Source organism: Campylobacter sp. JMF_04 NA10, from assembly GCF_027737655.1.
GTDB lineage: Bacteria > Campylobacterota > Campylobacteria > Campylobacterales > Campylobacteraceae > Campylobacter_B.
Window position 1 is genome coordinate 1 of record NZ_JAOVTZ010000004.1, and the last position, 113120, is coordinate 113120.

The 113120-nt window shown below is 41.5% G+C and carries 109 protein-coding genes, 13 tRNA genes, 1 other RNA gene and 2 pseudogenes (1 of these 125 running past the window's edge); 59 read left to right on the forward strand and 66 right to left on the reverse strand.

Annotated elements, in window-relative coordinates:
- A pseudogene (locus tag OFO12_RS05995) lies at window positions 1-2934 on the reverse strand (hypothetical protein); the annotation flags it as partial.
- A 289-nt stretch (window positions 2935-3223) separates the two neighbouring features.
- Window positions 3224-3299: transfer RNA gene (locus OFO12_RS06000), tRNA-Ala, on the reverse strand.
- Between the two features lie 116 nt (window positions 3300-3415).
- On the opposite strand from OFO12_RS06000, the gene OFO12_RS06005 reads away from it, so the two are divergent.
- The 6 genes from OFO12_RS06005 (at window position 3416) to OFO12_RS06030 (ending at window position 4622) form a co-directional block, all read left to right on the forward strand.
- A tRNA-Gly gene (locus tag OFO12_RS06005) sits at window positions 3416-3490 on the forward strand.
- Window positions 3491-3514: 24 nt separating this feature from the next.
- Window positions 3515-3604: transfer RNA gene (locus OFO12_RS06010), tRNA-Leu, on the forward strand.
- A gap of 18 nt (window positions 3605-3622) precedes the next feature.
- Window positions 3623-3696 (forward strand) — tRNA-Cys (locus tag OFO12_RS06015).
- Between the two features lie 18 nt (window positions 3697-3714).
- Complete coding sequence (locus tag OFO12_RS06020) at window positions 3715-3867, forward strand: hypothetical protein (protein WP_270858610.1); 153 nt, start codon at window positions 3715-3717, stop codon at window positions 3865-3867.
- Between the two features lie 6 nt (window positions 3868-3873).
- Window positions 3874-3961, forward strand: a tRNA-Ser gene (locus tag OFO12_RS06025).
- Between the two features lie 121 nt (window positions 3962-4082).
- On the forward strand, window positions 4083-4622 hold the full coding sequence (locus tag OFO12_RS06030) for a hypothetical protein (RefSeq protein WP_270869836.1): 540 nt from the start codon (window positions 4083-4085) through the stop codon (window positions 4620-4622).
- Between the two features lie 80 nt (window positions 4623-4702).
- On the opposite strand, the gene OFO12_RS06035 is transcribed toward OFO12_RS06030, so the two are convergent.
- The 9 genes from OFO12_RS06035 to OFO12_RS06075 form a co-directional block, all read right to left on the reverse strand.
- Window positions 4703-5047, reverse strand: coding sequence for a phenylpyruvate tautomerase MIF-related protein (locus tag OFO12_RS06035; RefSeq protein WP_270869837.1), 345 nt, complete (start codon window positions 5045-5047; stop codon window positions 4703-4705).
- Window positions 5048-5160: 113 nt separating this feature from the next.
- Window positions 5161-5547, reverse strand: coding sequence for a cupin domain-containing protein (locus OFO12_RS06040; protein WP_270864667.1), 387 nt, complete (start codon window positions 5545-5547; stop codon window positions 5161-5163).
- 19 nt (window positions 5548-5566) lie between these two features.
- A complete protein-coding gene (locus OFO12_RS06045) occupies window positions 5567-6088 on the reverse strand; it encodes an ester cyclase (RefSeq protein WP_270869838.1) in 522 nt (173 codons plus the stop codon).
- Window positions 6089-6109: 21 nt separating this feature from the next.
- Entirely contained in the window at window positions 6110-6547 is a 438-nt protein-coding gene (locus tag OFO12_RS06050) for a MarR family winged helix-turn-helix transcriptional regulator (RefSeq protein ID WP_270869839.1), read from the reverse strand.
- A 95-nt stretch (window positions 6548-6642) separates the two neighbouring features.
- A complete protein-coding gene (locus OFO12_RS06055; protein WP_270869840.1) occupies window positions 6643-8064 on the reverse strand; it encodes an SPFH domain-containing protein in 1422 nt (473 codons plus the stop codon).
- An 81-nt stretch (window positions 8065-8145) separates the two neighbouring features.
- Window positions 8146-8233: transfer RNA gene (locus OFO12_RS06060), tRNA-Ser, on the reverse strand.
- Window positions 8234-8314: 81 nt separating this feature from the next.
- On the reverse strand, window positions 8315-9766 hold the full coding sequence (locus OFO12_RS06065; RefSeq protein WP_270864664.1) for an efflux transporter outer membrane subunit: 1452 nt from the start codon (window positions 9764-9766) through the stop codon (window positions 8315-8317).
- Complete coding sequence (locus OFO12_RS06070; protein ID WP_270869841.1) at window positions 9756-12902, reverse strand: efflux RND transporter permease subunit; 3147 nt, start codon at window positions 12900-12902, stop codon at window positions 9756-9758. The genes OFO12_RS06065 and OFO12_RS06070 overlap by 11 nt, the downstream gene beginning before the upstream one ends.
- A 6-nt stretch (window positions 12903-12908) precedes the next feature.
- Window positions 12909-14009, reverse strand: coding sequence for an efflux RND transporter periplasmic adaptor subunit (locus OFO12_RS06075; protein WP_270869842.1), 1101 nt, complete (start codon window positions 14007-14009; stop codon window positions 12909-12911).
- Between the two features lie 247 nt (window positions 14010-14256).
- On the opposite strand from OFO12_RS06075, the gene OFO12_RS06080 reads away from it, so the two are divergent.
- The 8 genes from OFO12_RS06080 to OFO12_RS06115 are packed head-to-tail and all read left to right on the forward strand — an operon-like array spanning window position 14257 to window position 23335.
- A complete protein-coding gene (locus OFO12_RS06080) occupies window positions 14257-15171 on the forward strand; it encodes a sulfurtransferase (RefSeq protein WP_270862659.1) in 915 nt (304 codons plus the stop codon).
- The gene (locus OFO12_RS06085; RefSeq protein WP_270869843.1) at window positions 15161-15706 is read left to right on the forward strand and encodes a molecular chaperone TorD family protein; all 546 of its coding nucleotides are present in this window, start codon (window positions 15161-15163) and stop codon (window positions 15704-15706) included. Before OFO12_RS06080 ends, OFO12_RS06085 begins: the two co-directional genes overlap by 11 nt.
- Window positions 15703-16833 carry an NrfD/PsrC family molybdoenzyme membrane anchor subunit gene (gene nrfD / locus OFO12_RS06090; RefSeq protein ID WP_270869844.1) on the forward strand — a complete coding sequence of 377 codons (1131 nt, stop codon included), beginning with the start codon at window positions 15703-15705 and terminating at the stop codon, window positions 16831-16833. The genes OFO12_RS06085 and nrfD overlap by 4 nt, the downstream gene beginning before the upstream one ends.
- Window positions 16830-19088 carry a molybdopterin-dependent oxidoreductase gene (locus tag OFO12_RS06095; RefSeq protein ID WP_270869845.1) on the forward strand — a complete coding sequence of 753 codons (2259 nt, stop codon included), beginning with the start codon at window positions 16830-16832 and terminating at the stop codon, window positions 19086-19088. Before nrfD ends, OFO12_RS06095 begins: the two co-directional genes overlap by 4 nt.
- Before the next feature lies 1 nt (window position 19089).
- Window positions 19090-19686 (forward strand): 4Fe-4S dicluster domain-containing protein, encoded by a 597-nt coding sequence (locus OFO12_RS06100; RefSeq protein ID WP_270858623.1) that lies wholly within the window; start codon window positions 19090-19092, stop codon window positions 19684-19686.
- A 9-nt stretch (window positions 19687-19695) separates the two neighbouring features.
- Window positions 19696-20028 carry a hypothetical protein gene (locus tag OFO12_RS06105; RefSeq protein WP_270869846.1) on the forward strand — a complete coding sequence of 111 codons (333 nt, stop codon included), beginning with the start codon at window positions 19696-19698 and terminating at the stop codon, window positions 20026-20028.
- On the forward strand, window positions 20028-21830 hold the full coding sequence (locus OFO12_RS06110; RefSeq protein ID WP_270869847.1) for a hypothetical protein: 1803 nt from the start codon (window positions 20028-20030) through the stop codon (window positions 21828-21830). The genes OFO12_RS06105 and OFO12_RS06110 overlap by 1 nt, the downstream gene beginning before the upstream one ends.
- The gene (locus OFO12_RS06115; RefSeq protein ID WP_270869848.1) at window positions 21818-23335 is read left to right on the forward strand and encodes a hypothetical protein; all 1518 of its coding nucleotides are present in this window, start codon (window positions 21818-21820) and stop codon (window positions 23333-23335) included. The genes OFO12_RS06110 and OFO12_RS06115 overlap by 13 nt, the downstream gene beginning before the upstream one ends.
- 55 nt (window positions 23336-23390) lie before the next feature.
- Here the strand turns inward: OFO12_RS06115 and tpx are convergent, their stop codons facing one another.
- A complete protein-coding gene (tpx, locus tag OFO12_RS06120; RefSeq protein ID WP_270862651.1) occupies window positions 23391-23888 on the reverse strand; it encodes a thiol peroxidase in 498 nt (165 codons plus the stop codon).
- A gap of 118 nt (window positions 23889-24006) precedes the next feature.
- Here tpx and OFO12_RS06125 point away from each other — a divergent pair, with 118 nt between their 5' ends.
- Both OFO12_RS06125 and OFO12_RS06130 read left to right on the forward strand, forming a co-directional pair.
- On the forward strand, window positions 24007-25041 hold the full coding sequence (locus OFO12_RS06125) for a TM2 domain-containing protein (protein ID WP_270869849.1): 1035 nt from the start codon (window positions 24007-24009) through the stop codon (window positions 25039-25041).
- Between the two features lie 9 nt (window positions 25042-25050).
- Window positions 25051-25536 (forward strand): DUF805 domain-containing protein, encoded by a 486-nt coding sequence (locus tag OFO12_RS06130; protein ID WP_270869850.1) that lies wholly within the window; start codon window positions 25051-25053, stop codon window positions 25534-25536.
- Between the two features lie 606 nt (window positions 25537-26142).
- Here the strand turns inward: OFO12_RS06130 and OFO12_RS06135 are convergent.
- Window positions 26143-28659, reverse strand: coding sequence for a molybdopterin guanine dinucleotide-containing S/N-oxide reductase (locus tag OFO12_RS06135; protein WP_270869851.1), 2517 nt, complete (start codon window positions 28657-28659; stop codon window positions 26143-26145).
- 10 nt (window positions 28660-28669) lie between these two features.
- Entirely contained in the window at window positions 28670-29254 is a 585-nt protein-coding gene (locus OFO12_RS06140) for a cytochrome C (RefSeq protein ID WP_270869852.1), read from the reverse strand.
- A gap of 133 nt (window positions 29255-29387) precedes the next feature.
- Here OFO12_RS06140 and OFO12_RS06145 point away from each other — a divergent pair, with 133 nt between their 5' ends.
- On the forward strand, window positions 29388-29981 hold the full coding sequence (locus tag OFO12_RS06145) for a Crp/Fnr family transcriptional regulator (protein WP_270868644.1): 594 nt from the start codon (window positions 29388-29390) through the stop codon (window positions 29979-29981).
- Here the strand turns inward: OFO12_RS06145 and dsbI are convergent.
- Window positions 29978-30610 (reverse strand): protein-disulfide oxidoreductase DsbI, encoded by a 633-nt coding sequence (gene dsbI, locus OFO12_RS06150; RefSeq protein WP_270869853.1) that lies wholly within the window; start codon window positions 30608-30610, stop codon window positions 29978-29980. The genes OFO12_RS06145 and dsbI overlap by 4 nt on opposite strands.
- On the reverse strand, window positions 30603-31298 hold the full coding sequence (locus tag OFO12_RS06155; protein WP_270869854.1) for a thiol:disulfide interchange protein: 696 nt from the start codon (window positions 31296-31298) through the stop codon (window positions 30603-30605). Before OFO12_RS06155 ends, dsbI begins: the two co-directional genes overlap by 8 nt.
- A gap of 92 nt (window positions 31299-31390) precedes the next feature.
- Between OFO12_RS06155 and OFO12_RS06160 the strand changes: the two genes are divergently transcribed.
- From OFO12_RS06160 to nikR, 3 genes are all read left to right on the forward strand, one after another.
- A complete protein-coding gene (locus OFO12_RS06160; protein ID WP_270869855.1) occupies window positions 31391-32206 on the forward strand; it encodes a M48 family metallopeptidase in 816 nt (271 codons plus the stop codon).
- Window positions 32207-32378: 172 nt separating this feature from the next.
- Window positions 32379-33650: a hemolysin family protein gene (locus tag OFO12_RS06165; protein WP_270864646.1), complete on the forward strand. Its 1272-nt coding sequence runs from the start codon at window positions 32379-32381 to the stop codon at window positions 33648-33650.
- Between the two features lie 10 nt (window positions 33651-33660).
- Complete coding sequence (gene nikR / locus OFO12_RS06170; protein WP_270869856.1) at window positions 33661-34080, forward strand: nickel-responsive transcriptional regulator NikR; 420 nt, start codon at window positions 33661-33663, stop codon at window positions 34078-34080.
- Window positions 34081-34234: 154 nt separating this feature from the next.
- Here the strand turns inward: nikR and OFO12_RS06175 are convergent, their stop codons facing one another.
- The 4 genes from OFO12_RS06175 to OFO12_RS06190 form a co-directional block, all read right to left on the reverse strand.
- On the reverse strand, window positions 34235-34831 hold the full coding sequence (locus OFO12_RS06175; RefSeq protein WP_270865703.1) for a hypothetical protein: 597 nt from the start codon (window positions 34829-34831) through the stop codon (window positions 34235-34237).
- A 56-nt stretch (window positions 34832-34887) separates the two neighbouring features.
- Window positions 34888-35475 carry an HAD-IB family hydrolase gene (locus OFO12_RS06180; RefSeq protein ID WP_270869857.1) on the reverse strand — a complete coding sequence of 196 codons (588 nt, stop codon included), beginning with the start codon at window positions 35473-35475 and terminating at the stop codon, window positions 34888-34890.
- A gap of 558 nt (window positions 35476-36033) precedes the next feature.
- Window positions 36034-37842 (reverse strand): translational GTPase TypA, encoded by a 1809-nt coding sequence (typA, locus tag OFO12_RS06185; RefSeq protein ID WP_270858640.1) that lies wholly within the window; start codon window positions 37840-37842, stop codon window positions 36034-36036.
- A 60-nt stretch (window positions 37843-37902) separates the two neighbouring features.
- On the reverse strand, window positions 37903-38322 hold the full coding sequence (locus OFO12_RS06190) for a hypothetical protein (protein WP_270869858.1): 420 nt from the start codon (window positions 38320-38322) through the stop codon (window positions 37903-37905).
- Between the two features lie 47 nt (window positions 38323-38369).
- Between OFO12_RS06190 and ffs the strand changes: the two genes are divergently transcribed.
- Window positions 38370-38467: signal recognition particle sRNA small type (gene ffs / locus OFO12_RS06195), an RNA gene on the forward strand.
- Between the two features lie 3 nt (window positions 38468-38470).
- Here ffs and OFO12_RS06200 read toward each other — a convergent pair.
- The 6 genes from OFO12_RS06200 to dnaA all read right to left on the reverse strand — a co-directional run bounded on the left by OFO12_RS06200 (window position 38471) and on the right by dnaA (window position 46443).
- Window positions 38471-39706, reverse strand: coding sequence for an HD domain-containing protein (locus OFO12_RS06200; RefSeq protein ID WP_270869859.1), 1236 nt, complete (start codon window positions 39704-39706; stop codon window positions 38471-38473).
- Window positions 39703-40083 (reverse strand): preQ(1) synthase, encoded by a 381-nt coding sequence (gene queF, locus OFO12_RS06205; RefSeq protein ID WP_270869860.1) that lies wholly within the window; start codon window positions 40081-40083, stop codon window positions 39703-39705. Before queF ends, OFO12_RS06200 begins: the two co-directional genes overlap by 4 nt.
- A gap of 1 nt (window position 40084) precedes the next feature.
- Complete coding sequence (locus tag OFO12_RS06210; RefSeq protein ID WP_270865701.1) at window positions 40085-41536, reverse strand: EAL domain-containing protein; 1452 nt, start codon at window positions 41534-41536, stop codon at window positions 40085-40087.
- Window positions 41536-43851, reverse strand: coding sequence for a DNA topoisomerase (ATP-hydrolyzing) subunit B (gene gyrB, locus OFO12_RS06215; RefSeq protein WP_270869861.1), 2316 nt, complete (start codon window positions 43849-43851; stop codon window positions 41536-41538). Before gyrB ends, OFO12_RS06210 begins: the two co-directional genes overlap by 1 nt.
- A 20-nt stretch (window positions 43852-43871) precedes the next feature.
- Window positions 43872-44954 carry a DNA polymerase III subunit beta gene (gene dnaN / locus OFO12_RS06220; RefSeq protein WP_270869862.1) on the reverse strand — a complete coding sequence of 361 codons (1083 nt, stop codon included), beginning with the start codon at window positions 44952-44954 and terminating at the stop codon, window positions 43872-43874.
- A gap of 151 nt (window positions 44955-45105) precedes the next feature.
- Window positions 45106-46443 carry a chromosomal replication initiator protein DnaA gene (gene dnaA / locus OFO12_RS06225; RefSeq protein ID WP_270869863.1) on the reverse strand — a complete coding sequence of 446 codons (1338 nt, stop codon included), beginning with the start codon at window positions 46441-46443 and terminating at the stop codon, window positions 45106-45108.
- A 110-nt stretch (window positions 46444-46553) separates the two neighbouring features.
- On the opposite strand from dnaA, the gene ruvC reads away from it, so the two are divergent.
- The 3 genes from ruvC to OFO12_RS06240 are packed head-to-tail and all read left to right on the forward strand — an operon-like array spanning window position 46554 to window position 48332.
- Window positions 46554-47033 carry a crossover junction endodeoxyribonuclease RuvC gene (gene ruvC / locus OFO12_RS06230; protein ID WP_270862630.1) on the forward strand — a complete coding sequence of 160 codons (480 nt, stop codon included), beginning with the start codon at window positions 46554-46556 and terminating at the stop codon, window positions 47031-47033.
- A gap of 13 nt (window positions 47034-47046) precedes the next feature.
- Complete coding sequence (locus OFO12_RS06235; RefSeq protein WP_270869864.1) at window positions 47047-47808, forward strand: nitrilase-related carbon-nitrogen hydrolase; 762 nt, start codon at window positions 47047-47049, stop codon at window positions 47806-47808.
- Window positions 47805-48332, forward strand: coding sequence for a cysteine hydrolase family protein (locus OFO12_RS06240; protein ID WP_270869865.1), 528 nt, complete (start codon window positions 47805-47807; stop codon window positions 48330-48332). Before OFO12_RS06235 ends, OFO12_RS06240 begins: the two co-directional genes overlap by 4 nt.
- Window positions 48333-48370: 38 nt before the next feature.
- Here OFO12_RS06240 and OFO12_RS06245 read toward each other — a convergent pair whose 3' ends face one another.
- Window positions 48371-49342 (reverse strand): alpha/beta hydrolase, encoded by a 972-nt coding sequence (locus OFO12_RS06245; RefSeq protein ID WP_270869934.1) that lies wholly within the window; start codon window positions 49340-49342, stop codon window positions 48371-48373.
- A 218-nt stretch (window positions 49343-49560) separates the two neighbouring features.
- Window positions 49561-50901: a Na+/H+ antiporter family protein gene (locus OFO12_RS06250; protein WP_270869866.1), complete on the reverse strand. Its 1341-nt coding sequence runs from the start codon at window positions 50899-50901 to the stop codon at window positions 49561-49563.
- Between the two features lie 83 nt (window positions 50902-50984).
- Between OFO12_RS06250 and OFO12_RS06255 the strand changes: the two genes are divergently transcribed.
- Window positions 50985-51959 (forward strand): DUF475 domain-containing protein, encoded by a 975-nt coding sequence (locus OFO12_RS06255; RefSeq protein WP_270869867.1) that lies wholly within the window; start codon window positions 50985-50987, stop codon window positions 51957-51959.
- Between the two features lie 376 nt (window positions 51960-52335).
- On the opposite strand, the gene OFO12_RS06260 is transcribed toward OFO12_RS06255, so the two are convergent.
- Genes OFO12_RS06260 through OFO12_RS06270 form a run of 3 tightly spaced genes read right to left on the reverse strand, consistent with a single transcriptional unit; the run spans window position 52336 to window position 56443 of the window.
- Window positions 52336-54843: a sensor domain-containing phosphodiesterase gene (locus OFO12_RS06260; protein WP_270869868.1), complete on the reverse strand. Its 2508-nt coding sequence runs from the start codon at window positions 54841-54843 to the stop codon at window positions 52336-52338.
- 9 nt (window positions 54844-54852) lie between these two features.
- Window positions 54853-55692 (reverse strand): cytochrome-c peroxidase, encoded by an 840-nt coding sequence (locus tag OFO12_RS06265; RefSeq protein WP_270869869.1) that lies wholly within the window; start codon window positions 55690-55692, stop codon window positions 54853-54855.
- Entirely contained in the window at window positions 55655-56443 is a 789-nt protein-coding gene (locus OFO12_RS06270) for a class I SAM-dependent methyltransferase (RefSeq protein ID WP_270869870.1), read from the reverse strand. Before OFO12_RS06270 ends, OFO12_RS06265 begins: the two co-directional genes overlap by 38 nt.
- Before the next feature lie 20 nt (window positions 56444-56463).
- Between OFO12_RS06270 and OFO12_RS06275 the strand changes: the two genes are divergently transcribed.
- From OFO12_RS06275 to OFO12_RS06285, 3 genes are read left to right on the forward strand one after another with little or no spacing between them, the layout of a single operon-like run.
- A complete protein-coding gene (locus tag OFO12_RS06275; RefSeq protein WP_270869871.1) occupies window positions 56464-57384 on the forward strand; it encodes a metal ABC transporter solute-binding protein, Zn/Mn family in 921 nt (306 codons plus the stop codon).
- Complete coding sequence (locus OFO12_RS06280; RefSeq protein ID WP_270858657.1) at window positions 57381-58145, forward strand: metal ABC transporter ATP-binding protein; 765 nt, start codon at window positions 57381-57383, stop codon at window positions 58143-58145. The genes OFO12_RS06275 and OFO12_RS06280 overlap by 4 nt, the downstream gene beginning before the upstream one ends.
- Entirely contained in the window at window positions 58138-58941 is an 804-nt protein-coding gene (locus tag OFO12_RS06285; RefSeq protein WP_270865688.1) for a metal ABC transporter permease, read from the forward strand. The genes OFO12_RS06280 and OFO12_RS06285 overlap by 8 nt, the downstream gene beginning before the upstream one ends.
- Here the strand turns inward: OFO12_RS06285 and OFO12_RS06290 are convergent.
- From OFO12_RS06290 to OFO12_RS06325, 8 genes and pseudogenes are all read right to left on the reverse strand, one after another.
- Entirely contained in the window at window positions 58885-59847 is a 963-nt protein-coding gene (locus OFO12_RS06290; protein WP_270869872.1) for a DMT family transporter, read from the reverse strand. The two genes, OFO12_RS06285 and OFO12_RS06290, sit on opposite strands and share 57 nt — an antisense overlap.
- A gap of 3 nt (window positions 59848-59850) precedes the next feature.
- Window positions 59851-60438, reverse strand: a complete 588-nt coding sequence (locus OFO12_RS06295) for a DUF4197 family protein (protein WP_270869873.1) — start codon at window positions 60436-60438, stop codon at window positions 59851-59853.
- A 114-nt stretch (window positions 60439-60552) separates the two neighbouring features.
- A complete protein-coding gene (locus tag OFO12_RS06300; RefSeq protein ID WP_270869874.1) occupies window positions 60553-61113 on the reverse strand; it encodes a ribonuclease HII in 561 nt (186 codons plus the stop codon).
- On the reverse strand, window positions 61106-61531 hold the full coding sequence (locus tag OFO12_RS06305; protein WP_270869875.1) for an RDD family protein: 426 nt from the start codon (window positions 61529-61531) through the stop codon (window positions 61106-61108). Before OFO12_RS06305 ends, OFO12_RS06300 begins: the two co-directional genes overlap by 8 nt.
- 38 nt (window positions 61532-61569) lie before the next feature.
- Window positions 61570-62178: an orotate phosphoribosyltransferase gene (pyrE, locus tag OFO12_RS06310; protein WP_270869876.1), complete on the reverse strand. Its 609-nt coding sequence runs from the start codon at window positions 62176-62178 to the stop codon at window positions 61570-61572.
- 2 nt (window positions 62179-62180) lie between these two features.
- Window positions 62181-62738 (reverse strand): ribosome recycling factor, encoded by a 558-nt coding sequence (gene frr / locus OFO12_RS06315; protein ID WP_270869877.1) that lies wholly within the window; start codon window positions 62736-62738, stop codon window positions 62181-62183.
- Between the two features lie 360 nt (window positions 62739-63098).
- Window positions 63099-63419 (reverse strand): annotated as a pseudogene (secG, locus tag OFO12_RS06320) (preprotein translocase subunit SecG); the annotation flags it as partial.
- Between the two features lie 90 nt (window positions 63420-63509).
- The gene (locus tag OFO12_RS06325; RefSeq protein ID WP_270869878.1) at window positions 63510-64211 is read right to left on the reverse strand and encodes a Bax inhibitor-1/YccA family protein; all 702 of its coding nucleotides are present in this window, start codon (window positions 64209-64211) and stop codon (window positions 63510-63512) included.
- 165 nt (window positions 64212-64376) lie between these two features.
- On the opposite strand from OFO12_RS06325, the gene OFO12_RS06330 reads away from it, so the two are divergent.
- Genes OFO12_RS06330 through OFO12_RS06345 form a run of 4 tightly spaced genes read left to right on the forward strand, consistent with a single transcriptional unit; the run spans window position 64377 to window position 67533 of the window.
- Entirely contained in the window at window positions 64377-65006 is a 630-nt protein-coding gene (locus OFO12_RS06330; protein ID WP_270869935.1) for a carbonic anhydrase, read from the forward strand.
- Complete coding sequence (locus OFO12_RS06335) at window positions 64975-67062, forward strand: mechanosensitive ion channel family protein (RefSeq protein ID WP_270869879.1); 2088 nt, start codon at window positions 64975-64977, stop codon at window positions 67060-67062. The genes OFO12_RS06330 and OFO12_RS06335 overlap by 32 nt, the downstream gene beginning before the upstream one ends.
- Window positions 67049-67216, forward strand: a complete 168-nt coding sequence (locus OFO12_RS06340) for a hypothetical protein (protein ID WP_270858667.1) — start codon at window positions 67049-67051, stop codon at window positions 67214-67216. The genes OFO12_RS06335 and OFO12_RS06340 overlap by 14 nt, the downstream gene beginning before the upstream one ends.
- Complete coding sequence (locus OFO12_RS06345) at window positions 67216-67533, forward strand: hypothetical protein (RefSeq protein WP_270869880.1); 318 nt, start codon at window positions 67216-67218, stop codon at window positions 67531-67533. The genes OFO12_RS06340 and OFO12_RS06345 overlap by 1 nt, the downstream gene beginning before the upstream one ends.
- 94 nt (window positions 67534-67627) lie before the next feature.
- Here the strand turns inward: OFO12_RS06345 and OFO12_RS06350 are convergent, their stop codons facing one another.
- Complete coding sequence (locus tag OFO12_RS06350) at window positions 67628-68827, reverse strand: molybdopterin molybdotransferase MoeA (RefSeq protein WP_270869881.1); 1200 nt, start codon at window positions 68825-68827, stop codon at window positions 67628-67630.
- The gene (locus OFO12_RS06355; RefSeq protein ID WP_270869882.1) at window positions 68817-70130 is read right to left on the reverse strand and encodes an MFS transporter; all 1314 of its coding nucleotides are present in this window, start codon (window positions 70128-70130) and stop codon (window positions 68817-68819) included. The genes OFO12_RS06350 and OFO12_RS06355 overlap by 11 nt, the downstream gene beginning before the upstream one ends.
- 90 nt (window positions 70131-70220) lie before the next feature.
- On the opposite strand from OFO12_RS06355, the gene OFO12_RS06360 reads away from it, so the two are divergent.
- Entirely contained in the window at window positions 70221-70853 is a 633-nt protein-coding gene (locus OFO12_RS06360; RefSeq protein ID WP_270869883.1) for a non-canonical purine NTP pyrophosphatase, read from the forward strand.
- A gap of 41 nt (window positions 70854-70894) precedes the next feature.
- On the opposite strand, the gene OFO12_RS06365 is transcribed toward OFO12_RS06360, so the two are convergent.
- Window positions 70895-71944: an ankyrin repeat domain-containing protein gene (locus OFO12_RS06365; RefSeq protein ID WP_270869884.1), complete on the reverse strand. Its 1050-nt coding sequence runs from the start codon at window positions 71942-71944 to the stop codon at window positions 70895-70897.
- 156 nt (window positions 71945-72100) lie between these two features.
- Between OFO12_RS06365 and OFO12_RS06370 the strand changes: the two genes are divergently transcribed.
- From OFO12_RS06370 to OFO12_RS06395, 6 genes are all read left to right on the forward strand, one after another.
- Window positions 72101-72177, forward strand: a tRNA-Pro gene (locus OFO12_RS06370).
- Between the two features lie 5 nt (window positions 72178-72182).
- A tRNA-His gene (locus tag OFO12_RS06375) sits at window positions 72183-72259 on the forward strand.
- A gap of 5 nt (window positions 72260-72264) precedes the next feature.
- Window positions 72265-72341 (forward strand) — tRNA-Arg (locus OFO12_RS06380).
- A gap of 16 nt (window positions 72342-72357) precedes the next feature.
- Window positions 72358-72434 (forward strand) — tRNA-Arg (locus OFO12_RS06385).
- Window positions 72435-72481: 47 nt separating this feature from the next.
- Window positions 72482-72566 (forward strand) — tRNA-Leu (locus OFO12_RS06390).
- Between the two features lie 12 nt (window positions 72567-72578).
- A tRNA-Asn gene (locus OFO12_RS06395) sits at window positions 72579-72653 on the forward strand.
- An 86-nt stretch (window positions 72654-72739) separates the two neighbouring features.
- Here OFO12_RS06395 and OFO12_RS06400 read toward each other — a convergent pair.
- From OFO12_RS06400 to OFO12_RS06420, 5 genes are all read right to left on the reverse strand, one after another.
- Window positions 72740-73747, reverse strand: coding sequence for a hypothetical protein (locus OFO12_RS06400; protein ID WP_270869885.1), 1008 nt, complete (start codon window positions 73745-73747; stop codon window positions 72740-72742).
- Between the two features lie 59 nt (window positions 73748-73806).
- Window positions 73807-73882: transfer RNA gene (locus OFO12_RS06405), tRNA-Val, on the reverse strand.
- 121 nt (window positions 73883-74003) lie between these two features.
- Window positions 74004-75089 (reverse strand): 1-deoxy-D-xylulose-5-phosphate reductoisomerase, encoded by a 1086-nt coding sequence (dxr, locus tag OFO12_RS06410; protein WP_270869886.1) that lies wholly within the window; start codon window positions 75087-75089, stop codon window positions 74004-74006.
- Window positions 75083-75844, reverse strand: a complete 762-nt coding sequence (locus OFO12_RS06415; RefSeq protein ID WP_270869887.1) for a phosphatidate cytidylyltransferase — start codon at window positions 75842-75844, stop codon at window positions 75083-75085. Before OFO12_RS06415 ends, dxr begins: the two co-directional genes overlap by 7 nt.
- A gap of 49 nt (window positions 75845-75893) precedes the next feature.
- Window positions 75894-77210, reverse strand: a complete 1317-nt coding sequence (locus tag OFO12_RS06420) for an NFACT RNA binding domain-containing protein (RefSeq protein ID WP_270869888.1) — start codon at window positions 77208-77210, stop codon at window positions 75894-75896.
- Between the two features lie 96 nt (window positions 77211-77306).
- On the opposite strand from OFO12_RS06420, the gene OFO12_RS06425 reads away from it, so the two are divergent.
- A complete protein-coding gene (locus OFO12_RS06425) occupies window positions 77307-78404 on the forward strand; it encodes a hypothetical protein (protein WP_270869889.1) in 1098 nt (365 codons plus the stop codon).
- A gap of 57 nt (window positions 78405-78461) precedes the next feature.
- Here OFO12_RS06425 and OFO12_RS06430 read toward each other — a convergent pair whose 3' ends face one another.
- Window positions 78462-78986, reverse strand: coding sequence for a nitroreductase family protein (locus tag OFO12_RS06430; protein ID WP_270869890.1), 525 nt, complete (start codon window positions 78984-78986; stop codon window positions 78462-78464).
- 95 nt (window positions 78987-79081) lie between these two features.
- On the opposite strand from OFO12_RS06430, the gene OFO12_RS06435 reads away from it, so the two are divergent.
- Window positions 79082-80347: a 3-isopropylmalate dehydratase large subunit gene (locus OFO12_RS06435; protein WP_270868606.1), complete on the forward strand. Its 1266-nt coding sequence runs from the start codon at window positions 79082-79084 to the stop codon at window positions 80345-80347.
- Between the two features lie 54 nt (window positions 80348-80401).
- On the forward strand, window positions 80402-80815 hold the full coding sequence (locus tag OFO12_RS06440) for a VanZ family protein (protein ID WP_270869891.1): 414 nt from the start codon (window positions 80402-80404) through the stop codon (window positions 80813-80815).
- Between the two features lie 2 nt (window positions 80816-80817).
- Here OFO12_RS06440 and thiD read toward each other — a convergent pair whose 3' ends face one another.
- Entirely contained in the window at window positions 80818-81615 is a 798-nt protein-coding gene (thiD, locus tag OFO12_RS06445; protein WP_270869892.1) for a bifunctional hydroxymethylpyrimidine kinase/phosphomethylpyrimidine kinase, read from the reverse strand.
- A gap of 298 nt (window positions 81616-81913) precedes the next feature.
- On the opposite strand from thiD, the gene OFO12_RS06450 reads away from it, so the two are divergent.
- The 6 genes from OFO12_RS06450 to OFO12_RS06475 all read left to right on the forward strand — a co-directional run bounded on the left by OFO12_RS06450 (window position 81914) and on the right by OFO12_RS06475 (window position 86694).
- On the forward strand, window positions 81914-82633 hold the full coding sequence (locus tag OFO12_RS06450; RefSeq protein WP_270868603.1) for a TerC family protein: 720 nt from the start codon (window positions 81914-81916) through the stop codon (window positions 82631-82633).
- 82 nt (window positions 82634-82715) lie between these two features.
- Window positions 82716-83258 carry a DUF4405 domain-containing protein gene (locus OFO12_RS06455; protein WP_270869893.1) on the forward strand — a complete coding sequence of 181 codons (543 nt, stop codon included), beginning with the start codon at window positions 82716-82718 and terminating at the stop codon, window positions 83256-83258.
- 122 nt (window positions 83259-83380) lie between these two features.
- Window positions 83381-84280, forward strand: coding sequence for an EamA family transporter RarD (gene rarD, locus OFO12_RS06460; RefSeq protein WP_270869894.1), 900 nt, complete (start codon window positions 83381-83383; stop codon window positions 84278-84280).
- 36 nt (window positions 84281-84316) lie between these two features.
- Complete coding sequence (locus OFO12_RS06465; RefSeq protein WP_270865455.1) at window positions 84317-85147, forward strand: pyridoxamine kinase; 831 nt, start codon at window positions 84317-84319, stop codon at window positions 85145-85147.
- Between the two features lie 130 nt (window positions 85148-85277).
- A complete protein-coding gene (locus OFO12_RS06470; RefSeq protein WP_270869895.1) occupies window positions 85278-86123 on the forward strand; it encodes a fumarate hydratase in 846 nt (281 codons plus the stop codon).
- A 10-nt stretch (window positions 86124-86133) separates the two neighbouring features.
- Complete coding sequence (locus tag OFO12_RS06475; RefSeq protein WP_270858686.1) at window positions 86134-86694, forward strand: Fe-S-containing hydro-lyase; 561 nt, start codon at window positions 86134-86136, stop codon at window positions 86692-86694.
- Window positions 86695-86736: 42 nt separating this feature from the next.
- On the opposite strand, the gene OFO12_RS06480 is transcribed toward OFO12_RS06475, so the two are convergent.
- The 5 genes from OFO12_RS06480 to ccoG form a co-directional block, all read right to left on the reverse strand.
- Window positions 86737-87339, reverse strand: a complete 603-nt coding sequence (locus OFO12_RS06480) for a DUF4405 domain-containing protein (protein ID WP_270869896.1) — start codon at window positions 87337-87339, stop codon at window positions 86737-86739.
- Between the two features lie 8 nt (window positions 87340-87347).
- Window positions 87348-87959 (reverse strand): flavodoxin, encoded by a 612-nt coding sequence (locus OFO12_RS06485; RefSeq protein WP_270869897.1) that lies wholly within the window; start codon window positions 87957-87959, stop codon window positions 87348-87350.
- 151 nt (window positions 87960-88110) lie between these two features.
- Complete coding sequence (locus tag OFO12_RS06490) at window positions 88111-88860, reverse strand: hypothetical protein (RefSeq protein WP_270869898.1); 750 nt, start codon at window positions 88858-88860, stop codon at window positions 88111-88113.
- A gap of 4 nt (window positions 88861-88864) precedes the next feature.
- Window positions 88865-89494: a TetR/AcrR family transcriptional regulator gene (locus OFO12_RS06495; protein ID WP_270869899.1), complete on the reverse strand. Its 630-nt coding sequence runs from the start codon at window positions 89492-89494 to the stop codon at window positions 88865-88867.
- Window positions 89494-90855 (reverse strand): cytochrome c oxidase accessory protein CcoG, encoded by a 1362-nt coding sequence (ccoG, locus tag OFO12_RS06500; RefSeq protein WP_270869900.1) that lies wholly within the window; start codon window positions 90853-90855, stop codon window positions 89494-89496. Before ccoG ends, OFO12_RS06495 begins: the two co-directional genes overlap by 1 nt.
- A gap of 192 nt (window positions 90856-91047) precedes the next feature.
- Between ccoG and OFO12_RS06505 the strand changes: the two genes are divergently transcribed.
- From OFO12_RS06505 to OFO12_RS06520, 4 genes are read left to right on the forward strand one after another with little or no spacing between them, the layout of a single operon-like run.
- Complete coding sequence (locus OFO12_RS06505; protein ID WP_270869901.1) at window positions 91048-91704, forward strand: DNA-binding protein; 657 nt, start codon at window positions 91048-91050, stop codon at window positions 91702-91704.
- A complete protein-coding gene (locus tag OFO12_RS06510; protein WP_270869902.1) occupies window positions 91701-92306 on the forward strand; it encodes a UPF0323 family lipoprotein in 606 nt (201 codons plus the stop codon). Before OFO12_RS06505 ends, OFO12_RS06510 begins: the two co-directional genes overlap by 4 nt.
- 54 nt (window positions 92307-92360) lie before the next feature.
- Entirely contained in the window at window positions 92361-93545 is a 1185-nt protein-coding gene (locus tag OFO12_RS06515; protein WP_270869903.1) for a glutathionylspermidine synthase family protein, read from the forward strand.
- A complete protein-coding gene (locus OFO12_RS06520; protein WP_270869904.1) occupies window positions 93545-94477 on the forward strand; it encodes a D-2-hydroxyacid dehydrogenase in 933 nt (310 codons plus the stop codon). The genes OFO12_RS06515 and OFO12_RS06520 overlap by 1 nt, the downstream gene beginning before the upstream one ends.
- A 113-nt stretch (window positions 94478-94590) precedes the next feature.
- Here OFO12_RS06520 and ilvD read toward each other — a convergent pair whose 3' ends face one another.
- The 3 genes from ilvD to OFO12_RS06535 form a co-directional block, all read right to left on the reverse strand.
- Window positions 94591-96264, reverse strand: coding sequence for a dihydroxy-acid dehydratase (gene ilvD / locus OFO12_RS06525; RefSeq protein WP_270869905.1), 1674 nt, complete (start codon window positions 96262-96264; stop codon window positions 94591-94593).
- A gap of 108 nt (window positions 96265-96372) precedes the next feature.
- The gene (locus OFO12_RS06530; RefSeq protein ID WP_270869906.1) at window positions 96373-97851 is read right to left on the reverse strand and encodes an SLC13 family permease; all 1479 of its coding nucleotides are present in this window, start codon (window positions 97849-97851) and stop codon (window positions 96373-96375) included.
- 264 nt (window positions 97852-98115) lie between these two features.
- A complete protein-coding gene (locus OFO12_RS06535) occupies window positions 98116-99564 on the reverse strand; it encodes a hypothetical protein (protein ID WP_270869907.1) in 1449 nt (482 codons plus the stop codon).
- 135 nt (window positions 99565-99699) lie between these two features.
- Between OFO12_RS06535 and OFO12_RS06540 the strand changes: the two genes are divergently transcribed.
- Together OFO12_RS06540 and recJ are read left to right on the forward strand one after the other, a co-directional pair.
- Window positions 99700-101331, forward strand: a complete 1632-nt coding sequence (locus tag OFO12_RS06540; protein ID WP_270869908.1) for a CTP synthase — start codon at window positions 99700-99702, stop codon at window positions 101329-101331.
- Window positions 101321-102898: a single-stranded-DNA-specific exonuclease RecJ gene (recJ, locus tag OFO12_RS06545; RefSeq protein ID WP_270869909.1), complete on the forward strand. Its 1578-nt coding sequence runs from the start codon at window positions 101321-101323 to the stop codon at window positions 102896-102898. The genes OFO12_RS06540 and recJ overlap by 11 nt, the downstream gene beginning before the upstream one ends.
- 43 nt (window positions 102899-102941) lie before the next feature.
- On the opposite strand, the gene OFO12_RS06550 is transcribed toward recJ, so the two are convergent.
- The 5 genes from OFO12_RS06550 to OFO12_RS06570 form a co-directional block, all read right to left on the reverse strand.
- Window positions 102942-103280 carry a hypothetical protein gene (locus OFO12_RS06550; RefSeq protein WP_270869910.1) on the reverse strand — a complete coding sequence of 113 codons (339 nt, stop codon included), beginning with the start codon at window positions 103278-103280 and terminating at the stop codon, window positions 102942-102944.
- Window positions 103277-104494 (reverse strand): hypothetical protein, encoded by a 1218-nt coding sequence (locus OFO12_RS06555; protein WP_270869911.1) that lies wholly within the window; start codon window positions 104492-104494, stop codon window positions 103277-103279. Before OFO12_RS06555 ends, OFO12_RS06550 begins: the two co-directional genes overlap by 4 nt.
- An 8-nt stretch (window positions 104495-104502) precedes the next feature.
- Window positions 104503-104751 (reverse strand): HP0495 family protein, encoded by a 249-nt coding sequence (locus tag OFO12_RS06560; protein WP_270869912.1) that lies wholly within the window; start codon window positions 104749-104751, stop codon window positions 104503-104505.
- Entirely contained in the window at window positions 104738-105202 is a 465-nt protein-coding gene (gene moaC, locus OFO12_RS06565) for a cyclic pyranopterin monophosphate synthase MoaC (RefSeq protein ID WP_270862857.1), read from the reverse strand. The genes OFO12_RS06560 and moaC overlap by 14 nt, the downstream gene beginning before the upstream one ends.
- A 226-nt stretch (window positions 105203-105428) precedes the next feature.
- On the reverse strand, window positions 105429-105914 hold the full coding sequence (locus OFO12_RS06570) for a hypothetical protein (RefSeq protein ID WP_270869913.1): 486 nt from the start codon (window positions 105912-105914) through the stop codon (window positions 105429-105431).
- Window positions 105915-106027: 113 nt separating this feature from the next.
- On the opposite strand from OFO12_RS06570, the gene OFO12_RS06575 reads away from it, so the two are divergent.
- The 4 genes from OFO12_RS06575 (at window position 106028) to OFO12_RS06590 (ending at window position 108943) form a co-directional block, all read left to right on the forward strand.
- On the forward strand, window positions 106028-106471 hold the full coding sequence (locus tag OFO12_RS06575) for a hypothetical protein (RefSeq protein WP_270869914.1): 444 nt from the start codon (window positions 106028-106030) through the stop codon (window positions 106469-106471).
- Between the two features lie 100 nt (window positions 106472-106571).
- Window positions 106572-107414 carry a DUF3737 family protein gene (locus OFO12_RS06580; RefSeq protein ID WP_270869915.1) on the forward strand — a complete coding sequence of 281 codons (843 nt, stop codon included), beginning with the start codon at window positions 106572-106574 and terminating at the stop codon, window positions 107412-107414.
- 1 nt (window position 107415) lies between these two features.
- On the forward strand, window positions 107416-108585 hold the full coding sequence (locus OFO12_RS06585; protein WP_270869916.1) for a MalY/PatB family protein: 1170 nt from the start codon (window positions 107416-107418) through the stop codon (window positions 108583-108585).
- 64 nt (window positions 108586-108649) lie between these two features.
- Window positions 108650-108943 carry an HIRAN domain-containing protein gene (locus tag OFO12_RS06590; RefSeq protein ID WP_270858709.1) on the forward strand — a complete coding sequence of 98 codons (294 nt, stop codon included), beginning with the start codon at window positions 108650-108652 and terminating at the stop codon, window positions 108941-108943.
- 231 nt (window positions 108944-109174) lie between these two features.
- On the opposite strand, the gene OFO12_RS06595 is transcribed toward OFO12_RS06590, so the two are convergent.
- Window positions 109175-109831 (reverse strand): hypothetical protein, encoded by a 657-nt coding sequence (locus OFO12_RS06595; protein ID WP_270869917.1) that lies wholly within the window; start codon window positions 109829-109831, stop codon window positions 109175-109177.
- Between the two features lie 516 nt (window positions 109832-110347).
- Between OFO12_RS06595 and OFO12_RS06600 the strand changes: the two genes are divergently transcribed.
- The gene (locus OFO12_RS06600; protein WP_270869918.1) at window positions 110348-110641 is read left to right on the forward strand and encodes an HIRAN domain-containing protein; all 294 of its coding nucleotides are present in this window, start codon (window positions 110348-110350) and stop codon (window positions 110639-110641) included.
- Between the two features lie 94 nt (window positions 110642-110735).
- Here OFO12_RS06600 and OFO12_RS06605 read toward each other — a convergent pair whose 3' ends face one another.
- The 3 genes from OFO12_RS06605 to prfA all read right to left on the reverse strand — a co-directional run.
- Window positions 110736-111578: a universal stress protein gene (locus OFO12_RS06605; protein ID WP_270858710.1), complete on the reverse strand. Its 843-nt coding sequence runs from the start codon at window positions 111576-111578 to the stop codon at window positions 110736-110738.
- A 78-nt stretch (window positions 111579-111656) separates the two neighbouring features.
- Complete coding sequence (locus OFO12_RS06610; protein WP_270869919.1) at window positions 111657-111917, reverse strand: hypothetical protein; 261 nt, start codon at window positions 111915-111917, stop codon at window positions 111657-111659.
- Window positions 111918-112110: 193 nt separating this feature from the next.
- Window positions 112111-113120 carry the 3' portion of a peptide chain release factor 1 gene (gene prfA / locus OFO12_RS06615; RefSeq protein ID WP_270858712.1) on the reverse strand. The gene runs 58 nt beyond the window's last position, so only the last 1010 of its 1068 coding nucleotides appear in the window; its start codon lies off the right edge, out of view; its stop codon occupies window positions 112111-112113.

Sequence of the window (113120 nt, forward strand, 5' to 3'; positions counted from 1 at the left end):
GTTGAAATTTAGAGTGCCGTCGAAATTCGTAGTTAGCTGGCCAACTCTAAATGAGCCCTCATAGTATGAGCCACTCGCATTTTCTTGTTTGCCAAATGCACCCACACCAGCGTAGTATGCGTCCCCGCTACCTTTGGTGCCGTCATCTAGGTAAGCGTCGTAATCGACATTGCCGTATTCGATGAAAATACCCATTGTAAATTCACCCTTGCTATTTGGTGCTTTGCCTGCAAGACCTGCGTTTGCGTTAAAGCCCAAACTATCTACATGAGAGCCTGTGTTGTAGCGTTTGTCGTATCCCTCAAAGATAGCATAAGGGAAAAGCTCGGTGTATCCATCAGGTATAATGCGCTCTAAGTGGTTTGAGATGAGATATGAACCCTCCCAAACAGCCGCCATACCAGCAATCCTTGCTTCGTTGAAAATTTTGGTTTGGTCATTGACTATGACAGGGGTTGGTTTAGCATAGAGATCTAAAGAACCATCTGGCATATCGATTTCTAAGCTAGCCCCGATTTGTAGCTTCATGCTGTTTGCTTTTGGATTTTTGATTTTTCCTTTTTCAGATTTTAGCAAATGCACTCTACCGCCATTATCTTCTATATTGCGCAGACTATTGCTATATACTCTCACATCTGATTTACTCAAATCAGTATTACTTCCGTCTGTTAGTGTGATAGCAGTGCTATCATCGGCTGGATTTTCAGGCAAATAAAAATTAATATTGCTAAAATTTTTGACATCTTTTACCTTAATCTGACCCATTTTTATTGGGTTATCTCTATCTTTGCCTACATTTAGGGTATTTCCGCTAGGACCGCCATCAAGCGTAACATTGCTTAAATCTAAATCCCCTTTTGGAGAGATTGTGATTGTATTGCCACTTTTGTCTTGACCAAATTTAGTGAAAAAATCATCTCCACCGATTGTATCTTTTATCTCCTCTGTTATATCGTGATTACCTGCGATATATAGAGATTTTTTATCAGCGCTTACAAACATACCGCGAATATTTCTTGTAAAGGTAGAAGCATTGTCGATAATATAATCTTGGTTTGTTTGATACGCATCGATTACTATACCTTCTGAGTTATCCCAGTCGTGTTTTACGGTTGTGCCACTAGCGCCTATATTTGTATTGTAGTTCGCCATTTTAGTATAGTCGGCTAGTTCGCTTGTGCTATCGATTAGATAAAATTTTGTCTCTTTTTTTGTCAAATCTAAATCTTTGTAAGCAAAGGTATATGTCGTGCCTATGTTGTAAGTAGCTTGTTTCTCTTTGGTTCCGTTTGAAAGCGTTCTTTGAAGAATTTCATCTTCATCTTTTTGTGTTACCAAGGTTACTACTTTTATGGCAGTGCTATCTTTGGCTGTGTATGGTGTATATTTTATTGTTTCGCTTAGGGCTTTTATACCGTTTGCGCCACCACCACTATCTCTGAGCGAATTTACACCAACTCCACCATTTCCACCGACCGTGATTGTTGCTTTTTTGCTATCGCCATTACTTGGGTCTAAAAATTTAACGCTTGCGTCTTTTAAGTTACTAGAATTTGCTCCCGTTAGAGAAAGCACGGCTTTGCTTTTATCACCTTCTTGTAAAACATTGAAATTTAGATTTTCAAAATTTGAAATTTGTCCTGCTTTTCGTGTGCCCCAAGTGCTAGTGCTGTCGCCTAGGATTAGGGTATTTTTATTGCCGTTATTTCCACCGCCGACTATGCCAGAGACTTCGCCACCCATGAAATAAACAGCGTTTCCACTCGTTTCACCACCCTGAGTATATCCGCCGTAGATATTTTCGTTAATAGTGCCACCAGACATAATGACAAGGTTATCTTTTGCAGTTCCGTCAGCACCTTCTTTTACTTCGCCACTGTAAGCAGATTTTAGCTCGGTAGTGCCGTTGATGACAACTATATTATCGCTTGTGTTGCCTAGTTCGCTACTGCCACCGACTACGATACCTTTTGCAAATTTTAAGTCATTTATATATGCTCTGTTGCCAACTGCTTCTGAACTTGATAGAGTAGAGGTATTGGCCTTGATACCGCCCGCATATATAGTATTGCTAGCATTTGGTATTGTTACATTATCTAAGATAAGCTGATTATAGCGGTTATTTCCTTTTGCATTACCTTGCGAATAACCGCCAAAAATACTAACAGTGTTGAAATTTAGCTTCGTTCCGCCACTTATAGATAGGGTATTGTATTCACTATCTCCCGCCCCGTAAGTAGTTCCGCCACGAAGATTGTCCGATTTAGCATTTTGTGAATATCCACCACCCACTATAATGAGAGTATTATACTTAGCGTGATTTGCCTTATCACTTGGAGCCTGCGCTTGACCGCCCCATACGCCTCCAAATTTTGAATTTTCTATATAAACATGGTTGTTGTAAATTGTGCTATCGTTGTCTGAACTAGTGCCACCTTTTCCGCCATAAATATAATAGTTTATATCGGAGTTTTTTACTATTACGGTATTATTTTTTGCTGTACTACCTGCCCCTCTAACCTCGCCACCGATAATATATGGAGTACTACTATTAATAGTAATAGTAGAGTCTGTAATCTCAATAGTGTTTTCCATAGCGTTGTAATTAGCTTTTGTAGATTGACCAGCTCTAATATATTTAGAACCTTTTATATTTGCTTTTGTAATGTTGATAGTATTATTAGTAACATCAGCATCAACATTATCGTTGCGACCACCGAAAACCTCTCCATTAACATAATCATAACAAGTCTCTCCCGCAGGGCAAGCATTGCTAATGGTAACTTGCGAACCGCTTGGACTTTTAGTACCTACATACGGACTAGCGTCATTAGTTCCGATAATTTTATCGGCATTTGCGATATTTACACCGCTAACAGCAAAGAGCACAGCGGCTAAGACGATACTTCCTCTGCTTTGATTTAATGCTTTCATCTCAAACTCCTTTGAAATTTAAAAATGACTGAGATTATAACACAAATCGCGCTAAAAAGCAGATATTTTCAAAAAATTTATAAACTTTTTTTATATTTTTTTTTTTTTTAATTTTAGGAATTTTGCTCGCAATGACACGAAAATTGCGTTTTGGTAATTTTGGTCGCAAATTGCTTTGCTTTCTGCGAAAGCTCGCAATGACAAATAGGGCAAATTTCACCAACAATGATAAAATATATGAAATTTCAAATTCGGCGCAGTGTTAAATAAGTATGGATTTAAAATAAAATGGTGGAGTTAAGCGGAATCGAACCGCCGACCTCTTGAATGCCATTCAAGCGCTCTCCCAGCTGAGCTATAACCCCAAAAAGCTCTGTAATTTTACACTTTTTAGCTTATAATGAATTTAAAAAAACAGAAATTTTGCAAATAAAATAAAATTTTAAGTTTTAATTTGCTAAAATCAGCTTTCGTTTTTGACGCGGGAATAGCTCAGTGGTAGAGCGCAACCTTGCCATGGTTGATGTCGCGAGTTCGACTCTCGTTTCCCGCTCCATGATTTTGTATGTGTTGAAAATGTGCCCGGATGGCGGAATTGGTAGACGCAAGGGACTTAAAATCCCTCGGAATTTTTTCTTCCGTGCCGGTTCAAGTCCGGCTCCGGGCACCACCAAAAACGGCTTAGTGTGGCGACATAGCCAAGCGGTAAGGCATGGGCCTGCAAAGCCTTGATCCCCGGTTCGAATCCGGGTGTCGCTTCCAAAACAACAAGGAGAGTCTATGAAATATATAGTTACGATACTTTTAGTTTTGGCGTTTAGCGGGTGTTCAAACACATGGCAAGGCGTAAAACAAGACTCAAAAAACGCTGGTCAATGGACCAAAGAGAAGGTTCATAACGGCGCGGAGTGGGTCAGCGAAAAAACAGAATAATTCTATCGGGAGATGGCTGAGCGGTCGAAAGCGGCGGTCTTGAAAACCGTTGAGGGTAACACCTCCTGGGGTTCGAATCCCTATCTCCCGGCCACTTTTTTAGATCAAAATTTTTACTTTCTTTTAAAATTTTACCGATAAAATCATTTTTTCGAATTTAAAAATCAAACAGAGCTTGGCATCTGCCTTGCTAATGAAAATTTTAAGGAGATCTTATGAAAAAATTATTTTCTTTTGCTTTGGCTATAATTTTTAGCCTATTTTTAACAGGTTGCGTGGGAAATAGCACACAAACGCCCTCCCAGCCGATAAGTGGCGTGTATAAATTCGATGCTATAAATCTAAATTTCATACAAAATCATCAGCCAGAAAAAGTTGTTTATCAAGACAAAAGCGTCGTAGAAACCAAGTTAAACAATGAAATCAAAAATCAACTAGCGCAAAAAAATCTTTTAAGCGCAAATTCTAGCGAGCAAATTCATATAGATTTAGATTATCAAAGAGAATTTGTAGGGGAGGCAACCTTTGCAAAAACCGATTCTATCGGCAATATCTTCTTTACTTACGAAATCAAAATCATAAAAAACAATGAAATCGTAAGAGCCGTAACCCAAAACAACAAAATGCGATATAACCCTGGATTTTTTGGCAACCTAAAAACGATTGCTGGCGCAAACAGAAGCGATGATTTCGAAAATGGTGCCATTGTCGCAATCGCAAAAGAGTTAGTCGAACAGATAGAAAAAATCAAGTAAATTTAAAATTTAGCCAAATTTTGAAATTTGGCTAAATTTTTCGCCTAAATTTAAATCCAAATTTTAAAGCTCATTTCGCCCTAAAGCATCTTCTCACCTCTGCCCCATAGCGGGATCAGGTGAAATGTCACATACACCTCATCGGGGTTTATGCCAAAGCCACGCAACGCCTCGCTCACAAGCCTAACACAAACCTCGCATTTTGACTTCTCTACGCTAGTTCCTAGCAGCGAGATTGCGATATACGCGCCGCTATCTAGCGCGTTTTGTGCGATAAAAAGCGCCTTGTCGCACTCTACCGCACTCATTATGCTCTCACTTTTTTTACCAAACGCCTCGCTTACGGCATTACAAAGCGCACCCGCCAGATTTGCGCGTGTTTTCTCGTCAAATTTCGCGCTAAATTTCGCATCGATATACGGCATAAAAACCCCTTAAATTTTAAATTTTCCCCACTTCGCAAATTTCAAATTTTGCGCCGAATTTTAAAATTCGGGCGCAGTATTACAAGCCCACGAAGCGAAATTTCCAAATTCCACTATTTTACATTAAATAGCCAGCTTGGCTTAATCCCCTCGCGCAAAACGCCGTCGGTGTCGGTGTATTGCTCCAAAGAGCCAGCCTTGACCTGGATACAAAGGAATCTAATCGCCTCATCGCCTGCGCTGATACAGCGTTCGCCGCTTGGGTCGATTTTGAAAATATCGCCCTTTTTGATTGCGATTTCTTCGCCGTCGATGAAAAGCTTGCCGCTACCTTCAAGGACGATATAGACCTCCTCGTTTTGGACATGCGCATGCACGAAAGGCACGCTAATGCCCGCTGGTAGGGTGTTTAAGCTAATCTCGCAACCGCTTAGACCCAAAAGCTCTTTAAACTCGACGCGCTCGTTGCTATCGAGCCTTGCAAAAGTGTAGTTTTTCATTTTTTCTCCTTAAATAAGATTATTTTAAAATTTCAAGATCGATTAAAAGCCCCGCAAGCCCCTCGCCTGCGACATCGTTTGTGATTTTGCCATTTTCGTCAAAATAGTAAAAATTCATCGTGCTAAACGAAAATTTCGCTCCGTCCGCCTTTTTGCCGTAAAATTCGCCCCTCTCGTGCGTGCCACTACACTCCCACAAGACAGCCACCACAGCGTCGTTTGCGACGATATCTTTGATCTCCCATTTGATATCAGGGAAGCTTTGCCTCATGAAATTTACCACCGAGATATACCCTGCGCCGCCATAAAGCGGGTCTTTGGAAACTGGGGTGAAAAATGTAGCGTTTTGGTTTATTAGCTTCTCTGCCAAGGCGGTATCAGCGGTGTTTATGGCGGTTTGGAAGTGCGTCATCGCCTCTTTGTTGCACTCGGATTTGGCCCTGCTTTGGTAGCAAATTTGGTTAAAATTTTCAGCCAATGTTTCGTTGGCAGACAAAATTTGTGCCAACAACAAAACAGCAAAAACTAATAAATTTTTCATAAATTTTCCTTTGTTATCTAACTAAATTTTATTTTTAAAATTTTTTATAGCTCGCTCTAAAAGCGTATCTAGCGCATTTAATTCAAACTCACTAAAATCATTTGCCAAAATTTCATTTAAATTCTTTGAAATTTCATCAAATTTAGGTTTTAAATTTTCCCCTTTTTGAGTAAGTTTTATATTTATGCTTCTTGCGTCATTTTCATCTTTTTCTCTTGTCAAAAAACCCTCTTTTTCGAGCTTATCAAGTAGGGTTGTAACAGTGGCTTTTGTGCGATTTATTTTTTTTGAAATTTGCGCTGGTGTCAGTGTTTTACCCCCAAAAAGATAGTGAAAAATATCCCCGTGGCTGGGTGAAATCCCTAAAATTTCAAGCCTTTTAAATTCGTTTATAATGTAATCGTTCGCCTCTCTTACAAGCTGTGCGCTTAAAAATATGCTTTTGCGTTCTTTTTTCATTTTTGCCCCTAAAATTTAGGGCGTATTATAGTTAGATTTCGAATTAATGTCAAGTCTAGTATTATCAAATTTAACCCCAAATTTGGGGTTAAATTTTATTTCTCGCCCTCTTTGGGCTTGGTGATTTTATCGACAAGCTGTTTTCCTAGCTCGCTTTGGGCTAACCCTTCTAGCATGGAAGCGATTTTTGTGCCACCATTCGCGCTTAGCACGCCACCAAGCGAATTTAGCCCCTCACTTACATTGCCGTTGTTTGCGATGATTTTTAGATCAGCGCTAGTTAGGGCTTTGGCCTGCTCTAAGCCGATGTCGCGGTTAGCCTTGATTTGCTCGATTGAGATTAGATATGTTTGATAGCCCTCGTTTTCGCCGATTTCACGCGCTAGCTCGATTTGCGCATTGACAGGGGCTAGCTCTTTTAATCTCAAAGCCTCAGCCTCAGCGGTTCCGATTTTTGCGATACCTTGGCTCTCTTTGTCTTTGATTTCTAAAAGCGCAGCCGCCTCCAAAAACTGCCTTTCTTTATCGCCTTGCGCGATTAGGATTTGGTTTTCTTTTTGGGCTTCGGCTTCTTTGATTTTGGCTGTTTTCTTAGCCTCCGCGTCGATTTCGATTTTGCGCTGTTCTTGCTCGGCTTGGACGATTTCTACTTGCTTTTTAATCTCTGCTTTTTTGACATCTTGGACACGCACGACCTCCATTGCCTTTTCTTGGGTGATTTTTTCCTGCTCTTTTACCACTTGTTTGGCTTGTTCTTTGCTGATTGCAACCTCGCGCTCTTGCTCGACGGTTTTAAGGCCTACGAGTTTTAGGGCTTCTTGCTCTTTGATCTCGGTTTCTCTTTTGGCTTCGATTTCAGCGATTTGGGCGCGTTTGCGGTTTTCGGCGACCTCGACACGGCTGTCTTTTTCGATAGCAGATTTTTTCTTTTCCATTATGTTGAAAATGACCTTTTCGCCATCTTTGTCTTTAATATCCATAAGCTCGATATTTTTCACAGGCGCAATGCCCCAGTTTTCGAGCTGAGATTGAACCGAGACAGTAAAATCCTCGCCTAGGGCTGAGCGGATTGTAAGAATTTCTTCGAGCTCTCGTTTGGCTAAAATCGAGCGGATTGAGCCTTGGATAATATCTGTGAGTTGCTTTTTGAGATCGTCGAAGTCTTTGACCCTTTGGGCGGCTAAATTTGAATCAGCAATGCGGAAAAACGCCGTGATATCTACGACAAATGGTAGCCTACCCACATCGTAAGCCTCGTAAGCCTCGATTTTGATACTAAATACTGAAACTGGCAAAATTATCTTGCTAACGCCTAAAATCGGCACCCAGCCCGGGAAATTATAATACACATTTCCATTGCCAGTATCCTTGCCAAAACTTTGCGTTTTGCGTGCGCTTTGGACGATATGAACCTCGTTTGTCTCCACGACGGTCCTAAAATACATAGCCGCAAGCACACAAATGACTACGATAGCGACCAAACCGCCACCAAATCCAATCAAAACAGGCGAAAACATCACCCCTCCTTGTAATAAAATTTAAGGCGCAATTATAAGCAAAATTTGATTTAAATAAAATTTATTCTGTAATTTGCATTCTGGCAGACAGGAAGGGATTCGAACCCTCGGAGGCTTGCACCTCACACGCGTTCCAGGCGTGCTCCTTCGACCACTCGGACACCTGTCTAAAAAGGTTTGGATTATAACTAAAATTTTAAATTTGAAGCTGAAATTTGAAAATTTGCGGAATTTTAAAATTCCGCAAATTTTACCTAAATATCCTATCTATCGGCACAGCAGACATATCAGGCGCAGTATCGGCATCAGCTCCTAAAATCTCTTTTAGCTCCTCATCGCTTATGCTAAATCCCCCGCCAAGCGCCTTGTAAGCATTTACGCTAGCTTCTAATTCCTCTAAATCAGCGCCTACTTTGGCAAGTTCTGTGTTTAAAAGATTGCGTTGCGCGTCTAGGAATTCTAAATGGCTAGAATATCCAGCGTTATAAAGCTCGGTCGCGTCTTTGTAAATTTTGCGTTGCGAGCTTAGTAAATCGCTCATCGCTTTTTTGCGTTCTTTTGCGTTTTTAAGCGTCGTAAGGGCGTCTTTGACATCGCCAAGAGCCGTTTTTAGCGCCTTGTCATAAGCGATAAAAGATGAGTTTTGATCGACATTTGCGATATCGACCCTCTTTTTAGTTCGCCCAAAATCAAGCAAAGGCCCCACGAGCGAGCCACCGATACTCCACGAGCTAGTAGTCGAGCTAATCAATCTATCAAAATCGCTACTTGCATAGCCAAACGCCCCAGTTAGCGAGATAGTCGGGAAATACCCTGCCTTGGCAACGCCTACAAGGAAATTGCTAGCGCGCAAATCCTCCAAGGCCTTTGCCACATCTGGGCGATGAAGCAAAACATCACTTGGCACGCCACTTGGGATTTGTGGGGCATTAGGAAGTTTTGCGGCTGTGAGGATTTGCGGATTTACGACCCCGTCATAGCTTTTGCCGGCTAAAATTGCAAGCGAGGTTTGCACCTGAGAAATTTGGTTTTGCACGGCGATTAGGCTTGCTTTGGCGTTTTGCACAGCGGCACTTGCTTGGCTAAGTGTGATTTGATTTATCGCGCCAGCTTCTAGCTCTTTTTTGCGGTAATTTTGCGTCTGCTCGTAGCTTTTAAGCGATTTAGTTAAAATTCTTTCTTGCTCTTTTAGGGATAAAAGCGCGAAATACGAGCTTGCAACCGCGCTAGTGATTGTGTTTTTGGCTGTTTCATAATCGTATTTAGTCCCCATATACTGCGCCGCGCTAGCACCCACGCTATTTCGCACCCTACCCCAAAAATCAATCTCATAGCTAAGTGGCGCCGAAATCGCGTAAGAAGCGTGAGAATTTGAATCAGGCATATTAGCATAATTATTCTGGCGCATTGCAGAGCCTGAAATTCCGATATTTGGTAGATATTCAAGCTTGCTAAGACCCAAATTTAGCCTTGCGCGCTCGATATTATTCAAAGCTAGCATTAAATCAGAATTATTCGCCAAAGCACTATCAATTAGCGCATTTAGCTGGGTGTCGTTGTAGCTTTTCCACCACATTTGGCTCACATTTGTCGCCTCGTATCCAGATCTATACTCGATATGGCGAGTAGGCATATCAGGCTTAAAGCTACAACCACTAATCAGTGCGCCAGTTAAAATTCCTAGTAAAATTTTAGTTTTCATCTTTTTCCTCTGATTTTATTTTTCGCTTATCTAGCCACGCATTAAAGCTCTCCAAAAGGTAGAAAAATAGTGGCACGAAGAAAATAGCTATCGTCGAAGCAGCCAAAATTCCACCAAGCACGCCAGTTCCTAGCGCGTGACGGCTAGCAGAACCTGCTCCTGTGGCAAGTACCATAGGCAAAACGCCAAGACCAAAAGCCAAAGATGTCATAACAATCGGTCTAAAACGCATTTTTGCAGCACTAATCGCCGCTTCTGCGATACTTTTTCCGCCGTGTTGATACTCTTGCATAGCAAATTCGACGATTAAGATTGCATTTTTTGCCGCAAGTCCGATAAGCAAAATAAGTCCGATTTGAAAATATATATCGTTATTTAATCCCCTAGCCCATGTGAATAAAAGCGCACCAAACACGCTAAATGGCACGGCTGTAAGAACCGCCATTGGCATTAGCCACCTCTCATACTGTGCCGCCAAAATCAAAAATACAAACAAAAGTCCAAACGCAAATGCCTTTGCGCCGGTTCCTGCTGCATTTACCTCTTGATAAGCCGTGCCTGACCAGCCAAGTGTGTATCCAGTAGGGAATTCGCCCAGAATCGTATCTCTAATAGCATCAATCGCCTGACCAGAAGTATATCCTGGGGCAGGATCGCCCATAAGTCTAGCTGCTGGGAAGCCATTGAAACGATCGACTATATCAGGACCTTTGGCGCGTTCTAAATTTACAACCGAATCAAGCGAAACCAAATTTCCACTAGCTGAGCGCACATAAAGTGTCCTTAAATCATTTGGCGTATCGCGGAAGAGCTGTTCTGCTCTCATATAGACGCGGTATGTCTTACCCAAAAGGTTAAAATCATTTATGTAGTATTGTCCGATAGTCGAATTTATCGTCGTAAAAATATCAGGGATTGAAATTCCAAGCATTTTGATTTTTTCCTTATCTAGGCTTAGATTGTATTGCGGGAAATTTACATCTAGCGTAGAGCGGACATTTTGCAAAGCTGGATTTTGCGAAGCTTTTGCGACTATTCGCGCCATATCATCGGCGATTTGTTGATAGTTTTTGCCCGTAGTATTTTCTGCATACACTTCAAATCCACCAGTCATTGATAGACCGTTGATTGGAGGTGGGGTTAGGGCAAAGGTCATCGCGCTTCTATCCATGACAAAAAGCTGTCCAGTTAGCGCGTTTGCGATTGATTGGGCTGATTGGTTTGCCTCAGGGCGAACTTCCCAAGGTTTGAGTTTAGAGAAAAATACGCCTGAATTTTCCCTAGCACCACCTGCCATCATATCAAATCCCGCGATTGTGGTGATTGCTTCGACATTTGGGTTTTGTGAAAGTGTGCCACGCAAGAAATCCATGTGCTTTTCAGTAGCTACCAAAGGTCTAGCCGACGGAAGTGTCGAAAAGCCCATTACATAGCCTTTATCCTCGGCTGGCACAAGTCCGCCCGGGGTGATTTTAAATAGCTCTAACATCACAAAAATAATAATTCCCACAAGGCACAACGATAAAATCACATGGCGCAAAATTTTAGCAACACCTGCCGAGAAAAGGCGGGTTGAAAAATCGAAAAATTCATTAAATTTACGCACTAACCAAAACGGCTCGGCCTCTTTTTTGCGAAGTAAAAGCGCACACAACGCAGGGGTTAGGGTAAGGGCAACAAATCCAGAGAAAACCACAGATGAAACGAGTGTGAGTGCGAATTGTCTTTGGATAACGCCGACAAAGCCCTCCATAAAAGCAACCGGCACGAAAACCGCCGCCAAAACAAGCACGATTGAAATTACCGGACTTACGATCTCGTCCATTGCCTTAATCGTGGCCTCTTTGACACTTAAATTTCGCTCTTCATGCAAAATTCTCTCCACATTTTCGATAACGATAATAGCATCATCGACGACGATACCAATAGCCAAAACTAGGGCGAAAAGGGTAATTAAATTTATCGAAAATCCAAAAGCGTAAATTCCGATAAACGCTCCACAAATCGATACTGGCACCGCTAGCATTGGAATAATCGTCGCTCTAAAATTTCCTAAAAACATATAGATAACCAAAACGACCAAAATCATCGCTTCTACGAAGGTATGAATAACCTCTTCGATAGAGACCTTTACAAATTCTGTCGTATCGTATCCGTTGCTATAAGTCAGCGCGCCTGGGAAATTTTGCTTTAACTGCTCTAAACGCGCAGTTACGGCATCAAGCGTAGCAATGGCGTTTGCGCCGTTTTGTTGATAGATGAAAACTGGCGTTGCGTCGTATCCTTGGTATTTACCATTAATGATAAGGCTCTCAGCCCCTAGCTCGACCCTAGCGACATCTTTTACACGCAAAAATTTACCATCATCACTGGCTCTAATGATTACATTTTCGAACTCTTCGACCGTTTTCAAACGCCCTTCTGGCTGGATTGCATAGACATAAGGGTTACCCAAATCGTTTGGTTGCTCGCCTAGCTTTCCGGCTGGGTATTGGCTGTTTTGCTCTCTAATGGCTGCGATTATGTCAGACGATACGATATTGTGTTTAGCCATAAGTCCTGGATTTACCCAAATTCTCATTGAGTAATCCTTCGTGCCAAGAGCCTGCGCGTCACCCACACCGCTAACGCGTTTTAGCTCATCGACGACATTAATGCTGACATAGTTTTGGATTTCAAGCGGGCTCATTTGTCCTGTTGGATCATAAAAGAAAAACGCAGAAAGTATCGATGATGAACGCTCCGTAACGCTAACGCCCATTCTTTGCACTTCGGCTGGAAGCGTGGTTAGGGCCGGATTTACTCTGTTATTTACATTTACAAGTGCTTCTTGCGGATTGGTGCCGACCTTGAAAAACACGCTGATATTTGCCCTACCTGACGAGCTAGATGATGAACTCATATAAATCATATCATCGACGCCGTTGATTGCGTTTTCTAGTGGCGAAGCGACGGTATCAGAGATAGTCTGCGCGTCTGCGCCACTATATGTGGCTGTAACTGAAATTTGAGGTGGGGTGAGTTGCGGGTATTCCTCCACAGGAGCGATAAATAGACAAATCGTTCCAGCAATAACGATAATAATCGAAATAACGCTTGCGAAAACTGGGCGATTGATAAAAAATTTAGAAAACATACTTGCCTACCTAGCCTTTGTCGCGTCTGTTTCTGGCGGAAGCGGGGTTACTTTGGCGCCGACTTGAATTTTTGAAAAATTATCCAAAACAATCAAATCGCCCTCGCTCAAACCCTCTGAAATGGTCATAGTCGTAGAATCTTGGGCTATAACTTTTACGATTTTTTTGGCCACGGTGTTGTTTGCATCTACGACATAAACGATAGAGTTGCTTAAATCTTGCAAAACTGCGATTTGCGGGATTTGGAAGCCATCTTTTTGCACGAAACCATCGACTGAAATTCTAGTATAAATTCCTGGTTGAATTTCATAATTTAGGTTGTTAAATTGCGCTTTGGCGCTCACGCTTGCAGTCGCGCTATCTACGACGCTATCGATGAAAACCACATTTCCTTCATAAATTTTGTCATTAAAGGAAATTGTAGCCTTTGTGTTTTTCATATACCAATCGCTACTGGCTAAATTTCTATCAATTTTCATCTTATCGGTATCAGAAATCCCAAATTTCACATAAATTGGATTTAATTTTGTAAGTCTGACTAGATTTTCACCTACGCCCACAAACGAGCCAGTATCTTTTTGCGTATCGCCTACAATGCCGTCAAATGGGGCTTTGACAAGGGCATTATCAAGGTCGATTTTCGCACTTTCGAAATTTGCCTTAGCCACTTCGTAAGCTGATTTTGCGCCGTCAAATTCGCGCGCTGAAATGGTATTGCTCGCCTTTAATTTCCTAGCGCGCTCGTAATCTGCGCTGGCGTTGTTTAGGCTAGCTTTTGCGCTATTAAAAATCGCTTGATAGCGAGATTTGTCGATTTCATAGAGCCCCTCGCCCTTTTCTACGCGCACGCCAGGGGTGAAAAGCTGTTTTTCTATCGTGCCAGAAACCTGCGATTTTAGCGTTACATCTAAATCGCTCGCGGTTTCGCCGTTAAATTTTAGTGCGATTGGAACATCGGATTTTTGGGCTTTAAAAACAGCTACTTGAAGCGGTGGCATACCGCCAGCACCCTTGGCACCCGCTCCTGCGCCCTCTTCTTTTTTTTCGAAATACGAACATCCGCTAAGTAGCGCTAGCGTCGCAATTAGTGATAAAATTTTCTTCATACAAACCTCGGTTATTAAATTTTAATAATTAAAGTAAAAAGCTGTCGATTTTATCCAAATTCTGCAAAATAAATTATTAACACAAAAGTAAATGAAAATTTAATATTTCTAAATTTTTCACATTTTTTGTGACAAAATCACGGAAAATTTTAATCTAACTTATAAAATTTCGATAAATTTTTAATTTAATATTACTAAATTTTGTTACAATTTTTTTTTGCAACAATTTCATTTTTAAGGAGATATCATGAAATTACTTACTTCATCATTACTAGCGGCTGCTTGCACATGCGCATTTGCCCTAGATTTACCACAAAACAAGGTCGTAGATGTCGAGTGGCTAAAAGCAAATTTGGCTGATAAAGACCTAGTTTTAATCGACCTTCAAGAAGGCGAAGGATACGGCGCAGGTCATATCAAAGGCGCAGTTGCTTGGAAAGAGGCTGATTTCAGAGAGGCAAGAGGCGAAATGCCAGGATTTATCGCTTCTCCGACTACGGTTGAGAGATTATTTCAAAAAAGCGGTATCAAAGATACTAGCGCAGTAGTTTTCTACAACGACGCAAAAGCCGCTCCTGATTATACGCTTTCAACTTTGGCTCTATTCGTATCTGAATACTACGGCCTTACAAACACAGCGATTTTAAACGGCGGAATTGACGCTTGGAAAAAAGCTGGTGGTGAGCTAAGCACAGAGGCCGCCACACCAGAAAAAAGCGATTTTAAAATCACTAAATTTAACAAAGACATCGTTGCGACTGCTTACGATATCGACGAGGCTGTGGTTACAAACAGCGTAGCGCTAATTGACGGCAGAATCGAAGCTCAATACTCTGGCGAAAAAGCTCACCCAAAAGCAGCCAAAGCAGGACACTTAGAGGGCGTTGATGGAAATATCTTTATCGGCAAACTTGCCAAAGAAAACGACGGCGTTTTTTATATCAACACTGACAAAGAAGCTGTTGGCGAGCTATTTAAAACAGCTGGTCTAGATCCAAACGCACCACAAATTTGGTATTGCAACACAGGCTGGCACGCAAGTGGTGGCTGGTTTGCGACAAAATACATCATGGGAAATGACAAAGTCAAAAACTACGAAGCAAGCATGGTCGAGTATTCGAACCTGCCAAAAAGAAAAGTGCTAAAAGGCGATGAAAAATAATCAAATTTCGATTGATTGCCTAGACTTATGCGCCGACCTGCTCGCCTTTCCAGCGGAGGGTTGGCGCGAGAAATACTGCGCGCTTGGCGAATTTGCAAACGGCGAATTTGCCAAGCGCTTCAATAAATTTTCAAATTGCAAATTTAACGATTTTAAAACGCCAAATTTAGACGAAATTATCAGCAATTACATTTTTTATTTTGATTTAAACTCAGCCAAATTCGGCACTTCGCTTCTAGCTGGGGTTTGGTTAGATAAAAAAATGTTTGGCGAGAGTTATAATGAAATTTGCAAATTTTATGAAATTTGTGGTTTTGTGGTGGAAAAAAACTGCGACCACGCCTCAAATTTACTCGCATTTTGCGCGATTTTAGTAGAGCAGGGCGAGTGGGAGAAATTTTTGAAATTTACTAAATTTTTGGACTTTTTAGAGCCTTTGAGTAAAAATTTAGCAAATTTTGAAAATTTAAAAGAATTTGAGTTTATTTTAAATTTTGCCAAATTTTTAATATCAAATTTAAAGGAGCAAAGATGACAAAAGTCGCCAAAACCCCGAAATTTGGGCTTCTTTTTCTATCACTTGCGCTGTGCGCAGTGGGGCTCGTGGGGATTTGTAGCGTGTTTTTAAATGGCCAAGAGGCTAGCTACAATGTCAGCCGCGAGGTTCCGCTTGGGCTTTTGCTTATGGGATATGCCTTTTTTGTGGGCATTAGCGTAGGAGTTGCCACGATTAGCACGGCTGATCATCTTTTTGGATTTCACGCATTTTCTAAAATTTCACGCCATTTACAGCTTTTAGCTATTGCTGCGCTTTTAGCGGCGTTTTGGCTGATTTTTTGGGAGCTTGGAAGCCCTTTTAAACTGCAAGTTTTGCGCTTCGTAAGGTATTACTTTAATTTCGCGGTAGAAAGCCCGATTTGGTGGATGAGCACTTTTTATCTCATCGAAACTCCGCTTTTGATAATCGAGCTAATTTTAATGCTAAAAAACAGCGAAAAAGCTTCGTTCCTAGCAGGAATTGTAGCTTTTATAATGGGAATAATCGCTTTTAGCACACTCTCAATGGTCTTTGCCGTAAATGCAGCCAGACCGATTTGGAATACGCCAAGCTTTACCATTTCATTTATTTTTGGAGCTTTGATTTGCGGCATAAGCGTGATTTTTGCCTTTGTTTATCTGACAAAAAAGAGCCTAAATGAGCGAATTTTGCGAAATTTGAATATTTTTATGTTTTTGCTTCTTTTGGCTGTTTTATTTATAAATTTTTGGAACGCGGTAATTTCAAGCTATGGCGCAGGAAGTTATTTGGCAAAAAATTTCGAAGTTTTCACAAACGGAAATTTATCGTTTAATTTCTATTTTTTTGAAATTTGCATTGGAATTTTACTTCCGATGATTTTGTTAATTTTATCTAAATTTAACAATCTCAAATTTAGCGTAATTGCCGGAATTTTAGCCATTATCGGCGTATTTTTTGCTAGGTTTGACGGCATTATTGGCGGTCAGCTTGTGAGAGTCGAGAGCGAATTTTTGGGCAAAATCGAGTTTGGCTCATACTGCCCAAGCGTGGCAGAAATTACGATTTTTATCTCAGGCATTGGCGTAATGCTCTTTATTTACGCACTTGGAAAAACATTTTTAAATTTGGAGAGTGAAAAATGAGAGAGCTTAAAATAACAAGACGAAATTTCCTAAAAATGGCTTCGAGTGTCGCAGTAGCTGGGACTGCTGGGCTTAGCGGACTTCCGAATCCGCTAATGGCAAAAACTCACAAAAACTCGCCCGAGCTTTCAAATTTATTAGAATACGACGAGGGGGTAAAAACACCAAATTACTGCGAAATGTGTTTTTGGAATTGTGGCGTAAATGTTTTTACAAGGGACGGCAAAATTCACAAAATCGAAGGAAACAAACTAAATCCATACAATTACGGCACGATTTGCGCTAAGGGAAATGCGGGGGTTTATTCTACTTACGATCCAGATCGCTTAAAATACCCGATGATTAGAGTCGGTAAGCGGGGCGAAGGCAAATGGAAAAAGGTCAGCTGGGACGAAGCGTTTGACTTCGTGCATGAAAATTTAGAAAAAATCATCGACAAATACGGCGCAAAAAGCATTGCAGCATTTGCTCATGGTAGCTGTTCAAGCTATTTTCATAAATTTGCTAGCTTGCTTGGCACTCCAAATGTAAGCTACGCTTCATTTTCTGAGTGTCGTGGCAGTAGAGCGATTGGCTGGTCTTTGACATTTGGCGGTGGCGGTATCGGGGGTCATGAAAACTACGACATGGCAAACACCAAATATATGATTTTATTTGGTAGAAATATGGCAGGAGCGATTCAGGTTAGAGAAGCAAGAGATTTTATGGAAGGCCTAGCAAATGGCGCAAAACTCGTCTATGTAGATCCACGCCAAAGCGAAAGTGCCGTTAGAGCGCACAAATGGCTTCGCATAAAACCGGGGTGCGATATGGCACTAGCACTAGCACTAATCCATGTCATAATTAGAGATAATCTAGCAAATATGGAATTTATCAATAAATACTGCTACGGCTTTGATAAACTAGCCCGTCATGTCAAACAATACACCCCAAAATGGGCAGAAGAAATTTGCGGTATAAAAGCCGAAGAGATAGAAGAAGTAGCGTGGGAATTTGCGAAATTTGCCCCGCATGTCCTAGCTATCGCGCCGCGTAGATTTTCAAGATACGCAAACGATACGCAAACAGCAAGAGCGATTGCGATATTAAATGCGATTATGGGAAATTATGGCGTAAAGGGCGGAACTTGGGTAAATCAAAGCATAAATTTAGCCAAGCTCCCAAAAGATGATGAAGCACCGGCTGTAAGGGAGCCAAGGGCTGATGGCGTTGGGGTTAGGTGGCCGTTTAATCCGCCAAATTTAGGGCTAAGTGGCGAAATTTATCGCGCGACTTTAAGCGAACAGCCATATCCGATAAAAGCGTGGCTGACCTACGATACAAATCCGCTAGGACACACGGCAGTCGAAGCAAACGGAGTTATGAAATCAATCGAAAAGCTAGATTTTTTAATGGCAATCGATACGCAGATGAACGATTTTTGCGCGTATTGTGATATAGTTTTGCCTGAAAGCACATATTTAGAAAAGGACGACGGGCCATATATCCAAAAATACGATGTGCCGTTTGTGGCTGTAAGAAAGGCTGCGATTAAGCCATTGCACGATACCAAGCATGTTTTTGACATAGTGCGTGGGATTTGCAAACGCTTTGATATGGACGAGTATTTTACCATTTCGCCAAGCGATGCGATAAATAATTTCGTAAATTCGCTTAGCCCCGAAGATAAAGAAAAATTTGAAAAAGACGGCATTTTGTGCGATTATTTAGCCGATGCGTATCCGCAAAGTAGCGGTAAGCCACTAAGCTTCCCTACCAGCACGGGTAAAATTCATCTCTACAACCCTGATATGGAAAAAATGTATGAAGAATATGGCGATGTCTGTGCGCCACTACCTACTTGGGTAGCACCACCACAGCCAAAAGAAGGTGAATTTAGACTTTTATTTGGCAGGGGTCCTGCTCACTCACATGCAAGAAGCCAAAATAACAAGCTCTTACTCGAACTTGAAGATGATAGCCCGATTTGGATAAATCCTGATGATGCTGCAAATTTAGGTTTAAAAACTGGCGATAAAGTCATAATGATAAATGCTAAAACAGGGCTCAAATCAAAACCGCAAAATATAAAAATCACAAAGCGAATAACGGCTGGAAATGTCTTTATCCACCACGGCTTTGGGCATGTTAGCAAAGAGTGGAGTAACGGCTTTGATAAAGGCATTAGCGATGTTTATTTTTGTAGTAATGACATTGACCCAGTAAGTGGTTGTAGCGGTTTAAACAACGGCTTTGTTAGACTTGAAAGGGCGTAAGATGAACTCACTAATAAATAAAAATCACAAAAAAGAAAAAAATCTAGCTATGGTGATTATCGGCGATCGCTGTATCGGGTGTGATGCGTGTTATGTAGCGTGTAAAACCGAGTGGGAAGTGCCGCTTTTCAAAGAAGCGTATCGCACAAGGGTTTTTGAAGTCGAAAACGAAGACAACGCAGGAAATCCGATTTTAAATTTCTTGCCTGTGCTTTGCAACCACTGCGAAAATTCCCCATGCGTGGCAGTTTGCCCGACAGAAGCTAGTTTCAAGCGTGAAAAAGACGGCATCGTCATCGTCGATCCGTCTCTTTGCATAGGTTGCAAAGCTTGTATGGTAGCCTGTCCGTATAATGCCAGATATTACGATGAACACAAACAAAGCGTCGATAAATGCACATTTTGCGCCCCAAGAGTGGATAAAGGTTTGCTTCCGGCTTGTGTAACTACCTGCGTGGGAAAATCGCGAAATTTTGGCGATTTAAATGACCCAAATAGCGATGTTTCGCAAATTTTGGCTAAGGCGACAAGTATAACTCGCCTAAAAGAAAGCGACGGCTTAGAGCCAAATGTTTATTATGTGACGATAAATTCATAGGAGTAAATGATGAAAAAGATAATTTTAAGCATGGTTTTACTTTGCAGTTTTGGCTTTGCGGAGAATTTACAAAGCTACAATACTTCAAAAGTGCAGGCGGAGCATTTTGTAAATTTATCACGCGAAGCTGTGGCAAAAAACAATCTCACACTTGCTAGGGCATACGCAAAAAAGGCAATCCAAGCAGACGCTTACAACAAAAAAGCGTGGGAAAGCTATGATGATGTTATCCAACGCCTAGCTGATGAAGGCATGATAGATGAATTTGGCGCCAAAGCCGATGAAAGCGAAGCCGCCGCACCAAAAGCTAGTGGCGCACCAGCGCAGTTTGAGGGTTGCTAGTGAGAAGAATTTGCGAAATTTTAAAAAAGCTGAATTTTAAAATTTTCGCAAATTTTGCCATTTTGTTTTTTTCGCTAAGTGCATTTTCGCAGATAAACTCATGCACCGCTTGCCACGAAAATTACGGCTCACTAAGCCCCTCACACGATGAGGTTGCCTGTCAGAGTTGCCATGGGGGCAACGAGATTGCTAGCGAAAAATCGCTCGCTCACATCGCCCTAATCCCAAATCCAGCCACACTAGAAAACGCCAAAAGCCGTTGCGCGCGCTGTCACAAGGACCAAATCGCCCGCGTCGTAACCACGCCAATGCAAACCCAAAATCCAATCAAGCAAAATTTGCTAGGTGAGTGGGCGAAGCAGGGCGCGAGCTCTGATTTTAGCGCAGAGCAAATCGAAAAATTCGCCAAGGACCACTACGCCAAAGCCTGCGCCAGCTGCCATATCTCGCAAGAAAAAGAGGTTTTTATAAATCAAAATATCGCCAAAGGTGGCGGGTGTGGGGCGTGTCATAAGGCTTCGAATTTAGATGAAAATTTCTTGCTCTCGCCATTTTTTGCTAACAAAAATGCAAATTCTGCGCCAAATTTAAGCACAAATTCCAGCGTAAATTCCAGCGCGCACGCAACCTCCCCAAACACTGCGCCCAAAACCCACACGCGATTTTCCACCGCAATCCCTAGCCAAAACTGCCTAGCCTGCCACAACCGCTCGGCTCGCATTGGTTTTGCGTATTATGGAAAATTCGAAAGCGAGGGAAGCAAAGCGCCTTTCGAGCAGAGCCATACGCTATCTGACGGGCGCCATTTTCACGATTTGCGCGCCGATATTCACTACGAAAGGGCAGGGTTAGAGTGCGTGGATTGCCACACTAGCCTTGGGGTAATGGGCGATAAGAAAAACCACGCAAATATGAGAAAGGCCGTGATTATCGCGTGCGAGGACTGCCACGCGCCAAATTTTGCCCCGCCAAACGAGACGGCGCGAAATTTAGCAAAAACAAATCCAAATATCCCAGATAGCGTGCTCATCGCCTACACAAAAAAGGGAAATTTCCCACTTTACAATGTCGCCAAAGTGGGCGAAAAAGCAGTCCTTACGCGCAAAAAAGACGGAGCAAAATTTGAAATTTCAGCGCTAAAACACCCTGCACACGAGCCTTTGCACGCAAATTTATCCTGCCAAGCCTGCCACGAAAAAAGCGTAGCAAGCTGTTTTGGTTGCCACGAGCAAAGATTTGCGGGCGCAAAGCAGTTTGAGTGGCAAAAGGGCGAATACAGCGAGGGTGCATGGAGCGAAATGCGCAGTTTTTTGCGCTTCGAAGACCCCGCTTTGGGCGTGAGAAATGACGGCAAAATCGCAAACCTCGCCCCAGGCTGTCAGGTCGTGGCTAGTATCTACGAAAATGGCACCACGAAGCACTTTGACGCCCTTAGCCTAGCTAGCTGGGCGCAACACAGCGTTGGCAAGAGCAAAACCTGCGTCTCTTGCCACTTCTCGCCCTCTTCGCTTGGGCTTGGGCGTGGGGTTTTGGGCTATAAAAACGGCGAGATTTCATTTAGCCCAAATTTGGCAAATTTTGGTGAGTTAAATTTCGCCCTTGACGCCTTTGCTAGCCCAAAAGGAGCGCAAAATCAAATCATTTCTAAAAACGATTCCACGCTAAGCTTAACTCAAATGAAAAAAATCCTTGACGCCTATGCCTGCGCCATTTGTCACGATCGCTACGATGATAAAATTTATGCCGATTTTAACGCCTCAAAAGCGAAATTTAGGGCAGGGGAGACGAAATGTTTAGAGTGATAAATTTGATATTTTTTGCGCTTTTAAATTTCGCTTTTTCTCAAAATTTATCCTGCCAAAACTGCCACAGCGTGGAAAAATTTGACGCGCAAAATCACAACTTTTCATGCGAAAGTTGTCATAAAAGTAAAATTTCACCCTCAGATTTCCCGCAAAGCTTAGCCAAATTTGGCGGATTTTCGCACGAAAATATCATCGCTCACCCAGCAAGCCCCGCGCATTATGGCGAGTTTTGTGGCAGCTGTCACGCGAAGCAAATCAGCGAATTTGAAAAAAGCAACCATTTCACGCACAAAAACGAGATAAAAACGATTTTTAGCGCATTTAACATGGATTTAAATCTTAGTTTGCAAGATTTTTTAAGCCAAAATTTGCCAAATTTAAACGCAAAAGAGCGCGTGGTAGCGGACTTCGTGGAGCGCAAATGCCTCAAATGCCACGCCTATGATAATGGCGAGAGTTCCTTGTTTTCCGCTCACGGAAAGGGTTGCATGGCATGCCACGCTAGCTACGCACCCAGCGCGCAATACAGCGGCAGCGACGCGAATACTAGCGCGCGCCCGCACTCGCGCACTCACACGCTCTCGCGCGCAGATAATGAAGTTTGCGCCTCTTGCCACAACAAATACTTCATCGGCGCCGATTTTATGGGGCTTTTCCCACATAACACCCACAAAGACTACCGCACGCCGTTGCAAAAAAATGGAAATTTCCCAGGGCTACGACATGGCGTGACATACGCAAATTTGCGCCCTGACGCACATTTTAGCGCGGGGCTAGTGTGCGCGGATTGCCACAAAATGAGCGAAACCAAAAGCTGTGAAAGTTGCCACGAAACCGCCACGCAAAATAACACCTCGCACAAATTCCACCAAAATTTGGAGTGCGCCACCTGCCACAGCGCATGGGGCGGGAGTTTTTACGAACTAAATGCTATGCTTGATTTTAGCAAGGATTACGAAAACTGGCAAAATTTAATCGAATTTGACGCGAGCGCCAAGCGATTTAACGCACGCGCCCTGCGCCAAAATACACGCCCTGCGCCATTTTCGCGCACGCTTAGGGGCGAGAGAAAACCTGGCATTTGGCATAGCGCATTTAGTTTAGAACGCTTCGAAAATGTCCTTTTGGTGCGCAAAAATAACGGCAAAATCGGCCTTGCGCGTCCTGTGTTTGGATATAATCTTAGCATAAAAGATGAAAATGCTAGCGTGGCTAAATTTGGCGAGAGTGGCGAGAAATTCGAGGTTTGGAAGCCATTTTCGCCTCATAGCGTGCAAAAAATCGGCAAATCCTGCGAAGCCTGCCACGAAAACGATTTGCAAAATGGCGTGAATTATGGCGGTATTAGCGAGCTTTTCGCGCCTAAATTTTGCGAAAATCCTAGGCAAAAAAACTGCGCCAAACTGCTTGACGCTAGCCCTTTAAACGAGCGTGAAATGCAAAATTTGAAGTCGATTTTATACAAAAAAACAAGAGCGAAGGAAATTTTAAATCTAAATTAGAAATTCCGCAAATTTTGCGGAATTTCGCTGTATTTTTAAGGGGGAAGCTAAAAATTTATGCGTTTTTTGCAGCCTCTAAAACTGCTTCGTAGTTCGGCTCTTCGGTGATTTCAGCCATGATGTCTTTGTATGCGATTACGCCGCCGCTGATGACGAAAACCGCTCTTGCATTTAGCCCAGCTAGCGCGCTATCTTCGATTAAAATTCCATAGCTTTTGGCGAATTTTTTCGCTCTAAAATCGCTTGCTGTGCGCAAGTTTTCGATACCCTCTGTCGTGCAAAATCTGCCCATCGCAAACGGCAAATCCATTGAAACCACGATTACTTCGGTATTTGGCAAGCTTGCTGCTTTTTCGTTGAATTTGCGAGCCTCGCTAGCGCAAACTGGCGTATCTAACGACGGAACGGCTACGATGATTTGTTTTTTCTCGCTTTTTCCGATTACGATATCTTCTAAATCTTTCCCAGCGACTACGACTTCTGGCGCAGCCTCACCTACTTTTACTTCATTTCCGCCCAAATTTACGGGGTTTCCTAAAAATTTTACTTGCATTTTTTCTCCTTGTAAAAAATAAAACACATTTTATCTCATAAAATTTAACAGATTATTTTTTGGCGCAAAATTTTAAAATTTGGCTATAATTTCGCCCAAATTTAAAAAAAGGAAATCCATGCAAACCCTCCCGCAAAACGCGCCTAAATTTCACCTCAACACCGCCTACACGCTGTATTTGACGCTAGGGGTTTTTAGTGCGCACAGATTTTATCTGAAAAAAAATGTAAGCGCGATTTTCCAGCTTCTTGGCGGATTTGGGTTTATCATCTTTGTCTGCTTTTTGGTGGCGTATGCTTTGATATCAAACGATAGCGCGCTCGAAATTTTGCGCTCCATAAGGCCAAGCCTCGAATTTGACGACCAAGATACACTTAGGGCTAGGGAAAATTTAATAAAACCGATTATGGTCTTTGCACTGCCAAATTTAGCCTATTTGGCGTGGATTATTTATGATTTTTTCAATTTAGAAAAAATGGTAGATAGCGCAAATCTTAGCGCAGGGTGCGAGATCGAAAATATGAACGAAAATCCCAGCGAAAGCCTAAATTTAGAGGAAAAAAGCGCGAATTTAGCCTCGGCTAGACAGCTAGCTTACATTGGGTGCGGACTTTTGATTTTAATGGCAGTTTTAAACATTTTTGGCACCAAGATTAATGGCGCCGAACTCGCCTCAACAGCGGGGCAAATCTGCCTAGCAATGAGCGCGTATTTCATCGCTAGCACAATTTGCTCAAAGACGCTTTTGCGAAATTTAACCCTTTTTGTCGTATTTGACGGCCTTGCGCTAATCCCGTTTTTGATGATGATGTTTGGGGATAAAAGTCTGATTGCATTTGTTTTCGGCGCAGTATTTACGGGGCTTGGCGCATGCTTTGCACTGCTGATTTACAAAGAGCTTTTCCAGACAAGCGGGTGCGAAATTTTCGTTAAGGCGTTTTTTGTATATGCGCTCTCGTGCGTGATTGGGCTAGTTTTAGTCTATTTTAATCCGATTTTAGCGATAATCGCGGTGCAAATTTGCTCGATTATAAATTCGCTTTTTATCATTGCTTGTGCCAAAGATAGCCGAAATTTCGAAATTTCGAAAAACAACTATTATTTTTCGAATTTGAAATTTCACATTAGCGAATTTAACAAAATCAAATCATAAGGAGAAAAAATGATGAGTTTTGGCGAGGCGATTAGCGTTTGCCTCAAACAAAAATACGCCACATTTTCTGGCAGGGCTAGCAGAAGCGAATTTTGGTGGTTTTACCTTTTTACCGTTTTGGTCAGTATCGTCACGAGCGTAATCGACAATGTCCTTGGCACAAATATCCTAATCGGCACATACCCGAAAGGAAATCCGAAGCTTTTGGGCATAATTTCAGCGATTGTAAGCTTAATCTTGTTTGTTCCGACACTAGCGGCTACTTTTAGACGACTTCACGATAGAAACAAAACAGGCTGGTTTGCAGGCGGAGCGATGATTGCGCTTATTCTTGGCATAGCGCTAAAATCCGCGCTAATCTTGCTAGTTGGCGGTTTGGGACTTTTTGTTTTTGTCTTGGTTATGTTGATTTTACCAGGCGATAATGGCACCAACGATTATGGCGCAGACCCGCTTAATCCAAATAGTGGCAATGGAAATATTTTCGTTCCGTGAATTTGAGAAATTCACGGAAACACTGCACCGAAATTTAACTTACTTCGCAAAGAAACGCAAAGCATTTCCGTAAAAATAAAACCAGCTAAATTTTAAAAAGCAACGCTTTTTAAAATTTAGCTACCTTGTAAAGCGTCGTCGGGGGAAATTCGCACGATGCAAAAGGCGCGAACAGCGCTTTTGCGTGCGAATTAAATGCAGGGGGAAGGGGCGCGACCTCGCAAAATGAGCGTAGCGACGGCGACAGCCGGCATTTCTTGCGAGCGAAGCGAAGCAGAGTAATTCAAGCTCCCTTCCCCCTTACGAGAAAAGCACAGCGCAGGTTAAATTCACAAAATCGTTCAATGCTAAATTTAGGTTGAATTTTGAATTTAAATTTTTCTGGATTGCTTCGCTCGTTATACTCGCTCGCAATGACACGAAATTCGCGTTTTGGTAATTTTCACTCGTAGATTGACTTCGCCTACGGCTCGTCCAAATGCCCCTTCGCTTCGCTCGGGTCGCTACGCTCATTTTGCTTCGCTTTCTACGAAAGCTCGCAATGACAAATCAAACATAGATTTAAAAAAGTAAAAATTTAGCCAGATTTCTCTGGCTAAATTTGGGTTATTTCGCACCTTTTGGCGGCATAAACGCAGTTAGCGTAATGTCTTCGCCGTCTTTTGGTTTATAAGGCTCGATATTTACAAGGCAAGTGTGAGAGATATTTCCGTTGGCTAGTTTGCTTGTCGGAATATCGATAGTAAGCACATTTGCCGAGCCGTTTTTGCAAAGTCCGTTTTCGTTTGGATCATACCAAGCACCTTCGCATAGTTTTACGACATTTCTTGGAGTGTCATCATTTACAACCGCACCTGCTAGCACTTCGCCCCTAGCATTGAAAACTCTTACCAAATCGCCATTTTTGATACCTAGCTCTTTTGCGTCTTCTTCGTTGATGAAAATCGGCTCACGACCTGCTACTGCATAGCTATCTCTTAGCTTAGTTTGGTTTTGTTGTGAGTGTAAGCGATCATTTGGGTGTGGGCTTATCATGTGGAACCTAGCTGGTTTATCCTTCATACCTAGCCACTCGATTGGCTCAAACCATGTCGGGTGAGCCTTGCAGTCATCATAGCCCATTTTTTCGATTGTTTCAGAGTAAATTTCGATTAGTCCGCTTGGTGTGCCAAGTGCATTTAAAATCGGATCTTCTCTAAAATCTGCAAAAGTTACATAGCTTTCGCTCTCCATTGTAGGGAAAAATTCGGTCGGTTCGTTTTTGTTCCACCACTCTTCGAAACTTGGCATTTTTATTCCCAAAGCTTCGTTTGCATTTACTTGATTTGCCGCTGTTTCATAAAACTCTTTTATCCAGTCCATTTCGGTTTTGCCACCTTCTGTGTAGGCTTCTGCAAGTCCGTCTGCATAAGCTTTACACAAATCAACGAAAACTTGATAATCATCTTTTGCGCCAAATTGTTTTTCTACGACCTGTTTTTGTGGGACGATATGCATATTTGTGTAGTCCCCTGTCATAGAAATGTCGTTTCTCTCATACGAGCTAGTTACCGGGAACACGATGTCAGCCATTTTCGCTGTCGGTGTCCAGTAAATTTCATTTACGACGATAGTTCGCGGTTTTCGCCAAGCTTTAACATTTTTATTTGTGTCTTGTTGTTGAGTTAGTGGATTTCCGCCGACCCAGTAGATAAAATCCATATCAGGATATGTGATTTTATTTCCGTTATCATCAAGTGTGGCACCCGGATTTAGCAAAGCATCAGCATTTCTAGCGACAGGATATGACATCAAAGCAGTATTTGATAGCCAAGATTGCGCTGCATTTTCTTTTGCGCCATCAGCATTAGCAGGACCCATATATTTGCCGTCTTTGATAACGCCTACGCTTCCTGCGTTGATTGTTTTAATTACGCCACCAACGCAACTTGGCGTTCCGCCGTTTGCATAGTGATAGCTAAATCCAAATCCACCGCCAGGAAGTCCAATCTGACCAAGCATACTAGCAAGAGTTACTATCATCCAATGCACTTGTTCGCCGTGGTGCGCTCTTTGCATACCCCAACCAGCCATAATCATAGTGCGATTATCAAAGAATTTTTCAGCTAATTCTTTTATAACTTTTGCTTCGATTCCGCAAATTTTCTCTGCCCACTCAGGTGTTTTTTCTACGCCGTCTTCTTTGCCTAGTAAATACTGCTCAAATTTATCAAAGCCAACGGTGTAAGTGCTTAAAAATTCTTTATCATATTTGCCTGATTTTAGTAGGTGATTTGCCATAGCTAACATCATCGCAACATCGGTATTTGGAGTAGGTCTGATATGAGTAGCTTTGCCTTCAAAAAATTTAGTTGTGATTGTTTTGAGCGGATCGATGATGATGATTTCTTTACCGCTATCACGCAATTTTTCAAAATATTTAAACGAACCTTCATCAGAAACCGTAAATGACAAACGCAAAGTGCCGATTGGATTCATACCCCAAAGCACGACGACTTTTGAGTTTTCTAAAACCACAGGCCAAACGGTTTGTTGCTCATAAACTTGGCTAGATCCCACGACATGTGGCAAAATCACTTGCGCAGCACCGGTTGAAAAATCCCCGGTAACGCCCACAAAACCGCCTGTCATATTCATAAATCTATGCAAAAGCGTCCTTGCCATACCAAGTGCGCCTGAGCTTTGCCAAGCGTAGCTTCCTGCGCAAATGCTATTCATACCTTTTTGTTCGCGTGTTTTTTTAAGTTCTTTTGCGACAAGTTTGATAGCCTCTTCATAAGGCACTTCTACCCACTCGTCCTTACCGCGAAGCTCTGGTTTTGGGCTATCTGGGTTTTCAAGGTAGCTTTTGCGAACCATTGGAGCTTTGATTCTTGCTTTATAAACCAAATCGTCCATAGCTGTTTGCAAAGGATTTGGCACATTGGAAGTTTTTTTCCAAGCCTGTGATTTTACGATTTTGCCGTCTTTTACGGTAGCTTTTAAAATTCCCCAGTGTGCTCCTGTGATGACTTCGCCGTTTTTAACCAAAGCGGTATTTGCCTCTGCCCCAAGGGCAAAATTTGGAATTGCGCTAGCAGCACCCAGAGCGACGCTACCTTTTAAGAAACTTCGTCTTTTCATCTTTTCTCCTTTAATCGACATTAATGTCTTTTGAATGTTTTTGTAAATACTGAGTGATAACCCAAATTTCATCTTGGGTTAATGGTGTGCGTGATTGCATTGATTTAATCAGCGCAGGCCATCTATTTGCGACCTGAGTTTCGCCTTTGTGAAGCGGGTGGCAGGTGCCGCAGTTTTCTTCGTGGTTTTTCTTCGCTGTGCTAAAAATCGCTTTCAAATCCGTTTCTAGCGCGTCTGGCGAAGTATAGGCTGTGATTTTTACCTTGTTGTATTCGCCTAAATTCTCCAAAACCTCAGCGTCGAATTTCGCCTGTTTTGAAAAGGCAACCGAGATAATTCTCGCCTTAGGGGTAAAATAAATGATATTTTGCGCCTTTGCGCTTTGGTAGCCTTCAAGGCTAAATTTGACCTTTTTATCATCTGCTTCGATGATTTTGATCTCATTTGTCGGCATTAATCTTCCAACACTTTCGCTTAAATCCGCGCTTAGGCTGATATTTTTAACAGCGACGCTATACGCGCTATCGCCCACGCTAAGGGCGTTTGCGGCGCAGGTTAAAAGACCTAAGCAAAGAGCTAAATTTAGAATTTTCAAATTTTCTCCTTTTATAAAATTTGCGAAATTTTATAAAAAACAAAAATAAAAATTTGTCATTTTTATGACAAATTTAGTTTTTATTATCGATACTTAACCTTTTTGTGAGATAATAAAAATAAAAAGGCATTTTATGGGGACTAGGACGACAGGGGTTTTTGAAGGCGAGGAGTTATCGTTTTTCGGCAAAGAGGATTTGGATAAATTCAGACGCATTTCCTATCAAAAAGGCTCGATGATTTACGCTCAAAAAAAGCTTTTTATGATAATCCTAAAAGGCGAGGGCAAACTAAATACCTACCACGAAAGTGGCAGGGAGTATGTGCTAAGCTACTTCGGGGCGGGTTCTTTCGTGCTAGTCGATACTTTTTCGTCATTTGAAATCACAAAAGACGCTGAAATTTTAGAGGCAAATTTATCCACCGTGATTGATCTGTTTGAGTTTAATCAAGACTTTGCGATTTATCTTTTTAACTCGTTTTTGAAAAACATGACAATGCAAAAAAATGTGATAAAAGAGCTGGTTTTTGATAGCGTCGAAACCCGAACTTATAAATTTTTACTTCAAATCGCAAACGGCGATATAGCACATGTCAATGGCGGAGTTAGCGAAATCGCAAGCTTCGTCGGAGCCCCACGCCAAAATGTCTCCGTGGCTGTAAATAAGCTAATCAAAAATAAAAAAATCCAAAAATTAGATCATCAAAATTTTAAAATTTTGCCCTAAATTTTCTTTGAAAACATAGCGTAAATTTGCGCACTCATCATCACAAATAAAACCGCTAAAATCACGCCAAAAGCTAAAATCATGCACTCAGCCATTGTGCCAAATTTCGCGCCCGGGATTAAATACCAGCCTTGCGAATACAAATTTACAAAAAAGCTCTGAATAGGATCTAGACTAACTCCTGCTGGGACTATGGGCGCGTCTAAGCCACAATCGCCAGTTGGCTTAAAAAAGCTAGCAAACCACTCATCAAGGGGCAAATTTAGCGGGAAATTTGGCTTAAACGAGCAACCATGCACGCCAAAAGGCAGATTACCTAAAATCGCGCTATGCACCTTGTATAGGTGGATTGAGCGGGCAATTCCATAAAGCGCGCCCACAAAGCACACGCCATAAGCGCAAAATTTAAGTAGCAAATTTCCCCCGCAAATCGTGCCTAAAATCGCGCCAAAAAATATCACAAAAAATGCTAGCCTGATATACACACACTGCTCGCAAGGCGCCATAAATAGGTATTCTTGGAAAAAATAGTGCGCGATAATGATTAAAAGTGCGCAGACAAAAATCAGATAAATCCAAGGCTTCGCGCTGTTTTGCCACGCGCAAATTTTAAATAGCAATCTACTCATTTTTGCTCGCCAAATAATCAATTAATTTCGCAAATTCGGCTGTGGAGGCGATTTTTTCGGTTTTTATGAGGTATTTACCACCCACCACGAAGGCTGGCACGCCCTGAATAAGTGCGACATCATAGCCCTCGTCCCAAAGCCCAAGTAGCTCTAAAACTTCGCTATTTTGCAATTCTCTCTCATAAATTTCGCGCGTAATACCGCCTGCTTCAAAGCCCGTTTGCAAAAATTTCATCTCGTCCATATCGGCACTTGGGCGCTCTTTTTTGTCGTGATAGCTTTCAAAATATGCAAATAAAATTTTCTTAAATTTCGAATTTGGCGAGTTTGGGGCGATATTTTCTCTTTTATCCAAAACTCTCGCCACAGCCAAAATTTTACTCGCACTCACGCCAAATTCGCCCATAGCGTGCATGTGAAACGGCTCGTAAGTAGCATGGATCTCGCCTAAAATTTCGGGCAGGACATTTTGATAATATTTATAGCAAAACGGACAAGCATAGCTAGAAATCGTCACGAAACTGCCCTTATCCACGCTTAGCGGTTTATCCAAAACCAAATAATGCTCGCCTGCGCTAAATTCGCCATTTCCGCCGTCCCCGTGAGTGTTAGTCCCGCCCATCATATACACACCAACGCCCAAACCAACGAGCAGAGCGAGGATAAAAACTAATAGATTTTTTTTCATAAATTTTCCTTTTTTACTCAATTATAATGAAATTTTAAAAATTTTGGCTAAAATTTGGCGAATTTAAATTTTCAAATTTCAAAGGAGAAAAGATGAAAAAACTTTCCTTAATTTTGGCGATTTTCGCCACGATTTTTTTGGGCGGTTGTGCTAGCACGACCCAAGGTGGCGCTGTGGGGGTAAATCGCACCCAGCTACTCACGGTAAGTGAAGCCGAGCTTGACAAGGCAGCAGCAAGCTCATACACGCAAGTAATCAGCCAAGCAAAAAGCCAAAAAAAGCTAAACACCAACGCCAAACAAACCCAAAGAGTAAAAACAGTCTCAAATAGATTGATTAACCAAGTAGGCGTTTTCAGACCAGATGCACGCAACTGGAACTGGCAGGTAAATGTCATCGAAGATCCGACCGTAAATGCGTGGTGCATGCCAGGCGGTCGCATTGCCGTTTATACAGGCATTATCAATAAGCTTAGCCTAACTGATGGCGAGTTAGCAGCTGTCGTAGGACACGAGATCGCTCATGCTCTTCGCGAACACTCACGAGAGCGAGCAAGCACAGAGTCTATAAAAAATCTAGGCATTTCAATCGGCGCGCAAGCCGCTGGGCTAGGGGATTTGGGCGCGACTGGATTAGCGATTTTGGGGCAGTATGGATTTAGTCTGCCGTTTTCTCGCTCGCACGAAACAGAGGCCGATATCATGGGCTTAGAGCTTATGGCGCGCGCTGGATACAATCCAAACGAAGCCCCAAATGTATGGCGCAAAATGGCGAAACTAGAAAGTGGCAGCAAAACGCCTGAGTTTTTCTCAACTCACCCAGGCGATGAAACCCGTATCAAAAACCTAGAAAAAACAATCCCGGTTGTCATGCCACTATACGAACAAGCCAAAAAAGGTAAAAAATAGCTTCGTAAGCTTCATCGGTGCGAAATTTGTGAAATTTCGCACCAGCCAAATTTCAAAATTCCGCACTTTTAAAATTTAAAAAAATTTGTGAAAATTAGTTTAATTTTGCTATAATCTGCATTTTATTTTAAATTCAAAGGATTAAATTTTGGACACGGATCGTTCGGTCTTTATGTTACTTCTCGCTTTTGTTTTAATTTTTTTAAATGCTTTTTTTGTTTTATCTGAATTTGCCCTTGTTAAAGTTCGACGCTCAAAACTCGAAGAATTCGTCAAAGACAAGGTCGCAAACGCCTCACTCGCTCTAAAAATGACAAACTCAATCGATACCTACCTAAGCGCCTGCCAAATCGGCATTACGCTTGCTTCCCTTGCCCTTGGTTGGATAGGCGAGCCAGCCGTAGCTAGCCTAATCCGCAAGCCACTTGCTAGCCTAAATTTAGGCGAGGCTAGCGTGCATACCGTGGCTGTGATTATCGCGTTTAGTATCATTACGACACTGCATATCGTCCTAGGCGAGCAGGCCCCAAAACTAATCGCAATCGCAAAATCCGAAAAAATCGTGCTTTGGATAGCTAGACCGCTTTATTGTTTTTGGGTTTTGTGTCTGCCTGCGATTAAGGCGTTTGATTTCGTCGCATCAAGCGTGGTTAGGCTCTTTGGAATCCGCGCGGTCAAAGATAGTGAAGTCGCCCACTCCGAAGAAGAGATCAAAATCATCGCTAGCGAAAGCCTAAAAGGCGGTGTGCTAGATAGCGTGGAGACCGAAATCATCAAAAACGCCGTGGATTTTGGCGATACTGTGGCAAAGGAGATTATGACTCCGCGCAAGGATATGGTCTGCCTAGATAAAAACGAAAGCTACGAGGATAATTACCGCGTAGTTTTGGAGTCGAAATTTACCCGCTTCCCATACATCGACGGAGGCAAAGACACGGTGCTAGGACTAATCCATATCCGCGATATCATGCAACAAAACGGCGAGAAAAATTTCGATAAAATCGTGCGCAAACTCATTATCGTGCCAGAAAACTCCCCGATAACGAAAATTTTATCAATGATGAATAAAGAGCGCATTTTCGCCGCCCTTGTCATCGACGAATACGGCGGAACGGCTGGGTTTTTGACCATGGAGGACATAATCGAGGAAATTTTTGGCGAGATCGAAGACGAATACGACGATATAGAGCAAAATTTCACCCGCATTGACGATAATACTTACGAATTTAAAGGTCGCTTCGAGATCGAAAATGTCGAGGAGATAATGGAAATTGCATTTGACGATGAAACCGAACAGCTCACAATCGGCGGATATGTCTTTAATCTCTTTGGTCGTTTGCCAGAAAATGGCGATGAGATAAGCGACGAAAACTGCGATTACACCGTGCTTGCGATGGACGGCACCTCGATAGCCTCGCTTAGGGTCAAGAAAAAAGAAAATTAAAAGGGCGAAAATGGATAATGTAATCAGATTTAGCGTTTCACTGCCAGAGGAGCTCTTTGACGAGCTAAACTCGCGCGTGCAAAGTAGGGGCTATCCTAGCAGGAGCGAGTATATCAGAGACCTAATCCGCGAGAAAATCGTCAGCGATAAATGGAGCGAGGAAAACAGCGACAAAGAGGGGCTTGGCGTGATTTGTATAGCGTATTCGCACCACCAAAGCGACCTGCTCGAAAACCTAATCGAGCTCGAACACCACGCTAAAATCGATGTTGTCTGCACGAACCATATCCATGTCGATCACGACAACTGCTTAGAGACCATAAATGTGCGTGGCAAAATGGGCGAAATCGAGAAATTTAGCGCCAAAATCGGCGGACTTAAAGGTGTGAAATTTTCGCAACTTGTCAAAATCGCAATTACGGAAGCGTGAAATTTGTAATTTTAAATTTGAAATTTGGCGCGGAATTTTTAAATTTTGCTTTTTAGTGTCATTGCGAGAATTTTGCTTTGCAAAATTCGAAACAATCGCCAAATTCAAAATTCCCGCGCCAGTATTTAGGTTTGCGAAGCGAAATTTTTCTAAGTTACTCCACAGCGTTTAAGAAAATATAGTAAAAATTACTAGATTTTTTCGTAACATCAAATGTCCAAATATCGCTTTTTTCGCTATTTTCTTTGCGCGAAAACGCACTATTTTGCCCGAAATTTTTCTCAAATTCGCTAGCAAGCCCTTTGCAAATTTCGTCATTTTTGTCTATTGCGATTTCTACTTCGTGGGAGCCAATGGTAGCGTATTTGGCGCAGTTTTTACCAGCTACGGCGATAGGGTTTGGGATATTTGTCATTTGCTCAACTTGGTTTTCAAATTTTCCCATAGCAGTGTGGTATGCGTAAAAATCATCTAGCAAGACCGAAATCCTTCTTAAACCATTTAAAATTTCTACTCTTTCGCGCGGGAGCTTTGCCATAATTTTTTCGTTCGCTTCGCTTACGGCGTTGCTAGCATTATTGCACTCGACCGCGTCTATATAAGCCACAGAGCCCGTTTTCGCGCACTCTTGCACCCTTGCCTTAGCGATTTGCAAGTTTGCCGCGAAGTATTCATAGCTTCTTGGCCCTTCATCCGCATACCCACACACAAAACCCATAGCCACAAGGCTTGGGATTAAAATTTTTTTCATTTTTTCTCCTTTATTAGATTTTCGACGCAGTATCCCAAATTTGCACTAGCAAAATTTCACTCAAACGCCCTAAAATGTGCCTCGTCAGCGAATTCTAACATCTCTTTATCGCCTCTGCTATCGCCATAAGCGATGATTTTTTCAAATTCGCTCAAATCATAAGCTTCTTTTATGCGCGCCACCTTTTGCGCCCCGTAGCAGTTTAGACCCTCGATTTCGCCGGTGATTACGCCACCTTTTTTCTCAATTTTTGTGCCCAAAAGTTCGAGCCCATTTTCTTTGCACCAAGGGGCTAGCCAGTCCTCCAAGGAGGCCGTTACGATGACGACCTTATCGCCATTTGCGATGTATTCTTTGATTTTTGCCATGGCTTCAAATTTGATAATATCTTCAATGTGCGTGGTGGAGTATTTTTTGCAAATTTTGGCGAATTTATCCACGCTCATACCGCCGAAAAAATGCACCATTAACCGCCTGCGCGTGAAATTATTCGAACACAGCCCAAGCTTGTAGCCCAGCAAAATAGGGCTAAGCCTAAAAATCCCGTGGAAAAATTTCTTAAACCCCACGACATAGGCGATAAATTCGAGCAACGAATCATCTCTGGTAATCGTCCCGTCGAAGTCAAAACAAACTAATTTCATAAAAATCCTTTTGGCTAAATTTTACAAAACTAGAATAAAAATTCGGAAATTTTATGGTGTGTTAATAGCCGAATTTACGGGAAATTTACCAAATTTTGCAGGCAAAATTTAGCTATCGCAAATTTGGAATACCTGCGCCGAAATTTTTATTTCGCTAAATTTTGTTTTTTAAGTGTCATTGCGAGCCCGCTTTGCTGGCGTGGCAATCTACAAAATTTAAAATTCTAACCGCGCAAATGGCAGAATTTTAAAAGTCAAATTTAATGAAATTCAAAATTCTGCCATTTGCCCTGCCGTTAATTTCGACTTTGTAGATTGCCACGCTGAGCTTTCGCACGGCTCACAATGACACTTAAAAGCGAATTTGACTAAATTTTGAATTTCAAAATTCAACGGAATTTCTCTGGATTGCTTCGCTTCGCTCGCAATGACAGCAAAAAGAAAATTTTAAGGGCAGTATTTCAAGGTTGCGATAGCGGAATTTAAGAAGTAAAATTTAGAAAAAATTTGAGCAAAATTCGTGCAAAATTTAGCCAAATTTCGCACGAATTTTAAAATTTACGAATTAGTTTTCGACATGCGTCTGCGCGTCGTCGGATCTAGGTAGCGTTTGCGCACGCGGATATTTATCGGAGTAACCTCGACTAGCTCATCTTCTTCGATCCACTCTAATGCGCGCTCCAAATTTAGGCTTCTTGGCGGAACTAGCTTAATCGCATCATCGCTACCGCTAGCGCGGACATTTGTTAGGTTTTTGCCTTTGATTGGATTGACATCTAGGTCGTTTGGACGGCTGTGTTCGCCGATAATCATACCGACATAAACCTTGGCTTGTGGAGCGATAAATAGCACGCCACGATCTTGCAAATTCCACAAACTATATCCCAGCGCGACGCCATTTTCCATGCTAGTTAGCGCGCCATTTTGGCGTTTTTCAACCGCGCCTGAAAACGGCCTAAACTCCAAAAAGCTGTGGTTCATAACGCCCTCGCCACGAGTATCGGTCAAAAACTGGCTTCTAAATCCGATTAGCCCACGAGCAGGGATTTCAAACTCGATTCTAGTTTGGCCATCGCCTGTTGGGTTCATCACCTTCATTTCGGCTTTTTTGCGGCCGAGTTTTTCGATAACTGTGCCTGTGCAATCATCAGGAGCGTCGATTACTAGGTGCTCGAACGGCTCACATTTCACGCCGTCGATTTCTTTGATGATGACCTCTGGGCGACCTAGGCAAAACTCAAATCCCTCACGGCGCATGTTTTCAGCCAAAATCGTGATTTGAAGCTCACCACGACCGCTAACCTTAAATTTACCCTCGCCGACATTTTCGTATCGCATTGCGATATTTGTTTTCATCTCCGCTGCCAAGCGCTCATCGATTTTGTTTGAAGTTACAAATTTACCCTCAGTTCCCGCTAACGGCCCGTCATTTACGCTAAAAATTACGCTTAGAGTTGGCTCCTCGATATGAAGTGCATCTAGTGGCATAGGGTTTGCGGGATCTACCACGCTATCGCCTACATCGAGCGCGTCAAATCCAGCGATAGCGACGATGTCGCCAGTGCCGGCGTTATCGATATCAATACGCTCCAAGCCGTTAAATCCGATAAGCTTCGAAATTCTGCCAGTTACCTTTGTGCCATCAGCCTTGGCAAGCATTACGCTTTGATTTTTTGAAATTCTACCATTGAAAATGCGCGCGATACCGATTTTACCGACATAGTTGTCGTAATCAAGGGTGAAGACTTGAAGTTGCAAAGAGTTTTCATCGCTACCACTTGGGCTTGGCACATGAGATAAAATCGTCTCGAAAAGTGGCTTCATATCGACATTTTCATCGCTTAGATTGTGTTTAGCATAGCCGTTTTTTGCCGCAGCATACACGACTGGGAATTCGAGCTGTTCGTCGTTGGCATCAAGTGCGACAAAAAGGTCAAAAATCTCATTTACCACACGATCTGGATCTGCGGCTGGTTTGTCGATTTTATTTACCACGACAATTGGGCGAAGTCCCAAAGATAGGGCCTTTTTAACGACAAATTTGGTTTGAGGCATTACGCCTTCTTGCGCATCGACGAGCAATAAAACGCCATCGACCATTTTTAGCACGCGCTCGACCTCGCCACCGAAATCCGCGTGGCCTGGGGTGTCGATGATATTGATCTTCGTATCGCCGTAGCGAATAGCTGTGTTTTTCGATAAAATCGTGATTCCACGCTCTTTTTCGATATCGTTGCTGTCCATTACGCGCTCGCCGACCTCTTGGTGCTCGCTAAATGTGCCTGATTGTTTCAAAAGTTCATCTACGATAGTGGTTTTTCCGTGATCGACATGGGCGATAACTGCGATATTTCTAATATTTTCCAAATTTTACTCCAAAATTTTATGTTTAAAAACTGATGATTATACACTAAAAATTCTTAAATTCTAAGAATACTCTTTGACCTCATTTACCAAATACTCATACACTCTTTGCTGGATTAAAGCGTCGTTTTCATCATCGCTAATGAGGCGTCTAAGGTGCGAAAAATCGATCTTTTTGACATAACGAGGCACGTTTTTTAAATCTCGATCAATTTCGATTAGAAGTGAGTCTAGATTTAGGCTTTTGTAGGTATGAGCTTTTTGGATATATTCGCTTACAATCGATACCAAAACCCCCACTCTGCGCGAATCGTCGCTGTAAATTTCACTTGCGATTTCGCGCAGGTTTTCGTAATCCTCATCGGTTTGCTTTTTTTTAGCAAGCAACATTGCAGCGAAAATTTTCGCTCTAAATTCGATAGAGCGGTGGTGAGAAATCGAAATTTCACGAAAAACCGAAAAAATATAATCTTTTAAATTCATTTATAACCTTATTTTAAGAAACTTTTAATTATAATCCAATTCGCCCTTTCTTAGACCTGTGCAACGGTTTTTAAAAACACCGCTTCAGGGTGGGAACACAGCAGAGCACTTTTACCTATCGTGTGCCGCAGTCATCTGGGAAGGGGTTTTAAAACTCAACCCTATCCAATCCAAAATTTTCGATGAAATCATCACAAACGCTGTGAAAATCGACGCCTTCTATACTTTTATTTCTCTTAAAATTTTCGAGCATTGAGTTGTAGCCACTGACTAATTCTTTGCTTTTTACGCCATAACTTATCGAAATTCCAGCCTCAAAAAACGCGGCTAGTTTATCGCAAAATTTAAGCGCTCTGCCATCAATTGCGCGAAATTTATCCTCGTTATACGCACCAAGCGAGCCGTCTGCGAAATTTGGCTTACCGCCAAGCTCATAAATTCTGTTTTCAAACTCATCTTTTATAAATTTCTCGCCGTCGTTTCTAATACCCAAAATATAGCTAAACTCATCTCTGATATGCTCTGGCACGAAGGGCAAAATTTTATCATCTATTAGGCGCATTTCGTATTCGCTGATGATGTCGCTAAGCCCAGCCACGCCGTATTTTACGGGGCTGATGATATCGCGGGTAAGGCTTTCAGGCAGATCGTGAAAAAGCGCGCAGTAAAAATTATAAAAAATTCTACTCTTGCACGCTCCGACTTTTAGCGAGTAAAAATAGCTTAATATCGCCACGATTAGCATGTGGCCTAGCACGCTAGTCTCAGGTATGCGTGGGGTTTGCGCCCAGCGCTTTTGAAACCTTAGCCTACCGCTAAGATCTACAATTCGGGCTAGTTTTTTATTCATTACGATTTTACGCACGCCGATTAGCTCGTAATAATCCTCTAATTCCTCTTCGACCTTGAATTTAAGCTCTTCGATATCGTTTAAAAACTGGCTAGTTTGATAAACGATATTAAATTCCCACCTCGTAGCCAGATAACTTGCCGCCTTTAAAATGAGCTTTTCTTTTTCGTGCGAGTAGCCGTTTTGATAGGCTATAAATCGTTTCAAAAATTCGCCATCTTGCACGCTAGAAAGGTCGTTTTCGAGCTGTGAGAGAACCCATTTGTTAATTTGATCTTTTTTACTTTTTTGAATTTGGTGAAACACATCTGGGCGGATATCGGTTACTACGATGCGTGAGAGAAAATCAAAAATCCCAGCCTCAATAACATAGCTCATATCAATATCGCGCTCGAAACTAGCGATAAAATAGGCAATGATAAATTTGTGCGCTTGTTTGTCAAGCTCGACTAAATTTACCATTTTTGGGTAGTCGTTCCAGCGCGAAATACTCGCACTTTTAAAGATTTTTTCTACTAAATTTGAACTTATCATTTGTAAATTTTATCCGAATTTATTTCAATCACGGTATGCACATTTCCGCGTGGGTTAAAGTCAGCCACGATTTTTAGGTATTTTGGTTGCAATTTTTCTTGCAAGGTAGCGTAAATTTCGTTTGCGCTGTCCTCGTGGGAGATGTAGCGATCCATAAATGAGTTAATGTAGAGTTTGATTGCTTTGAGCTCTACGACAAATTTATTCGGTATGTATTCTAAATATATCGTCGCAAAGTCAGGATATCCTGAGCGCGGACAGCGACAACAAAACTCTGGAAGCGTGATTTTGATCAAATAATCATGCTCGTGTTTGTTGGGCCAAATTTCCATTTTTTCTATGTCAAATTCTTTTATCTCTTTTTCGCCATAACGCATTTTATTTCCTTAAATTTATAATATCTTCTGGTTTGCCTACGCAAAAACCCTGCACGAAATCGACCCCAAGCTCGTAGAGTTCGTCTTGGAATTTCGGCTTATCTACGAAGCGAATAATGCTTTTAATGCCCGATTTATGGCACATTTCGTTTAGTTTCATAAAAACATTTTTTATTTTTTCGTTGCCTAAATTTTTATTATACTCGATATCGTAAATCACAAAATCAATATCGAAAAATTTAAAATACTCAAAACTCGCGTTCGCACCGCCAAACTGGCTAAGTCCAAAGCTAAATCCTAGCTCTTTAAATTTAAGCAAAATTTCGGCAAATCGCTTTGTTTCGGAGTAAATTTCTTCCTCGTTAAATTCCAAAACAATCTTGCTTGGATCGATTAGATTATTATCAATTAGCTTTAAAATTTCGTTGCGAAACTCGGCATTTCGCAGTGTCTGAGGCATGATTTCGATAAAAATTTTATGCTCGATATCTTTAAAATAGATAATGCGCGAAATTTGCTTAATCATCGCAATATCGTATTTGATATCGTAATTATTAAAGTGCAAAATATCGATAATTCGGCTTTTTGTAACCTTATCGCCGGTTCTGAGATCTAGTTTTGGGATTAAGTTTATATGCGATTTGACGCCATTTTTATCGGCGACATATTGAAATTTAAAGCTAAAACTCTCATTGTCAATCGCATCAACAACATCTTTGTTAAAATCATCGAGCAAAATTTTATTTAAATCAATATTTTCGCTGGATTTTTCCTCTTCGACCTCTTTGCGATTTATCTTAAAAAACAGCGCGTTTGTGATATTGCTGAGATTTTTGTCATACGAAGTAGGCATGATTTCAAATTCGGTTTTAATCTCGATATTGTTTATGCTTTGGTTTGAAATTTTATGCTCGAACATCTTCAAAATGTGCGTTAAATTCGCCATTTTGCCGTTAAGCCCAAAGATAAAGTGGCCGTTGATAAAACGCCCAATATGCAAATTTTTAAAACCCTGATTTGCCATAAATTTCGCAAATTCTTTGCAAAAATTATACAAAATATCATCGCCGTTTTGATAACCATATCTATCGTTGATATCGGCGATATTTTTGATACGAAGCAAAACCACATGATTGATTTTGTTTTTTTTCATCTGCTTTTTTAAAATTCGCTCGATCTCATCGCGCACGAATACATGGCTGACTGGATCGATTAGCGTCTTTTTAAAACCAAAGTAAATTTGATAAATTACATAATACACATAGCAAATCAAAAGTAGCGAAAAAAGTATCACATCATCGCTATTAAACTCACCGTTTTTGAACATCGTATATCCAAAAGCGATAAGCAGGAGTGTAAAAGGCACTGAAATTTTAAGTGCCGTTATAAATCTGGTTTCGCGCTCTTTTTGCTCTGAGACTAAAATTACTTCGTTTTCGATAAATTTACCCATTAAATATCCAAATTCTTAACATCTTTTGCGTGGTCTTGGATATAGTTTCGCCTAGGCTCCACTTCATCACCCATAAAAAGGTTAAATGTATCGCTAGCGCTTTGCGCATCAGCTATACCCACGCGAAGCAAACGACGATTTTCCTTGCTCATCGTGGTCTCTCTAAGCTGATCTGGGTTCATCTCGCCAAGACCTTTGTAGCGTTGAATATACGCACCTTTTTTCGAATTTCGCTCTATCTCGTCCAAAACCTCGATATAATCCCTACCAAAATCGACCTCACGCTCTTTGATTAGCCCATATACACGGATCGCTTCGGCAAAAATATGATTTGTAAGCAAGGCTTCGTTGATATTTAGTTGCTCCAAACCATTTGGAGTTTGGACATAGATACGAATTTCACTCTCGCTGACATTTGAATTTAAAATATTAAATCCCTCGCTCTCTAAACGCGTTTTAATCACTTCAAAAAGCGCATTGTATTCCATAGAGCGCGCTTCGTCGTTTTCGATTAGATACCTAATCGCAGAAATGACGCTAAAACGCTTTTTAAGCTCGTTTAAAAGTGAGCGGTAGTTTGAAACGATTTTTAGAAAATCAATTAAATCTTGGTTGCCAATTCCCTCAAATTCGCCCATATCAATACCAGTTTCAATCAAAAATTCACTCAGTGCGCGCTCATCTTTTAGATAAATTTCTTTTTTGCCCTTTTTGTATTTGAAAAGTGGCGGTTGAGCGATATAAACATAGCCATTTTCGATAATCGGACGCAAATAGCGGAAGAAAAATGTCAAAAGCAGGGTCTGGATATGGCTACCATCGACATCGGCATCTGTCATAATAATGATTTTGTGATAGCGAAGTTTTTCTGCATTAAATTCCTCACCCACACCGCAACCAAAGGCGGTTATCATGTTTTTGATTTCTTCTGATTGTAAAATTTTATCCAAGCGCGCTTTTTCGACATTTAAAATTTTACCGCGCAAAGGCAAAATCGCTTGAAATTCCCTATCTCTACCACCTTTGGCAGATCCGCCCGCACTATCGCCCTCGACAAGGAAAATTTCACTCATACTAGCATCCTTGCTGGTACAATCAGCGAGCTTTCCTGGAAGTGTGCCGACTGAATTTATATTATCTTTTTTTCTCGTTAAATCGCGCGCTTTTTTCGCTGCTTCGCGACCACGGGCTGCTAAAAGAGCCTTTTCCATAATCGCTCGTGCTTCGTTTGGGTTTTCTTCGAAATATTTGCAAAGCACCTCAAAGGTCATTTTTTGCACTATTGGTTTGACATAGCTCGAACCAAGTTTGCCCTTAGTTTGCCCCTCGAATTGCGGTTCAGGCACTTTGACGCTTACGACTGCGATTAGACCTTCTCTGACATCATCGCCGGTGATTTTGGTGTCTTTTTCGCGTGCGGCTGCGTTTGCTGCGATATAGTTTGTGATAGCGCGAGTTAGTCCCGCTCTAAATCCAGCTTCGTGCGTTCCGCCGTCTGGTGTTTTGATATTATTTACGAAACTTAATAATTTTTCATCGTAGGTTGAATTATACATTAGCGCGATATCCACAGCGACATCTTCGACGCTATCGCTAAATGAAACTGCCTTGCTAACGGGTGAGGCTTTGTTCATATCAGTTACGAAGCTCTCTAATCCGCCCTCGAAATGAAAGCTCTCATTTCTGCCGTCTCTTTGGTCTTTAAAATTTATGGTAATTTTTGGGTTTAAATATGCTAATTCTCTAAATCTTTTTGACAAAGTATCGGCATTAAATTCTAAAATTTCAAAAATTTCGCCATCTGGCCAAAATTCCACAGTCGTTCCAGTGCGGTTTGTGGATTTTATGATTTCTAAATCAGTAGTTGGCTTACCTTTTGCAAATTCTTGACGATAAATATTTCCCTGTCGTTTGATTGTCAAAACTAGCTTTGATGAGAGCGCATTTACGACGCTCACACCCACGCCATGAAGTCCGCCACTTACCTTGTAAGTGTCTTTGTCAAATTTACCACCAGCGTGCAAAACGGTCAAAACCACAGTCGCTGCTGGCAAATGCTCTGTGGGGTGCATATCTACTGGGATTCCACGGCCATTATCTGTGACGATACAGCTGCCTTCGCGCGTGATTTCTACATCGATAGTATCACAATACCCAGCCATAGCCTCATCGATAGAGTTATCCACAACCTCATAAATCATGTGGTGTAGTCCTCCGATATTTGTATCGCCGATATACATTCCTGGGCGTTTTCTAACTGCTTCAAGACCTTTTAAAACTTTAATATTTCCTGCACCGTAATTTTGTTGTTCCATTAAATTTTCCCTTAAATTTCTTAAATTTTATTAATCGGCATTACGACCGTTTTTAGCTCGCCTGAGCTTAGCACAAATGCTGTTTCTGAGTTGTTAAAATCTAGCTCAAACATATCGTCCTCGACGCTGTTTAGAAAATCGAGTAAAAATCTGTTTTTAACGCCAAAAATCAAATTTGATGAAACTGCGATATTTGCCTCGATTTCGGCTTTTGCCTCAGAATTATCCTCGTTAATGCTCTCAAAAATAATGCCATCAGGCTTAATTGTAACCTTCATTTCTTCGCACATTGCGTTGATTGCTTTTACGCCGCCGACAAATTTATCTCGTGGTAAAATCACTTTAAAATTTGTCTCAGTTGGGATTACGCGCTCATAATTTGGGAATTTTCCGTTGATTAGTTTTGTGAAAAATTCAAAATTTTCACTCACTGCTAAAAGGACATTTTCGTCATAATAAATTTCGATTTTATCTGAAAATAGTTTTTGAATTTCGCCAATTGCCTTTTTAGGGATTAAAATTTGGGTATCTTTTTTGGCAAATTCGCCCATATTTGTATTTAGCACAAAGACACTAAGGCGTTTAGTATCGGTTCCGACTAAATTTAAATACCCGTCTTTTACATCAATCAAAGCTCCATTTAGCTCGTATTTTGGGTTGTTTGTATCGATTGAAGAGTATATTTTTTTAAGACTTCTGCCAAGCACCAAAGCATTTACATTGAAGCTATTTTTGCCCTCGATTGTAGGGAAATTTGGGAAATCTTTTGAGTCAAACATAGGGAGTTTGTATTTTAACTTTTTTTGTTTTACAAAAAGCGCTCCGTTCATTGTCTCTAATGTGACATTTTCATCGCCCAAACCCTTGATTACGCTAAGAAGTTTTGAGCCATTGGCTGTGGCTTCGCCCTCTTCTTCGATCATAGCATAAGGCAAAATATAGCTAAGGCCGATTTCGTGATCTGTGGCCTTGATACTAAGCTCGCCATTTCTAGCTCTGATTAAAATGTGAGAAGTAATCGAGCTTAAATCCTTTTTGTCAAGGTAAGGATTGGTGTTTGAAACAATGTCTTCTAAAACCTTTTTTGCAATTATGACTTTCATAGCTGTCCTTTAAATTTTAAATTTTTGTTTTTGTTATAGTAGAGTGTGGGATTTAGTGAATACCCCGCGCAAATGCTGAATTTAGCGAAATTTGCTTTGTGAATTAAATTTGCCATTTTATTCACCATTATTCACAAATTTTGATTTTATTTCATATTTTTTCATTATTTTCCTTTTGGGTTATTTTGTTTTTTAACTCTTCGATTTTGATTTTAAAAAATTCATCTTTTTCAATCGTTTCGTTGATTTTTTTGATATTTTTGCTAATGGCGCTGTGATCTTTGAGATTGAAATACGACGCGATTTTTGGCATTGAATTTTTGGTTAAAATTTTGGCTAAATATATGCAAATTTGGCGCGCTTCGATGACATTTTTGGCCCTTGTTTTGCTTTTTAGCTCGCTTGGTTTGATATTTAGCTCTTTTGAAATCACGCTTATAATCTGCTCCAAATCGACATTTTGGTAGTGTTCTTTGATATGATCTTGAAGTACGATTTTGGCAAATGGTAAATCAATTTTGACTTTTATAACTGATGAAAATGCGTTTAGTTTGTTTATTGCGCCATTGATTTCGCGGATATTATCGCCCATATTTGTGGCGATGTATTGTATGACATCGTTTGGGAGATAAAAATTATTTTCCTCGCTTTTGCGCTTGATGATTGCGATTTTTGTCTCTAACTCTGGTGGCATGATATCAGCGATTAGCCCGTCGCTAAATCTCGAAATCATGCGCTCCTCAAAGCCTTTTAGGTATTTTGGCGCGATGTCGCTGGTTAGGACGATTTGGCATTTTTTTTCTCTTAGTTCGTTGAAAGTGAAGAAAAACTCCTCAATCGTCGAGCTTTTGCCTACCAAAAACTGAATATCATCGATTAGCAAAATATCGCAGTTGCGGTATTTGTGCTTGAATTTATCCATTGTTTGATTTTCTAAACTTGAAATAAATTCTTTTACAAACCCCTCGCTGCTTACGCAAATGACGCTTAGATTTTTTTTGATACAGTGATTTGCAATCGATTGGAGCAAATGGGTCTTGCCAAGCCCACTCGGTCCGTATAAAAACAGCGGATTATACATTTTGTTGCCGGGGTTTTTGGCGGCACTGACTGCGCTGGAAAATGCGAGTTTGTTCGAATCAGCCACAATGAAATTTTCAAATGTGTAATTTTCATTGACAATCGTGCTTTTTGGCTTGTCTTGCGGGATCATTTTTGAAATTTCTTTTGGGGAAATTTTGGCTTTTGAAGTGATTTTGACCGTGATATTGCTAATGCCAAATTTTTTAACTAGCGCATTTTTAATTTTCACGGCGTATTTACTCTGTATATATCTAGCCACAAGCTCGTTACTTGCGTGATAAACAAAGAATTCAAAGGTAGAGTTTTTTTCATTAAATTTTAAATTTTTGATATATCTTTCGTAATCAAGCGGTGGAATTTCGCCCGCTAAACTTAATAAAATTTCTTGTGGTTGAGTTTCTGCCATAAATTTTCCTTTGTTTAATCCTTAATTTTAGCAAAATTTCGCTAAATTTGTGTTAAATTTATAAAGTAATTCACAAGTGAATAAGGCGTGAATTAAAGTGAAAGATTGTGATGAAAATTTTAGGAATTGATCCGGGGACTAGAAATTTAGGCTATGCGATTTTAGAAAAAAATGTGAATAAAATTTCGCTCGTCGAAGCAGGTTTAGTGAAAATGAAGGCCGAAAATGTGCAGTTTCAGATGACACAAATGGCAGAAGCGATTGATCTTATATTTTCGCAGCACAAAATCGACGAGGTCGCAATCGAGAGTATGTTTTACGCCTACAATCCCCAATCCGTGCTAAAACTAGCGCAGTTTCGCGGGGCTTTGGGGTTAAAAATTTTGCAAGTTTATGGCAACTTCGCCGAATACACGCCACTTCAAATCAAAAAATCCGTAACCGGCAAGGCAAAGGCCGCAAAAGAGCAGGTCGCCTTCATGGTCAAGCGAATACTAGGGCTCAAAGGTGAGATTAAACCGCTCGATATAACCGATGCTATCGCGGTTGCGCTCACTCACGCAAACGCTATGAGAGGGCTGGAAAAATAAAAGGGGTAGAAAAGTGAAAATCGCACTAGCGCAGATTAAAAGCGAAATTTTAAAATACAAGCAAAATTTATCCAATGCGCGAAATTTGGCTTCGCAGGCGAGGGATTGCGATATTATCGTGTTTCCTGAGACATTTTTAAGTGGATTTGCGCCTGAAATTTTTAGCCAAATTCCAGCAAAGCAAAATGAAAAAGCGCGCGAATTTTTACGCGAAATTTCAGCGCAAAAAGTCGCAATCGCTGGGCTTGCACTGGACGAAAATGGCGAAATTTACAACCGCGCCTTGGTGTATCAAAATGGGCGTGAAATTTATCATTACGATAAAATTTTTCTTTTTTCAAATTTAGGTGAAAACGAATTTGTCCGCGCTGGCGATAAATTCGGGCTTTGTGAAATTTCGCATGATGAAAAACCCGTAAAAATCGGACTTGCGATTTGCTATGATTTGCGATTTGGCGAAATTTTCCGCTACCTTGCCAAAAATGGCGCGCAAATTATCTTTGTCATCGCACAGTTTCCGCACTCTCGCATAGAGCATTTCCGCACTCTTGCGCGGGCTAGGGCGATTGAGGCGCAGTGTTTTTTAGTAGCCCTAAACAGCGCCTCTGGCGGGCATTCGTGCGTGATTAGCCCTGAGGGAGAGATTTTATGCGAGCTTGGAGTGGGGCAAGAAAGTGAAATTTGCGGTATTAATCTAGCCCAAATTTCGCTAGTTCGGGCTAAAATGGATATTTTAAAAGATGAGCGAAAAGAGATTTTAAAGGAGATTTTATGAAGGATTTAGTTTTTGTAATCGATATGGTAAATGGTTTTGCGAAATTTGGCGCAATGGCAGATCCAAACATCGCTAAAATCGCACCTGCAATCGCTTCGCAAATCCGCAGAAGTGCAGGCGTGCATTTCATCTGTGACGCGCACGGCGAGCGGGATTTGGAGATGAAACGCTACCCAGCGCACTGCATCGAGGGCTCGCCAGAGGCCGAAATCATCGATGAACTTGCCGAATTTGCCACCCCCCAAAACACTACCAAAAAACGCTCGACAAACGGCTTTTACGCCCTTGATAAGGCTATTTTGAGTGAATTTGATAGATTTGTGATTACGGGGTGCTGCACGGATATTTGCGTTTTGCAATTTGCCCTTGCGCTTCGCACATATTTCAACGAAAATGACATTAATAAGGACATTGTCGTGCCAACCGAGTGTGTGGCGACATACGACGCGCCAAATCATGAGCGCGAGTATTATGAAAAGTGCGCGCTAGATTTAATGAGAAATGCTGGAATTTTGGTGATTTAAGTTAAATTTGGCGCAAATTCGCGCCAAATTTGCCAAATTTATTTCAAATTTGCTTTAAAAAACTCTTCAAATTTATCAAACGGGATTTTTTTATCATACAAATCCGTGTGGCTTGCCCCTGGCACGATAAAAAGCTCTTTGTTTTTGCTTCCAAGCTCCTTAAATGCGTCCTCGCTAAAATATCGTGAGTGCGCGATCTCGCCGTGTGCTAGTAAAACAGGGGTGCGAAGCTCACTTGCGTAAGTTAAAATTTTATCGCTCATACGCGCTAACGCGTCTGTTTTGCTCCAAAAATGCTCTTTTGAGTTGATTGCGCGCTCGTGGTAACCGCGCTCGGTTTTATAATACAGCGCGTAGTCAGCGACAAATTTTGGTGTTTGCTCGGTAATGGTTTTAGGGTCGATATTTCCGCTTGGCAAATACTCTACCTCGCCCTTTTCAAAGTCCGTCCAGCGTTGTAGATTTAACGCCTTTTTGGCTTCATACCTAGCATTTTCATCTACGCTGTCGTTGTATCCTTTGGCGGTTACACGGGTCATATCATACATCGTAGTAACTGCGACGGCCTTTATGCGAGTATCGCTGATAGCGGCATTTAGCGCAAATCCAGCCCAGCCACAAATGCCTAAAATTCCGATTTTTTCTCTATCGACGAAGTCTTGCACGCCCAGATAATCCACAGCCGCGCTAAAATCCTCTGTGTTTATATCAGGGCTTGAAATGTCGCGCACATCGCCACCGCTCTCGCCTGTGAAGCTTGGATCAAAGGCTAGTGTTACAAATCCCCGCTCGGCTAGGGTTTGTGCGTGAAGTCCGCTAGATTGCTCTTTGACTGCGCCATAAGGCCCAGAAATGGCGATTGCAGGAAGTTTGCCACTCATATTTTTTGGAGTGTATAAATCTGCAACGATTACAATTCCGTAGCGGTTTTTGAAGGCTACTTTTTTGTGATTTACTTTGTCGCTTTTTGCAAAGGTTTTATCCCACGCACTCACTACATTTTTTGGCATATCCGCTTCGCCTTTGGCACTTGCAGTGGTGGCTAAAACAGCCCCAAGAGCTAGTGAAATTAGGACTTTTTTCATATTTTCTCCTTGATTGAAATTTAGTGAGAAAATTTTAGCAAATTTAAGAAATTTTAGTTAGAAAGATTATCCAAATTTATTGCCTAATTCTGCAAATTTTAAAATTTATCTAGGGTTAAATTTTAAAATTTAACCCTAAAAATTTATAAAATTATCGCAAAAATTACGCCAAAGATGATTAGCGGGATATTGAAAAATATAAATGTCGGCACGCAAGTATCCCAGATATGGTTATGCTCGCCGTCGATGTTTAGCCCGGCAGTAGGGGCTAGCGTGCTATCGCTGGCTGGACTTCCAGCGTCCCCCAGACCTGCTGCCACACCGATGATAAAAATCGTCGCAGCCACGCTAAATCCAAGCTCAGCTGCTAGCGGACAATAAATCGTCGCGATAATCGGAATCGTGCCAAAGCTAGATCCGATTCCCATTGTTACAAGAAGCCCTATGCCTATCATTAGCATGGCTCCGCCGATTTTGCCACCGCTTAGGCTAGCCACTGCGCTTACTAGCTCGCCCACACCGCCTGTTTCTTTGATAATCGTGCCAAATCCGCCAGCTACAAGCATCAAAAACGCGATGTATCCTAGCATATGCACGCCTTGGTCGAAAATACTATCTAGCTCGCCCCATGGAATACCACCTAAAAGTAGCATTGTAAGGATTCCAGCCAAAGCGGCAAAGGGCATTGAGCCAGCGTCGATTTGGATTACCATGCTAAGGACAAGTTGAGCGATGAAGCACACTATAATCCCAGCTAGCACGCCCCATTCTCGTTTTTGCATTTTAAACTCCTCAAAATGCGCCTCAATGCTCTCTTTGGTTTGAGTGTAACTTCGTGGCTTGCGGTAGTAAAGCATGGCCAAAACAAGGCCAATTACCATAGGTATGGCACTCATCCACATGACCCCAGCGATATCGCTGATACTCACATCCATGCCGTTTTTGCTCATCTCTTTTTGGATAATTCCCATAAAAATCAGACCAAATCCCACAGGAAACGCCATATACGGGGTTTGCAAACCAAATGTCAGCGCGCAGGCTATGGCGCGGCGGTCGAGTTTTAGTGAGTTCATAATCTTTACAAGTGGCGGGATTAGTATCGGGATAAATGCGATATGAACAGGGATTAAATTTTGCGATAAACACGAAATAAAGGCAATCATAGCGATGAAAATAAATTTTTTATCGCTGATAAATCCAGCCACGCTTCGCACCAAAATCGCCGTTAAATTTGTCCGTGCTACGGCACTTGCGATGACACCAAGCAGGATATACGATAGCGCAGTTTCCAAGTTTCCGCCCATGCCGACACTGCCAGTTTGCGGGTTGCCATTGATGAAATAGCCTATGGCGTCCATTAGCGGGATATGGCTAGTTAGCACCGCGCAAATCGCGCTGATTAGGATAGCTAGCATGACATTACAGCGAAGCAAACACAAAATACTCATCAAAAGTATGCTTAAAAACACTGGGTTGCTTAACATTTTTCGCCTTTGTGTGGAATTTGGGCAAATTATATTAAATTCAAGGCAAATTTACGCTAAAATCGCTCAAAAAAAGGAAAAATTTGCGTTATTTTTATTCATCATTTTTTATATTTTTTGTAGCAGTTTTGGTAGGATTTTGGCTAGGCGGGTTCGCTGGGGCGTATATTTGCGCGCTACTATCTATTTTAGAAATCAGCCTTAGCTTCGATAATGCCGTGGTAAATGCCAAGGTCTTAGCGGATATGAACGCGCTTTGGCGCAAAAGGTTTATCGTGTGGGGCATACCTGTGGCGGTTTTTGGTATGAGGTTCGCATTTCCGATTATCATAGTAAGCGCTGCTTCGCATTTGGGGCTTTTTGAGAGCCTAAATTTGGCACTAAACAACCCTGCGCGATATAGTGAAATTTTAGAAGAAAATAAAGACGGCATTTACATTTTTGGCGGGGCGTTTTTGATGATGGTGTTTTTGAGCTTTTTCTTTGACGATGAGGACAGAGAGCCTTGGATACGGGTTTTAGAAGAAAATGCTTTGGTAAGAAGGCTCAAAAATTTCCCAAAATTTGAAATTTTACTCGCTGTGATTTTAGGCGCAGTTTTGGCTGTTTTAATACCCTCAAAAACAGCGATTATTGCTTATTTTAGCGCGATAATTTTGTTTATTTTGATAAAGTCGTTTGATAAAATTTTTAGTGCTGGTGGCGTTAGAAACGGCCTAAACGGCTTTATTTACCTCGAAATGCTAGACGCTAGTTTTAGCTTTGACGGCGTGATTGGGGCGTTTGCGCTAAGCAACAATATCTTTATTATCATGCTAGGACTTGGGGCTGGGGCGATGTTTGTGCGCTCACTCACGATATATTTGGTCGAGCGTGGCACGCTGGCGAAGTTTATTTTTTTAGAACACGGCGCGCATTATGCGATTGGCACGCTTGCAGCGATTATGTTTATCAAGCTCGAATTTGAAATCAGCGAGGTGATAACCGGCACACTGGGGATAATTTTTATTTTTTCTGCCTTTGTTTGCTCGATTTTGTATAACAGAAAAAATGGGTAAAATTTTGCAAAAACACTGCCCCTGAATTTTATGCTCGTAGATTGCCACGAATTTTGCTTACGCAAAATTCTCGCAATGACAGATTGAGCGTATTATTTGATTTGTCATTGCGAGGCGATTTATCGCCGAAGCAATCCAGTAAAATTTAAAGCAAAATTCTACTTAAATTTTGCATTGAACGATTTTTTGAATTTAACCTGCGCCGTGAAATTCTCTGTAAGGGGGAAGGGGGCCCCAATTGCGAGGTCGCGCCCCTTCCCCCTTACAATCCCCCAACCCCCGACGACGCTTTTAAGGTGGCTAAATTTAAAGCTTCGCTTTAAATTTAGCTGGTTTTATTTTTCGGAAATGCTTCGCATTTCCTTGTAAATATAGCTTACACAGCGATTTTTGATGGTTCCATTGGTTTGCTGTAAAAAAATCCTTGCATGTATTTTATGCCCATGCTCTCCAAAATCGTCGAAATTTGGTGGTTTTCGACATATTCTGCGATGATTTCATAGTTTCTGTTTTTCGCAAAGGCTGTGATAGTCTCCACAATCGCGCGCGAGCTCTCATCAGCTACGATATCTTTGATGAGTGCGCCATCGATTTTGATGAAATCCACATCGAGCGTCAAAACGCGGTAGTAGTTTGAATACCCCGAGCCAAAGTCGTCGATAGCTATCTTACAGCCGCGGTTTTTGGCTGTGGCGATAAACTTTCGCAGGCTATCGTAATCGTCGAATTCCTCGCTCTCTAAAATTTCGATAAAGAGATTTTTCGCGTTTTTTGCCTTTGCTAATTTTTCTTCCAAAAGTGCGCGAATTTCGTTGTTTGCGATATCGAAAAACGACAAATTTATACTAAATTTCGAATTTGGGAAATTTTCGATTAGCCTAAATGCCTCCTCGATTACGATTTTTGTCAGCGAAGTGTAAAGTGAGGCCTGTTTTGCGACATCCATAAACTCGCCCGGGTGCCTAACCCTGCCAGAATCATCGATTAGACGGATTAAAATTTCATAGACAAGAGGGACGAAATTTGTCCTTTGCGTGCCGTATTCCCTGCCGTTTGGATCTGATTTTGAGATATCGAAAATCGGCTGGACGAGCACGAATACATGGTTTGTTTTGATTGCTTGCTGGATTGTGTTTATCATAAGCTGGTTTTGGGTGTATTTTAGCTCGATTGGGTTGTTTGGGCGGTAATACTCCAAATTCTCGTTTTTTTGCTGTGCTTCATACATCGCCATGACCGCTTGAAACACCCTTGTAGCGCGATTATTGTCTTTGTTGCTACTTACGCCAGCCACGACATTTATCGTTACGCTTATGTCGCCAGCTTTGGTTGCGATTTTGGTCTGTTGGTTTGTAAATTTTGCGATGATTTTGCGCACATGATTTGCGACAATAATTCTATTATCGATATTTTCTTTGCTAGCTTTATGAACGGGATAAAATAGGCAAAATTCATCGCCTTGCATACGAAATGGCTGGGCTGGGATTTTTTCTGTGACCAAAAACAAATCAAGCGACCTTGCAAATACCTTTATGATTTGGCTAGTAATATCGCTAGAATAAAATAGTCTAAGATTATCAAAATTCGCGATTGTTAGGTAGATGATATAGCCTTCTATCTCTGGTTTGATTATCCTTTCATTTAGGGCTAGTTCGCTACCGAAATTTGTCATTTTATCGACATAGCCTTGTTCGAGCAGGGTTTGCTCTGCTGCTGCTAGGCTAGCTTGCATAGCCTCATTTGGGCGCATATCTTTGATGAAAACGCCATAGTGCGGGTGTTTGGACTTTTCGTCTAATTTTGAGAGCTTTATTTTGGAGTTAATCGGCGTGCCATTTTTATCTAGCAAACGCAGCTGCTGCGTGAAATATCCAATCTTATCGCTTTCTTCTTTAAGTTTTTTTTCGAATTTGGCATGGTCCTCGCTAGCTGCGATTATGCCGATATCCTTGCCTTTTAGCTCGTCTAGTTTGTAGCCAAACATTTCGGTTACTTGCTTGTTAGCGTAGGTGATTTGAAATTTATGATTTAGCAAAAACACGGCGTTTTCGTCCCTATCGACTAGGGCTTTGTATGGGCGGAGTTTTTGTTTTTTGCTGATTGCGTCTGAATTTACCATGTAAGTGATGAGCAAAAATGTCAAAAATATCGCGGTAAAAACCATAGTCATTTCGGAAAATGAGTTATAAAATTCGGCGTTGAAATTCGCAAATTTTTCCCTTAAATCCTTGAATTTGCCGTTGATTGCACTTTCGTTTCGGGTGATGATTAAATTTAGCTTAGTGAGATTATCAAGCACCAAATTTGCGTTTTTTAAGAAATTTTGCTCGGTTAAATTTTGCGGAGTTATGTATTTTATTTTTTCTTTTATGGCGTAAATTTCGGTGTAGTTATTGTAATTTAGCTGCGTGATTTGCGAGAAAATATTTACCACTTCATAGCGCGAGTTTGGGTTGATGTATTTTTGCTCTATCGCGTGCAAGATAACGCTATTTTGCGAATTTAGCGCGCCTAGCTCGTCGATGAGTTTGATTTTTTCAGCAAAAGCTGTTTTTAGATACTCGACATCGTTGCTAAATGAATTATCCAAGATTAACGGATTTTGCCCCAGCGTATCTAGGGTGTTATACACGACTTTCATATTTTCGTTAATCGAGCTAAAATCGCGGCTAGGTTTATCAGAGGAAAAGAGCGTATTTAGCCTAGTATTCGCGTCATAAATCATCGTCATTTGGCGTGTTACGGCGTTGTAGTCGGAGACATTTTTTAGCGAGATAAAGTAACTTAGCGCGAAGCTAAGGCTTATTATCATGATAATACTCATGATTATCCAGTTTATGGTGTCTTTACTAATTTGGTTAAAATTTGAAAATAATTTTTTCATCATAACTCCTTATAATGTCGCCAAAAAATCCAGCAAATTTTGTAAATCATCATCATTTAAGCTGTAATCAAACATATCGCGGAACAAAAATTTAATCGAGCGCGCTAGTGAATACTCGCCGTTTATGTAAGGGGCTGTTTTGGTGATATTTCGCAGGGTCGGCACTCTTTTGTAAGTGTGGCTTCGATAGTTTGCAATCCTTGTGTTTGGGTTGAAATTTAGGTTTTTATTAGGCACTTTGGCGTATGAGTTGGTGCCTAAATTCGCGCCATTGTGGCAATACGAACACAGCTCGATAAAGAGCAAATAGCCCTTAAATTCGCTTTCGCTGAATTTTTCCTCATCGCGCAAAACGCGGTCAAATTTAGAATTTATCGTGGTTTTTGATTTTAGATACTCACCCAAGGCATCGACGAAATTTTCGAAATTTGCCTTGCCATAGAGCTTTTTAAATTCGCGTTTATAGGCTATATTTTGGGTGATTATTAGCTCGATTTTCTCTTTTGATGAGGCTAACTCTTTGGGGCTTAAAACCGAGGTTTTAATGCGCTCATTTAGGCTAGGGAAAAAGTTTCCACCCGAGTATCGCTCGATATAATAGGCGTTTAGGATTGTGGGGATTTCGCCATTTCGCACGCTAGCGCCCGATGAGTTTAGGTATAGATTGTGGCAGCTATCGCAAGAGCGCTTTTGCTCGCTAAATTTAGCGTCGCGGTAAAGCTTCATGCCAAGGCTAGCTTTTTCGGGGCTAAACGCTGGCATTTTCAGCGGTGTGAAAATATCATCGCAAATGCCTAAAATAGGGACAATGCTAAATAATAAAAGCTTTGAAAGTAGCGTTGATTTCATCTGTGATAATCCCATTTTTTACCTGTTTTTCCAAAAGATTTTCTAGCGCCTTTTCGCTGATATTTGCGCCATTTACCCCCAAATGCCACAGCGCATTTTGCACTGCTTGGCTTAAATTTCGCCTTTGTATGCGCCTTTCGCTAATCTCGCGCGATTTGTAAGGGATATTTTTGTTTTTTAAATTCAACTCGAAATTTTGCGTGGTTAAATTTAGACTAGATTTTTTTATCCCAAAATGCGCGAAAATCGGCGATAACATCGAGGAATTTCGCTCGCTCGCCCAATTTACATAAATTTTGCGTTTTGCTAGATTTAAAAACATATCAAAGTCCTGCTTAGTGCGCAGTGCAGGGCTCATACTCAAAAACGCAATGTCAAATTTAAGCTCATTTTTCTGGGTAAAATTCGCAAAATCATCGTTTATGATTTGCTCCACATTAATGCCATATTTTTGCGCGCTGTTTTTAAGAACGCCAAGCATTGCCTTCGCGCTATCAAGAGCGTAAAGCTTAGCGCCCAAAGTAGCGATATATAGTGAATACACGCCGGTTCCTGCGCCTATGTCGATGACGCTTTTGTTTGCAAAATTTATGCCCTCATCTTCAATAAATTTAAATAAATTTTGTCCAAATTCATTTAAATTTGTATCGAATTTAGCGTAAGTTTCGGCTTTTTTGTCCCAGATATTTTCCATAACGACCTCAAATTCTCGCAATAATACCAAAATTTCTATTATAAATGATATAATCATCAGTTTTACAAGGAGAATTTATGAAAATTTTGCCCAAATTTTTGATAATCCCATTTTTATTTAGCGCAAATTTTGCCCAAGATTTGGCGCAAATTAGCGTAACAATCGAGCCTGTGAGATATTTCGCGCAAAAAATCGCAGATGATGATTTTGTGATAAAAAGTGTCGTGGATAAGAGCGCAGATCCTCACACATACGAGCCCAAACCCGCCACAATGCGTGATATCGCAAAGAGCGTGGCGTATTTTGGGATAGGCACGGAGTTTGATGAGGTGTGGTTAAAAAGGTTTAGCGCAAACGCTAGCGGGGTGAAATTTTACGATTTAAGCGCAGGGATAGAGAAGGTAAATTTTGAAAATTTGGGCGAAACGCACGAGGAAGTTGGCGAGGGTGATACTCGCGCCGAAAAACACGAGGAGCAGGGCGACCACGCCGAACACGCCCACGACGGAGCCGATCCGCACATTTGGCTAGATCCGATTTTGGTAAAACAAATTTCGCAAAATATCGCTAAAAATTTATGCGAACTAAATGGCGCAAACTGCGCCAAATACGAGCAAAATTTGGCTAAATTTGAGGCAGAATTAGACGAGCTTCACGCTTATGCCTTGCAAAATTTATCAAATTTATCTGGGGCGAAATTTATCATTTATCACCCTACACTTGGGTATTTCGCGCGCAGGTATAATCTCACGCAAATTGCAGTTGAGCAAGGTGGGGGCGAGCCAAAACCGGCTGATTTGGCGGATTTGATAAGGCTAGCAAATGATGAAAAAATCGGCGTGATTTTCACTAGCCCGCAGTTTGCAAGCAAGGCAGCGCAAATCCTAGCCACCCAAACAGGCGCAAAGCTTACACAAATCGATTTTTTAAGCTATGAGTGGCAAAGCGAGCTTAAAAAATTAATAGATGAAATTTCGGCTGCGGGGGCGCAAAAATGAGCGCCGTAAAGCTTAGCAACCTTTCGTTTTCTTACGAAAAGCGCCAAATTTTAAATTCGATAAATTTAGAGTATGAAATCAATGATTTTTTATCAATTTTTGGCCCCAATGGTAGTGGTAAAAGCACGCTTTTGCGCCTGATTTTGGGACTTTTAAGGCCAGATAGTGGCAAAATCGAAGTGCTTGGCAAATCCCCAGTTGCTGCTAGGAAGCAAATCGGCTATGTGCCCCAATTCATCGCTATTAACAAAAGCTTTCCAATCAGCGTGGCTGATGTGGTTTTAATGGGGCTAATAGATAAAAAAATTTTTGGATTTTACACCAAAAAAGATCGCCTAAAAGCCCTTGAAGCCTTGGAGCGAGTGGGTATGAGAGATCTTGGCGAGGCAAAAATCAGCGAGCTAAGTGGGGGGCAGAGACAGCGGGTCTATATCGCGCGCGCTCTGTGCGCAAACGCTAAAATTTTGCTTTTGGACGAACCTTTGGCTAGTATCGATACTATGGGGCAGGTGCAGATTTATGAGCTATTAAAAAGCCTAAATTCAGAGGGCACGGGCATTATTATGATTAGCCATGATCTAAATTTGGCGCTAAATTACGCAAACCGCGCTGTTTATGTCAGTGGTGGTTCGCTTCACATGCACAGCGTGCATCCGAGTGGGAGGGCGAAGTTTTTAAAACACCTGCGCGAGGAGCATGGGCATTTTTGCTCGGTCGAGCTTGCGCTAAATGACTGCCACTGCGGGGACGAGCATGAGTGAAATTTTGGCCTTGGAATTTATGCGAAATGCCCTAATAGGCGCACTTTTAGTCAGCGTGATTTGTGGCGTGATAGGCTCATTGATCGTCATAAATAAAATGAGCTTCATCGCCGGTGGAATCGCGCACGGGGCGTATGGCGGGGTCGGTATGGCGATATATTTTGGATTTTCGCCACTTTTGGGCGCGAGCGTGTTTTCGCTACTTTTGGCTCTGATAATTGCATATATCACGGCTAGAAATAACGAACGATTTGACGCCATAATTGGCGCAATTTGGGCTTTTGGTATGGCTCTGGGGATTATTTTTGCTGACCTTGCGCCGGGTTATAAAAGCGATTTGATGAGCTTTTTGTTTGGCTCGATTTTGGCTATTGATAGCGCGACCTTGAATTTCACTCTCATTTGCGACGCTGTTTTTGTGCTGATTATAATCTGCTTTTATAGGCAGTTTTTGGCGATTAGCTTCGATAGAGAGTTTGCCACGCTTCGTGGGGTAAATACGAGCGTGTTTTACTATGTTTTAGTGATAATGGCGAGCTTTGCGATTGTAAGCGCAATCCAGATTGTGGGGCTGATACTAGTCATTTCGCTGATGACAATCCCGCCATTTATCGCGGAGAAAATTTCAAAAAATTTAGGCATTATGATGATAAGCGCTGTGATAATTTCTGCGATTTTTTGCCTTAGTGGGCTAGCGCTAAGCTATTTTTACAATCTCACAAGCGGTGCAGCGATAATTTTAATCGCTTCGGTCTGCTTTTTCGCCACTGCGCTTATTGCGAAATTTCGCGCTTAAAATCCCGCCAAGCTCGCTTAGTAAAATTCCTGCTAGTATGAGTCCTGCGCCCGTGATTTGAAGCGGGCTTAACTTTTCGCCAAAAATATATCCCAGCACGCCAGCCCCAAGTGGTTCGAGTGTGAAAATAAGCACCGTTTTAATCTCACTGACGCCCTTTTCTTGGGCTAGTGTTTGGATAAAAAATGCAAAAACAGTGGCGAAAATCGAGGTTAAAATCAGGGCGAAAATGAAGTCAAATTTGAAGGAAAATGTCAAATTTCCGATTAAATTTATGGAATTTGCGAAATTTTCGTGTGGTGTGGAAATCGCGGCAAAAAGCGTGCAAACACTCACGCAAACAAACTGCATCACCACAAAGCCGTGCAGGTTGCATCTCCTAGCGCAAACGCCGGTAAATACGATGTGCAGGGCATACATAAAGGCTGAGATTAGCGTGAGTTGCTCGCCAAGGTTAAAGCCAACATTGCTAGCCCCACTTAGAAAAAACAGCCCCAAAACTGCCACGCCAGCGCCCAAAAAAGCGAAAATTCCGACACTTTTGCGAAAAAACGCATACATCATAAATGGCACCATAATGACATTAAGCCCCAAAATAAAGGCTACCGATGATGATAGAGTGTAGCGCAGGGCAAAGGTCTGGCAGGTAAAGTCAAAAAATAGCATTAGCCCGCAAAAAATGCCGAAAAATATGGTTTTTGTGTCGAATTTAGGCTTAAATTTCAGGCTCGCAAGATACATAAAAACGCTAGCGAGCAAAAATCTCCAAAACAAAAAGCTAAAAATATCAGCGTTTGCAGTGGCGCGCTGGACGGGGATAAATGTGCTACCCCAAATCAGCGCGACGCAAATTAGGGCAAGCTCCCAAATAAGGGTTGAATTTGGCTGGTTAAATTTAGTGCGCATAAGCTAGCGAATAGTTTTTAGGATATTAAACATCGCCTCTGTGCTGTTGCGAAATTCGCGCTCGTGGGCGACTAGTTTATCAAATGCGTCGTTTAAAAACTCGCTTGTAAATTCGTTCGCAAAATCATCTCCGATCTCGCTTCCTGTGGCGTTTTTGTAGCTTTTGGCAAAGCTTGTGTCGCTGGCAAGGTTTTCGATATTTGGGCGCAAGGCGGCGTAAATTTCATTAAAGGCATTAACCCTCATATAATGCGCTAGGCTTAGCTCGCCACGCATTATGGCCTGCGTGGAGTTTTCGTCCATAGCTGAGATTTTGGTTTGCAAAATTTGCTTTAAATTTGGGATTGCAGGGGTTAGGCTTTGGGTTAGTGAGCGACGCATAGTGCGCGCAGCAGGGGAGTTTGGGCTCGTTTTTTTGGCGATGAAATTTGGCAAATCTAGCTCGTATTGCGTTATGCCTGATTTGGCGTATTCTCTCGCGGCGCGCTCGATGAGCGAAGAAAGAGAGCGTTTGAAATTTTCGCTGTCGCCGACATTGGCGCTTATCATCACATCTAGTCCCTTTACAGCGACTTCTTCCCAACTAGCCATTAAAAAAAATGGCGCGAAAATCAAAATAATTTTTTTAAGCAAAATTTGCCCCCATAAAAAATTTCGCTATTTTATGGCAAAAAATTTAATGTTTATTCAATGTGATTTAAAATTTTAATCAAAAAGTGTCGCCTCTAAGGCTTTGAGGCGATATGATTTGCGGTGAAATTCTGTGTAGCCAAATTTTTTAATCGCCTCGATATGGGCTTTTGCGCCGTATCCTTTGTTTTTTGCGAAGCCGTATTGTGGGTAAGCTTTTGCGATTTCTTTCATTTTGCGATCGCGCGTAACCTTCGCTAAAATCGAGGCTGCGCTTACCTCTGCGATTTTGGCGTCAGCCCCCACCATGGTGCGAAATCCACTTGCGCCAAATTTGGAATTTCCGTCAAAAATAATATCAAAATTTTGCTCCCCAAAGTGCGCCACAATCTCTTCAAGCGCGCTTTTTAAACACGCGCTAAGCCCCATTTTATCGACATTGGCGCTAGAAAATTCGACTATTTTAAAATTTGAGTTTTTAACGATTTTTTCAAATAGTTCTTCGCGTTTTTTTTCGCTTAGTTTTTTGCTGTCATTTAGCCCTGAAATTTGGGCATGCAAAACACAGCCTGCCACGCACAAAGGCCCTGCGATACAGCCTCTGCCAGCCTCGTCGATACCGCAAATCTCAGCCATTGTCGCTTTTCCTCACGGCTGCTGTGTGGGTTAGGATATCGTGCAGACAGAGCCTATCTTTGCGAAAAAAGCAGATTAATAGCCCAATCATGCTAAATCCAGCCAAAATAAAGCACAAAAAGCGCAAAAACGCGCGAAAAAATGAAATTTTGCGCCCAGAGCGAAGATCAATAAGATAGATATTTGAAAATTTATAGCCAGGGCTTTGGGCTGATTTGGCGTAAAAAACCGCGCAGATTGCCCCGTAAGCTAGCCAGATTAGTGCGATTGCGATTTGGTTACTTTGAAAAGCCTCTTTCGAGCCCAAAACAAGGTAGGTCGTGATATAAAAAAGTGGCATTGCGATGAAAAACATATCGACGATAAAGGCCTTTATGCGTAAAAACACTGGCGCGATTACCGCTTTTTGCTTTGCCACTTAAATTTCCTTGAATAAATTTACATTTCGCGCGAAATTTAGTTTCCGCGCGAACCGGGTTTGATTGCCACGCTTCCGTTTTTGCAAAGCGGGCAGGAATTTGGCTCGTAAATTTCGAAGCTGAAATTTCCAAGCGTAAAAAGTGGTTTGTCAAATGGGAGTTTGCAACTTTCATGGCGCGAGTTGCCTAAATTTGCCACTGCGCAAAATCCGCGGTTTGCAAGGGCTGCAAAAGCTACAACCTCGCCACCAAGGCTTTCGATGATTTTCGCACTCTCTAATGCTGAGCCACCTGTGGTGATGATATCTTCGCAAATGACGAATTTTTCGCCCTTTTTGACTTCAAAACCGCGTCTTAGGCTCATAACCTTTTCGACGCGCTCAGTAAAAATAAAGCGTTTGCCAGCTTGCTTGGCTAGCTCGTAACCAGCCAAAATTCCGCCAAGTGCTGGCGAGCATACGCTATCATAGCTAATGCCAGCATCTTTTATGACGCCCGCTAGTTCGCTTGCTAATTCCCCAGCCAGGGCAGGGTTTTCGAGGACTTTCGCGCTTTGGAGGTAGTATTCGGAGTGGTTTCCGCTACTGAGCAAAAAATGCCCGTGTAAATACGCGCCGTTTTCTTTGTAAATTTTTTCGATTTCCATTATCAAACCTTCAATAACTCTGCCTCTTTGGCTTTGACGGCGTCATCGATTTTGGCTGAGTAGTTATCGGTGATTTTTTGCACTTCATCGTAGCCTTTTTTAGCGTCATCTTCGCTAATAGCTTTGTCTTTTTCTAGTTTTTTAACCTCGTCGTTTGCGTCTTTTCTGATATTTCTAATGCTGATTTTTGCCTTTTCGCCCATTGCTTTGGCTTTTTTGGCGTTTTCTTGTCTTTGTTCTACTGTCATCGGTGGGAAAAACAGCTTCACAGCCTCGCCGTCGTTGTTCGGATTAACGCCGATATTTGCCGCTGCAATCGCGCTTTCAATCGTTTTTAGCATTGGTTTTTCCCAAGGCGTGATTGTAATCGTAACAGCGTCTGTCGCCAAAACGGTAGCGACTTGATTGAGTGGAGTTTGGCTTCCGTAGTAATCAACCGTAATGTGGTCTAGGATATTTATATTTACCTTGCCAGTGCGAAGTGTCCCAAAGTCCTTTTTAAGGGCTTCAATAGCTTTGTCGCAGTGCGATTTCTGGTCTTTATAAATAGAGTCTAACATTAAAATCCTTTGTAAGAAAAATTTGTGAATTGTAGCGTAAAAAAAATAAGAGTTGCATTTAAAAATGCGAAATTTGACATTTTTAAATGCAAAAATTTAGAATTATTTTGATTGGTTTTGATCGCTTAGAGTTTTGAGAGCCTCTGTGGCGTTGCCCTCGATTGCTGCGCCAAGCTCGCTAGCTTTTTGTTCGATTTTTTCGCTAGCTTGTGAGATATTGTTTTCTACGCCCTCTATGCTTTGTTTTACAGCTTCTACTGCCACGCTAGCGTTGTTTTCAACTGCTTCTGAAATTTTTTCTGCTCCATTTTGCAAAGCATTAGCTGCGTTATCAAACGAAGGTTTTACATTTAAGCTATTTGCCTTTGGTGCGCTTGGCACGGCTGGAACGGCGTTTTTCGGCGCTTCGCTTTGTTTTTGTTCTACTTTGACGCGGTCGATTACTGATGATTTTGCGTCTTGTTGATAAAAATATGCCAAAGCAAGAGTGTTTGCCACAAATAAAATTCCCATAAACGCTGTAAATTTAGCCAAAAATCCAGCAGGTCCCTTTGCGCCAAATAGGCTTTCGTTGCTTCCGCTATATGCGCCAAGACCGATAGATGAGCTTTTTTGTAACAACACAGCGATTGTTATTACGATAGCAAAAATTACTTGTAAAACCAAAAATAAAGTAGTCACAATATTAACCTTTGAAAAAAATTGAATTTGGCATTATAATGAAAAAAATATAAATTTTAAGTTAAGGGCGCCAAATTTGCGCCCTAAATTTTAATCCCTGTTTGCAAAGCCAAGGATATTAAGAAGTGACATAAAAAGATTGTAGATATTTAGATACATACTCACGGCTGCCATGATTGGCGAAGTATAGACGCCGTTGATGATATTTTTAGTATCATAAATGATATAAAACGAAAACAAAAGCGCGCTAAAACCAGAAATTCCTAGGCTCACAAGCGAACTTTTGAAGAAAAAGTAGTTCAAAAATCCGATGATAATCACTGCGATTAGCGAGATAAATAGCGGTTTGCCCCAGCCATCGACATTGACTTTTGAGTTCATCGCATACACAGTAAGTGCGCCAAATGTAACCGCAGTAGCCACGAAAGCTTGCGTTACTACGCCACCCATACCAGCACCGATATAAAGCGATAAAACCTTACCTAGCGTAAGACCTGTGATAAATGTAAAGGCAAAAAGTAAAACTAGCGCAAGCGTGTTTTGCTCACGATTTACGGCAAATTGCATTGCAAAAATCAAACCAATCATCAAAATAAAATATAGCAGTGGATTTAGCCCCATTGCTACGCCTGTGCTCATCGCTACATACGCACCAGCGGCGGCTGCGACCATAGAAGCTGTTAAAAGAGCATAAGTTTCTTTGATGAGTTTGCTAACTCTGCCTTGCTCTAATGGCGCATCGTAGCTCGCGTCGTATTCGCTAGTAAGATGATTTCTATCGTAAAGACTCATTTTTTCTCCTTTTTTTAATTTTGGGTAGGGAGTTTAGCAAAATTTTACCAAATATATAATAAATAGCTAAAATTTTTTCTATTTAAAAAAGCAATATATAATCAGCCGTTTTTTAAAAAGGAGAGAATTTTGGCTGAACAACTAATCAATGGTGCAATTAAATTTATGGAAGAAAACTACGCCGAGCACGCCGAGCTTTTTAGCTCTTTGGCAAATACGCAGACCCCGCACACGCTTTTTATCGGGTGTTCGGATTCGCGCGTGGTGCCAGGGCTCATAACTTCGACGAAGCCGGGAGAGATGTTTGTAGTGCGAAATATCGCAAACATCGTCCCGCCATATCGCGTTAGTGATGATTTCGTCGCTACCACTGCTGCTATCGAATACGCGCTGTATGCCTTAGGGATCAAGCAAATCATTGTTTGCGGACACAGCAACTGCGGGGGTTGCGCGGCGCTGTTTTATGACGAGACAAAACTACAAAAAACCCCAAATGTGAAAAAGTGGATAAATTTGATGTCTGGGGTAAAAGATGAAATTTCAAAAAATTGCATTAATGATAAAGCCAAAGCAGAGTGGCTAGCCGAACGCCTAAATATCGTAAATTCGATACGAAATCTGCTAAGCTACCCAAATGTCAAAGAGGGTTATATGGCAGGCGAGATTAAAATTTTTGGCTGGCACTATATCATCGAAACGGGCGAAATTTTCAACTACGACCCGCACAATGACCATTTTGCGCTATTAAACAAGGATTATGACTATGAAAAAATTTCTCATCAGCTTTTTGATTAGTGCGCTTTGCCTAAATTTTATCTACGCAGAAGCGAATAAAAGCGAAGCAAACCTAACCGAGCAAAATTCGAGCCAAAGCGCAGTTCCTGCGCCAAATTTAGAAGAGAAAAAAAAGGAAGTCGAAGAGTTTTTGAGCGAGGTTTCAGGGGCTGATGCGAACAAAAGCGAAGTCTATGATATAATCGTAAATAAGGTCGCACAAAACGAACTTAACGCAAACGAAACAAACGGCGCAAATTCCTTTTACCGCGTGGTAAATGAGATCAAAGAGATAAACAAAAAAATCCTTGCTATCTCGCCAAAAGGCGAAGCCAACGCCACAGATAGCTCGCTAAAAACTCTCAAAGAAAACAAAGCAAAGCTTTTAGAGAGCGTTCCTATGGCGATTACGAATAATACGCTAAGCAGGGAAGGGCTTTTAAAATACGCTGAGATTAAGAAAAATATCGAGGATACGCTGGCGAAATTTGCGAAAAAGCAAAATTCGATTGAGTATGTAAGCGCGGCGGTTAGTGCCGATAGAATGGCGCTTGGGGATATTTTTTATCAAGAAATTTTAAAACTCGATAATCTTTTTGTAAATGGTGCGAGCAAAGATGAGCTAAAAATGAGCTTAGAGGACGCGCTTAGCAGGATTTCGGAGTATTCGCTAGATAAAACTTCCAAGCTAAAAGAAGCCCTAAAATCGCAAGAAGATACCGAAAATTTCGTGGCTAAATTTAGCGAGCTTAAAAATGATAAAGCAACTTACGAGGAAATTTTATCCTATTTGCACTCAAATGCTGATTTGCTCGCGTCCAGCGTGATTTTTACTAGCCTAAATTTCAAATCCGCAATTGATAGCATAAATGAAATTTCCCCTATCAAAGATAGACGCATAAATTTCGGCAAAATCGTGCTAATTAGCGCGATAATGCTCTTTTTCTACTCGCTTCGCAGGGTGCTAGCAAATTTGATTTATTTCGTCTTTAAAATCATCAATCGCTCCACAGCCATTGATAAAGAAACCATAAAAGAGCAGGTCGTAGCCACGATAAAACGCCCGCTTGGCGTGCTTTTGATAGCGTATTCGATAGATATTTCGCTGGTGATATTTTTCTATCCAGCCCCTGTGCCGATAAGGTTTGCTAGCATTTTGTCGATAATCTATGTCATTTTGTGGGCGTGGGTCATCATCGAAATCATCGACGGATACGGCATAATCGTGCTAGGAAATATCGCTAAAAAGGGCGTTAGAAAAGATGTTATAAATTTGGTTATCAAAATTTTATATATTATCGTAGTAATAATTGCTCTTTTGCTTATTTTAAAACGGCTAGGATTCGATGTTAGCGCAATTTTAGCTTCACTTGGAATTGGAGGTTTGGCGATTGCGTTTGCGACCAAGGATATTATCGCAAATTTCTTCCAATCAATCATGCTTTTGTTTGATAATTCCTTCTCCCAAGGCGATCATGTCGTAGTGGGCGACATAGAGGGCACGGTCGTGGAGACTGGGTTTAGAAAAACCACGATTAGAACCTTTGATAATGCCCTTGTTTTCGTGCCAAATGCAAACATTATGGCGCAAAATATCAAAAACTGGAACCGCCGCAAAGTCGGCCGTCATATCAATATCATCGTGGGCGTGACATACTCTGCTAGATCAGAACAGCTTAGAAAGTGTATCGAAGATATCAAAGAAATGCTAAAAGCGCACCCGAGAATCGCCCAATCTGGTGATAGTGCGACAAATTCGCGCGATTTTCGTATGCGCTCACGCCAAAACATGGTCTCAATCGACGATCTAGCGGGCTATAAAAGCACGATGAATGTGGTGCTTGATAGCTTCGGCGATAGTTCTGTTAATATCTTGGTGTATTGTTTCACAAAAACCGTTATGAGAGATGATTATTTGCAGATTAAAGAGGATATTTTGTTTAAAATCATGCAGATTGTCGAGAACAACGGGCTAGAATTTGCCTTCCCGTCGCAGAGCTTGTATGTTGAAAAATTACCAAAATTTGATTATGATAACCCGAAATTTAGTGAAGGAGGAGAAGATGAGAGAGTTTGACGAAGACTTCGAAGAATACGAGGATTTAGACGATTACGATGAGGATATAATCGAGGGCGAAGAGGGCTACAATTACGCTTATGACGAGGACGATTATAGCTATGATGATGGCGAGGGGCTAAACTACAACAACATCGACGGAGATGATTACTAATGAGAAAAATCGCTTTAATTTGCGCGTTTTGCGCCTGCGTTTTTGGCGCGGAATTTACGCCGATGAAGGTCGCGCCCCAAAAGGCAGAACAAATCATGCAAGATTTGCATAAATCGCTCGAAGCTTGCAAAGACGGCGCGCGCATAAAGGCTTTGAGCAAGGAGCTTGAAAAGGCGCTATTTCCGCTAGAAGACCTTGATTTTTCGCACGAATACGACCCAGCCCAAATCGACGAGCTTCGCAGGATCGATCGCGAAAACAAGGCATTTTTGACCAAATTTGCGATAACTTCTAGTTGCAAACTAGCGGATTTGTAAATTTGAAAAAATAAGAATTTGAGTGCTTTAATCGCTATTTGCGCTCAAATTCTTTAAATTTATTCTTTTTGGAATTTTAGAATTTTTAATAACCTTACCACCTTGGGATTTGCAAAATTTTCACCACAGAATTTGCGTTTAAATTTTGCTCTGCGATTAGCAGGGCAGAATTTGGGCCAAAATTATTCAAAATCGCGCTAGATCCTTGTTTTTTCGCGCTCGTATCTATGAAAATTTTGCCATCTTTGACGCTTAAATCTCCCAGTGCAAACTCCAAAAACGGCGATTTTTTCGCATAATCGTTGCTTAAAATCGCGCTACTCTCGCACCCGTCATCAAGCCCAAATTTCGCGCTCAAAAACGCACGCAAAAACAAAAATCCAGTCACAATGCTAGAAAGTGGAAATCCAGGCAGCGCGAAGATAAATTTCTCGCCAAATTTGGCGATTTTGACATGGCGACCCGGTTTTATGGCAACTTTATCGACTAGGATTTCGAAATTCTCCCTCACCAAAGCCTTCGTAAAATCATAATCCCCCATGCTCACTCCGCCACTTGTAATGACGATATCGGCGCGCGTGAGTGCGTCAAAGAGCGCGCTTTTTAGGGCGTCTTTATCGTCGCTGATGATTTGCTCGCTCACCACTTCAAACCCCATTGCACGCGCCAAATTTAAAAGCGCGAAGTTGTTTGAGCTATAAATTTGCGCCTCGTTTTCTAAGCTCTCGCCCGGGCGTTTGATTTCGCTTCCAGTGGCGATTATAGCGACTTTTGGGCGCGCAAACACTGCCACGCTAGCCATGCCTAGCTCAGCCAAAAGCGCAATGCTTGCAAAATTTAGCCGTGAGTTTGCGCTTAGTAAAACTTCGCCCTTTTCGTAGCTCTCGCCGATTTTTCGCACGGCAAAGCCAGCAGGGACAGGATTGTCGATTATGATTTCATCGCCGCAGACGCTGACATTTTCCACAGGCACGAGAGTATCCGCGCCCTCCGCCATAATCGCGCCTGTGAAGGTTTTGACACACTCGCCAAAATTCGGCGCAGTATTTGGCATGCTTCCAGCAGGGGTTTGCGAAATGACCTTAAATCTCGCCCCGCACGCCAAATTTGCGCTATTTAGCGCGTATCCGTCCATGGAGGCGGTAGGGCGCTCTGGCTTGGCAAATGGCGCGCGAATTTCATCAGCTAAAATTCTCCCCAAAGCCTCGTTTAGGGGCAAAATTTCGCTCTTTTTCTCGGGCGCGACGCTGGCTTTAAACCTCGCAACCGCGCTTTGCAAACTCTCAAACTGCATCGGTGGCTCCTAGCAAATTTTTAATCTCTTCTGTGCTTATGATTTTTGAGTTGTATTTGACGACGAAATTCTCGCCGTTTTCGTAAATTTCGACAATCCCAGCCTGCCCGCTAATGGCGTTAAAATCGAAATTTAGTGCTTTATCAAAATATAAATTTTTAAAAATTTTCGGATTTGGTAGGGCCAAAATCATCGCAAACCACACCGCCCCAAGCACTGCCACGACTAGTCCGATACCCAAAATACCGACCCAGCCATACGCCACTCCGCCACACACGCCCCCGATAAAACTGCCAAAAAACCCAAACGAAGTGAAAATTCCAAGTGCTTCGCCGCGGTTTGCGGTTTTGGCGAATTTCGACGCGAGGCTCTGCATAATGGGCTCGTGTGCGTTAAATCCGGCGAAAAATACAATCACGCCAAAAATAAAAAAATAAGGGTTGTTCGCGAAGGCAAAAATCAAATACGAAACAATAAAAAATAAAATTCCAAGAAGTAAAATTTGCTTCGAAAGTCCGCGTTTTTCGCCCATTGCGCCACTTGCGCCCATGGATAAAAAGCCAAAAATCATAGCTATGCCATAGACTTTGATAAATTCGTCTTGCGCGAAGCCAAATTTAGAGTGAAGCATTATGGGGATTAGGAAAAATGCGGTCGTCATAAAGGCTTTTTGGAAAAAATTGCTTAAATTTAGCAAGGATAAATTTTTATCTCGCAAAAGCGCGAGTGAGGATTTTTTGGGCATTTTAGAGCGAATTTTGGGTTCAGCTGGCACGAGAGAAAAAAGCAAAATCAGGCAAAAAATCGTCAAAATGACACTTAGCCAAAAAAGGCTTGCTAGCCCAAATTTCGCGCTCAAAACCGGGCTTAAAATCATCGCCGCGCCAAAGGCACAGCCTATCATCGCGCCCATTATCGCCATTGCCTTGCCTCTGTTTTCTTCTGTGGTAAAATCGCTAATCAGCGCCGTAGCCACAGCTCCGATAGCCCCACAACCCTGCACAAATCGCCCCAAAATCATAGTGTAAATGTCGCTAGCAAAGGCGCAAATCACAGATCCTGCGATAAAAATCACAAGGCCGATTGCGATAGTGTTTTTGCGCCCGATTTTATCGCTAAGCGCGCCAAATGGGGTCTGCAAGAGCATTTGCATGATCGCATACACGCCGATTAAAACGCCGACTAGTTTTTCATCAGCACCGCGAAGCTCCAAAGCATAGTAGCTAAGCACCGGAAGCAGGATAAAAAGCCCAAAAAAGCGGGTCGCTGCGATAAAACTAAGTGGCAAAATTGTATTTAACATCGAAAGCCTTAAAGATTATTTTTGTCCGTGATTGTAGCTAAAATTTTGTCAAATTTGGATAAAATAAGCGTTTTTACGCAAGGATTTGATATGAAAATTTTAGTAGCCACTGGCAATAAAGATAAGCTTAACGAGATTAGAGAATTTTTCAAAAATGACGAAATTTACGGGCTTGGCGAGGTTTTGGAGCCTTTTGAAATCATCGAAGACGGCAAGAGTTTCAAAGAAAATGCGCTGATAAAGGTGCGCGCGGTCTATGAGAGGCTACTAGCGCGAAATCTGCACCGCGAATATCTCGTGATGAGCGATGATAGCGGGATTTGCGTGGATATTTTAGGTGGCGCGCCTGGGATTTATTCGGCCAGATTTAGTGGCGAGGGCGCGACGGACGCTAGCAACCGCGCGAAACTAGCCAGCGAGCTAATCGCGCGTGGCGTGCGTAGCTCAGGGGCGCACTATGTGGCTGCAATCGCGCTGAAATCGCACTTTGGCGAATACTGCACGCACGGATTTATGCACGGCGAAGTGATTTGCGAAGAGCGCGGGGAAAATGGGTTTGGGTATGATTTTATGTTTATTCCGCGTCGCTACGAAGAGCTTGGAGAGGGCGATTTGGGCAAAACCATAGGCGAACTTCCAGCACGGATTAAGGGCGAAATTTCGCACCGCTCACGAGGTTTGGGACTGATGAAAATTTTGATAAATTCTTTTAAAATTATATAAGAATTTGTAAAATGTATCCGAATGTCTTAAAGAATTTGAATTTACTTTTTCAATAAATCTAAAATTTCTTTTCTATCAAAGAATTTAGCATACTCTGATACAAAAAATTTTACCTGTTCGTGTTGCGGTGTATCAAAATCTAAAAGCATTTTTACAGCTTCAATATTATTTGCAAAAACCAAATCTCTGACAAAATATGTCAAAGTATCTTTTTGGTCGCTTAAATCAGTATATCGTAAGAAAATTTCTAAAAATTCAACCATTTTTTTATTTTGTGTTTCATAGTAAGGCAAATTTATAATTTTATTTGAAAATTCATCTTGCGTTTTTTGCATAGTAATATACTCAGTTAAATCATCTCCGTTCTTATGAGCTACCATATTCGGACTTAAAAGGCTTAATCCGCGCCATAATTTATTTGTCGTGTCAATCTTGTGTTTTAATAAATACTCAAAAATTTCTATATTTTCATCAAATATTGCATCTTGTAGTGGATTAGCAGTTTTATCAGTTTGCAAATTTACATCTGCACCGTGTTTTACAAATAAATCTACAAGTTTAAATTTATACTCGTTTGATATTTTTGGATTTGCTATGGCAAGACCAAGCGGAGTATATTTATCAAATGATTTATCTAAAAAATAATAGTTTAATTCTGCTCCATTTTGAACTAAAATTTCGATAATTTTAAATGTTTTTTCATCTATATTGCCATAAATTAAAATCAAATCCAGCACTTTAAATATAAATTTTTCATTATCTTCATTGCATATAAATACCTGATTTAAAGTTTTTTTATTATTTTGGGCAAATTTATTAAATTTATAAAAATCATTGCTTTGGACCGCTAAACCTATTTCTAAAAAAAGAATTGATCCTTGTTTGTAAGTTTCAAAATCAACATTTTTTAATTTCGCCTCTTCTTTGATTAGTTTATCAAATAGTTTTAAATCTGTATTTTTGTATGCATTTACAATTTTTTTATATTCTTCGTTATATGGTTCTAAAAGGAAGTGAGTTGCAAGATTGGTTTCTGCTATTGCTAAATTTATAGAAATGCAACCGAATATCACCAATAACAGCTTTTTCATTTTTTATCCTTAGTGGTTGAAATTTTTGTAAAAATTTTATTATACATTGAAAAAATAAAATTCTTTCCAAATTTTAAATTTTTAAGCTAAATTTCATTGACAAAATTTTAAAAATTATATATAATCAAGTTTCCTTTTTCAATCCACATCATTTATCGGAGCGTAGCGCAGTCTGGTAGCGCATCTGGTTTGGGACCAGAGGGTCGAAGGTTCGAATCCTTTCGCTCCGACCATTGTGGTGAGTTTAGCTCAGTTGGTTAGAGCATCAGATTGTGGTCCTGAGGGTCGTGGGTTCGATTCCCACAATTCACCCCACTTTCGCGCTCGTAGCTCAATTGGATAGAGCAACAGACTTCGGATCTGTAGGTTGAAGGTTCGACTCCTTTCGGGCGTACCACTGATTTGTTTTTTATGCGCTCATAGCTCAGCTGGATAGAGCAACGGCCTTCTAAGCCGTAGGCCTCAGGTTCGAATCCTGATGGGCGTACCATTTAAGCTAGCATTAAGAGCTTTTGGCTATAATGCGCTTTCTTTTTTGCGGATGTGGTGAAATTGGCAGACACGCCAGACTTAGGATCTGGTGCTTTACGGCGTGAAGGTTCAAGTCCTTTCATCCGCACCATTTAATACTCGTTCCGGATTAGCTCAGCGGTAGAGTAGGCGGCTGTTAACCGCTTGGTCGCTGGTTCGAATCCAGCATCCGGAGCCACTTTATCTTATGAAAATCCTCATTTTATCGTAGTTTGTGAAATTTAAGGAAACTAATCGACCCCTAATTTGACCCTTTTTAAAAATTTATTTCTCGCCAGAGCGCATGATATTCATCAAATTTGTCTTATCTGCTTGATTAAAGCACTCTTCGCTGATTTTGCCGTTTTTGAAGTCGCTGTTTAATTTCGTTCTAAGGCGAGCGAAAATTTCATCTTTTGAGCCGATATTTATGAGATTTTGGACTTGTGCGAAACCTTGCACTATTTCATTGCCTCTGTCTCTGTCGATAGCGATTATATTGATTTTATCTGCGAAACGCTCCGCTATATGCGCTAGCCCAGTGCCCAGATTGCCTTGTATGCTCGACATCACTGCGATACTACCGCCTCTACCGTATGCCTCAAATCGCGCAAAAGTATTTTCTAGCGCGCGTTCTGGGGCGATATGAAGAACGCAGATCGTGACATTTAATCCATTTTGTAAGCATTTTTCGATTTTGGCGATACTTGGGGCTGGGTTTGCTAGCTGTCCTTCGAAAATGAGTTTGATATCTGGGTTAGACATAAAATTTTTTACGCTAGCGCTTTTGCCAGCACCCGGGATTCCAGTGATAAAAACAGCCTCTGTTTTGCTCTCCTCGCGGGATTTTAAAATCTCATCAAACTGCGTCGCGCCCAAAACCGCCGAAGTGTTATGCAAGGCATCATTTACAAGTGCTCTGTCGTTTTTGCGCACCCATGCCACAAACAGCTCCTTAAAGGTGTCCGAGCAAATGTAGCGTCCATGCGCACTATCGGCGAATTTAGTGTAGTTTTCTAAAATGTATGCTGTGAAATTTGAGGCTAAATTTATGGCATCGGTTTGAATTTTTGCCAAAAATTCATTGTGTGAAAAGTCGAGTTTTGTGATTTGGCTTATTAAATTTACGCTGTTTTGGCATGGAATTTGGCTGTAAATTTTATCTATAATCTCTAGCGCAATGCCCTTATACAGGCGTGCTTCGACCTGCGCGCGATATTGCGTATCATCGCTCATTTTGCTTAAATGTTTGCTTACATTTTGCCACATTTTTAGCTGTTTGGCATTTAGCATGGTTTTCCTTTAAATTGCACAGATAAATTTGAAATATTTGAAGTTAAGGCTCGATTAAATGGTGGTCCCGATTGGACTCGAACCAACGACTTCCACCATGTCAAGGTGACACTCTACCAACTGAGTTACGGGGCCAAAAATAAGAGTTTGCATTATAGCAAAAAAAGCTAATATAAAATTTAAAAAATGTAAAATTTAAACAAATTTGCCAAAATTTTTAAATTTTGTGCCAAATTTTGCCCCAAATTTTCCAAATTTAGCGCAAAAGCTCATTTGCATACGCTCGCACGCTTCGGTCGATTTCGATTAGAGCGTGCGTGTCTGGCGTGTTTGGCGAGTGAAATTTCTCCACGGATTTTAGCACTACGCGCGAAATATCACTAAATCTCGCCCGCCCTTCCAAAAACGCATAAACGCCAACTTCGTTTGCCGCATTTATCACTACGCCTAAATTTGGATTATCCAAAAGCGCGTCTTTGAGCCCAAAAATAGGGTATTTTAGCGTGTCGATTGGAGCGAATTTAATCGGTTTTAAATCCAGCAAATTCACAGGTTTGACGATTTGCTCGCTAATCGCGCCCTCTAAAACCGCGTGCGCTATGGCTAGGCGCATGTCAGTCTCGCTAATGTGCGCTGTGGTCGAGCCATCTATGAACTCGACTAGGGCGTGGATTTGCGATGTGCGCTCAATCACGGCGTCGATATTTTTCGTGCCGTATAGCCAAAACGCCTCGATTACCTCGAAAAGTTTGTTTGCCATGCTCGCGCTATCAATTGTGATTTTTGCGCCCATTTGCCAGTTTGGGTGCCTTAGCGCGTCTTTGACACCGACACTTCCAAGCTCGGTTAGTGGTGTATCGTAAAACGCCCCACCGCTGGCTGTTATGATGAGCCTAGAAATAGGGGTTTTTGCGTTTTGGATTAGAAATTTTAGCCCGAAATGCTCGCTGTCAATGGCGTGAATTTTTGAAATTTCAAGGAATTTCCCGCCCACGACTAGGCTTTCTTTATTTGCTAGGCATAGCGTTTTGCCAAGTTCTTGCGTTTTTAGGCTAGGGAGCATGCCAGCAAAGCCCACTAGGGCATTTACGACGGTGCTAGATTTGCACTCTTCGAGCATTGCCAAAATCCCCTCCATACCGACAAAAACCTTGTCGTGTTTGACGGCTGATTTTAGGCTCTCTTCGCCGATAGAGACGAATTTAGGGTGAAATTTAGCAATCTGTTCGTTTAGCAAACTCACATTTTTCCCGCACGCCAAAGCCTCGATTAAAATTCCCTTTTTGTGCGCGATATCTAGGGTGTTTGTGCCAATCGAGCCAGTCGAGCCTAGCACTACCATGAATACACGACCACCATAGCCACTGCGCCAAACATATACCCGTCAATGCGGTCTAGCACGCCGCCGTGTCCCGGGAATAAACTGCCGCTGTCTTTGACGCCTGCGCTTCGTTTGAGATAGCTTTCAAACAGATCGCCAAAAATGCCAAAAATCACGATAACTAGGGTCTTGCATAAAATTTCAAGTGGCGGCAGGTTTGTGAAAATACGCGCGTAAATGAAGCTTGTGATAAATGCAAAAATAATTCCGCCGATAATGCCTTCTATGGTTTTGTTTGGCGAACTAGGGCTAAATGGGTTTTTGCCAAAGCTTTTGCCAGCAAAATACGCACCGCTATCGCAGGCGATTATGGTGATGATGAGCCAGACGAAGTGGAAAATACCCAAATCATCATAAACCGCCCACATTAGGCAAATCGGAGCGAAAGGGTAGATAAAAGGCAGGATAATTTTCGCGTTTTCAAGCTTTTTAAAAGCCACAATCGAAGCAGCCACGACTACCGAGGCGATACATACTTTAACCGCGCTGATAAATGGCTCGTCGTCTTGGGCAAGCGGAATTAGCGCGAAAAATGCGAGCGCAAGGGCTAGCCATTTGAGGCTGACATTTTTTAGCCCATAGAGCTTGTAACTCTCCAAAAGCCCTATGCTAAGCATTATGGCAAATACGAAAAAGTTGATAAATCTGCTATTTATCAGGATTAAAACAGAAAAAACGGCGAGCAAAATTCCGCCAGTTACTAGTCTTTGTTTCATAAAATTTCCTTAGATTTGATTTCGCGAGATTATATAAAATTTCGCCTTATCACGGCTTTAAAACGCCGATAGTTTTATAATCCACATAATGCACAAACGAGCCTTTCACGGGGCTTACATTTAGGCGTTTGGTGTAATCAACGAGGTAGTTTCCAGCCTCTTTGACGCTAAAATTTACGCAAATTTTAGCAGCAAATTTCGCGATTTCTTCGCTTAAATTTTGTTTGTTAGTTTGGACGATTACATGCGCGCTAGCGCGGTCTTTTAAATGGAACCAAAAGTCGTTTTTGGCGCTGTTTTTTAGCAAAAATTCGTTGCCTTTTTCATTTTTGCCCACGCTGATTTTAAACTCGCCGATATAAAAGCTCTGCACAAATTCAGCATTTTTTTCCTTTAAATTTGCGCTAATTCGCTTTTTTGGAAGCAAAATTTCAAGCTCTTCGACGCTTTTTGCGTTCGCGATTAAATTTTTCAAATTTTCGTAAAATTCGATTTTTTCGTTTAAATTTGCGATTTGGATATGCGAATTTGCGGCCTTTTGGCGCAATTTTTTTGCTTCGTTAAAAAATTCGTTCATTGCGATTTTTGGCGGATTTTCTAGGCGAAATTCCACGCTTTCGCCGTTTTCGTCATTTAGGCAAAATTCTCTTTGCCAGTCGCTTAAATTATACAAATTCGCCGATAATACCTGCCCGAGATTCGCCAAATTTTCGGCTTTTGCTAAAAGTTCGCTCTCTTTTTGCACGGCATTTAAATTTGCATGCAAAATTTCGATTTTTTTATCAATCTGGGTTAATTTTGAATTTCGAATTTGGGCTAAATTTGCCAAATTTAGCTTTTCAAACTCGCCCTCGAAAAATTCATCGAAATTTTCTATTTTTTCTACATCTTTTTCTTTGATTTTATATGGCGGAAGTGGCGCTAAAACTCGCCCTACGCGCACGCTTCGCACATCGTTATCTAGGTGCCTGAGCGCTTCGAGTATCACGCCCTTTTCATCAGTGATGATGACATTTGTAAATCGCCCTGTAAATTCAAAGTATAAATTTGTGATAAACGCCTTGTAGCTGGCTTTGAGTTCGGTTTTGATATGCAAAATTCTATTATTTTCCACTACGCAAATTTGCAAAATTTTCGATTTTACAAGCCGTTTAGCCAAAACCCCGTCAAATGGTGCTTTGTAAATTTTATTTTCCACGAAAGAGCCGTTTTTATGGATATTGCACGCGGTTTTATTCATATCAAAAAACAGCTCATAGCTATCAAAGCTAAGCTTAAAAAGATTGTCGCCGACGCGCTTTATGTGGCTTAGAGTTTTGAAATTTTGCAAAAATTCGCAAATTTGGATTAGGTGTTGGTATTTCATAAACGCTATTTTAGCAAAAAATTTAGCAAAAATTTTAAATTCCGTTTTTACTTTAAAAAAATGATATACTTCAAGCTTTATTTTCAAGGAGAGATTATGAAATTTAAGGTTTTGGCGACGCTGTTATTATCGGCATTTATGTTAAGTGGATGTTTGCAAGGGCTAGGACGCGATACTTACATTGTCGTGCCTTCAAACGAAGCCAGTCCGCACTCTATCGATAAAATGCTAAATTTGCCACAAAACATCACATTTGAAAAGCAATCTTACGCGCTAGGACACAAAAGTTCCATGGGCGTCGAGTATTTTTTAGATGGCGAAAGGGGCTTTGGCTGGACGAAGCTGATTACGATTTCGTATGGGCATGGCGTGTATGATATGGAGCGTTTGCTCGGCGCCATGGAACATGAGTTAGAAAAACAAAAAAGCTCTGGCGTAAAAAATGAGTATAAATTCGAAAAATTAAGCGATAAAAAGGCGATTTCTACCGAAATTTTCTACCCTACAAATAATCCAAATTTAAACAAATTTGAAGCAAATTTGAAAATTTATGAAATCAAAGATTGCGGGGCTGTAAATGTGCATTATGCGATGAATTTCGACAAAGATACGCCGATAGATATCGTGCGAAAGCAAATAGAGAGTAAAAAGGCAAATTTTTTGAAAAACTATCCTAAAATCGAGTGCGCGCAGGATCTTAGCATAAAAAGTTCGAAGCTAAATCACCCACAAAGCCTAGAATATATGCAAACAAACTTTGAGAAATTCAAAGAATATCCACGAGTTTATGGCTCGGATACTAGCGCGGTTACTTACTTTTCAGCCCAAAATCCTACATACGGGCAAATCGATGTGCTTTTTAGCGAAGGTTTGAAGAAAAAAGATTTTGATAAATTTTTAAGCGACACCAAAAAAGATATTGCGAAATTCGATAAAAAACACGAAGCAAAAATTGAAAAACTAGCCGAAAATAAGGCTCTTCAAACCATGCTTTGGTATCCAAATCAACGCAGGGGCGAAAAAGATTATGAGATGAATTTTGCTATCATCGAACTAAAATCTTGCGGTATGACTCAAACTATCTATAAACAAAGATTATTAGCTAGCAGCGGCAGCGAAGATGAGGTAAAAAATCTCTTTGGCAAAACCAAAACTTATTTTCTGGCAAATTATCCAAAACTTAGTTGCAAATAAATTCATTGCCGAATTTGGGTAAAATTCGGCAAATTTGGTTGTCTCTGATTTTTACACTTAAAATTTCTCTTTGTGAATTTTGCTAAATTCTAGCTTTTCTAGCTTGTGTGGAGCGGGCGTGGAGATTAGATTTCCAAGTGATAAAATCGCTAAGGCTCTGTAATTCCCTTCAAAACCCAAAATTTCGCGCAGGTATTCCTCGCTACTCGCGCCGTTTTGCGCCTCGCGCAGTCTGCATTGTATCCAGCAGCTCCCCACGCCTAGCGCGCTCGCGCACAGGTGCATATAAGCCATAGCGATAGAGGCGTCCTCGATCCAGACATCTTGCGCGCTCTCATCGGCGATTACGACCACAGCGGCGTTTGCGCCTTTTAGCATATCGGCTGCGCCCGTGCGCGCAAGGCTTAGTTTGGCGAGGTTTGCTTTATCTTTGACTACGATAAACTCCCAAGATTTCCTTGCATGTCCGCTAGGGCTTAGCAAGCCAGCCTTTAAGATTGTGTCTAAAATTTCGTCGCTAATCTCGCTGGGAGCGTATTTTCGCACACTGCGCCTGGCTTTTAAAATCTCTAAAATTTCCATGATTTTTCCTTTCCAAAAGCAAAATTATACCTTTTATTATAAAGTTTTATGGTTAGATTTGATAGAATTTAGCCCAAATTTTTTAAGGACAGGTTATGAAACAGACAATCACAGAAAAAATTTTTAGCGAACATGTGGGCGAAGCAGTCAGTGCAGGGCAAATCGTAGAAAGCAAAATCGATATGGTCATCGGCAACGACATTACTACGCCGATTTCGATAAAGCAGTTTGAGCTAAGCGGCGCAAAGGCTTTGGCTAACCCTGACGGCTTTGCGATCGTAATGGATCACTATATCCCTACAAAGGACATTTTAAGCGCAAACCAAGCCAAAATTTCACGCGAATTTGCCTATAAACACAACCTAAAAAACTATTTTGACGAAAAAGATATGGGCATCGAACACGCCCTAATGCCTGAAAAAGGGCTAGTGGTACCCGGCGATGTCATCATCGGCGCCGACTCGCACACCTGCACGCACGGCGCACTTGGGGCGTTTTCTACCGGCATGGGAAGCACGGATTTAGCCTATGCGATGATAACGGGCAAAAACTGGTTTAAGGTGCCAGAAAGCATTAAAGTGGTTTTCAAGGGCAAGCCGGGCGCGCACATTTACGGCAAGGATTTGATACTTGAAGTAATCCGCCAAATCGGCGTTGATGGCGCACGCTACAAAGCGCTAGAATTTGTTGGTGAGGCGATTGCGCACCTTGATATGGATAGTAGATTTTCGCTTTGTAATATGGCGATTGAGGCTGGCGGAAAGAGCGGAATCGTGGCGTGCGATGAGGTAACAAAAGAATTTTTGGCCGCTAGAACGCTACGAAGTGAGCCGAAATTTCACTACTCAGACGAGGGGGCAAACTACGAGCGCGTCCTAGAAATCGACACTGCGAATTTAGACCCAGTGATAGCATATCCATTTTTGCCAAGTAATGGCAAAAGCGTGAGAGAGGCGGTAAAAGATAGTATCGCTGTCGATCAAGTCTTCATCGGAAGCTGTACAAATGGGCGTTTAAGCGATCTTCGCATAGCAGCGCAGATTTTAAAAGGAAGAAAAGTAGCTCGCAAAACTCGCCTTATCATCACACCAGCTACGCAAAAAATCGCTCTACAAGCGCAAAAAGAGGGCTTGTGGGATATTTTCGTCGAAGCAGGTGCTGTTGTGAGCAATCCGACCTGTGGCGCGTGCCTTGGCGGATATATGGGTATTTTGGGCGATGGCGAGAGATGTGTGAGTACGACAAATCGCAACTTCGTAGGTCGCATGGGCGATCGCACGAGCGAAGTCTATCTAGCAAACTCGGCCGTCGCAGCAGCTAGCGCAATCGCTGGTAAAATCGCAGATCCTAGGGATTTGTAACCTAAAATTTTGCCATTTTTTAATGGCAAAATTTACCCAAATTTTAAATTTCAAATGAAAAAATCCAAAGCTTGTTTTCTTTTTATAATTTATCTTTGTGCGCTCTTTAAAATCACGATTTTTAGGGCGAATTTTAGGCTCGATCAAATCTGGCGTGTCGGCGAATATAATCTCGTGCCATTTAGCGATTACGCAAATACTTTGAAATTTGGCGCGATAAAATTTATCTATCTTTTTGCGGGAAACATAGTCTGGTTTGTGCCGTTTGGGCTCTTTGCGCGATATTTTTTCCCAAATTTTAGCATGCGAAAAATTTTGATTTTTGGCCTTTTGCTCTCGCTAATAATCGAAATTTCACAATTTGTCTTTAAAAGCGGAATTTTCGAGCTTGATGATTTGATTTTAAATGTTTTTGGGGTATTTTTGGGGGTAAAATTTGGCGAAATTTTAAAATTCCGCCAAATTTAGTTTTAAAACATTTCTGGGATTCGAAAATAGTGATTTATCGCGCCGTTTCCGCTCCCGATATGTAAATCCTGCATTAGCGCAGTGCGGACGAATTCTTTCGCGCTACCAACTGCTTCTTTAACGCCAAGCCCCGCTGCTAGGGCGCAAGCGATAGCTGATGAGAGTGTGCAACCTGTGCCGTGGGTGTTTTTGGTGATGATTTTGGGTGCGCTAAACTCGCTAAATTCGCCATTTTCGTAAAGAATATCGCGTGCTTCGCCAGTATTTGCGAGGTCCCCGCCTTTAACCAAAATCGCTCCACCGTAAAATTCGGCGATTTTTAGCGCAGCTGTTTTCATATCGTCGAAATTTTCGATTTTAACGCCACTTAGCGCGCTTGCTTCTTTGATATTTGGCGTGATAATCGCTGAAATGCTAAAAAGGTCGAATTTTAGCGCGTTCATTGCGCTATCTTGCATAAGCACGCCACCGCTTGTAGCGACCATGACAGGGTCTGTGATGACATTTCGCGCGCCAAATTTTTTCAATGCTTTGGCTATGGTTTGCGCAATCTCGGCGGTAGAAATCATGCCGATTTTCACAGCGTCTGGGACGATATCAGAAAATACGCTTTCTAGTTGCGCTTCGATAAATTCAGGCTCGATATTTAGCACGCCTTGCACGCCAAGCGTATTTTGGGCGGTGAGGGCTGTGATGACATTTTCGCCATACATTTTGTGGGCGGTTATGGTCTTGATATCGGCTGAAATACCTGCGCCGCCGCTACTATCGACACCCGCGATTGTAAGAACCTTTTTCATAAATTTTCCTTGTAAAAAAATCGTGTTTTATAAAAGTATGCGCATACTTTTATAAAACACCACCGCTAGCGTCGCCCAGGTGGGGGTGCGGGGGCGGGCGGGCCTCGCAACTCTGAGCGCCGCCCCCGCAAAAAAAGATTAGACTTCAAAATTCCTAGCGGTGGGCAATTAAAAAATTTAACAATAAATTTTATACTCAGCATTCCCAAAAATTCCAAAATTTTATACAATTTCACCTTGCTAAAAATTAAATTTTCATCGCTATAATAGCGAGTTTATTTTAAATTTAAGGATTAAAATGTTTGATTGGATCAGCTCGCCTGAGGCGTGGATAAGCCTAGCCACGCTAACTGGGCTAGAAATCGTTCTTGGCATAGACAATATAATTTTCATAGCGATTTTGTGTTCGCGCCTGCCTCAGGAAAACCGCGACAAAGCTCGCATTATGGGGCTAGCTCTTGCGATGATTACGCGAATTTTGCTTCTACTTAGCCTTAGCTGGGTAATGGGGCTGACAAAAGAGCTGTTTAGCGTGTTTGGACATGGTTTTAGTGGGCGAGATTTGGTGCTAATTGGCGGTGGTTTGTTTTTGCTGGTAAAATCCACGCTCGAAATCCACTCTTCTGCTGTGGGCGAGAGCCACGAAGAGCGGATAGATGAGAAAAAGGCTAGCTTTGGCGGCACGCTAATTCAAATCGCTTTGCTTGATATAATTTTCTCGCTTGATAGCGTGATTACGGCTGTGGGTATGGCACAGCACCTGCCTGTAATGATACTAGCTGTCATCATCGCCGTGGCTGTGATGATGTTTGCTAGTGGGGCGATTGCGAAATTTGTCGATGATAATCCTACGATAAAAATTCTTGCGCTTTCGTTTTTGATTTTGGTGGGTGTTTCGCTCATCGCAGACGGACTTGGGTTTCATATCCCAAAGGGCTATATTTATTTTTCTATGTTTTTCTCGCTCGTGGTCGAGCTCATCAATATCCAAGTGCGCAAAAAATCTGAAAAAAACTAGGTTAGCTTCGGTTAGATTCGGGCGATTTTGGGGTTAAAATTTTAGCCTAAAATCGCCTTTAAATTTTATAAAAGGAGCTATTTTGAAACCGCTTAGATTTGTAGGAACCGGGCTTTTAATCGCTGTTTTTGGCTTCGTCGCATTTAGTGGGGCCGGTATGTTTTTTGGGCTAAAAAGTGGGGTTATGAAAAATTTCCACGAATACTTTGGCATGGCTATGCTAGCCCTTGCGCTGGTGCATATTTTCATAAATTTCAAACCTTTTAAACTCTATTTTAAAGGCTGGCAGGGGCTTGTAATCTGCGCTATTATCGTGCTTAGCTGCGGATACGCTGGATACAGCCTCAAAGGCGCTAGCGGGGCTGGAAATCCAGCTAGGGCTGTGTATATGCAGGCTCTAAATTTGGAAATTAGCAAATTTAAAGGCGCATTTGGCACGGATAATGCGAAATTTAGCGCATTTTTAGAGGGTAAGGGTATAGCGAATTTCGACGAAAGTCTAAATTTACGCGAAGCGTGTGCTAAATATAATCTCAAAGAGGGCGAAATCCTAAACGCACTTTTGCCAGCTCGTGCGCCAAAAGGCGAGGCGGGCGGCGCGCAAAAAGGCAAAAATTCTCACTAATAAATTTTGGCAAATTTCAAATTTGCCAAAATTCAGCCATTATTTTTTAAGTCAAATTTTAATAAAATCCAAAATTTAAATTTCAAAAAAGGATTAAATTTAGCCTTGCTAAATTTCAAAAAATGTTAAAAGGTATCGCTTTATCGCTGTTTTCTTCTATCGGGTTTGCGAGCATTTATTATATGTCGGTTTTCATGCAGCCTCTTGGCGGGCAGGAGTTACTGGGGTATCGCATGCTAGTGACATTTCCGATAGTAGCGTTGTTTTTGGTGCTAGGCGGCAAAAAAGCAGAGATGAAAAAGCTACTTGTCCGTTTGATAAAAAAGCCGTTTTTGCTCATAATTTTACTCGCGACTTCCGCTACAATGGGAATTCAGATGTGGCTGTATCTGTGGGCGCCAAGTAACGGCTACGCACTGCAAGTCTCGATCGGATATCTCATAATGCCCATTTCCATGGTGATTTTTGGCAATCTTGTTTTTGGCGAAAAAATTTCGCGCCTAAAAGCTCTGTGCGTGGGCTTTGCGGTGATTGGAGTGTTTTCAAAAATCCTAATTGGAGGCGCGCCGTCGTGGCATAGCGCGATTGTTTTTATAGGATTTCCGCTGTATTTTTGCCTAAGGCGGTATTTCAGGCTAGAAGGGGCTAGCAGTTTCGCCCTAGAAATCGCGCTTTTGTTGCCGTTTTGTTTGTGGTTTGTAAGCAATACTGACCTTAGCGCGGTCGCGGTGCAAAATCCAAACATTTACACGCTTTTATCGGTTTTGGCGCTATTGAGTGCGACTGCACTTTTGGCTCAAATTTTATCAAGCGCGCTAATTCCGATAAATTTCTTTGGGCTATTAATCTATGTCGAGCCACTTTTGATGTTGGGCGTTTCTTTGCTTTTGGGCGAAAAAATCGAGCCTGATTCGTATATTTTGATGATTTGCCTATTTATGGCTATTTGCTTTTTGGTGGCTGATACGATTATCTCTATAAAACGCGCAAAAAGGGCTAAATTTTACATTAAGGCAAAATAACTGTAAAATGGCGCAAAAATTTAATCAAGGAAGTAGATGAAAAGAGTTCTTAGTGTTCAAGATATTTCGTGCGTGGGTAAGGTCTCGCTTAGCGCTGCTTTGCCAGTGATTAGCGCAATGGGGCTAAGTGTTAGCGTTTTGCCTACGGCGGTGCTTTCTATGCATACTGGATTTAGCGGTTTTACATTTCGCGATCTCACCAAAGATTTGCGCCCTATAATGTCGCATTGGCACGAGCAGGGGGTGGAATTTGACGGGATTTACACTGGATTTTTGGGCTCGCAAGAACAAATCGCGCTTATTAGCGAACTTTTTATGGAATTTGGCGGAAGTGGAAAGACGATATTAGTCGATCCATGTATGGGCGATAATGGCGAATTTTACCCTGGATTTGATAGCGACTTTGCCCGTATGATGGCGCTTTTGTGCGCTAGTGCAGATGTGATTACGCCAAATATCACGGAAGCTTGCGCAATGGTCGGCGTGAAATACCGAGAAAAGGCCGAGAGGGAATTTATCTTTGATTTGCTCGAAGGACTAAAAGATTTAGGCGCATCAAAGGTGATTTTAAAGGGGATTAATTACATAAGCGAGCAGTGTGGCGTGTTTAGCTACGACGCCAAAGACGGGCGTGTGAGCGAGTATTTCCACGAGCTACTACCTGTGAAATACAACGGCACGGGCGATATTTTTGCCTCGGTTGCATTTGGTGCGCTAATGCGTGGCAAATCCCTCCAAACCGCAATCCGCATAGCCGCTGATTTCGTCGTAAGCGCGATGAAAGAGACTATGAGTGATAGCGAGTGGAGGCGTAGCGACGGAGTGAAATTTGAGCTTGTAATTCCTGAGCTTGTAAGGAAAATTTAAAGGCCAAATTTTAAAATTTCGGCTTTGAAATTTATTTTTAAAAATTAAATGCATAAATTTATACTATTTTAAGTGGTTGCTAAATTTGAAAAAGGTATAATCTTTAATCACTATTTTTTGGGAGAATACAATGAGAACAATCCAAGCAAGTGAAATCTCTAAAACAGTTGCAGAGCTTTGCAAAAAAGCCTGTTATGTAGTAACGCCAGATATGAGAAAAGCGTTTGAAAAAGCAAAAGAGACTGAGGTTTCTTCAATCGGTAAAGAAATCCTTGGCAAATTGCTTCAAAATGCTGATCTTGCAGAAAAAGGCGTAGCTCCAATCTGCCAAGACACAGGTATGACGGTAGTTTTCGTAGAACTTGGTCAAGATGTGCATATCGAGGGCGGATATATCGAGGACGCTATCAACGAGGGCGTTAAAAACGGCTATGTTGATAACTACCTAAGAAAATCAGTTGTAGCTGAGCCGCTTTTTGAGCGCAAAAATACCACAAACAATACCCCAGCTGTTATCAACACTCGTATCGTCCCAGGCGACAAGCTAAAAATCACAGTAGCTCCAAAGGGCTTTGGTAGCGAGAACAAATCAGTTCTTAAAATGCTAGTTCCAGCCGACGGTATCGAGGGTGTTAAAAAAGTATTTTTAGAGACTGTTAAATACGCTGGTCCAAACTCATGCCCTCCAATGGTAATTGGTGTAGGAATCGGCGGAACAATGGATAAAGCAGCGCTTCTTGCAAAACAAGCAGCTGTTCGCTCAGTAGATAGCAGAAACCCAGACGAAAGATACGCAAAACTAGAAGATGAGCTATTAGAGCTTGCTAGACAAACAGGCGTTGGCCCACAAGGTCTAGGCGGTCTAAACACTGCTGTTAAAGTAAATGTAGAGTGGTATCCAACTCACATCGCAGGTCTTCCAGTAGCTATTAATGTCAATTGCCACGCAGCACGCCACGCAAGTGCTGAACTTTAAGGAGATAATTATGTCAGAAGTAAAAAGAATAACAGCTCCATTTGATAAAGATGTAGTAAAAAGCCTAAAAGCTGGTGATAATGTCCTAATCACAGGCACAATCATCGCAGCACGCGACGCTGCTCACAAGGCTTTGACTGAGACTTTGGCTCGTGGCGAGAAACTGCCTGTAAATTTAGCTGGCGAGACTATTTATTATCTTGGCCCAACACCTGCAAAACCAGGTCAAGCAGTAGGCGCAGCAGGCCCAACTACAAGCGGTCGTATGGATAAATACACTCCGACAATGATTAACGAAGTAGGCATTAACGGCATGATTGGTAAGGGTTATAGAAGCGACGCAGTAGTTGAAGCTATGAAAAAATCAGGTTGTGTTTATATGGTAGCTATCGGCGGAGCTGGCGCGCTAATTAGCCAAAGTATCAAAAAATACGAGGTTTTAGCTTACCCTGAGCTTGGCCCAGAGGCTGTGGCAAGACTAACAGTCGAGGATTTCCCAGCGATTGTCGCAATTGATTGCGAGGGAAACAACTTCTACGAAGTCGGTCAAGCACCATACAAAAAAATCTAATCCATCTAGGGCAAATTTGCCCTAGAATTTTAAAATTTAACCCTAAAATTTAAATCTCAAATTTATCGCTCTTACGCCTAGCATAACAGCTGCAAAAATCGCCAAATATTCGGCACTGCTGAATAAAAATGTATTTTTGTTTTCTAATCCAAAACCGGTTTTAAAAAACAGATATTCGTAAAAATGCAGATCCACAAACGAATAAATTCCAAAAGCCAAAAGAGCTAAAAAGAGGCAAAATTGCAAAATTTTACCAAATTTCACGCTAAGCAAATTTGCAAAAATTCTAAAATTTAGCCCCAAATGCGTAGCACTTAGCAAAAATAGCGCGTGCGTGGCAAACATGTGGATATTTTTGGCTGCGTCCGAGCCAAAACCAAAATCAATAAAAGAAAAAATATGCTCGCTAAGAAAAACAGCGCTTGCAAAAGTGGCTAAAAATGAGCCTAAAAGGGCGAAATTTAGGGCGTTTCGCACCCTAAATTTGGCTAAGCTTTTACGACGCGAAAAGGCGTGAAAAAGGGCGAAAAAGATTAAGATTAAGCCCAAAATTTCATGCGCTATCTCGCCAAATTTTTTGTAATTCATACATAAAACTAGGGCGAAAATCGCGCCCCAGTAAAACGATTTTTTATTAAATTTCATTGCAAAATTTATTTTGAAATCTCATCAAACCACGCTTTTAGCTCGGTTTTGGCTTTCTCTCTTTGATTTTGCGCCACGCTTCCATACAGGCTAAAATAGCCCAAAACCTTGGCTTTTGTCGCTTTTTCGACCGAGCTGATTGTCCTATCTAGCCCACTTCCCTCGTGGGTGTTAAAGACGAAAATTGGCAAATCTCCAAAATTTTGCCCCTCTAAAAATGTGAAAACACCCATTGGCAAATCGCCCCACCAAGTAGGAAAGCCCAAAAACACGGCGTCAAAATCGGCTAGATTTTTATCAAATGGCTTGATTTCGGGTCTTGCTTTTTGTTTTTGTTCGCTTTTTGCAAAATCTATCGCGGCTTGATACTCTTTGGCATAGGGCGCGATAGTTTCGATTTTAAAGAGTTCGCCGCCGCTAAACTCAGCCAAATACTCAGCCAAAATTTCAGTGTTTCCCTTCTTTATATAGCCCACCTGATAATTCTCATCTGCGCGCGAAAAATACGCGATTAGCACCTTTTTACCACTCATATTAAATCCTTGTGAAACCTTTGTGTCAGCGGCATTTCCCGCACAGCCAAAGAAAAATAAAAGAAAAAAAAGTAGGATTTTTTTCATACTTGCCCCTTAGTTAAAATTTCAAAGATTATATAAAAAAAGCGAAAATTTCGTTAGAAAAATTATCCAAATTCATTGCCTAATTCTGCAAAATTTGCCAAATTTAAAATTCGGCGCAGTATTACGGGCTTGCGTAAGCAAAATTTAAAATTTATCTATATGTATCGCAGCGTTTTAGCCAGCCGGCCAGCCAGCGCGCTTCATCGCGGTTTGTGGGCGCGTTAGCCACCCTGCGCTCTAAGAGAGATTTCGCGCACCTGCGAAACTCGCTCATTGTCTCTTTTTGCGTGCTCATGCACTCCAAAACCTGCATTAGCCCCCAACCATCGCCTCTGTATCGCTCACTCTCTTTTATGCCTTCGCCTTTGAAATTGACATAATCAATGAGCGCATAAAGCCCATTTGGTGAGCTTGCGACGCGGTAAAACTGCGATTTGATATGCTCTTTTTTGTCGCTTAAATTTTGCATTTTTTCTAGGGAGTTTTGAAGCCTTTCATAGATAAATTCTACCTGCAAATTTTTGGTTTGATACAAAAAATTTTCTAGCTCTATTAAATCCGCGTCGCCTGATTTTTTTAGCGCATCAAGCGCGGTTTTGCTCTGCCAAGGCGCGTGAGAGTGCAGGCGCAGTATTTTGGGCAAGCTTACGCCGCGAATTTTATAAAATTTCACTAAATTTGGAAAGCTCTCTTCGAATTTGTCTTTTTCGTCTTTTTTATACCAGATAAAGTGTCCGATCCCCAAGGACGGGAAATTCTCGCCACTATTCCAGTGGATTAAATTTGACTTTTTCGCCCCTGTTTCGTTGGCGTAAATTTTCTCTGCCACGCTGGATAAATCCGTGCCAAACGCGCCCACGCACAAAAACGCCAAAAGGCTAAATTTCGCTAAATTTCGCATAAATTTATTGCTTTTTCACGCCGTGCAAAAAGATTTTAATGCGGTCTTTTATGAAATTTTCTTTGTTTAAATTTGGCTCTTCGCCGAAAAATATAAGGCGGTTGAAGTGCGGTTCGCGAAGCAAAAAGCAAAAATAGCGCGCCAAATACTCGGGATCTGCGCTATCAAACTCATCAATATGCGCCCTAAAATAATTGCTCAGCCCCGCTGGAAATGCAAGCGTGCTGGTATCTAAGAAGATTTTGGAGACATTTTTTAGCATGGAACCAAAGGTTTTTGAGGTTCCAAGCAGGATATTTTTTAGAAATTTTTGATTTTCGGCACTATAAATAAAGTCGAAATAAATCGGAGCAAATTCGCTCAAATACTCCTGTGGCGCGAGGTTTTCGTCTAAGCTAAGCAGATTATCTAGCTTTTTATCAAGCCTTTGGGTGTGAAATTCGACCACATGCAAAAACAAATTTTCCTTGCTTTCGAAATATTTGTAAATCGAGGCAAGCGAGCCACCGCTGATAGCGACGATATCATTTAGACTGACGCTGTCATATCCTCGCTGTAAAAATAGCTCTGTGGCCACCTCGAAAATCTTTTCTATGCGAATTTGCGATTTATAATACCTTGATTTTTGTGCCATTAATCCTTCCTATCAATAAATTTTTGTTGCGGATAGACAAATACGCTCTCGCGTGTAATGCTGATTTTTTCATCATCAACCGCGTAGGCTTTGATGATTAGCGGTAAAACGACATTATCGTGCTCGTTTTCTAGGCTCAAATTTGCCTTACTTGTAAGCGAGACTATGATTTTTGCCTTTTTGCCAGGACTTACTTTCACAGGCTCGTCTGGGCGAGAAATGCTGATATTTTCGTTATCTACGCTAAAAAAGAAGCTGTGCGGTTCGCTGTGGGTGTTTTCGAATAAAAATGTATAGCTGTTTTTGACGATTTTTTCGCCGTTATCGTCGAAATCTATTTTATAGAGCTGGGTGTTGCGATTGATGTTTAAAAGCATGCTCTCTTTCGTGCCACTCATCACCACTAGCCCGATTAGCGCAGCGGCTAGCACGCCGATATAGCCAATCGTGCGAAATCGCATAAATTTAACCTTGCTTTGCGATTTTTGCGCATTTAGGCTCGTCCAGTTGATAAGTGGAGCTTTGCCAAGCTTACTCATTGTATTTGAGCATGCGTCGGCGCATTCTAGGCAGTTTATGCACTCTAACTGCATGCCTTTGCGGATATCGATATGTGTCGGACAGATCCTCACGCACGCCTGACAGCCGGTGCAATCCCCATTAGCAGGCTTGTTTGAGATTAAATTTTTATGCTCGTCATAAACTGCGCCACCTCTGATATCATCGTAAATCACGCCAAGCGAGTCTTCGTCAAGCATGGTTGATTGAATCCTTGCGTAAGGGCAGATAAAAACGCAGAAATTCTCGCCCAAAAATGTGATATCAAATGTCAAAAACGCCGCAAATCCTAGCACTATACCAAAGAGAAGTTTATGCTCGCCAATCTCTGAAAGATAGGCAAAAAAGCTTTGTGGTGGCACGAAAAACCAGAGCAAATTTGAGGCTGCAATCAGCGCAACAATGGCAAAAAGCGCAACCGCGATAATACCCTTTGCGCCGCCTTTTTCGCCCTTTTGTTTGTTTGTGATAGAGCCACGAATTTTAAGAATTTTAGTGCAGATTAAATCTCTATAAATTACGCGAAAAATCGTTTGCGGACAGGCCCAGCCACACCACACGCGCCCGCCGAGCGTGGTTAGGAAAAATATCGAAATGAAAAAGAATATTATCAAAAACGGCATTAAGAAAAATTCTTGCGTCGAGAAGGTGTTGAAAAAAAGGTGAATTTCTTTTTTTTCAAAACTGATTAAAAACAGGTGTTTGCCACCTATTTGAAGCCACGGCATGATGAAAAGCCACAGCGAAGCGATAGCGTAAAAAAAGTAGCGCTTCTGCCTGAATTTCGAGATTTTACTCTCCATGAAATGTCCTTTTTGTATAAATGCACGATTTTACTCTTAAAAGATTAATTACATATTAAAATTATAGAATTTGGATATTTTTTCACGAAAAAAATCTGAATTTGTCCGTAAAATTTGATATTTAAAGCCCATTTTTAGGCAAATTTCGCCATAATACCCAGTTTTAAAATTTCAACGCGGATAAGGCGAATTATGAGAGAGGTTTCTATAAGCGAAGCGTCCGAAATTTTGGGTGTTTCAAAAGAGGCGATTTACAATAGAATCAGGCGAAATTCTATTCGCACGACAGAGATTAATGGCGTAAAATATGTCGTTTTAGAAGACGAAAATGACGAAATTTCAAATTCTAGCGCGCAAGGAGCTAGCGCAAAGGTGCGCCCCTCAAAACCTGCCTCGCAAAATTCGAACCAAAATTTTATTGATTATTTAATCAAAGAAATCGCCGAGCTAAAAGAACAAATCCAAACCTTACAAAATGATAAAGACAAACTTTACCGCGAAAAAGAGGAAATTTTAATCTCATCAAAAGAAGAAATCAAGCTCATGTATAAAGAGCGAGATGAGAAGCTTGGGTATTTTCTCTCGTTTTTCGAAAAACCGCTAATCGGCGAGAGCGCGCGTGATAAAAAACCATACGATGTCGAGGTAAAAGAGCAAATTTTCGATGAAAACGAGTGGCTAAGCCTAGCGAAATTTATCAAAAGCCTAGATTTAGGGCGCAAAAAACGGATGAAAGCCCAGAGTCTAATCATCGAAAATATCGGCGCAAACGAGCTAATCAGGGTCATTGGCGATGAGCTTTTGGTGCATAAGAGTTTAGATATCAAAAATTTAAAAGGAAAAAAATGAAAATTAGAAAAATTGCAAGTTATGCGATTGTGGGCGGTTTCGGACTGATTTTATCTGGTGCTTTGGCAGGCTGCGAGCGCGAAAATGCAGGCTTGGAGCTTCGTGTCCAAGAGGGCGCGCTAGTTAGAATCGAGGAAGTAGCGCCCGGAAAATATAAAATTTTAGAGGAATTTCCTAGCGAAAAAACGCAAATTATCTTAAAAAGCTTGGACGGAAGCGAGAGAATTTTAAGCGAGGCTGAGACAAATGCACTTTTGGCTGAGGAAAACGCCAAAATCGACGCTGGCACTTCAAATTTAACTAATCAAAACGCCGAAATTTCTAGTGGCGGATACAGCCTTGGCGAGGCGATTTTAGCAAGTGCAGCAGGCGCAATCATCGGCTCATGGATAGGCTCGAAACTCTTTGGCTCACCAGCGTATCAAACGCACAGACAAACAGCCTTTAAAAACCCTAGCGCGTATTCAAGGAGTGTAAATAGTTTCAAAGAGGCTAGGGCGAATAACGCCAAAGCAAAAAGTGGCAAAAGCGGGTTTTTCGGCTCAAAATCAGGCGAGAAAAGCGCGCCCGCAAAAAGTGGCGGTAGTGCATTTGGTGGCTAAATTTGCCCCAAATTTGCCCAAATTTAGGCTAAATTTTAAAATTCAAGGAAATAGATGAAACTCAAAAAACTAACCCCGCTAAGCAATGAATTTTTAGAAAAACTTGGCTTTTCGTGGCACACTGACGCGGATTTATCAGCATACATAGCAGATGAGGTCGTAAGCGTGAGCGCAGAGGAGGCAAACGCCTACTACGAGGCGGCAAACGAGCTGTATGATATGTTTATCGCAGCGGCGCAGTATGTGATAGATAATGACCTTTTTCACGAGCTTGGAATTCCCTTTAATCTAGTAGAAATTATCAAAATGAGCTGGGAAAATGATGTGCATTGGCACCTTTATGGCAGGTTTGATTTCGCTGGTGGATTAGATGGCGAACCGATAAAACTGCTCGAATTCAACGCCGATACGCCAACGGCTGTGTTTGAAACAGCGATTATTCAGTGGGCGCTACTTAAAGAAAACGGACTTGATGAAATGGCGCAGTTTAACGAGCTTTTCGCCGCGATTAGCGATAATTTCAAACGCCTTGTCGTTTTGGGTGGAGAGTTAGAGGAATTTGATAAATTTTACGAGGGGTGGAAAATTTTGTTTAGCTCGGTCGCTGGAAGCGATGAGGACGAAAAAACAATCAGGCTTTTGCAAACAGCTGCCGATGAAGCGGGCTTTAAGACAGCCTTTGCATACGCGCACGAGGTCGAGTTTGACGACGAGAAGGGTGTATTTTTTGGTGGCGAAAACTACGAGTATTGGTGCAAACTAATCCCGTGGGAGGCGATTGCTATCGAGGAGGGCGAGCTAGCCTTGATACTAAAAAACATAATGAAAAACCAAAAAGCAATTATCCTAAATCCCGCATACACGCTACTTTTTCAAAGCAAGGGAATAATGAAAATTTTATGGGATTTATACCCAAATCACCCGCTTTTGCTAGAAAGTGCGTGCGAGCCACTAATCGGCAAAAAAATGGTCAAAAAGCCGTTTTTTGGGCGCGAGGGGGCAAATGTGAGTATTTTTGACGAAGACGGCAAAAAAATCAAAGAAAATGGTGGCGAATACGCAAACCAAAATTTCTTATACCAAGAATTTGCAAATCTAAACACTGATAAAAACGGCGCAAAATACCAAGCTGGGGTCTTTTACGCTTTTGAAGGCTGTGCGCTTGGATTTAGGAAGGGCGCAGATATCATCGACAATTATTCTAAATTTGTCGGTCACTACATCGAAGGGGTGGAGTAATGAAACCAAAAATTGTTTTACTTGACGCTGATACATTAGGAAGCGACGCAAATTTCAGCGAATTTGAGGCCTTGGGCGAGCTTGTAACATATCCGAAAACCAAGCCAGAGCAGACAATCGAGCGTTTAGCGGGCGCTGATATTGTAATCACAAACAAGGTTTTAATCACAAAAGAGGTGCTCGAAAAGACAAATTTAAAGCTAATTTGCGTAAGCGCAACCGGCACGAACAATATCGACTCCGAAGCGGCAGCGGCGCATGGCGTGCCTGTGAAAAATGTCGCTGGGTATTCGACAAAAAGCGTATCGCAACAAGCCTTTGCTACGCTTCTAGCGCTTTTAAACGATGTGAGATACTACGCCGAATACGGCGAGAAAAAATGGTGCGAGAGTGAAATTTTCACACATTTAAACGCGCCAATTGATCAAATTTCTGGCAAGAATTTCGGAATAATCGGCCTTGGCGAAATCGGTCGCGAAGTAGGGCGCATAGCAAAAGCCTTTGGCGCAAATGTCTGCTACTACTCTACAAGCGGGGCGCACGATGACGCTGAGTTTAAAAGGGTGGATTTGGAAACTATGCTTAAAGAGTGCGATATCATCTCGGTTCATGCACCATTAAACGAAAAAACAAAAGGGCTAATCGGCAAAGATGAAATCGCTAAAATGAAAAAAGGCGCTGTGTTTATGAACTTTGGTCGTGGTGGAATCGCTGATGAGAGCGCATTGGCATGGGCTATCGATGAAATGGGACTTCGCGTGGGTCTTGATGTAGTCGAAAAAGAGCCGATTAACGCTGATAATCCGCTTCTTGGCGTGAAAAACAGGGCAAATCTGATCCTTACTCCGCACATTGCGTGGGCGAGCGTGGAAGCGCGCAAACTGTTAATCTCCAAAATCGCAGGAAATATCAAAGAATTTTTAAATGCGTAAATTTAAAGGGCAATTTGCCCTTTAAATTTTAAAATTTTGCAAAATTTATAAAGTCTAAATTTAACTATTTTAAAACCCTTTTTAAAATTTAAAAAAGGGTTTTATATTTAAATCTACGCTTCTAGTATCGCGCCACTGCTGGCGTTGGTTACTAGTTTTTGGTATTGGCGAAGCCATCTGCCCTCGACCTTTTTGCCCTCGTATTTCCACGCGGCACGGCGAGCGGCGATTTCTGTATCGCTTAGGCGGACATTTATGCTGAAATTATCCACATCGATATCGATTATATCGCCGTCTTTGAGTAGCCCTATCATACCGCCCTCGGCTGCTTCTGGGCTTACATGGCCGATACTTAGCCCTCTTGTAGCACCGCTAAAACGCCCGTCTGTGATGAGTGCGACATCAGCACCTAGCCCACGGCCCACGATTAGGCTAGTTGGGCTTAGCATTTCTTGCATACCAGGACCGCCTCTTGGGCCCTCGTAGCGTATGACGACTACATTTCCTTTTTGCACTTTTCCGCCAGAAATCCCCTCGATTGCCTCGTCTTGGCTGTTAAAGCAAATCGCTTTACCGCTAAATTTGCGCTCGCCGATGATTCCAGCGGCTTTTATAACACAGCCTTGCTCGGCCAAGTTTCCAAACAAAATCGCTAGTCCGCCACGCTTAGAATACGCGTTTGCTACGGTGTGGATTATGTTTTCGTCCTTGATATCGTCGTTTTGGATACGCTCGCCTAGGCTTTCGCCACTGATTGTGAGTAAATTTAAATCAAGCAAAGAGCTATCAAATTTGCTTATTTCCTTCATTATAGCACCTAGCCCGCCTGCTTTTTGCACATCTTGCATATGAACTCCTGGTAGGCTTGGGCTGACTTTGGCTATGTGAGGCACACTGCGCGAAATTTCGTTTAATTCCGCGATATCAAGCGGTGCGCCCGCTTCGCGCGAGATTGCGAGCATGTGCAAAATCGTATTTGAGCTACCGCCCATTGCCATATCCATAACCATGGCGTTGCGGATCGATTTTTCGTTGATTAAATTTCGGATTTTAAATCTCTCATCAAGCGCAATTTCGCAAATTCTTCTAGCAGCCGCGCGCAACAGTTCCTCGCGCTCAGGCGTAAGGGCTAGAATCGTTCCGTTGCCTTTAAGTGCGATTCCAAGAGCTTCGCATAGGGTATTCATTGAGTTTGCAGTAAACATACCAGAGCAACTTCCCCCACCAGGACATGCCGCGCACTCGATAGCTTTTAATTGCTCTTCGTTAATCTTGCCGGTCTCATACGCGCCAACAGCCTCAAATGCGGTATTTAAATCGATTTGTTCGCCACCTAGCCCCTTGCCAGCGGCCATTGGACCACCACTAGCAAAAATCGTAGGCACATTTACTCTCAAAGCTCCCATTATCATACCGGGCACGATTTTATCGCAGTTTGGTATGCAAAACAGGGCGTCGAGTTTGTGAGCGTTCATCACGGTTTCTATCGAATTTGCGATGATTTCGCGACTTGGCAGAGAATAAAGCATTCCGCTATGCCCCATTGCGATACCATCATCAACGCCGATTGTATTAAACTCAAACGGCACACAGCCATTTTTACGAATTTCGTCTTTTACGATTTTGGCATATTCATTGAGATAAAAATGCCCCGGAATACACTCGATAAAGCTATTTGCCACGCCGATAAACGGCTTATCAAAATCCTCGTCCTTTAATCCTGTCGCGCGAAAAAGTGAGCGGTGCGGTGTGCGTGTGTAGCCCTTTTTAACGATATCGCTTCTCATAAAAATCCTTTGAAATGAAATTTGGTGATTTTATCAAAATTTTAATAAATTTTAGCAGGTGAAATTTGGCAGAATTTAGTAGTTGCGAGAAAATCTCGCAACTAAATTTTATGCAAAAAATAGATAAACATAAAGCGATACTATCACCGCACCAGCAAAGGCTAGGTAAGCACCTGCTTTAATCATATCCATTTGTTTAATCATGCCAGTGCCAAAAACTAGGGCATTTGGCGGAGTTGCTACTGGCATTACAAACGCACAACTTGCGCCGATACCAATTACGATTGTAAGTGTTTCTTTCGGCAAGCCCATGTGAGCTGCTACGCCCGCAAATACAGGCACCAAAAGCGCAGCCGAGGCAGTGTTACTAGTAAATTCTGTAAGGCAGATGATAAATACAGCAGTTACAAGCAATACCAAATACACAGGCGCGTCTTTGAAGGTATCAGCTACTAGGTTTCCTAGCACGCTAGAAGCCCCTGACATGCCTAGCACCGCACTTAGCGTTAGTCCTCCACCAAATAGCATTAAAACACCCCACTCTGTGTTTTCAGCCACATCGTGCCATTTAGCAAGACCTAGCATTACCACAGCGATTGCAGCGCACACAGCGACATAGGAGTCGTCGATTTTAAAGCCGATTACCTTGCTAATGTCTTTTGAGAAAATCCACGCAAACGCAGTGATTACGAAAACTATGACGGTAAGTATGCGCTTGTTGTTCCATGGAATTTCTTCGAGCTCAATCTCTACTTTGTGATTTAAATTTGGGCGGAAGACCAAATATAGCACCACTAACATTAATGGAAGCATTAAAAGCATTACCGGAAGTCCAACCTTCATCCAATCAGCGAAATTCCAGCCCAAAGCCTCGGCTGCGATAATGTTTGGCGGTGAGCCAACAATCGTGCCAAGTCCTCCGATACTAGCTGAATAGGCAATTCCTAAGAGTAAAAAGACGATTGTGCCACGATCTTCTTTTTTCTTTGCGTCTAAATTTGCGCAAATTCCAAGCGCAAGCGGTAACATCATCGCAGCAGTTGCGGTATTTGATACCCACATTGATAAAAGCGCAGTTGTAATACATATCAAAATCGCAGCCACGCCAAGGCGTCCGCCAGCTTTTTGGATAAGCCATGTTGCGATTTTTTTGTCGAGTTTTTGCATGTGAAGTGCCGTAGCTAGGGCAAATCCACCAAAAAATGTAAAAATCGTAGGGTTTGCGAAATTTGCCAAGGCGTTTTTTAGCGTCAAAGCCGTAAATTCGCCGTCTTTGCCAATTTTGCCAATCCCAATCGCCACAGCCAAAACTGGCACCATAAGCGCTGTAATCGTGATATGCACAGCCTCTGTAAGCCACATAATCGCGATAAATGCCAAAAGCGCCAAGCCCTTTTTGACATTTGGCTCAAACGGCAAGACATTGTAAAGCGCAAATGCGATCAACGCCGCTACTATCGCAATGATAATGCCACGCTTCGGAAACGAATCAACATCGGTTAGTTGCGCTACTTCCGCAACTTCTTCCGAGTTTTGCGGTTCTAGGTCTGGGAAGTTGTGCCCACGCACCTTGATTTGATCAGGCATGTTACTCCTTTTTTGTAAGATTTTGTGAATAATACAAAATTAGGTTGGAAATTTATTAAAATTGCGTTAAATAAAATTTGAAAATTTTTTTGTGCGTTACTTATGGTAACAAAATTTTAAAATTTGGCGAAATTTTAAAATTTTTATAAAATAATATTAATAAATTTTATCCTTTAAATTTGATTTAAATTACAAATTTTCACAAATTTAAAATTTAAAATGGTCAAATTTAAACGCTCCCCGCGCATAAATTTGACCTAAAAATTATTGAAGTGGGATATTTTCGCCGTTTAGTTGCAATAAATTTGAAGCCTTATCGTAGCTAAAATCAAGCCTTACGCCATTTCCCTCAGGGCGTAAAAACTGCGCCGAATACAGCTCGATTAGCGGTGCGAGCGGGCGCAGGCTATCGTAATCAGAGATAAACTCGCCAAGGCTTGTGTCGATTTTAGCACTTCCGCTGGCGCTCATTTTCGCAAACAGCGTCTCTTCATCGACGAAATCGCCCACGACGCCCTTTGCGCTAAGGCTAAATTTTTTGCCGACGCTGTTTTCGAAGGACAAATTTTTCAAATTTAGCGAAATATCATCTTTGAACAAATCTCTTAAAATTTGCGGATTTTTCGCTAGTTCCTCTGCTTTGTTTTGGTTTGCAAATGCAAGCTCGCGGTAAAGTTTCTCGCTCATAGCGATGTCGCTATCGATCGCGACATTTCGCACTAGCACATCTGCGACTTTGAGGCTTGCTATGCGCGATTTATCGTCCATAAAGTATTTTCCGCCACTAACCTTAGTCTCGCCCTCGCTAGAAGCGTCATTTGCGACGATAAATCTATCGCCCTCCACGGTAATTAGGGCGTTTTTAAGGCTGGAAGTATAGCTCATATCAGCTAGGAAATAATCCACTAGCTCTGCGCCATTTTTGACGCCGTTTTTGTATTTCATATCGTAGTTAAGGCCCTGCATTTCGATATCCACACCCTCTACGCCATAAACGAAAAATTTATCCAAACTTAAATTTAGGGTTTTAAAAATTTCGCCATTTAAATCGCTAACTCCGCCAAAATTTAGCCCGCTTAAATTTATCATCACCCCCTCGTTTGAGTATTCGGCGTCTGCTACTTGGATAATAAATTTAATATCAGTTGCGATTGTGACGCGGTTTGTAACGATTTCCTCGGTTTTGAAAAATTGTTTTAAAATTTCAGCATAGTGTGGAGTAATGGTTTTGATTTTGCCCTCGATTTGCGCGCCATCAGCGATATTTGCGACACTGTGCGCGATAGTATAATCGTATCTAAACTCCAAATCCTGCGGGAAAATCTCATCCATTTCGGAATTTAACTTTTGCAAATCCTTAGCTTCTGCCTCGCCATGCACGCTAGCTACGACTGCGACTAGCTGATCTTTTAGGGTTTGTTTTTTAATCACGCCGGTAAAATATCCAGCAGACGAGCTATCGCCTCGGTCGAATTTACGCTCTTTAACCTCGAAAAACTGGCTATTTTCTAGCATTTGGTTAATGTATTTTTCGGCTAGCTCGCCTGCTTTGTTGCCAACTACGCTATCAATAGCCTTAGCGATAGGGTTTGCGGGCGCGCTTTGCTCTACTTTTGGCTCGTTTTGGCTCTCGCCCTTATCTTTGCTTGGCAAAAAGGCAAAACCCAAAATTAGCACGATTACAGCCACTATGGGAACAAGAAATTTTTTCACAGCTTCTCCTTAAAATTTGGATTAAATTTAAAAAGACATTGTAACCAAAAATAATAAAATTTTAAATTATCTATCTTTAACCAAAACAAAGATATAATTTCGCCATTAATCAAAATCAAAATTTAGGATATTTCTATGTCAAAACAAACGAAGTATATTTTTGTGACGGGTGGCGTTTTAAGCTCCCTTGGCAAGGGTATTGCGGCGGCATCGATTGCGACACTTTTGAAGCACTCGGGGCTTAAAGTTCGCATGCTAAAAGCAGATCCATACATCAATGTCGATCCGGGCACTATGAGCCCGCTAGAACACGGAGAGGTTTTTGTTACTGATGACGGGGCTGAAACAGACCTTGATTTGGGACATTATGAGAGATTTTTGGACGAAAATTTAAGCCAAGATAACAATTTCACCACAGGTAGAGTTTATAGCGCAGTAATCGAGCGCGAGCGCAGGGGGGATTATCTAGGCAAGACTATTCAAGTAATCCCGCATATCGTGGGTGAAATCGTGCGCCGTATCAAAAAAGCGGGCGAAGACAATGACATTTTAATCGTCGAAATCGGCGGAACCGTTGGCGATATCGAGGGTTTGCCGTTTTTGGAGGCGATAAGGGCTATGAGAGTGGAGCTTGGGCGCGCAAACACCATGAATATCCACCTAACGCTAGTCCCATATATCAAGGTCGCTGGCGAGCTAAAAACCAAACCGACCCAGCACAGCGTGGGCGAGTTGCGCCGTATCGGTATCAGTCCTGATATGATAATCTGCCGTTCGGAAATGCCTTTAAATCGAAATTTAAAGGACAAAATCGCGCTAAGTTGTGGCGTGGATAAAAACTGCGTCATCGAAAGCCCAGATAGCCAAAGCATATATCAAATTCCACTCGCATTTATGAGTCAAGGAATTTTAGAGCCGATTGCAAGCTTCCTAAATTTTGGCGTTTTAAAGCCAGATATGAGCAAATGGGACAGCCTAGTCAAGCGCGTAATCGCTCCGACTAATGAGACCACAATCGCATTTGTAGGCAAATATATCGACCTCAAAGAGAGCTACAAATCCCTAACCGAGAGCATTATCCACGCAGGGGCTACTCTGGATACTAGGGTAAATTTAAAATGGATTGATAGCGAAAAAATAGAAGAGTCAAATTTAGATGAAATGCTAAGCGATGTAAATGGCGTGCTAGTAGCTGGGGGCTTTGGCGTGCGTGGCGTAGAGGGCAAAATTTTAGCCATAAATTACGCTAGGACACACAAAGTGCCGTTTTTAGGCATTTGCCTTGGTATGCAACTGTGTATAATCGAATTTGCACGAAATGTGCTAGGCATAAAGGACGCAAATTCAATCGAATTTGACGAAAACACCAAAAGTCCGCTTATTTATCTCATCGATAGCTTTATCGATGCAAGTGGCAAAAAACAAATCCGCACGCACAAAAGTCCGCTAGGTGGGACTATGCGCCTTGGCGGATACGACTGCGATACCAAAAAAGGCTCACTGCTAGCCAAAATTTACGATGGCGCAAAGACCATTAGAGAGCGCCACAGACACAGATACGAGGCAAACCCTGAATATAGAGCCAAATTTGAAAAAGAGGGTTTGATCGTATGTGGCGAATCAAACGGCCTAATCGAGGCGGTGGAGTTAAAAAATCATCCGTTTTTTCTAGGTGTGCAGTTTCACCCAGAATTTACTAGTCGCTTAGTGCGCCCAAATCCTGCGATTTTGGGCTTTATCGAAGCTTCTATTAAAAATGTTAGGTAAAAACGAAGTAAGGGAAATTTTACAATCGAGGTTTGCAAATGATAAACACACAAAACTTAGTGAAATTCCCTTACCAAGCCAGCTCAAAGATATCTATAAGGCTGCATTGCGTATAAAAACTGCCATTGATGAAAATGAACGCATAGCAGTCGTGGGTGATTACGATGTCGATGGTATCGTAAGCACCGTGATTATGAGCGACTTTTTTAACCAAATCGGCGCAGATTATGTCATAAAAATCCCGAACCGCTTCACTGATGGATACGGGCTAAATAACGAAATAATCGACGAATTAGAGGGTATCGGGCTAATAGTTACCGTTGATAACGGCACTTCGGCGATAGAAGCAGCGCAAATTTGCGCTAAAAAGGGCATTGATTTAATCATCACAGATCACCACATGCCACCACCAATCCTGCCAGAAGCCTACGCTATCGTCAATCCAAAACAACCAGACTGCACCTTCCCAAATATCGAAATTTGCGGGGCGCAGGTCGCGTGGTATCTAGTGGGTGCGCTCAAAGAAACTCTTGGCGTGAATTACGATATGTCTAGCCTAATGGATATCCTAATCATCGCTATAATCGCCGATATGATGGAGCTTAGAGATATGAATAGGGCGCTTTTGCGCTATGGTATAAAAAAGCTAAACAACTCAAATCGGGCTTGTTTTAAGGCGATTAAAGAGCATTATTTCAAAAAACATTTCGAATTCGACGATATTAGCTACACGATTGCCCCGCTGATTAACTGCACGGGGCGCATGGACGATGCGACGATGTCGTATAAATTTCTGTGCGCGCGCGATATCAGAGAGGCAAATCAATACCTAAAAATGATAGATAATATTAATAATTCTCGTAAAGAAGAAGAAAAAGCTCTTTACGAGCAAATCGCGCAAAGTATCAACGAAGACGACAATATTATCGTGGTTTGGGGTGATGAGTGGCACGAGGGGATTATCGGAATCGTGGCTTCGCGCCTAAGCAAAACTTACAAAAAACCAGCGATTGTTTTTAGCGTGCATGAGGACCGCGCCAAGGGAAGTGCTAGGAGTGTGGGGAAATTTGATATTTTAAATTTAATCTCATCGCAGGCTGAAATTTTAACCACTTACGGCGGACACAAAGGTGCAGCTGGTGTAGGGATAGAGCCTGCGAATTTGGAGGAATTCAGGCGCAGGGTAAATGCGAAAATCACGCCTGATGATTTGGAGGATTTCAGGGCGGCGGACGATTTGCTAGGAGAGCTAGAAGTTTCGCAAATCGACTTTGAACTGCTTGAAATTTTGGAATTTTTCGAGCCTTACGGGCAGAAAAATCCAAAGCCTGTCTTTAATATCTGTGGCGCGAGCGTGGGCAATGTGCGCCAAATTGGCAAAGAGGGCAAACATATCAAAATGAGTATCCAAAAAAACGGCGCCAGCGTCGAGGCGCTGTGGTTTAACTATGATTTTTTGCCACGCGAAAACCAGAGAGTGGATTTGATTTTTAGCATAAATAAAAATAATTTCAGAAGTGTAATCTCGCCAGAACTTGTGATAAAGCAGATGAGCCCGACTGAGTAAGCCATGAAATTTGGGTTAAATTTAGCGTGAATTTAGCCCAAATTTAGGATTTTTTCCATTGTTTTACCTCCATTACATCTCCCATCATATCTTCATCGCCCTCTTCTTCATCAAGCCACCACCACTCTTTCACATTATCGATAAACCATTTTTCCTTTATCAAATAAACATAAGCAAAACTGCCTAAACTAGAAAAACCATTTTCGCCCCTAATGGCATAATATGTGTTTTTGTCTTGCTTTTGCATATTGCACTCTTTGGCGATTTTATCAATCTGTGCGTAAAGCGTTTCTGGGCGGTATTTGCCCTCGCGCAGGATTTTTTCCTCGTCAAGGACAAATCTCGTTCCCATTAGCGGATAGGTGCTATTTTCGTCCCTCATTTGCTCTCGCCTTTGTTTTTCATCTTTGCAAGTGCATCAAGTGCGCTTTCGTAGGCTTTTTTGCTGATTTCGCGCGCTTTTTGGCTCATATTTTTCGCCATATCCGTTTTGATTTCGCTAAGCTTCTCGCTCATTTCCTTTTTAAAGCTACCGAATTTCTCATCAAGCTCGAAATTTTCGATAATCCTTTCGCCCTTTTCCTTCCATTGCGCGCTTAGATCTTTGGCCTTTTCGCCAAATTTCATTTCGCTGATTTTATCGCTTAGCGCCTCGCCAAGTTCTCCATAAATTTTCTTAAATTTCGACAAATATCCGCCAAATTCCTCTTGCGCTAATTTTTCGATTTCGCTTTTGGCTGGCTCGCCAGCGCGAGAGATTGCGTCGCTTAAAACAGCCGTGAAAATGTCGCTAGTCTGGGCGATTTGCGCCTTTTTTTGCTCCAAGGTCTGCACACTCTCATCAGGGCTCACGCTCATATCGTCTAGGTATTTTTCAGCCACTTTGGTGATCGCATCATACACGCCAAGCACGGCTCCTCGGATTAGTGCTGGGGCAGTATTTTTGCTCTCATTTGCCACGAAAATCGCACTTTCGATGATGAGTTTGGCTATCTCTTTTAGGCGGAAGCGGGTAAATTCGCCCTCGCTAATAGCGTAAAATGCGATATTTTTCGCCGTATAATGAGCCGTATCCTCGATATCATCGCCGTTTTCTAGCACGCTGATAAACGCCATTTCGCTAGCTTCCTTCAAAACATCGGCAAGCAAAAGCGAGTTTTTGCTAAGCTCGCCAAGAGCGTCAGCGACTATGATTTTTTCATTTTCGCCCAAATTTGGGAGCAAATTTTCGATTTTTTCGTAGCCGTTTTCGACTAAATTTAAAAGCTCTCTTTGTGAGGCTAGGATTTTTTTGCGCAAATCGTCGTATTCGTAAAACAGGCTATAAAGCTCCTTTTCGCCCTCTTCGCAAAGTGCCTTTTTCGCGCCGTTTATGACAGATTTGGCGTTTGATTTGTTTAAAATTTCAAGCTCACCTAGCTTGGCGCAAAGCGCGCTAGTAAGGGTTGCAAATTTAGCAGTTTTCTCATCTTTACTTAAATTTCTAAATTCGCTTTCGCACGCCAAAAATGCCAAATTTTCGATACTTTCAGTAATTTGTGCCTCGCTTGCGCTGCGTAAATTCTCGCCAAATTTCGCTACTAATTCCTCTTTCATACTCTCTCCTATAATACAAATTTAAAATTTTTCTTTAATTTCTCAAAAACGCCCAGCCTGTGAGCCTCGTTAGCCACCAAGACCGAAATATCAAAGCTTGCGTATTTTCCGCCGTTTGAAAATTTCGAAAATTTCAGGCTGTATTCCTCGCTAGCTAAAACCTCGTCAATCTTTTCTCTTTTTTGCGTGGCGCACTCGATGATGACCTTGTATTTCCACTGCGCCGGATAGGCGATTACAGGCTTACTCTCTAACATACACGCCACTTTTGCCACCCTCTTTGCGCTCTAAGATTATGTCTGAAATGCGCATTGATTTATCCACGGCCTTAACCATATCATAAATGGCTAGTAAGCCCACGCTCACGCCGGTTAGAGCCTCCATTTCGACCCCTGTTTTACCAGTAATTTTTACCGTAACATAGAGTTTAAAAGCGTTTGGCAACTCTTCAATTTGCGTTTTTACCGAATTTATCATTAGCGGGTGGCACATTGGGATTAATTCGCTTGTCTTTTTTGCCCCCATGATAGCCGCTACAACGGCGGTTTGAAGCACGGGGCCCTTTTTGCCATCGCCCTCTTTGACTGCGCGAAATGCGGCCTCGTTTAGGTGGATTATCCCGCTGGCTGTGGCGGAGCGTTGGGTGTCGTCTTTGGCGCTGACATCGACCATGCGTGGCATATTGTTTTCGTCTATGTGTGTTAGCATTGATTTTCCTTGGAATTTGATTTGGCGGGATTATAGCAAATTTTTGGGCATAAAAAAAGCCTAGACCCGAAAGCCTAGGCAAATACAAAAAGGAGGTTTTTATCTTGTCGGACAGGGGGATTATACTACTAGTTTGGTAAATAAATGATTAATATGTGATATAAAAATGATAATTTAAGTATATTTTAATATGCGAAATTTGGGAATTTCGCATATTTTTTTATTTTCAGACTTTAAACATTTTCATCAATGTGCCAAGATCAAGCCCAGCTTGCCCACCATTATCTGCGCCAAAACCAGCCTTGTTTCCGCCACCGATGATATTGCCGAGTATCCCGCCTAAATCGTTCATATCGATTTTGCCGTCGCCGTTTGTGTCAAATTTCGCCACAGCAAGCTTGCCGATAAGCGCGGTAAAATCTACGCCTGATTTATCTACTGAGTTTGCGTTTGCTCTCTCTCCACCGCCTAAAAGTCCGCCTAGCACAGCTCCAATCATATCGCTGCCGCCGCCATTACCCATAGCATTTGCTGTGTTGCCTTTCAAAAAGTTATTGCTAACGCCGGCGATTAGGGCATTTACTTGATCATCAGGTAGATCAACACCTAAAAATTTCTCGATAAATGCAGTAGGGTTTGCTTGGAAATTGCTGACATTTCCCTCGTCGCTTTTTAGCGCAGAAACCATTTTCATAAGTGCGTTTAAATCCATAATAGCTCTCCTATCATTAAAAATTTGGCTGATATTTTAGCAAAATTTTAATAACAATCATTAAAATTTACCTTTTTTACCTAAAATTACGCAAAAATTTTCAAGGAGAAAAAATGAAAAAATTTTATCTTGTTTTGGCGATTTTATGCGGTTTAACTCACGCAAACGAGGATAGCGACAAGCTATTTGGGGATACTAAAATTTCCTTGCCGTGCGATTTAAACACAGCCTCGTGCATTAGCAATGCAGGTGGCGAGAGTGCGAGCTTTGCAATCATACCAGCGCCGATTGTAGCGATGAGCGAGAGCGAGGTTGTGGTTAGCGGGATTTTGCGCGAGCTAAAAAATCCAACCCTAAAAATCAAAGGAATTAGCATGAATATGGGAAATTTCGAAAGCCCGCTTGTCCGCTTTAACGACGGCTCATACCACGCCAAAATCATGGTCGCAGCCTGCCATAGCCCTATCATGCGCTACAAACTCGAAATTTTCGAAAATGGCGAAAGCACAGGGCATTTTATCTATTTTGATTTGCGCAAAACGCCAAAACACAAATAAATCAAAATTTTGCATAATTAGGCAAGAATTTTGCAATATTGTTCTATTAAAATTTTAAAAATTTTGGTATAAAAAGGTAAATTTATCACAAGGAAAATTTATGCAAACATTAAAACAAATGCGATTTAGTGGCGAAAGAGCACTTTTTGGCGCGAAAAATTTAAAAATAGAAAATTCTGTTTTTTGCGACGGCGAATCACCGCTGAAAGAGAGCTCTGACATAATCGTGCAAAACTCAAAATTTGAGTGGAAATATCCGTTTTGGTATGCGAAAAATATCGAAATCTCAAACTGCCTTTTCGATGAAATCGCGCGCGCAGGTATCTGGTATAGCCAAAATTTAAGGCTAAGTGATTGCGTATATGGCGCGCCAAAGGGGCTTCGCAGAGTGAAAAATGCGCACATTGAAAATGTCCAATTCACTGACGCGCTAGAAACCCTGTGGCACTGCGAGGATATCGTGCTTAAAAATATCAGCGCAAAAGGCCCATATTTCGGGCTTGATTGCCAAAATTTAGAGATAGAAAATTTAAATCTTTTTGGCGATTATTGCTTTGACGGCTGCAAAAATGTAAAAATAAAAAATTCAAAACTTCTTAGCAAAGACGCGTTTTGGAACTGCGAAAATATCCTAATCGAGGATTGTTTCATCGCGGGCGAGTATTTTGGCTGGAATTCCAAAAATGTCACGCTCAAAAATTGCAAAATCGAAAGCCTGCAAGGATTTTGCTATATGCAAAATTTACGCCTAGAAAACTGCGAACTCATAAACACAACCTTGGCGTTTGAATTTAGCGATGTGCATGCCGAAATCATCGGCGAAATCGACAGCGTGAAAAATCCGCGCTCAGGGCTAATCAAAGCCGCCAAAATCCGCGAGCTGATCCAAGACGGCGCGACAGACGCGAGCAAAACAGAGATTATCACTGAATTAAGGGCGTAAAATGGCGTATGAATTTGACAATCTGCCAAACCGCGCTGGCACAAAATCGCTAAAATGGGAAGTAGGTGAGGGCGAGCTTGCAATGTGGGTTGCGGATATGGATTTTGCCGTAGCACCAGAGATTTACGAGGCATTAAAAAATCGCCTAGAAGAGCGCGTGTATGGATATAGCGTGCTAGATGAGCAGTGGGAAAACGCCTATACTTCGTGGTGGAAAAGGCGCCATAATTACGAAATCAAAAAAGGCTCTTTAACTTACGCTGGTGGCACGCTAGCAGCGATAAATTCGCTAATTCGCAAGCTTAGCGCGCCCGGGGAAAATGTCGTAATCCTAACGCCTGTTTATAACTGCTTTTTTTACTGCATTAAAAATATGGGCAGAAATACCCTTTCTTGCGAGCTTAGATACGAAGAGGGCGAGTATTTCATCGACTGGGGAAATTTGGAATTTTGCCTAAAAGACCCGCAAACATCGCTATTACTTCTTTGCAATCCGCACAATCCTATCGGCAGGACCTTGCGCAAGGACGAGTTAATGAGAATCGGCGAGCTGTGCGAAAAATACGGCGTCATCGTCATCAGCGATGAGGTGCATTGCGATATTACTGAGCCCGGTGTAAATTACACTCCATTTGCCGCTGCTAGCGAGGTTTGTGCGAATTTAAGCGCAAATATCATAGCTCCCACAAAGGCGTTTAATATCGCTGGTTTGCAAACAGCGGCTGTTTTTACCCCAAATCCAAAACTGCATAAAAAAGTCAGTCGCGCGCTAAATGGCGATGATATCGCAGAGCCTAGCTTTTTTGGGCTAATTGCGGCGATTTGTGCGTTTGAGCGGGGCGAAGCGTGGTTGGAAGAAATGAGAGCGTATGTGAGCGCAAACCGAGCTTTTGCCAATGAATTTATCGCGCGCGAACTGCCAAAAGTGCGTAGCGTAGCACAAAATGCGACATATTTAATGTGGCTTGATGTAAGCGGGTATTGCGATGAGAGCATGAAATTAGCCAAATTTATCCGCCAAAAAACAGGGCTTTTCCTAAGCCATGGCGCGCAATACGGCAAGGGCGGAGAGAAATTTTTGCGATTAAATATCGCAACTTCGCGCAAAAATGTGATTGATGGTCTATCTAGGCTAAAAACTGCGCTTGATTTGTGGGAAGGGCAAATTTAAATTTCGACATAATATGTCAAAATTTCACGCTAAAATAGTGGAAATTTTAGGAAAGGAGCGCGAAATGAAAAAGATTTATTTCACAATCACTGGGCTAAATTTCTACTATGGGTGGGAATTTTTGAAGGAAAATATGGTCGTAAATCTCGAAAAAGAGCCAGATAATAAATACGACCGCGAGGCAATCGTCGTGAAATTGGAGGGTTTTGGCAAAATCGGCTATGTCGCAAACAGCACCAAAACTGTCATCGGCGAGAGCATGAGTGCAGGCAGGCTTTACGATAAATTTAAGAAAAAGGCAAAAGGTAAAGTTTTATTTGCGAGTGAGCGGGGCGTGATTTGCCGTTTTAAGGGCTAAAATTTAGGCGCAAAATTTGGTGAAATTTTGAAATTTGATAGAATTTTGAAATTTAAAGAAATTTGGTAAATTTGGGGCGAATTTGTTACATTTAAAAACGAACATATATATTTGCTCGAAATTAAATCAAAAATTGCAATTTCGCCCTGCTTATACGAGATAGAACATCAATCGTGCTGTTTTGTTGCATTTTTAGCTGCAAAAGGAATTTCATTTTTAGTTGAATTATCATCAGGCATTTTCTTCCTCCTTATTAAATTTTATTGATCCAATTAAAAAATACCCTTTTGTAAATTCATTAAATTTTATATCATTAAAATAGTTTGAAATTTTTTTGTTGTCTTCTAAACTAAGATGAAAGCCGTTTTTTTCAAAAATAATATATTTTTTTTCGCAAAAACGATTTAAAATTTTAAAAACCAAATTTTCCACAAATCTAATACAACACGCCACAGGTCGAATAAATATATCTGTGAAATTTATATCATCTGGTGATGGAAATTTTCCAAGTACAGGTTTGTTTGAGTATGTTATGTTAGCATTATTTAAATCCATTTTATATCGTTTTTTATTTCCGTTTGCATCATAAAAATCATATTCTATGTAGTTATCATAAATTTTAGCAACTAATGGCATTTTTTTAATTTTTTGTATTAACTTAATATTGTCAAATATTAAAATAAATGCACCACAAAGCGTAAATCCAATCCCACCTTTTCTATACAATTCTTTTAATGGATCATCATGCGAAATACAAAGCAATACAAAACACACAATTAAACAAAACATAATCCACGGAATTGCCCCAGCAATGCGAGCTTTAATGAACCAATTATTTTCTATGATTACAAACTCTTCTGATGTATTGTTATTTTCTTTATTTCCCAAGTTTTTTCCCTTATTTTTTAAAATCTATCACATTTAACTAAATTTATACTTAAATAGTAAAGTATCTCTCTCGACATATTTTACGATATTTTAAGATATACTCTTAAAATAATTTAAAATTTAAATTTATACAACTAATAGATTTTAAATCTCTTATTTATCGCTTATTTATAGGCTTATGATAGCACGATTAAGAGAAAATTCGCCAAAAATCGAACTAGAATTTAAAAGTTTAGATACAACCAAATTTGCTCTTTACTGACGAGAATTTTCGCTTGTGCCAAATGCAAACAATGTGTTAGAGAACTTTTGCTGATTTAAATACTACAACAAGAAAATTCATAAATTTTAACTATTAATCTAAATTTTAAAGTGGTGCATTTTTCTTCGACGCTAGTGGTGCATTTTTTGCTAGACACTTGACGCTTGATTTATGGGAAGGACAAATTTAAATTTCGACATAATATGTCAAAATTTCACGCTAAAATAGTGGAAATTTTAGGAAAGGAGCGCGAAATGAAAAAGATTTATTTCACAATCACTGGGCTAAATTTCTACTATGGATGGGAATTTTTGAAGGAAAATATGGTCGTAAATCTCGAAAAAGAGCCAGATAATAAATACGACCGCGAGGCAATCGCCGTGAAATTGGAGGGTTTTGGCAAAATCGGCTATGTCGCAAACAGCACCAAAACTGTCATCGGCGAGAGCATGAGTGCAGGTAGGCTTTACGATAAATTTAAGAAAAGGGCAAAAGGTAAAGTTTTATTTGCGAGTGAGCGGGGCGTGATTTGCCGTTTTAAAGGCTAAAATTTAGGCGCAAAATTTGGTGAAATTTTGAAATTTGATAGAATTTTGAAATTTAAAGAATTTTGGTAAATTTGGGGCGAATTTGCCCCAAATTTTAACTTAAAACTAAAATTGGCACAAGAGCGTTGTGCAAGATATCCTCTGAAACGCTTCCTACAAAAAGCTTTTTGAAAAAACTCTTCGTAAATGCGCCAGTCGCGATTAAGTCTAGGTTGTTGGCGCGGCGATATTTGATAATCTCATCGCCTGGCACATCGCCTGAAACGCTTACAAATTCGGCGTTTTCGCCTTTTAAAATTTCTCTTGCGATTTCAAGCGTTTTTTGCGATTCCTCGGCGTCGTTATTTACATTTATGACATATTTTTTCGCGTCTTTTAGAAGTTTGGCCTCTTTTGTGAAATTTAGAGTTTTTTGCGCAGCCTCTGTGCCGTCAAACGCCACAAGCACTGAGTTTATCGGGCTGAAATCTTTATTTACCAAAAGTGCTGGAACCTTCATCTCTTTAATTAGCATGGTTGCGTTAAAGCCCACATCTTCGCTGTTTGTGCCCTTTATGCCTAGCACGAAAATTCTAGCCTCATCTTTGTATTCTTCGATGATTTCGATGAAATCGCCGTCGCGCAAAATCGCGCTAGCGCTCACGCCCTGAGCCTTTGCCTCATCTACGCATTTATCTAGCCATGCTTTGATTTTGCTCTCATCTACTTCGTTGTCTTTGCCGTCAAACGCCCCATACTGCGACATTACCATATCATTTTCGCCCAAAACTATCCCGCCAGCTGCAAGTCCGTAAAAATTTTGACCAAGCTCTGGGGTTTCGATTACATGGATAAACACAGCCTCGGCGTCAAGACGCTTTGCAGTGTAGATTCCATAATCGCAAACAGGTTTTAAAAGCGCATTTTCATCAACGCAGATAAATACTTTTTTGCTCATAGCTATCCTTTTGATTAAAATTCGAAAGAGAATAGCAAATTTTTAAATAAATTTAGTTTAAAATGGCAAATTTATTCATCAAAATTCATATTTAGTGCTAGCATACCACAAATATAAAAGTCCGATAGGTGCGATAAAGATTGCAAATAAAAAAAGCAACATGTAAATCATAAGTCTCCAAACTAAAAGAACAAATACATTTATAACAAATACATCATCGCCCATTATAAAATTTACAATACCTGTATAGACAAAACATGCATAAGGGTATAAAAGTACCGAGATAGCGATATAGACATACATAGCAGCATTAAGAGAGCTATCATCTAGGGTTGCCACGAATATACCAGCTGGAATCACCGCAAGAAATAGAGGTGGAAGATAACCACTCCAACCAAAGGCACCGAAAGTTTTTTTTAAAATTCCCATAAAATTTCCTTTTTTTAAAAATTAAAAAAAGGAGATTATAACCCCCCCCCCATTAAAAACAGATAAAATTTTGATTAAATTTGATTTATAGATAAATTTTGCTTTACAGCCCTGCGTTTGCAATCGCTTCGGCTTGTGCGTTTGTGATGAGCGGATCGATGATTTCATCAAATAATCCACCAGCCATTATCGCGTCTAAGCGATAAAGTGTTAAATTTATGCGGTGGTCTGAAATGCGGTTTTGCGGGTAGTTGTAAGTGCGAATTCGACCGCTTCTATCGCCGGTGCCTACTTGATCTTTTCGTTCGGCGCGCTCTTTTTCTAGGCGTTCTTGCTCTTGCAAGTCATAAAGCCTAGCTTTTAGCACTTTCATCGCGGCTTCTTTGTTTTTGTGTTGGCTTTTGCCGTCTTGGTTGGTTACGACTAGACCTGTCGGTATATGCGTGATACGAACGGCGCTATCAGTGGTATTTACGGATTGTCCGCCATGCCCTGAGCTACGCATGACATCGATACGCAAATCGCTATCTTTGATTTCGATTTCGCTATCTTCGATTTCAGGCATCACAGCAACCGTGATAGCAGAAGTATGCACGCGTCCTTGACTTTCGGTTTCAGGCACTCTTTGGACTCTGTGTGTGCCGCCTTCGAATTTAAGCCTAGAATACGCCCCGTCGCCCTTAACAAGCAAAATAACTTCTTTAAAACCGCCCACGCTTCCTTCGCTTTGGCTTACGATTTCGCATTTATAGCCACGAAGTTCAGCATAACGCAAATACGCCCCTAGCAAATCTCCCGCAAAAAGCGCAGCCTCGTCGCCACCGGTTCCGGCGCGAATTTCAAGGAAGATATTTTTATCATCATTTGGATCTTTTGGAAGAAGTAAAATTTTGATTTGCTCTTCGAGTTCGTCTTTTTCGAGTTCTAAATTTTTAAGTTCCTCTTTGGCAAGCTCGCCAAGCTCAGGATCGCCTAATAAATTTTTGTTTTCCTCGATATCAGCGACAACCTTTATATACCTATCTGCGGCGTTTTTTATCGGCTCGATACCTCTTTGCTCTTTGGAAAGCTTTGTCATATTTGAGATATCGCTTGCGATACCTGGATCACTAA

What these genes read in the sequence shown, in the direction of transcription:
- OFO12_RS06020 (WP_270858610.1), top strand. Translation starts at nt 3,715, where the DNA reads ATGAAATATATAGTTACGATACTTTTAGTTTTGGCGTTTAGCGGGTGT.
- OFO12_RS06030 (WP_270869836.1), top strand. Translation starts at nt 4,083, where the DNA reads ATGAAAAAATTATTTTCTTTTGCTTTGGCTATAATTTTTAGCCTATTT.
- OFO12_RS06035 (WP_270869837.1), bottom strand. Translation starts at nt 5,047, where the DNA reads ATGCCGTATATCGATGCGAAATTTAGCGCGAAATTTGACGAGAAAACA.
- OFO12_RS06040 (WP_270864667.1), bottom strand. Translation starts at nt 5,547, where the DNA reads ATGAAAAACTACACTTTTGCAAGGCTCGATAGCAACGAGCGCGTCGAG.
- OFO12_RS06045 (WP_270869838.1), bottom strand. Translation starts at nt 6,088, where the DNA reads ATGAAAAATTTATTAGTTTTTGCTGTTTTGTTGTTGGCACAAATTTTG.
- OFO12_RS06050 (WP_270869839.1), bottom strand. Translation starts at nt 6,547, where the DNA reads ATGAAAAAAGAACGCAAAAGCATATTTTTAAGCGCACAGCTTGTAAGA.
- OFO12_RS06055 (WP_270869840.1), bottom strand. Translation starts at nt 8,064, where the DNA reads ATGTTTTCGCCTGTTTTGATTGGATTTGGTGGCGGTTTGGTCGCTATC.
- OFO12_RS06065 (WP_270864664.1), bottom strand. Translation starts at nt 9,766, where the DNA reads ATGAAAACTAAAATTTTACTAGGAATTTTAACTGGCGCACTGATTAGT.
- OFO12_RS06070 (WP_270869841.1), bottom strand. Translation starts at nt 12,902, where the DNA reads ATGTTTTCTAAATTTTTTATCAATCGCCCAGTTTTCGCAAGCGTTATT.
- OFO12_RS06075 (WP_270869842.1), bottom strand. Translation starts at nt 14,009, where the DNA reads ATGAAGAAAATTTTATCACTAATTGCGACGCTAGCGCTACTTAGCGGA.
- OFO12_RS06080 (WP_270862659.1), top strand. Translation starts at nt 14,257, where the DNA reads ATGAAATTACTTACTTCATCATTACTAGCGGCTGCTTGCACATGCGCA.
- OFO12_RS06085 (WP_270869843.1), top strand. Translation starts at nt 15,161, where the DNA reads ATGAAAAATAATCAAATTTCGATTGATTGCCTAGACTTATGCGCCGAC.
- nrfD (WP_270869844.1), top strand. Translation starts at nt 15,703, where the DNA reads ATGACAAAAGTCGCCAAAACCCCGAAATTTGGGCTTCTTTTTCTATCA.
- OFO12_RS06095 (WP_270869845.1), top strand. Translation starts at nt 16,830, where the DNA reads ATGAGAGAGCTTAAAATAACAAGACGAAATTTCCTAAAAATGGCTTCG.
- OFO12_RS06100 (WP_270858623.1), top strand. Translation starts at nt 19,090, where the DNA reads ATGAACTCACTAATAAATAAAAATCACAAAAAAGAAAAAAATCTAGCT.
- OFO12_RS06105 (WP_270869846.1), top strand. Translation starts at nt 19,696, where the DNA reads ATGAAAAAGATAATTTTAAGCATGGTTTTACTTTGCAGTTTTGGCTTT.
- OFO12_RS06115 (WP_270869848.1), top strand. Translation starts at nt 21,818, where the DNA reads ATGTTTAGAGTGATAAATTTGATATTTTTTGCGCTTTTAAATTTCGCT.
- tpx (WP_270862651.1), bottom strand. Translation starts at nt 23,888, where the DNA reads ATGCAAGTAAAATTTTTAGGAAACCCCGTAAATTTGGGCGGAAATGAA.
- OFO12_RS06125 (WP_270869849.1), top strand. Translation starts at nt 24,007, where the DNA reads ATGCAAACCCTCCCGCAAAACGCGCCTAAATTTCACCTCAACACCGCC.
- OFO12_RS06130 (WP_270869850.1), top strand. Translation starts at nt 25,051, where the DNA reads ATGATGAGTTTTGGCGAGGCGATTAGCGTTTGCCTCAAACAAAAATAC.
- OFO12_RS06135 (WP_270869851.1), bottom strand. Translation starts at nt 28,659, where the DNA reads ATGAAAAGACGAAGTTTCTTAAAAGGTAGCGTCGCTCTGGGTGCTGCT.
- OFO12_RS06145 (WP_270868644.1), top strand. Translation starts at nt 29,388, where the DNA reads ATGGGGACTAGGACGACAGGGGTTTTTGAAGGCGAGGAGTTATCGTTT.
- dsbI (WP_270869853.1), bottom strand. Translation starts at nt 30,610, where the DNA reads ATGAGTAGATTGCTATTTAAAATTTGCGCGTGGCAAAACAGCGCGAAG.
- OFO12_RS06155 (WP_270869854.1), bottom strand. Translation starts at nt 31,298, where the DNA reads ATGAAAAAAAATCTATTAGTTTTTATCCTCGCTCTGCTCGTTGGTTTG.
- OFO12_RS06160 (WP_270869855.1), top strand. Translation starts at nt 31,391, where the DNA reads ATGAAAAAACTTTCCTTAATTTTGGCGATTTTCGCCACGATTTTTTTG.
- OFO12_RS06165 (WP_270864646.1), top strand. Translation starts at nt 32,379, where the DNA reads ATGTTACTTCTCGCTTTTGTTTTAATTTTTTTAAATGCTTTTTTTGTT.
- nikR (WP_270869856.1), top strand. Translation starts at nt 33,661, where the DNA reads ATGGATAATGTAATCAGATTTAGCGTTTCACTGCCAGAGGAGCTCTTT.
- OFO12_RS06175 (WP_270865703.1), bottom strand. Translation starts at nt 34,831, where the DNA reads ATGAAAAAAATTTTAATCCCAAGCCTTGTGGCTATGGGTTTTGTGTGT.
- OFO12_RS06180 (WP_270869857.1), bottom strand. Translation starts at nt 35,475, where the DNA reads ATGAAATTAGTTTGTTTTGACTTCGACGGGACGATTACCAGAGATGAT.
- OFO12_RS06190 (WP_270869858.1), bottom strand. Translation starts at nt 38,322, where the DNA reads ATGAATTTAAAAGATTATATTTTTTCGGTTTTTCGTGAAATTTCGATT.
- OFO12_RS06200 (WP_270869859.1), bottom strand. Translation starts at nt 39,706, where the DNA reads ATGATAAGTTCAAATTTAGTAGAAAAAATCTTTAAAAGTGCGAGTATT.
- queF (WP_270869860.1), bottom strand. Translation starts at nt 40,083, where the DNA reads ATGCGTTATGGCGAAAAAGAGATAAAAGAATTTGACATAGAAAAAATG.
- OFO12_RS06210 (WP_270865701.1), bottom strand. Translation starts at nt 41,536, where the DNA reads ATGGGTAAATTTATCGAAAACGAAGTAATTTTAGTCTCAGAGCAAAAA.
- gyrB (WP_270869861.1), bottom strand. Translation starts at nt 43,851, where the DNA reads ATGGAACAACAAAATTACGGTGCAGGAAATATTAAAGTTTTAAAAGGT.
- dnaN (WP_270869862.1), bottom strand. Translation starts at nt 44,954, where the DNA reads ATGAAAGTCATAATTGCAAAAAAGGTTTTAGAAGACATTGTTTCAAAC.
- dnaA (WP_270869863.1), bottom strand. Translation starts at nt 46,443, where the DNA reads ATGGCAGAAACTCAACCACAAGAAATTTTATTAAGTTTAGCGGGCGAA.
- ruvC (WP_270862630.1), top strand. Translation starts at nt 46,554, where the DNA reads ATGAAAATTTTAGGAATTGATCCGGGGACTAGAAATTTAGGCTATGCG.
- OFO12_RS06240 (WP_270869865.1), top strand. Translation starts at nt 47,805, where the DNA reads ATGAAGGATTTAGTTTTTGTAATCGATATGGTAAATGGTTTTGCGAAA.
- OFO12_RS06245 (WP_270869934.1), bottom strand. Translation starts at nt 49,342, where the DNA reads ATGCCAAAAAATGTAGTGAGTGCGTGGGATAAAACCTTTGCAAAAAGC.
- OFO12_RS06250 (WP_270869866.1), bottom strand. Translation starts at nt 50,901, where the DNA reads ATGTTAAGCAACCCAGTGTTTTTAAGCATACTTTTGATGAGTATTTTG.
- OFO12_RS06260 (WP_270869868.1), bottom strand. Translation starts at nt 54,843, where the DNA reads ATGAAAAAATTATTTTCAAATTTTAACCAAATTAGTAAAGACACCATA.
- OFO12_RS06265 (WP_270869869.1), bottom strand. Translation starts at nt 55,692, where the DNA reads ATGAAATCAACGCTACTTTCAAAGCTTTTATTATTTAGCATTGTCCCT.
- OFO12_RS06270 (WP_270869870.1), bottom strand. Translation starts at nt 56,443, where the DNA reads ATGATTATATCATTTATAATAGAAATTTTGGTATTATTGCGAGAATTT.
- OFO12_RS06275 (WP_270869871.1), top strand. Translation starts at nt 56,464, where the DNA reads ATGAAAATTTTGCCCAAATTTTTGATAATCCCATTTTTATTTAGCGCA.
- OFO12_RS06280 (WP_270858657.1), top strand. Translation starts at nt 57,381, where the DNA reads ATGAGCGCCGTAAAGCTTAGCAACCTTTCGTTTTCTTACGAAAAGCGC.
- OFO12_RS06285 (WP_270865688.1), top strand. Translation starts at nt 58,138, where the DNA reads ATGAGTGAAATTTTGGCCTTGGAATTTATGCGAAATGCCCTAATAGGC.
- OFO12_RS06290 (WP_270869872.1), bottom strand. Translation starts at nt 59,847, where the DNA reads ATGCGCACTAAATTTAACCAGCCAAATTCAACCCTTATTTGGGAGCTT.
- OFO12_RS06295 (WP_270869873.1), bottom strand. Translation starts at nt 60,438, where the DNA reads ATGGCTAGTTGGGAAGAAGTCGCTGTAAAGGGACTAGATGTGATGATA.
- OFO12_RS06300 (WP_270869874.1), bottom strand. Translation starts at nt 61,113, where the DNA reads ATGGCTGAGATTTGCGGTATCGACGAGGCTGGCAGAGGCTGTATCGCA.
- pyrE (WP_270869876.1), bottom strand. Translation starts at nt 62,178, where the DNA reads ATGGAAATCGAAAAAATTTACAAAGAAAACGGCGCGTATTTACACGGG.
- frr (WP_270869877.1), bottom strand. Translation starts at nt 62,738, where the DNA reads ATGTTAGACTCTATTTATAAAGACCAGAAATCGCACTGCGACAAAGCT.
- OFO12_RS06325 (WP_270869878.1), bottom strand. Translation starts at nt 64,211, where the DNA reads ATGAGTCTTTACGATAGAAATCATCTTACTAGCGAATACGACGCGAGC.
- OFO12_RS06330 (WP_270869935.1), top strand. Translation starts at nt 64,377, where the DNA reads ATGGAAGAAAACTACGCCGAGCACGCCGAGCTTTTTAGCTCTTTGGCA.
- OFO12_RS06335 (WP_270869879.1), top strand. Translation starts at nt 64,975, where the DNA reads ATGAAAAAATTTCTCATCAGCTTTTTGATTAGTGCGCTTTGCCTAAAT.
- OFO12_RS06340 (WP_270858667.1), top strand. Translation starts at nt 67,049, where the DNA reads ATGAGAGAGTTTGACGAAGACTTCGAAGAATACGAGGATTTAGACGAT.
- OFO12_RS06345 (WP_270869880.1), top strand. Translation starts at nt 67,216, where the DNA reads ATGAGAAAAATCGCTTTAATTTGCGCGTTTTGCGCCTGCGTTTTTGGC.
- OFO12_RS06350 (WP_270869881.1), bottom strand. Translation starts at nt 68,827, where the DNA reads ATGCAGTTTGAGAGTTTGCAAAGCGCGGTTGCGAGGTTTAAAGCCAGC.
- OFO12_RS06355 (WP_270869882.1), bottom strand. Translation starts at nt 70,130, where the DNA reads ATGTTAAATACAATTTTGCCACTTAGTTTTATCGCAGCGACCCGCTTT.
- OFO12_RS06360 (WP_270869883.1), top strand. Translation starts at nt 70,221, where the DNA reads ATGAAAATTTTAGTAGCCACTGGCAATAAAGATAAGCTTAACGAGATT.
- OFO12_RS06365 (WP_270869884.1), bottom strand. Translation starts at nt 71,944, where the DNA reads ATGAAAAAGCTGTTATTGGTGATATTCGGTTGCATTTCTATAAATTTA.
- OFO12_RS06400 (WP_270869885.1), bottom strand. Translation starts at nt 73,747, where the DNA reads ATGCTAAATGCCAAACAGCTAAAAATGTGGCAAAATGTAAGCAAACAT.
- dxr (WP_270869886.1), bottom strand. Translation starts at nt 75,089, where the DNA reads ATGGTAGTGCTAGGCTCGACTGGCTCGATTGGCACAAACACCCTAGAT.
- OFO12_RS06415 (WP_270869887.1), bottom strand. Translation starts at nt 75,844, where the DNA reads ATGAAACAAAGACTAGTAACTGGCGGAATTTTGCTCGCCGTTTTTTCT.
- OFO12_RS06420 (WP_270869888.1), bottom strand. Translation starts at nt 77,210, where the DNA reads ATGAAATACCAACACCTAATCCAAATTTGCGAATTTTTGCAAAATTTC.
- OFO12_RS06425 (WP_270869889.1), top strand. Translation starts at nt 77,307, where the DNA reads ATGAAATTTAAGGTTTTGGCGACGCTGTTATTATCGGCATTTATGTTA.
- OFO12_RS06430 (WP_270869890.1), bottom strand. Translation starts at nt 78,986, where the DNA reads ATGGAAATTTTAGAGATTTTAAAAGCCAGGCGCAGTGTGCGAAAATAC.
- OFO12_RS06435 (WP_270868606.1), top strand. Translation starts at nt 79,082, where the DNA reads ATGAAACAGACAATCACAGAAAAAATTTTTAGCGAACATGTGGGCGAA.
- OFO12_RS06440 (WP_270869891.1), top strand. Translation starts at nt 80,402, where the DNA reads ATGAAAAAATCCAAAGCTTGTTTTCTTTTTATAATTTATCTTTGTGCG.
- thiD (WP_270869892.1), bottom strand. Translation starts at nt 81,615, where the DNA reads ATGAAAAAGGTTCTTACAATCGCGGGTGTCGATAGTAGCGGCGGCGCA.
- OFO12_RS06450 (WP_270868603.1), top strand. Translation starts at nt 81,914, where the DNA reads ATGTTTGATTGGATCAGCTCGCCTGAGGCGTGGATAAGCCTAGCCACG.
- rarD (WP_270869894.1), top strand. Translation starts at nt 83,381, where the DNA reads ATGTTAAAAGGTATCGCTTTATCGCTGTTTTCTTCTATCGGGTTTGCG.
- OFO12_RS06465 (WP_270865455.1), top strand. Translation starts at nt 84,317, where the DNA reads ATGAAAAGAGTTCTTAGTGTTCAAGATATTTCGTGCGTGGGTAAGGTC.
- OFO12_RS06470 (WP_270869895.1), top strand. Translation starts at nt 85,278, where the DNA reads ATGAGAACAATCCAAGCAAGTGAAATCTCTAAAACAGTTGCAGAGCTT.
- OFO12_RS06475 (WP_270858686.1), top strand. Translation starts at nt 86,134, where the DNA reads ATGTCAGAAGTAAAAAGAATAACAGCTCCATTTGATAAAGATGTAGTA.
- OFO12_RS06480 (WP_270869896.1), bottom strand. Translation starts at nt 87,339, where the DNA reads ATGAAATTTAATAAAAAATCGTTTTACTGGGGCGCGATTTTCGCCCTA.
- OFO12_RS06485 (WP_270869897.1), bottom strand. Translation starts at nt 87,959, where the DNA reads ATGAAAAAAATCCTACTTTTTTTTCTTTTATTTTTCTTTGGCTGTGCG.
- OFO12_RS06490 (WP_270869898.1), bottom strand. Translation starts at nt 88,860, where the DNA reads ATGCGAAATTTAGCGAAATTTAGCCTTTTGGCGTTTTTGTGCGTGGGC.
- OFO12_RS06495 (WP_270869899.1), bottom strand. Translation starts at nt 89,494, where the DNA reads ATGGCACAAAAATCAAGGTATTATAAATCGCAAATTCGCATAGAAAAG.
- ccoG (WP_270869900.1), bottom strand. Translation starts at nt 90,855, where the DNA reads ATGGAGAGTAAAATCTCGAAATTCAGGCAGAAGCGCTACTTTTTTTAC.
- OFO12_RS06505 (WP_270869901.1), top strand. Translation starts at nt 91,048, where the DNA reads ATGAGAGAGGTTTCTATAAGCGAAGCGTCCGAAATTTTGGGTGTTTCA.
- OFO12_RS06510 (WP_270869902.1), top strand. Translation starts at nt 91,701, where the DNA reads ATGAAAATTAGAAAAATTGCAAGTTATGCGATTGTGGGCGGTTTCGGA.
- OFO12_RS06515 (WP_270869903.1), top strand. Translation starts at nt 92,361, where the DNA reads ATGAAACTCAAAAAACTAACCCCGCTAAGCAATGAATTTTTAGAAAAA.
- OFO12_RS06520 (WP_270869904.1), top strand. Translation starts at nt 93,545, where the DNA reads ATGAAACCAAAAATTGTTTTACTTGACGCTGATACATTAGGAAGCGAC.
- ilvD (WP_270869905.1), bottom strand. Translation starts at nt 96,264, where the DNA reads ATGAGAAGCGATATCGTTAAAAAGGGCTACACACGCACACCGCACCGC.
- OFO12_RS06530 (WP_270869906.1), bottom strand. Translation starts at nt 97,851, where the DNA reads ATGCCTGATCAAATCAAGGTGCGTGGGCACAACTTCCCAGACCTAGAA.
- OFO12_RS06540 (WP_270869908.1), top strand. Translation starts at nt 99,700, where the DNA reads ATGTCAAAACAAACGAAGTATATTTTTGTGACGGGTGGCGTTTTAAGC.
- recJ (WP_270869909.1), top strand. Translation starts at nt 101,321, where the DNA reads ATGTTAGGTAAAAACGAAGTAAGGGAAATTTTACAATCGAGGTTTGCA.
- OFO12_RS06550 (WP_270869910.1), bottom strand. Translation starts at nt 103,280, where the DNA reads ATGAGGGACGAAAATAGCACCTATCCGCTAATGGGAACGAGATTTGTC.
- OFO12_RS06555 (WP_270869911.1), bottom strand. Translation starts at nt 104,494, where the DNA reads ATGAAAGAGGAATTAGTAGCGAAATTTGGCGAGAATTTACGCAGCGCA.
- OFO12_RS06560 (WP_270869912.1), bottom strand. Translation starts at nt 104,751, where the DNA reads ATGTTAGAGAGTAAGCCTGTAATCGCCTATCCGGCGCAGTGGAAATAC.
- moaC (WP_270862857.1), bottom strand. Translation starts at nt 105,202, where the DNA reads ATGCTAACACACATAGACGAAAACAATATGCCACGCATGGTCGATGTC.
- OFO12_RS06570 (WP_270869913.1), bottom strand. Translation starts at nt 105,914, where the DNA reads ATGGATTTAAACGCACTTATGAAAATGGTTTCTGCGCTAAAAAGCGAC.
- OFO12_RS06575 (WP_270869914.1), top strand. Translation starts at nt 106,028, where the DNA reads ATGAAAAAATTTTATCTTGTTTTGGCGATTTTATGCGGTTTAACTCAC.
- OFO12_RS06580 (WP_270869915.1), top strand. Translation starts at nt 106,572, where the DNA reads ATGCAAACATTAAAACAAATGCGATTTAGTGGCGAAAGAGCACTTTTT.
- OFO12_RS06585 (WP_270869916.1), top strand. Translation starts at nt 107,416, where the DNA reads ATGGCGTATGAATTTGACAATCTGCCAAACCGCGCTGGCACAAAATCG.
- OFO12_RS06590 (WP_270858709.1), top strand. Translation starts at nt 108,650, where the DNA reads ATGAAAAAGATTTATTTCACAATCACTGGGCTAAATTTCTACTATGGG.
- OFO12_RS06600 (WP_270869918.1), top strand. Translation starts at nt 110,348, where the DNA reads ATGAAAAAGATTTATTTCACAATCACTGGGCTAAATTTCTACTATGGA.
- OFO12_RS06605 (WP_270858710.1), bottom strand. Translation starts at nt 111,578, where the DNA reads ATGAGCAAAAAAGTATTTATCTGCGTTGATGAAAATGCGCTTTTAAAA.